The organism is Erythrobacter rubeus (assembly GCF_014705715.1).
Lineage (GTDB): Bacteria > Pseudomonadota > Alphaproteobacteria > Sphingomonadales > Sphingomonadaceae > Erythrobacter > Erythrobacter rubeus.
The window spans coordinates 2,575,501-2,686,091 of the sequence record NZ_JACXLC010000001.1 but is presented as its reverse complement, the minus strand read 5'-3'; the positions used below and the strand labels follow the sequence as shown (position 1 = coordinate 2,686,091).

At 60.4% G+C, this 110,591-nt stretch carries 122 protein-coding genes, 1 tRNA gene and 1 pseudogene (2 of these 124 only partly in view); 67 read left to right on the top strand and 57 right to left on the bottom strand.

Translation table 11 applies throughout. From position 1 onward, the window contains the following. From IB285_RS13225 to IB285_RS13205, 5 genes are all read right to left on the bottom strand, one after another. Positions 1-118: the 5' end (the start) of a ParA family protein gene (locus IB285_RS13225; protein ID WP_199803487.1), read on the bottom strand. 659 nt of this gene lie to the left of the window's left edge; 118 of the gene's 777 nt are visible here — the first part of the coding sequence; its start codon is at positions 116-118; the stop codon falls past the left edge of the window. A gap of 40 nt (positions 119-158) precedes the next feature. Then, entirely contained in the window at positions 159-809 is a 651-nt protein-coding gene (gene rsmG / locus IB285_RS13220; RefSeq protein ID WP_234033165.1) for a 16S rRNA (guanine(527)-N(7))-methyltransferase RsmG, read from the bottom strand. Continuing rightward, positions 806-2,671, bottom strand: coding sequence for a tRNA uridine-5-carboxymethylaminomethyl(34) synthesis enzyme MnmG (mnmG, locus tag IB285_RS13215; RefSeq protein WP_190788602.1), 1,866 nt, complete (start codon positions 2,669-2,671; stop codon positions 806-808). The genes rsmG and mnmG overlap by 4 nt, the downstream gene beginning before the upstream one ends. 84 nt (positions 2,672-2,755) lie before the next feature. Then, positions 2,756-4,048: a tRNA uridine-5-carboxymethylaminomethyl(34) synthesis GTPase MnmE gene (gene mnmE / locus IB285_RS13210; protein WP_190788601.1), complete on the bottom strand. Its 1,293-nt coding sequence runs from the start codon at positions 4,046-4,048 to the stop codon at positions 2,756-2,758. Between the two features lie 24 nt (positions 4,049-4,072). Continuing rightward, entirely contained in the window at positions 4,073-4,342 is a 270-nt protein-coding gene (locus IB285_RS13205) for a DUF6489 family protein (protein ID WP_190789128.1), read from the bottom strand. Between the two features lie 151 nt (positions 4,343-4,493). On the opposite strand from IB285_RS13205, the gene IB285_RS13200 reads away from it, so the two are divergent. Further along, positions 4,494-5,192, top strand: a complete 699-nt coding sequence (locus tag IB285_RS13200; protein ID WP_190788600.1) for a dienelactone hydrolase family protein — start codon at positions 4,494-4,496, stop codon at positions 5,190-5,192. Continuing rightward, positions 5,189-5,602 (top strand): nuclear transport factor 2 family protein, encoded by a 414-nt coding sequence (locus IB285_RS13195; RefSeq protein ID WP_199803371.1) that lies wholly within the window; start codon positions 5,189-5,191, stop codon positions 5,600-5,602. Before IB285_RS13200 ends, IB285_RS13195 begins: the two co-directional genes overlap by 4 nt. Here the strand turns inward: IB285_RS13195 and IB285_RS13190 are convergent. From IB285_RS13190 to hemE, 4 genes are all read right to left on the bottom strand, one after another. Then, positions 5,599-5,991, bottom strand: a complete 393-nt coding sequence (locus tag IB285_RS13190; protein ID WP_190788599.1) for a BLUF domain-containing protein — start codon at positions 5,989-5,991, stop codon at positions 5,599-5,601. The two genes, IB285_RS13195 and IB285_RS13190, sit on opposite strands and share 4 nt — an antisense overlap. Positions 5,992-6,099: 108 nt before the next feature. Next, entirely contained in the window at positions 6,100-7,365 is a 1,266-nt protein-coding gene (gene rho, locus IB285_RS13185) for a transcription termination factor Rho (RefSeq protein WP_190788598.1), read from the bottom strand. A 182-nt stretch (positions 7,366-7,547) separates the two neighbouring features. Next, positions 7,548-7,991: a CopD family protein gene (locus IB285_RS13180; RefSeq protein WP_190788597.1), complete on the bottom strand. Its 444-nt coding sequence runs from the start codon at positions 7,989-7,991 to the stop codon at positions 7,548-7,550. A gap of 9 nt (positions 7,992-8,000) precedes the next feature. After that, positions 8,001-9,020: a uroporphyrinogen decarboxylase gene (gene hemE, locus IB285_RS13175; RefSeq protein WP_190788596.1), complete on the bottom strand. Its 1,020-nt coding sequence runs from the start codon at positions 9,018-9,020 to the stop codon at positions 8,001-8,003. Between the two features lie 332 nt (positions 9,021-9,352). On the opposite strand from hemE, the gene IB285_RS13170 reads away from it, so the two are divergent. The 10 genes from IB285_RS13170 to IB285_RS13125 all read left to right on the top strand — a co-directional run bounded on the left by IB285_RS13170 (position 9,353) and on the right by IB285_RS13125 (position 15,984). Beyond that, the gene (locus IB285_RS13170) at positions 9,353-10,198 is read left to right on the top strand and encodes a pyruvate, water dikinase regulatory protein (RefSeq protein ID WP_190788595.1); all 846 of its coding nucleotides are present in this window, start codon (positions 9,353-9,355) and stop codon (positions 10,196-10,198) included. After that, entirely contained in the window at positions 10,195-10,797 is a 603-nt protein-coding gene (locus tag IB285_RS13165; protein ID WP_190788594.1) for a Maf family protein, read from the top strand. The genes IB285_RS13170 and IB285_RS13165 overlap by 4 nt, the downstream gene beginning before the upstream one ends. Then, entirely contained in the window at positions 10,794-11,651 is an 858-nt protein-coding gene (aroE, locus tag IB285_RS13160; protein WP_190788593.1) for a shikimate dehydrogenase, read from the top strand. The genes IB285_RS13165 and aroE overlap by 4 nt, the downstream gene beginning before the upstream one ends. Continuing rightward, complete coding sequence (gene coaE, locus IB285_RS13155; protein ID WP_190788592.1) at positions 11,648-12,247, top strand: dephospho-CoA kinase; 600 nt, start codon at positions 11,648-11,650, stop codon at positions 12,245-12,247. The genes aroE and coaE overlap by 4 nt, the downstream gene beginning before the upstream one ends. A gap of 61 nt (positions 12,248-12,308) precedes the next feature. Beyond that, the gene (dnaQ, locus tag IB285_RS13150; RefSeq protein WP_190788591.1) at positions 12,309-13,016 is read left to right on the top strand and encodes a DNA polymerase III subunit epsilon; all 708 of its coding nucleotides are present in this window, start codon (positions 12,309-12,311) and stop codon (positions 13,014-13,016) included. A 61-nt stretch (positions 13,017-13,077) separates the two neighbouring features. Next, positions 13,078-13,641 (top strand): ribosome hibernation-promoting factor, HPF/YfiA family, encoded by a 564-nt coding sequence (hpf, locus tag IB285_RS13145; RefSeq protein ID WP_190788590.1) that lies wholly within the window; start codon positions 13,078-13,080, stop codon positions 13,639-13,641. A 179-nt stretch (positions 13,642-13,820) separates the two neighbouring features. Next, positions 13,821-14,282 (top strand): PTS sugar transporter subunit IIA, encoded by a 462-nt coding sequence (locus IB285_RS13140; protein WP_190788589.1) that lies wholly within the window; start codon positions 13,821-13,823, stop codon positions 14,280-14,282. Next, on the top strand, positions 14,272-14,775 hold the full coding sequence (locus IB285_RS13135; RefSeq protein WP_190788588.1) for a PaaI family thioesterase: 504 nt from the start codon (positions 14,272-14,274) through the stop codon (positions 14,773-14,775). The genes IB285_RS13140 and IB285_RS13135 overlap by 11 nt, the downstream gene beginning before the upstream one ends. Then, on the top strand, positions 14,772-15,113 hold the full coding sequence (locus tag IB285_RS13130) for a DUF1491 family protein (RefSeq protein ID WP_190788587.1): 342 nt from the start codon (positions 14,772-14,774) through the stop codon (positions 15,111-15,113). The genes IB285_RS13135 and IB285_RS13130 overlap by 4 nt, the downstream gene beginning before the upstream one ends. 199 nt (positions 15,114-15,312) lie before the next feature. Beyond that, positions 15,313-15,984 (top strand): cell wall hydrolase, encoded by a 672-nt coding sequence (locus IB285_RS13125; protein WP_190788586.1) that lies wholly within the window; start codon positions 15,313-15,315, stop codon positions 15,982-15,984. A 55-nt stretch (positions 15,985-16,039) separates the two neighbouring features. Here the strand turns inward: IB285_RS13125 and xth are convergent, their stop codons facing one another. The 3 genes from xth to IB285_RS13110 all read right to left on the bottom strand — a co-directional run bounded on the left by xth (position 16,040) and on the right by IB285_RS13110 (position 17,729). Further along, on the bottom strand, positions 16,040-16,852 hold the full coding sequence (gene xth, locus IB285_RS13120) for an exodeoxyribonuclease III (RefSeq protein WP_190788585.1): 813 nt from the start codon (positions 16,850-16,852) through the stop codon (positions 16,040-16,042). A gap of 77 nt (positions 16,853-16,929) precedes the next feature. After that, positions 16,930-17,259: a HesB/IscA family protein gene (locus IB285_RS13115; RefSeq protein ID WP_190788584.1), complete on the bottom strand. Its 330-nt coding sequence runs from the start codon at positions 17,257-17,259 to the stop codon at positions 16,930-16,932. Between the two features lie 38 nt (positions 17,260-17,297). After that, positions 17,298-17,729: a CBS domain-containing protein gene (locus IB285_RS13110; RefSeq protein ID WP_190788583.1), complete on the bottom strand. Its 432-nt coding sequence runs from the start codon at positions 17,727-17,729 to the stop codon at positions 17,298-17,300. 126 nt (positions 17,730-17,855) lie between these two features. Between IB285_RS13110 and IB285_RS13105 the strand changes: the two genes are divergently transcribed. Continuing rightward, a complete protein-coding gene (locus IB285_RS13105) occupies positions 17,856-18,170 on the top strand; it encodes a hypothetical protein (RefSeq protein ID WP_190788582.1) in 315 nt (104 codons plus the stop codon). On the opposite strand, the gene IB285_RS13100 is transcribed toward IB285_RS13105, so the two are convergent. The 5 genes from IB285_RS13100 to IB285_RS13080 form a co-directional block, all read right to left on the bottom strand. Next, positions 18,167-18,580, bottom strand: a complete 414-nt coding sequence (locus IB285_RS13100; RefSeq protein ID WP_190788581.1) for a (2Fe-2S) ferredoxin domain-containing protein — start codon at positions 18,578-18,580, stop codon at positions 18,167-18,169. The two genes, IB285_RS13105 and IB285_RS13100, sit on opposite strands and share 4 nt — an antisense overlap. Then, positions 18,577-20,736 (bottom strand): dipeptidyl-peptidase 5, encoded by a 2,160-nt coding sequence (locus IB285_RS13095; protein ID WP_234033155.1) that lies wholly within the window; start codon positions 20,734-20,736, stop codon positions 18,577-18,579. Before IB285_RS13095 ends, IB285_RS13100 begins: the two co-directional genes overlap by 4 nt. Before the next feature lie 85 nt (positions 20,737-20,821). After that, positions 20,822-21,322, bottom strand: coding sequence for a DUF2497 domain-containing protein (locus IB285_RS13090; RefSeq protein ID WP_190788580.1), 501 nt, complete (start codon positions 21,320-21,322; stop codon positions 20,822-20,824). A gap of 45 nt (positions 21,323-21,367) precedes the next feature. Then, on the bottom strand, positions 21,368-22,843 hold the full coding sequence (locus IB285_RS13085) for a TolC family outer membrane protein (protein ID WP_190788579.1): 1,476 nt from the start codon (positions 22,841-22,843) through the stop codon (positions 21,368-21,370). After that, positions 22,843-23,445 carry a protein-L-isoaspartate O-methyltransferase family protein gene (locus IB285_RS13080; RefSeq protein ID WP_190788578.1) on the bottom strand — a complete coding sequence of 201 codons (603 nt, stop codon included), beginning with the start codon at positions 23,443-23,445 and terminating at the stop codon, positions 22,843-22,845. Before IB285_RS13080 ends, IB285_RS13085 begins: the two co-directional genes overlap by 1 nt. A 176-nt stretch (positions 23,446-23,621) precedes the next feature. Here IB285_RS13080 and fumC point away from each other — a divergent pair, with 176 nt between their 5' ends. The 3 genes from fumC (at position 23,622) to IB285_RS13065 (ending at position 27,199) form a co-directional block, all read left to right on the top strand. Beyond that, positions 23,622-25,067: a class II fumarate hydratase gene (fumC, locus tag IB285_RS13075; protein ID WP_190788577.1), complete on the top strand. Its 1,446-nt coding sequence runs from the start codon at positions 23,622-23,624 to the stop codon at positions 25,065-25,067. Between the two features lie 121 nt (positions 25,068-25,188). Further along, the gene (locus IB285_RS13070) at positions 25,189-26,451 is read left to right on the top strand and encodes a sensor histidine kinase (RefSeq protein WP_190788576.1); all 1,263 of its coding nucleotides are present in this window, start codon (positions 25,189-25,191) and stop codon (positions 26,449-26,451) included. After that, positions 26,444-27,199 carry a LytR/AlgR family response regulator transcription factor gene (locus IB285_RS13065; RefSeq protein ID WP_190788575.1) on the top strand — a complete coding sequence of 252 codons (756 nt, stop codon included), beginning with the start codon at positions 26,444-26,446 and terminating at the stop codon, positions 27,197-27,199. Before IB285_RS13070 ends, IB285_RS13065 begins: the two co-directional genes overlap by 8 nt. Before the next feature lie 142 nt (positions 27,200-27,341). Here the strand turns inward: IB285_RS13065 and IB285_RS13060 are convergent, their stop codons facing one another. Beyond that, positions 27,342-27,650, bottom strand: a complete 309-nt coding sequence (locus IB285_RS13060; RefSeq protein ID WP_190788574.1) for a UrcA family protein — start codon at positions 27,648-27,650, stop codon at positions 27,342-27,344. Positions 27,651-27,870: 220 nt separating this feature from the next. On the opposite strand from IB285_RS13060, the gene IB285_RS13055 reads away from it, so the two are divergent. The 3 genes from IB285_RS13055 (at position 27,871) to IB285_RS13045 (ending at position 29,299) form a co-directional block, all read left to right on the top strand. Continuing rightward, a complete protein-coding gene (locus tag IB285_RS13055; protein ID WP_234033154.1) occupies positions 27,871-28,146 on the top strand; it encodes a hypothetical protein in 276 nt (91 codons plus the stop codon). Positions 28,147-28,197: 51 nt separating this feature from the next. Continuing rightward, positions 28,198-28,947: a metallophosphoesterase family protein gene (locus IB285_RS13050; RefSeq protein WP_190788573.1), complete on the top strand. Its 750-nt coding sequence runs from the start codon at positions 28,198-28,200 to the stop codon at positions 28,945-28,947. Positions 28,948-29,101: 154 nt separating this feature from the next. Beyond that, positions 29,102-29,299, top strand: coding sequence for a hypothetical protein (locus tag IB285_RS13045; protein WP_190788572.1), 198 nt, complete (start codon positions 29,102-29,104; stop codon positions 29,297-29,299). An 80-nt stretch (positions 29,300-29,379) separates the two neighbouring features. Here the strand turns inward: IB285_RS13045 and rpsI are convergent, their stop codons facing one another. The 4 genes from rpsI to IB285_RS13025 all read right to left on the bottom strand — a co-directional run bounded on the left by rpsI (position 29,380) and on the right by IB285_RS13025 (position 31,975). After that, the gene (gene rpsI / locus IB285_RS13040; RefSeq protein ID WP_190788571.1) at positions 29,380-29,910 is read right to left on the bottom strand and encodes a 30S ribosomal protein S9; all 531 of its coding nucleotides are present in this window, start codon (positions 29,908-29,910) and stop codon (positions 29,380-29,382) included. Next, positions 29,910-30,389: a 50S ribosomal protein L13 gene (gene rplM, locus IB285_RS13035; RefSeq protein ID WP_190788570.1), complete on the bottom strand. Its 480-nt coding sequence runs from the start codon at positions 30,387-30,389 to the stop codon at positions 29,910-29,912. Before rplM ends, rpsI begins: the two co-directional genes overlap by 1 nt. 218 nt (positions 30,390-30,607) lie before the next feature. Beyond that, positions 30,608-31,360 carry a response regulator transcription factor gene (locus IB285_RS13030; RefSeq protein ID WP_190788569.1) on the bottom strand — a complete coding sequence of 251 codons (753 nt, stop codon included), beginning with the start codon at positions 31,358-31,360 and terminating at the stop codon, positions 30,608-30,610. A 9-nt stretch (positions 31,361-31,369) separates the two neighbouring features. Continuing rightward, positions 31,370-31,975: a hypothetical protein gene (locus tag IB285_RS13025; protein WP_190788568.1), complete on the bottom strand. Its 606-nt coding sequence runs from the start codon at positions 31,973-31,975 to the stop codon at positions 31,370-31,372. Between IB285_RS13025 and IB285_RS13020 the strand changes: the two genes are divergently transcribed. Further along, positions 31,974-32,678, top strand: coding sequence for a hypothetical protein (locus IB285_RS13020; protein WP_190788567.1), 705 nt, complete (start codon positions 31,974-31,976; stop codon positions 32,676-32,678). The genes IB285_RS13025 and IB285_RS13020 overlap by 2 nt on opposite strands. 132 nt (positions 32,679-32,810) lie before the next feature. On the opposite strand, the gene IB285_RS13015 is transcribed toward IB285_RS13020, so the two are convergent. The 3 genes from IB285_RS13015 to IB285_RS13005 form a co-directional block, all read right to left on the bottom strand. Continuing rightward, positions 32,811-33,320, bottom strand: coding sequence for a hypothetical protein (locus tag IB285_RS13015; RefSeq protein ID WP_190788566.1), 510 nt, complete (start codon positions 33,318-33,320; stop codon positions 32,811-32,813). Positions 33,321-33,583: 263 nt separating this feature from the next. Further along, on the bottom strand, positions 33,584-33,919 hold the full coding sequence (cutA, locus tag IB285_RS13010; protein WP_190788565.1) for a divalent-cation tolerance protein CutA: 336 nt from the start codon (positions 33,917-33,919) through the stop codon (positions 33,584-33,586). After that, positions 33,916-34,995 (bottom strand): COX15/CtaA family protein, encoded by a 1,080-nt coding sequence (locus IB285_RS13005; protein WP_190788564.1) that lies wholly within the window; start codon positions 34,993-34,995, stop codon positions 33,916-33,918. The genes cutA and IB285_RS13005 overlap by 4 nt, the downstream gene beginning before the upstream one ends. 152 nt (positions 34,996-35,147) lie before the next feature. Here IB285_RS13005 and IB285_RS13000 point away from each other — a divergent pair, with 152 nt between their 5' ends. The 5 genes from IB285_RS13000 to IB285_RS12980 all read left to right on the top strand — a co-directional run bounded on the left by IB285_RS13000 (position 35,148) and on the right by IB285_RS12980 (position 39,511). Then, the gene (locus IB285_RS13000; protein ID WP_190788563.1) at positions 35,148-35,528 is read left to right on the top strand and encodes a MerC domain-containing protein; all 381 of its coding nucleotides are present in this window, start codon (positions 35,148-35,150) and stop codon (positions 35,526-35,528) included. A 62-nt stretch (positions 35,529-35,590) separates the two neighbouring features. Next, entirely contained in the window at positions 35,591-36,586 is a 996-nt protein-coding gene (thiS, locus tag IB285_RS12995) for a sulfur carrier protein ThiS (RefSeq protein WP_190788562.1), read from the top strand. Beyond that, on the top strand, positions 36,586-36,888 hold the full coding sequence (locus IB285_RS12990) for a GNAT family N-acetyltransferase (protein WP_190788561.1): 303 nt from the start codon (positions 36,586-36,588) through the stop codon (positions 36,886-36,888). Before thiS ends, IB285_RS12990 begins: the two co-directional genes overlap by 1 nt. A gap of 101 nt (positions 36,889-36,989) precedes the next feature. Beyond that, positions 36,990-37,481: a hypothetical protein gene (locus IB285_RS12985; RefSeq protein WP_190789124.1), complete on the top strand. Its 492-nt coding sequence runs from the start codon at positions 36,990-36,992 to the stop codon at positions 37,479-37,481. A gap of 158 nt (positions 37,482-37,639) precedes the next feature. Continuing rightward, positions 37,640-39,511 (top strand): hypothetical protein, encoded by a 1,872-nt coding sequence (locus tag IB285_RS12980; RefSeq protein ID WP_190788560.1) that lies wholly within the window; start codon positions 37,640-37,642, stop codon positions 39,509-39,511. Between the two features lie 80 nt (positions 39,512-39,591). On the opposite strand, the gene IB285_RS12975 is transcribed toward IB285_RS12980, so the two are convergent. From IB285_RS12975 to IB285_RS12965, 3 genes are all read right to left on the bottom strand, one after another. After that, positions 39,592-41,388, bottom strand: coding sequence for an AMP-dependent synthetase/ligase (locus IB285_RS12975; protein ID WP_190789123.1), 1,797 nt, complete (start codon positions 41,386-41,388; stop codon positions 39,592-39,594). A gap of 176 nt (positions 41,389-41,564) precedes the next feature. After that, positions 41,565-43,283 (bottom strand): gamma-glutamyltransferase, encoded by a 1,719-nt coding sequence (ggt, locus tag IB285_RS12970; protein WP_190788559.1) that lies wholly within the window; start codon positions 43,281-43,283, stop codon positions 41,565-41,567. 10 nt (positions 43,284-43,293) lie between these two features. Further along, positions 43,294-44,337 carry a quinone-dependent dihydroorotate dehydrogenase gene (locus tag IB285_RS12965; RefSeq protein WP_190788558.1) on the bottom strand — a complete coding sequence of 348 codons (1,044 nt, stop codon included), beginning with the start codon at positions 44,335-44,337 and terminating at the stop codon, positions 43,294-43,296. 259 nt (positions 44,338-44,596) lie between these two features. Between IB285_RS12965 and IB285_RS12960 the strand changes: the two genes are divergently transcribed. The 14 genes from IB285_RS12960 to IB285_RS12895 all read left to right on the top strand — a co-directional run bounded on the left by IB285_RS12960 (position 44,597) and on the right by IB285_RS12895 (position 56,506). Beyond that, on the top strand, positions 44,597-45,523 hold the full coding sequence (locus IB285_RS12960) for a helix-turn-helix transcriptional regulator (protein ID WP_190788557.1): 927 nt from the start codon (positions 44,597-44,599) through the stop codon (positions 45,521-45,523). Between the two features lie 64 nt (positions 45,524-45,587). Next, the gene (locus IB285_RS12955) at positions 45,588-47,405 is read left to right on the top strand and encodes a DUF885 domain-containing protein (RefSeq protein ID WP_190788556.1); all 1,818 of its coding nucleotides are present in this window, start codon (positions 45,588-45,590) and stop codon (positions 47,403-47,405) included. A 168-nt stretch (positions 47,406-47,573) separates the two neighbouring features. After that, on the top strand, positions 47,574-48,443 hold the full coding sequence (locus tag IB285_RS12950; RefSeq protein ID WP_190788555.1) for an AraC family transcriptional regulator: 870 nt from the start codon (positions 47,574-47,576) through the stop codon (positions 48,441-48,443). An 84-nt stretch (positions 48,444-48,527) separates the two neighbouring features. Continuing rightward, entirely contained in the window at positions 48,528-48,962 is a 435-nt protein-coding gene (locus IB285_RS12945; RefSeq protein WP_190788554.1) for an SUF system Fe-S cluster assembly regulator, read from the top strand. Beyond that, positions 48,959-50,464, top strand: a complete 1,506-nt coding sequence (sufB, locus tag IB285_RS12940) for a Fe-S cluster assembly protein SufB (RefSeq protein ID WP_199803370.1) — start codon at positions 48,959-48,961, stop codon at positions 50,462-50,464. The genes IB285_RS12945 and sufB overlap by 4 nt, the downstream gene beginning before the upstream one ends. Then, positions 50,461-51,489 carry a GNAT family N-acetyltransferase gene (locus tag IB285_RS12935; RefSeq protein WP_328705891.1) on the top strand — a complete coding sequence of 343 codons (1,029 nt, stop codon included), beginning with the start codon at positions 50,461-50,463 and terminating at the stop codon, positions 51,487-51,489. Before sufB ends, IB285_RS12935 begins: the two co-directional genes overlap by 4 nt. 39 nt (positions 51,490-51,528) lie before the next feature. Further along, complete coding sequence (gene sufC / locus IB285_RS12930) at positions 51,529-52,290, top strand: Fe-S cluster assembly ATPase SufC (protein WP_190788553.1); 762 nt, start codon at positions 51,529-51,531, stop codon at positions 52,288-52,290. Continuing rightward, complete coding sequence (locus IB285_RS12925) at positions 52,283-53,050, top strand: SufD family Fe-S cluster assembly protein (RefSeq protein WP_190788552.1); 768 nt, start codon at positions 52,283-52,285, stop codon at positions 53,048-53,050. Before sufC ends, IB285_RS12925 begins: the two co-directional genes overlap by 8 nt. Next, positions 53,047-53,463, top strand: coding sequence for a hypothetical protein (locus IB285_RS12920; protein WP_190788551.1), 417 nt, complete (start codon positions 53,047-53,049; stop codon positions 53,461-53,463). The genes IB285_RS12925 and IB285_RS12920 overlap by 4 nt, the downstream gene beginning before the upstream one ends. Then, entirely contained in the window at positions 53,439-54,686 is a 1,248-nt protein-coding gene (locus IB285_RS12915; protein ID WP_190788550.1) for an aminotransferase class V-fold PLP-dependent enzyme, read from the top strand. The genes IB285_RS12920 and IB285_RS12915 overlap by 25 nt, the downstream gene beginning before the upstream one ends. After that, on the top strand, positions 54,686-55,189 hold the full coding sequence (locus tag IB285_RS12910) for an SUF system Fe-S cluster assembly protein (RefSeq protein ID WP_190789120.1): 504 nt from the start codon (positions 54,686-54,688) through the stop codon (positions 55,187-55,189). Before IB285_RS12915 ends, IB285_RS12910 begins: the two co-directional genes overlap by 1 nt. After that, the gene (locus IB285_RS12905; protein WP_190788549.1) at positions 55,189-55,680 is read left to right on the top strand and encodes a GNAT family N-acetyltransferase; all 492 of its coding nucleotides are present in this window, start codon (positions 55,189-55,191) and stop codon (positions 55,678-55,680) included. The genes IB285_RS12910 and IB285_RS12905 overlap by 1 nt, the downstream gene beginning before the upstream one ends. Beyond that, positions 55,677-56,033 (top strand): HesB/IscA family protein, encoded by a 357-nt coding sequence (locus tag IB285_RS12900; protein WP_190788548.1) that lies wholly within the window; start codon positions 55,677-55,679, stop codon positions 56,031-56,033. Before IB285_RS12905 ends, IB285_RS12900 begins: the two co-directional genes overlap by 4 nt. Continuing rightward, positions 56,033-56,506, top strand: a complete 474-nt coding sequence (locus tag IB285_RS12895) for a hypothetical protein (RefSeq protein WP_190788547.1) — start codon at positions 56,033-56,035, stop codon at positions 56,504-56,506. The genes IB285_RS12900 and IB285_RS12895 overlap by 1 nt, the downstream gene beginning before the upstream one ends. 12 nt (positions 56,507-56,518) lie before the next feature. On the opposite strand, the gene IB285_RS12890 is transcribed toward IB285_RS12895, so the two are convergent. The 3 genes from IB285_RS12890 to IB285_RS12880 form a co-directional block, all read right to left on the bottom strand. Next, a complete protein-coding gene (locus tag IB285_RS12890) occupies positions 56,519-57,460 on the bottom strand; it encodes a hypothetical protein (RefSeq protein WP_190788546.1) in 942 nt (313 codons plus the stop codon). A gap of 61 nt (positions 57,461-57,521) precedes the next feature. Further along, positions 57,522-57,908 (bottom strand): hypothetical protein, encoded by a 387-nt coding sequence (locus tag IB285_RS12885; RefSeq protein ID WP_190788545.1) that lies wholly within the window; start codon positions 57,906-57,908, stop codon positions 57,522-57,524. After that, positions 57,901-58,599: an EI24 domain-containing protein gene (locus IB285_RS12880; RefSeq protein ID WP_190788544.1), complete on the bottom strand. Its 699-nt coding sequence runs from the start codon at positions 58,597-58,599 to the stop codon at positions 57,901-57,903. Before IB285_RS12880 ends, IB285_RS12885 begins: the two co-directional genes overlap by 8 nt. A gap of 131 nt (positions 58,600-58,730) precedes the next feature. Here IB285_RS12880 and IB285_RS12875 point away from each other — a divergent pair, with 131 nt between their 5' ends. Further along, entirely contained in the window at positions 58,731-59,723 is a 993-nt protein-coding gene (locus tag IB285_RS12875) for an adenosine kinase (protein WP_328705890.1), read from the top strand. A 34-nt stretch (positions 59,724-59,757) separates the two neighbouring features. On the opposite strand, the gene IB285_RS12870 is transcribed toward IB285_RS12875, so the two are convergent. After that, positions 59,758-60,126, bottom strand: a complete 369-nt coding sequence (locus IB285_RS12870) for a hypothetical protein (protein WP_190788542.1) — start codon at positions 60,124-60,126, stop codon at positions 59,758-59,760. A gap of 111 nt (positions 60,127-60,237) precedes the next feature. Next, on the bottom strand, positions 60,238-60,564 hold the full coding sequence (locus tag IB285_RS12865; RefSeq protein WP_190788541.1) for a UrcA family protein: 327 nt from the start codon (positions 60,562-60,564) through the stop codon (positions 60,238-60,240). 102 nt (positions 60,565-60,666) lie between these two features. On the opposite strand from IB285_RS12865, the gene IB285_RS12860 reads away from it, so the two are divergent. Next, on the top strand, positions 60,667-61,614 hold the full coding sequence (locus tag IB285_RS12860; protein ID WP_190788540.1) for a LysR substrate-binding domain-containing protein: 948 nt from the start codon (positions 60,667-60,669) through the stop codon (positions 61,612-61,614). Here IB285_RS12860 and purD read toward each other — a convergent pair. Next, complete coding sequence (gene purD / locus IB285_RS12855) at positions 61,611-62,882, bottom strand: phosphoribosylamine--glycine ligase (protein ID WP_190788539.1); 1,272 nt, start codon at positions 62,880-62,882, stop codon at positions 61,611-61,613. The genes IB285_RS12860 and purD overlap by 4 nt on opposite strands. Between purD and xseA the strand changes: the two genes are divergently transcribed. The 4 genes from xseA to IB285_RS12835 are packed head-to-tail and all read left to right on the top strand — an operon-like array spanning position 62,881 to position 66,462. Further along, positions 62,881-64,353 (top strand): exodeoxyribonuclease VII large subunit, encoded by a 1,473-nt coding sequence (xseA, locus tag IB285_RS12850; RefSeq protein ID WP_190788538.1) that lies wholly within the window; start codon positions 62,881-62,883, stop codon positions 64,351-64,353. The two genes, purD and xseA, sit on opposite strands and share 2 nt — an antisense overlap. A gap of 24 nt (positions 64,354-64,377) precedes the next feature. Next, a complete protein-coding gene (locus IB285_RS12845; RefSeq protein WP_190788537.1) occupies positions 64,378-64,581 on the top strand; it encodes a DUF2093 domain-containing protein in 204 nt (67 codons plus the stop codon). Beyond that, on the top strand, positions 64,578-65,495 hold the full coding sequence (locus IB285_RS12840; protein ID WP_234033153.1) for a M23 family metallopeptidase: 918 nt from the start codon (positions 64,578-64,580) through the stop codon (positions 65,493-65,495). The genes IB285_RS12845 and IB285_RS12840 overlap by 4 nt, the downstream gene beginning before the upstream one ends. Before the next feature lies 1 nt (position 65,496). Further along, positions 65,497-66,462 carry an esterase-like activity of phytase family protein gene (locus IB285_RS12835; RefSeq protein WP_190788536.1) on the top strand — a complete coding sequence of 322 codons (966 nt, stop codon included), beginning with the start codon at positions 65,497-65,499 and terminating at the stop codon, positions 66,460-66,462. A gap of 75 nt (positions 66,463-66,537) precedes the next feature. Here IB285_RS12835 and rpmB read toward each other — a convergent pair whose 3' ends face one another. Then, complete coding sequence (gene rpmB, locus IB285_RS12830; RefSeq protein WP_190788535.1) at positions 66,538-66,828, bottom strand: 50S ribosomal protein L28; 291 nt, start codon at positions 66,826-66,828, stop codon at positions 66,538-66,540. Between the two features lie 229 nt (positions 66,829-67,057). Between rpmB and IB285_RS12825 the strand changes: the two genes are divergently transcribed. The 3 genes from IB285_RS12825 to IB285_RS12815 all read left to right on the top strand — a co-directional run bounded on the left by IB285_RS12825 (position 67,058) and on the right by IB285_RS12815 (position 68,436). Continuing rightward, on the top strand, positions 67,058-67,303 hold the full coding sequence (locus IB285_RS12825) for a hypothetical protein (RefSeq protein WP_190788534.1): 246 nt from the start codon (positions 67,058-67,060) through the stop codon (positions 67,301-67,303). Positions 67,304-67,354: 51 nt separating this feature from the next. After that, positions 67,355-67,783 (top strand): nucleoside deaminase, encoded by a 429-nt coding sequence (locus IB285_RS12820; protein ID WP_190788533.1) that lies wholly within the window; start codon positions 67,355-67,357, stop codon positions 67,781-67,783. Positions 67,784-67,938: 155 nt separating this feature from the next. Next, the gene (locus IB285_RS12815) at positions 67,939-68,436 is read left to right on the top strand and encodes a GNAT family N-acetyltransferase (protein ID WP_190788532.1); all 498 of its coding nucleotides are present in this window, start codon (positions 67,939-67,941) and stop codon (positions 68,434-68,436) included. Between the two features lie 10 nt (positions 68,437-68,446). Here the strand turns inward: IB285_RS12815 and IB285_RS12810 are convergent, their stop codons facing one another. The 15 genes and pseudogenes from IB285_RS12810 to IB285_RS12740 form a co-directional block, all read right to left on the bottom strand. Then, a complete protein-coding gene (locus IB285_RS12810; RefSeq protein WP_190788531.1) occupies positions 68,447-69,154 on the bottom strand; it encodes a ribonuclease T2 family protein in 708 nt (235 codons plus the stop codon). After that, a complete protein-coding gene (locus tag IB285_RS12805; RefSeq protein WP_190788530.1) occupies positions 69,138-69,569 on the bottom strand; it encodes a hypothetical protein in 432 nt (143 codons plus the stop codon). The genes IB285_RS12810 and IB285_RS12805 overlap by 17 nt, the downstream gene beginning before the upstream one ends. Next, complete coding sequence (nadC, locus tag IB285_RS12800) at positions 69,566-70,453, bottom strand: carboxylating nicotinate-nucleotide diphosphorylase (RefSeq protein WP_190788529.1); 888 nt, start codon at positions 70,451-70,453, stop codon at positions 69,566-69,568. The genes IB285_RS12805 and nadC overlap by 4 nt, the downstream gene beginning before the upstream one ends. Before the next feature lie 261 nt (positions 70,454-70,714). Further along, positions 70,715-71,512: a LytR/AlgR family response regulator transcription factor gene (locus IB285_RS12795; RefSeq protein ID WP_190788528.1), complete on the bottom strand. Its 798-nt coding sequence runs from the start codon at positions 71,510-71,512 to the stop codon at positions 70,715-70,717. Next, positions 71,509-72,762 (bottom strand): sensor histidine kinase, encoded by a 1,254-nt coding sequence (locus tag IB285_RS12790; protein WP_190788527.1) that lies wholly within the window; start codon positions 72,760-72,762, stop codon positions 71,509-71,511. The genes IB285_RS12795 and IB285_RS12790 overlap by 4 nt, the downstream gene beginning before the upstream one ends. Positions 72,763-72,854: 92 nt before the next feature. After that, complete coding sequence (locus IB285_RS12785) at positions 72,855-73,859, bottom strand: M48 family metalloprotease (protein ID WP_190788526.1); 1,005 nt, start codon at positions 73,857-73,859, stop codon at positions 72,855-72,857. Beyond that, positions 73,859-74,572, bottom strand: a complete 714-nt coding sequence (locus IB285_RS12780; RefSeq protein WP_190788525.1) for a DsbA family protein — start codon at positions 74,570-74,572, stop codon at positions 73,859-73,861. The genes IB285_RS12785 and IB285_RS12780 overlap by 1 nt, the downstream gene beginning before the upstream one ends. Positions 74,573-74,611: 39 nt before the next feature. Further along, positions 74,612-76,024, bottom strand: coding sequence for a M48 family metalloprotease (locus tag IB285_RS12775; RefSeq protein ID WP_190788524.1), 1,413 nt, complete (start codon positions 76,022-76,024; stop codon positions 74,612-74,614). A gap of 10 nt (positions 76,025-76,034) precedes the next feature. Beyond that, positions 76,035-77,015 (bottom strand): alpha/beta hydrolase, encoded by a 981-nt coding sequence (locus IB285_RS12770; protein WP_190788523.1) that lies wholly within the window; start codon positions 77,013-77,015, stop codon positions 76,035-76,037. Continuing rightward, on the bottom strand, positions 77,012-78,118 hold the full coding sequence (locus tag IB285_RS12765) for a phosphatase domain-containing protein (RefSeq protein WP_190788522.1): 1,107 nt from the start codon (positions 78,116-78,118) through the stop codon (positions 77,012-77,014). Before IB285_RS12765 ends, IB285_RS12770 begins: the two co-directional genes overlap by 4 nt. A 1,406-nt stretch (positions 78,119-79,524) precedes the next feature. Continuing rightward, positions 79,525-80,125: pseudogene (locus IB285_RS15225) on the bottom strand (PAS domain-containing protein); the annotation flags it as partial. 145 nt (positions 80,126-80,270) lie between these two features. Continuing rightward, positions 80,271-80,708 carry a DUF2141 domain-containing protein gene (locus tag IB285_RS12755; RefSeq protein WP_234033152.1) on the bottom strand — a complete coding sequence of 146 codons (438 nt, stop codon included), beginning with the start codon at positions 80,706-80,708 and terminating at the stop codon, positions 80,271-80,273. Further along, on the bottom strand, positions 80,705-81,481 hold the full coding sequence (locus IB285_RS12750; RefSeq protein ID WP_190788520.1) for a sterol desaturase family protein: 777 nt from the start codon (positions 81,479-81,481) through the stop codon (positions 80,705-80,707). The genes IB285_RS12755 and IB285_RS12750 overlap by 4 nt, the downstream gene beginning before the upstream one ends. A 41-nt stretch (positions 81,482-81,522) precedes the next feature. Next, positions 81,523-82,020 (bottom strand): MmcB family DNA repair protein, encoded by a 498-nt coding sequence (locus IB285_RS12745; RefSeq protein WP_190788519.1) that lies wholly within the window; start codon positions 82,018-82,020, stop codon positions 81,523-81,525. A gap of 51 nt (positions 82,021-82,071) precedes the next feature. Then, a complete protein-coding gene (locus IB285_RS12740; protein WP_234033151.1) occupies positions 82,072-82,470 on the bottom strand; it encodes a hypothetical protein in 399 nt (132 codons plus the stop codon). Between the two features lie 140 nt (positions 82,471-82,610). On the opposite strand from IB285_RS12740, the gene IB285_RS12735 reads away from it, so the two are divergent. The 7 genes from IB285_RS12735 to IB285_RS12705 all read left to right on the top strand — a co-directional run bounded on the left by IB285_RS12735 (position 82,611) and on the right by IB285_RS12705 (position 89,720). After that, positions 82,611-82,687: transfer RNA gene (locus IB285_RS12735), tRNA-Arg, on the top strand. Positions 82,688-82,736: 49 nt separating this feature from the next. Beyond that, entirely contained in the window at positions 82,737-83,408 is a 672-nt protein-coding gene (locus IB285_RS12730; RefSeq protein WP_190788517.1) for a DUF4402 domain-containing protein, read from the top strand. After that, complete coding sequence (locus IB285_RS12725; RefSeq protein ID WP_190788516.1) at positions 83,405-83,974, top strand: DUF4402 domain-containing protein; 570 nt, start codon at positions 83,405-83,407, stop codon at positions 83,972-83,974. The genes IB285_RS12730 and IB285_RS12725 overlap by 4 nt, the downstream gene beginning before the upstream one ends. A gap of 191 nt (positions 83,975-84,165) precedes the next feature. After that, positions 84,166-84,663: a DUF4402 domain-containing protein gene (locus IB285_RS12720; protein WP_190788515.1), complete on the top strand. Its 498-nt coding sequence runs from the start codon at positions 84,166-84,168 to the stop codon at positions 84,661-84,663. Positions 84,664-84,735: 72 nt separating this feature from the next. Continuing rightward, a complete protein-coding gene (locus tag IB285_RS12715) occupies positions 84,736-85,266 on the top strand; it encodes a DUF4402 domain-containing protein (protein ID WP_190788514.1) in 531 nt (176 codons plus the stop codon). Positions 85,267-85,323: 57 nt separating this feature from the next. Then, positions 85,324-86,337, top strand: coding sequence for a hypothetical protein (locus tag IB285_RS12710; protein WP_190788513.1), 1,014 nt, complete (start codon positions 85,324-85,326; stop codon positions 86,335-86,337). Further along, positions 86,334-89,720, top strand: coding sequence for a hypothetical protein (locus IB285_RS12705; protein ID WP_190788512.1), 3,387 nt, complete (start codon positions 86,334-86,336; stop codon positions 89,718-89,720). Before IB285_RS12710 ends, IB285_RS12705 begins: the two co-directional genes overlap by 4 nt. 243 nt (positions 89,721-89,963) lie before the next feature. On the opposite strand, the gene IB285_RS12700 is transcribed toward IB285_RS12705, so the two are convergent. Next, complete coding sequence (locus tag IB285_RS12700; protein WP_190788511.1) at positions 89,964-91,169, bottom strand: M20 metallopeptidase family protein; 1,206 nt, start codon at positions 91,167-91,169, stop codon at positions 89,964-89,966. 241 nt (positions 91,170-91,410) lie between these two features. Between IB285_RS12700 and IB285_RS12695 the strand changes: the two genes are divergently transcribed. Further along, positions 91,411-92,448 carry a diacylglycerol/lipid kinase family protein gene (locus tag IB285_RS12695; protein WP_190788510.1) on the top strand — a complete coding sequence of 346 codons (1,038 nt, stop codon included), beginning with the start codon at positions 91,411-91,413 and terminating at the stop codon, positions 92,446-92,448. Positions 92,449-92,485: 37 nt separating this feature from the next. Continuing rightward, positions 92,486-93,391 carry a hypothetical protein gene (locus tag IB285_RS12690; RefSeq protein WP_190789117.1) on the top strand — a complete coding sequence of 302 codons (906 nt, stop codon included), beginning with the start codon at positions 92,486-92,488 and terminating at the stop codon, positions 93,389-93,391. An 8-nt stretch (positions 93,392-93,399) separates the two neighbouring features. Here the strand turns inward: IB285_RS12690 and IB285_RS12685 are convergent, their stop codons facing one another. Then, the gene (locus IB285_RS12685; protein WP_190788509.1) at positions 93,400-93,918 is read right to left on the bottom strand and encodes a DUF2141 domain-containing protein; all 519 of its coding nucleotides are present in this window, start codon (positions 93,916-93,918) and stop codon (positions 93,400-93,402) included. 233 nt (positions 93,919-94,151) lie between these two features. Between IB285_RS12685 and rpe the strand changes: the two genes are divergently transcribed. The 7 genes from rpe to dxs all read left to right on the top strand — a co-directional run bounded on the left by rpe (position 94,152) and on the right by dxs (position 102,055). Further along, positions 94,152-94,814, top strand: coding sequence for a ribulose-phosphate 3-epimerase (rpe, locus tag IB285_RS12680; protein WP_190788508.1), 663 nt, complete (start codon positions 94,152-94,154; stop codon positions 94,812-94,814). Next, entirely contained in the window at positions 94,814-96,715 is a 1,902-nt protein-coding gene (locus IB285_RS12675; RefSeq protein WP_190788507.1) for a heparinase II/III family protein, read from the top strand. Before rpe ends, IB285_RS12675 begins: the two co-directional genes overlap by 1 nt. A 21-nt stretch (positions 96,716-96,736) precedes the next feature. Then, on the top strand, positions 96,737-98,359 hold the full coding sequence (purH, locus tag IB285_RS12670) for a bifunctional phosphoribosylaminoimidazolecarboxamide formyltransferase/IMP cyclohydrolase (protein ID WP_190788506.1): 1,623 nt from the start codon (positions 96,737-96,739) through the stop codon (positions 98,357-98,359). 227 nt (positions 98,360-98,586) lie between these two features. After that, positions 98,587-98,766 carry a hypothetical protein gene (locus tag IB285_RS12665; RefSeq protein ID WP_190788505.1) on the top strand — a complete coding sequence of 60 codons (180 nt, stop codon included), beginning with the start codon at positions 98,587-98,589 and terminating at the stop codon, positions 98,764-98,766. Beyond that, the gene (gene msrA / locus IB285_RS12660) at positions 98,763-99,461 is read left to right on the top strand and encodes a peptide-methionine (S)-S-oxide reductase MsrA (RefSeq protein ID WP_190788504.1); all 699 of its coding nucleotides are present in this window, start codon (positions 98,763-98,765) and stop codon (positions 99,459-99,461) included. The genes IB285_RS12665 and msrA overlap by 4 nt, the downstream gene beginning before the upstream one ends. Before the next feature lie 59 nt (positions 99,462-99,520). Continuing rightward, on the top strand, positions 99,521-99,988 hold the full coding sequence (locus IB285_RS12655; RefSeq protein WP_190788503.1) for a Fur family transcriptional regulator: 468 nt from the start codon (positions 99,521-99,523) through the stop codon (positions 99,986-99,988). A gap of 141 nt (positions 99,989-100,129) precedes the next feature. Next, positions 100,130-102,055, top strand: coding sequence for a 1-deoxy-D-xylulose-5-phosphate synthase (gene dxs, locus IB285_RS12650; protein ID WP_190788502.1), 1,926 nt, complete (start codon positions 100,130-100,132; stop codon positions 102,053-102,055). A gap of 43 nt (positions 102,056-102,098) precedes the next feature. Here dxs and IB285_RS12645 read toward each other — a convergent pair whose 3' ends face one another. Next, complete coding sequence (locus IB285_RS12645; protein WP_190788501.1) at positions 102,099-103,178, bottom strand: MlaA family lipoprotein; 1,080 nt, start codon at positions 103,176-103,178, stop codon at positions 102,099-102,101. Between the two features lie 256 nt (positions 103,179-103,434). Here IB285_RS12645 and IB285_RS12640 point away from each other — a divergent pair, with 256 nt between their 5' ends. Further along, a complete protein-coding gene (locus IB285_RS12640) occupies positions 103,435-104,469 on the top strand; it encodes a serine hydrolase domain-containing protein (RefSeq protein ID WP_190788500.1) in 1,035 nt (344 codons plus the stop codon). A 29-nt stretch (positions 104,470-104,498) separates the two neighbouring features. On the opposite strand, the gene IB285_RS12635 is transcribed toward IB285_RS12640, so the two are convergent. Beyond that, positions 104,499-105,626 carry a serine hydrolase domain-containing protein gene (locus tag IB285_RS12635; RefSeq protein WP_190788499.1) on the bottom strand — a complete coding sequence of 376 codons (1,128 nt, stop codon included), beginning with the start codon at positions 105,624-105,626 and terminating at the stop codon, positions 104,499-104,501. Positions 105,627-105,795: 169 nt separating this feature from the next. Between IB285_RS12635 and IB285_RS12630 the strand changes: the two genes are divergently transcribed. Next, a complete protein-coding gene (locus IB285_RS12630; protein WP_190788498.1) occupies positions 105,796-106,593 on the top strand; it encodes a crotonase/enoyl-CoA hydratase family protein in 798 nt (265 codons plus the stop codon). Between the two features lie 12 nt (positions 106,594-106,605). Then, a complete protein-coding gene (locus IB285_RS12625; RefSeq protein WP_190788497.1) occupies positions 106,606-107,409 on the top strand; it encodes an alpha/beta hydrolase in 804 nt (267 codons plus the stop codon). On the opposite strand, the gene IB285_RS12620 is transcribed toward IB285_RS12625, so the two are convergent. The 3 genes in view from IB285_RS12620 to IB285_RS12610 are tightly spaced (at most 48 nt apart) and all read right to left on the bottom strand, a layout consistent with a single transcriptional unit that may run on beyond the window. Then, positions 107,406-108,080, bottom strand: coding sequence for an NnrU family protein (locus tag IB285_RS12620; protein WP_190788496.1), 675 nt, complete (start codon positions 108,078-108,080; stop codon positions 107,406-107,408). The genes IB285_RS12625 and IB285_RS12620 overlap by 4 nt on opposite strands. A gap of 48 nt (positions 108,081-108,128) precedes the next feature. Then, the gene (locus IB285_RS12615; protein WP_190788495.1) at positions 108,129-109,511 is read right to left on the bottom strand and encodes an amidohydrolase family protein; all 1,383 of its coding nucleotides are present in this window, start codon (positions 109,509-109,511) and stop codon (positions 108,129-108,131) included. Next, on the bottom strand, positions 109,508-110,591 hold the 3' portion of the coding sequence (locus tag IB285_RS12610; RefSeq protein ID WP_190788494.1) for an amidohydrolase. It continues 314 nt past the right edge of the window; only the last 1,084 of its 1,398 coding nucleotides appear in the window; its start codon lies beyond the right edge, outside the window; the stop codon is at positions 109,508-109,510. The genes IB285_RS12615 and IB285_RS12610 overlap by 4 nt, the downstream gene beginning before the upstream one ends.

Sequence of the window (110,591 nt, the reverse complement as noted above, 5' to 3'; positions counted from 1 at the left end):
GATCGAGATCGATGAGCAGCGTTCGCCAGCCTGTGGCAGCCATGGCGGTCGCCATGTTGATCGCTGTTGTAGTCTTCCCCACCCCGCCTTTTTGGTTCGCTATCGCTATCGTCAGCATAATATCGGTATCCAATGGCCTTTCCGCGCTCGATCTCACGCTATTCGTGGGTTCGAGAACTCACGATGATGCCTGCGTCGCTATCGGTCAATGATTGTTCCACGTGGAACATCTTTCGAATCGGCGCTTTTTGCGATTTCAATTCGTGCGCCGCCGACCGGCCTTTGGGCAAGAGATAGGTAGTCGACCTTGTGGAGAAGGGTGCGGATAATCTTAAAAGTTTGTCGAGTGGTGCAAAAGCTCGGGCAGAAATCACGCTCGCGGGGAAGGGTTCGATCCGCTCCAGCCGTTCACCAAGCACTTCGCACCGCTCCAGATCGAGCCGAGCGACACATTCCCGTAAGAACTCAACCCGGCGTGCTCGGGATTCAACCAGTCTAACAAAAAGATCGGGAAAAATTGCGGCGATCACCAAGCCTGGAAGACCAGCTCCAGTGCCGAGATCGAGCCATATCGCATGTTCCTGATCCAGCGTTTCACGTGAAACATGCTCAAGAAGCTGCACGCTATCCGCAATGTGACGCTGCCAAATCTGACCCTCGGAAGCCTTGCTGATCAGGTTCTGCCGCTCGTTTTCAGCAATCAGCAAATCGACATATTGCGCCAGCCTGTCCATGGAAGCCACGCCCACGAGACCCGCAACGTAGTCTTTCGCCTGCTCTTCGGTTTCCACCAACCTTTTGTTCGTCATGCGGCGGCTTGGCTGTTTTGTTCGTAGCGCCGTGCGTAAACCAGCAGTGCAGACAGCGCGGCCGGTGTAATTCCCGGAACTCGTCCAGCAGCAGCAAGAGTTCTCGGAGAGGCTTTGGAAAGCCTTTCTACCATCTCATTGGAGAGCCCCGGCACTTCGTTATACGGGAAATCGGGCCTGAGCGTCATTTCTTCTGATGCGCGGAGATCCCTCAATTCAGCATCCTGGCGAGCCAGATACGGCGCGTAAGCCGCGTCTTCGGCCATTTCCGAAGCGAGACCAGGATAACTCTGGGCAACAACTTCAAGCCACGGTGATAACGCCTCCAAATCCAGCCCGTCATGCCGAAGCCACTCTGAAAGCGGTTTGTCACCGCCGTCCCTGCGCAACGGAAGACCGGCATCCGCGATATTTTTTGCACTGATCTGCCTCGCGAAGGCGGCATCAACAATAACCCTGCCCTCCTCGCGCTCATTGTACCAATCGCGGCGCTCGCCAGATACGCAACCCGCCTCGATGCCAAGCGGTGTCAGTCTGGTCGATGCGTTGTTCGCTCGGAGGCGCAGCCGGTACTCCGCTCTTGCCGTGAGCATACGATAAGGCTCACTCACACCCTGAAGGGTGAGGTCGTCGACCATCACAGCGATATAGGAGTTTGCGCGGTCGAGTTTCGGTGCGGCGACCCCAAGCGTGGCTGCTGCAGCCTCTAGGCCCGCCACCAGCCCTTGTGCGGCGGCCTCTTCGTAACCGGTCGTGCCGTTGATTTGACCGGCACAAAAGACCCCAGGGATGGCGCGAAGCTGCAAGTCGGGTGTGAGTGCGCGGGGATCGATGTGATCGTACTCGACAGCATAGCCCGGCACCGCCATTTCCACCCGCTCGAGACCCGGCATCGCTCGCAACATGTCCTGCTGAACATCGACCGGCAACGACGTGCTGATCCCGTTGGGGTAGACCAGGTGCGTGGTGAGACCTTCAGGCTCGAGGAACACCTGATGGCCATCGCGATCGCCGAATCGATGAATCTTGTCCTCGATCGACGGACAATAGCGCGGCCCGGCTGCGTCGATTGCGCCGGAAAAGAGCGGTGAACGATGCAGATTGGCGCGGATTACATCGTGGGAAGCCGCTGTCGTGCGCGTGATCGCACAAAATACTTGCGGATTTGCGCGCTTCTTCGTGAGCGGCGACATCGTCCATTCGTCAGCATCCGACTGCTGCTCCTCAAGCACCGCCCAGTCGACTGTGCGCCCATCCAGCCGCGGGGGCGTACCTGTCTTGAGCCGAGCCATCGGTAGTTCCGCAGCGCGCAGTTGATCGGCAAGCCGTTTGGCCGCGTTCTCACCGATGCGCCCACCCTCAAAACGTTCTTCCCCGCGAAAAAGCACTCCACCGAGGAATGTGCCGGTGCAGAGAATGACGCGGGGCGCCCGAAGCACGGTGCCATCGGAAAGCTCAAGTCCCGCCGCAATGCCGCCCTCGATGACGAGCGCAGCCGCCTCGCCGGCGATGAGTGTTAGATTGTCCTGGTTGCGGACCACCTTCTGAACAGCGGCCTTAAACAGCACTCGGTCTGCTTGCACGCGCGGCCCCCAGACCGCACTCCCCTTGGAACGGTTAAGCATCCGGTAGTGGATGGCTCCTGCGTCCGACGCCCTGCCGATAACACCATCAAGCGCATCGACTTCACGAACGAGATGACCCTTGCCCAGCCCGCCGATTGCCGGGTTGCAGCTCATTGCGCCGATTGCCTCCAGGTCGAAGCTCACCAGTCCAGTGCGCGCACCCATCCGTGCAGAAGCACAGGCTGCTTCCACACCGGCATGTCCGCCGCCGATAACCAAGACATCGAATTCGTGCATGCGCCGTCAAATAGGTGCTGTGCGAGTAGAGGTCAAAATCTCTTTGCACTGTTCCACGTGAAACAACAGCGCCTCATAAGAGGGCTATTTCCCGATACAAAACCGCCCAAAGAGCGCATCGAGCATGTCTTCGGTTGTCGATCGGCCGACGAGCCGGTCAAACGCGACACGCGCGCGGCGCAGTTCTTCGCCAATGAGCAACAGGTCGCGCAGACTGACTGCAGCCTTCAGCGCCTCCGCGGCTTCACCCAATCGTCGATGCTGCCGCATGTTCAGCGTGGCCTGGCTCGGTTTGGGTAGGATCGAACGCGCCTCATTCACCAAGTCAATCTTGAGCTCATTCAGACCCTCGCCAGTCGCTGCAGAAACAACATATGTGGCCGCACCTGTCTTGGGCGCGAAGCCATCGACATCCGCTTTTGAAGAGACTTCCCAAGCGCCAGAAGGCCCCCGCCCTTCTTCACCCAACCACAGCACAATATTCGCGTCGGCCAATGCACTGCGCGCCCGATCGATGCCAATCACCTCGATCGGATCCGCAGCCGCATCGGACGAGAGGTCGCGAAGCCCCGCCGTGTCGATCAACGTGAATGGCACGCCCGCGATATCCACCGACCGTTCTATCAAATCGCGCGTGGTCCCCGCGATCGGCGACGTAATGGCGGCTTCACTTTCGACCAAGGTGTTGAAAAGCGTCGATTTCCCAGCATTGGGCGGTCCGGCTATCGCAACCCGTACACCCTCGCCCAAAGCTTCCGACCGCGGGCGCACCAACCATTCCTCGATCTCGCCGAGCAATCTTTCGATGTTCCACGTGAAACTATCGGGCAAGTCCCCGACGTCATCTTCATCCGAAAAATCGAGGGCGGACTCAATCTGCGCAGACAGGGTGAGTAGTTCGCTTCGCCAGGCCTCCACTTTCTTCGACAATGCACCGCTCGCATTGGCGATTGCCGAAGCTCGCTGAAGCTCGGTCTCTGCGGTAAGCAAATCAGCCAGACCTTCGGATTCCGCCAAATCGATCCGGCCGTTGGCGAATGCGCGGCGAGTGAACTCGCCAGGCTCAGCCGGACGCGCTCCGTCCAACTCCCCCAGTGCCGCCTCAACCGCAGCCAACACAGCTCGCCCGCCATGGCAGTGAAACTCCGCCAGGTCCTCTCCGGTGGCCGTGTCAGGGCCGGGAAACCAGAGCACGAGCGCCTGATCGAGCACCTCACCCGACGGCCCGCGTAATTCGGCAAGGCTTGCGCGGCGCGGCTCCAGCTCCCTACCGACCAGATCGAAAACCGCTTGCCCTGCCTTGGGGCCGCTCATTCGGATCACGCCGATTGCGGCGGGCGGCGCACCGCTCGAAACGGCAAAAATCGTATCGGTCATCTCGCGTGCGCCTCGACGCGGAGGTCAGTCCTCCGACTTGCTCGACGTTTTGCCCGATGCAGCAGCACCAGCGCGCATCCCCCCTTCCACAAAGCTTTGGAAGAGTTTGAGACCGACCTGCCCCATTGGTGCGAGCGCCTGCGCATATTGCTGCAATTGATCGGGGCTGCTGACGCCCTTCATCGCCTTGGAGATATTGTCGACATAGATGCTGTTCGCCTCCGACACGTCCGGCAGGCCCATCAGGCTGCGCGCTTCCTCCGGAGTGCATTCGATTTCGACGTTGACCTTCACAGCATTTCTCCCGTTCTCAACGCCGACTTCGCGCTGGATTGCCGATGCTTGTGGCATTTGGGTTTGGCAAAGCCAAGGCGCAATGGGTAGAAGCTTGGCGACGATCATCGGCACCCACGCCGCACGAAATCAGGTGAGAAGGAGCATCCCAATGGGCACCATGGCAGAAATAGCGACCCTCGAAGGCGATCAAAGCTTCAACGCCTACGTGGCGGAGCCTGGCTCCCCGCCCAAAGCCTCAATCATCGTCATCCAGGAGATATTCGGCGTAAATCTTGGTATCCGCCAGAAATGCGACAAGCTGGCAGCCGACGGGTATCTGGCCGTCGCGCCCGACCTGTTCTGGCGTCTCCAACCCGGCGTAGAACTGGACCCCGATGTCGAGGCAGAGTTCCAGCAAGCACTCTATCTGATGGGCAAGTTCAACCAGGATCTCGGTATCAGGGATATCGAAGCGACAATTCATTACATTCGCCGTGAAAGGGGTGTCCCGAAAGTAGGAGCAGTTGGATACTGCCTGGGCGGGCGCCTCGCCTTTATGACTGCTGCGCGGACCGATGTTGACGCAAGTGTAGGCTATTACGGTGTCGGCATCGAGGAGCTACTGGGCGAGAAGCATGCGATTTCCAACCCGCTCATGCTCCACATTCCGACCGAAGATGGTTTCGTGGACAAGGACACACAAAAGGCGATGCACGAGGGGTTAGACGATCACCCCCGCGTAACGCTGCACGACTATGTCGGCCTTGATCACGGTTTTGCGACCGAGCATGGCAAGCGCCGCGATGAGGAGGCAGCTACCATCGCCGACGGCCGAACCGCTGCCTTCTTCGAGGGGCATCTGGGTTGAGCGCAGCGGCTATAGATGTTCAAACCGCCCTCGCCCGCTGGCATCGGGTCGCCGAGAGCGGGAGCAAACCCGATGACCTCGCGGCAATTATGCGCGAAGACGCCGTCTTTCACTCGCCTGTGGTCCACACGCCGCAAAAAGGCAGCGCGATTGTCGTCGCCTATCTCAGCGCAGCTGCGCAAACGCTCGGCAATGACAGTTTTCGTTATGTACGCGAAGTCGTGAGCGGTGATACCGCGGTGCTCGAATTCACGACTGAAATGGATGGTATTCTCGTCAACGGCATCGACATGATCACCTTCGACGAGGCCGGAATGATCAAGGATTTCAAAGTGATGGTTCGGCCGCTGAAGGCCGTGAATAAGGTTTGGGAACTGATGGCCGCGCAGCTCGAAGCGCAAAAGACCTAGTTGAGCACCGCGAAGTTCATAATCACTTTTCGAAGGCCGGGGTCGAGTGTTTCGGGCAGCTCAGCCTCCAACAATTCGCGTCGCTTCTCCGGTCCTTCAGCTATAAGCACGCGCTTCATCGCCCAATCTGGACATGAACGCTGCTCGACCCGGTTTTTCTCCAAGATCGATATGCCTGTGTGCCGCGGATCGTGGGTGATCCGGACCATCAGCGAAATCAACTCAGCTTCATCGCCTTCGAGCAATTGGAGGAAATTTCGGCCATTATAGATGAGCAGACCGGTTATCCCGTTGGCCGGATTGTTGCGCGCGCTGCTGGCAAGGATCGAATCGACCTCGTCGCGCGAAAGGCTCGGCGCGGTGCTTATGTAGAGATACTGACTGATCATCGCTGGCGAGCTTTAGAACCAGTTTAACAATTTGCCAATTCCCCAAATTTAACGCCCGACCTCGCTCCGCTTGACGAAGCGAGATCGGACCTAACGCATGGAAAAGGCTTACTGATTCATGGTGTCGAAGAAGTCTTCGTTGGTCTTGGAATCCTTCATCTTGTCGAGCAGGAATTCCATCGCATCGACGGTGCCCATCTGCATGAGGATGCGGCGCAGAACCCACATCTTTGAAAGCTTGTCCTTCTCGACCAGCAGCTCTTCCTTGCGCGTGCCGGATTTGCCCACATCGAGCGCCGGGAAGATTCGCTTGTCGGAAACCTTGCGGTCGAGGACGATTTCCGAGTTACCGGTGCCCTTGAACTCTTCGAAGATCACTTCGTCCATGCGGCTGCCGGTGTCGATCAGCGCAGTGGCGATGATGGAGAGCGAACCGCCCTCCTCAATGTTACGCGCTGCACCGAAGAAACGCTTCGGACGCTGGAGTGCGTTGGCATCGACACCGCCGGTCAGAACCTTGCCCGAGCTAGGGACCACGGTGTTGTAAGCGCGGCCCAGGCGCGTGATCGAATCGAGCAGGATGACGACATCGTTCTTGTGCTCGACCAGCCGCTTTGCCTTTTCGATCACCATTTCGGCCACTTGGACATGGCGATTGGCAGGCTCGTCGAAGGTCGAGGAGATTACCTCGCCCTTCACGCTGCGCTGCATATCGGTAACTTCCTCCGGGCGCTCATCGACAAGCAGAACCAGCAGGAACACTTCGGGATGGTTGTCGGTGATCGCCTTGGCGATGTTCTGCAGCAGCACCGTCTTACCGGTCCGCGGCGGCGCAACGATCAGCGCGCGCTGGCCTTTGCCCTGCGGCGAGATGATATCGATGACCCGGGCGGACTTGTCCTTCTCGGTCGGATCAAGCGTGTCGAGCGAGAGCTTCTGCTCCGGATAAAGCGGCGTGAGATTGTCGAAATTGGTCCGCAGACGGACCTGCGAAGGATCTTCGAAATTCACCGTCGTCAGGCTCGTTAGCGCGAAATAGCGCTCGCCTTCTTTGGGTGCACGGATTTCGCCTTCAACAGTGTCGCCAGTGCGCAGACCCCATTTGCGGATCTGATTCGGAGAGACATAGATATCATCGGGCCCGGCGAGATAATTCGCCTCGGGCGAGCGAAGAAAACCGAAGCCATCCTGCAGCACTTCGATCGTGCCGATGCCCATGATCTTTTCTTCGTAATCTTCGTCTTCGGCGAGCTCACGCAGGATGCAGAACATGAGATCCTGCCGGCGCATGGTGGAGGCGCCTTCTACGCCCAGTTCTTCGGCCATCTGGACGAGCTCGGCCGGGGCTTTCTGTTTTAACTCTTTGAGATGCATTGCAAAATAATTCCAAAACTAAAGGATTGGCCGGATCGTCAGTACCTCTTTGGACGAGGCGCCTTTTGGATGAAAAAGACTGGGCTTGGAGAAAGCAGACAGGGCCGCACGGCACCGCGCGGCCACAACCGGAATAGGTATTCGAAATAGGTTCAGCGCAGCGCGCGGTCAATCGCCAATCGTCAGAATGGTTTCAAATAAACCAGTGCCACGATCAGGACGAGCAGAAGGCCAGGTACCTCCCCGATCATGCGCAGGCGTTTTTCGGTCAGAGGACGCTCACCGCGGGCCATTTTCTTGGTCTGGGCGACCAACCAGCCGTGATAGCCTGTGAGCGCCAGAACGAGCGCCAGCTTGGCGTGAAACCATCCTTCGGTGAACGCGCCGATAGCATAGGCGATCGAGAGACCGAGCACCCAGACGATGATCAGGCTGGGACTCAGAATGATCTTGCGAAGCTTTCCCATGCGCTCGGCCCACTTCGCTTCGCCCGTGGAGCCTGGAGCGTGATCGAGCATGTAAATGCACTGGCGGGGGAGCATAAAGAGCCCGGCAAGCCAGAAGACCATGAAGATCACATGGCCGATCTTGAGCCACAGATAGATCGACAGAAGGAAATCCTGCATCGCTACCCCCTACCCTCGCCTCAGCGTCCTGAGCAGCTCCTCGACGTGCTCTATCGGCGTGAACTGACCAATCCCGTGCCCGAGATTGAAGACGTGGGGACGATCCTCAAACGCCTTGATGATCGTGTCGACCCGTTTCGACAGAGCCGGTCCGCCGGCCTCCAGCAAGAGCGGATCGAAATTGCCCTGCACCGGCATGCCTTCCGGTAGGCTCGCATGCGCCCAGACGGGATCGAGTGTCTCATCGAGGCCGACTGCATCGACCCCGGTTTCGCGGGCATAGGCCGGGAGCTTCGCGCCCGCGCCTTTCGGAAAGCCGATCACGGGTGTGCCTGGATGCGATTGCTTGATCGCTTCCGCAATGGCTGCGTTCGGAGCGATAACCCAGCGTTCGAATTCATCGGGCGCCAAGCTGCCCGCCCAGCTATCGAACAATTGCACAGCTTCCGCGCCGGCTTCTATCTGCCCGCGCAGATACTCGACCGACACCTCGATAATTGCATCGCAAATCTCCTGCATGCGCTGGGGATCGCGGTAAGCAAGTAGGCGCGCCGAGCCCTGATCCTTCGAGCCCTGCCCAGCGATCATATAAGTCGCGACCGTCCAGGGAGAGCCTGCAAAACCAAGCATGGTGACCTGGTTCGAGATCATCGCGCGGGTTTTGCGAACGGTCTCATAGATCGGATCGAAGCGCTCTTTCGCTTCGCTGAAGTCCGACAGTGTCGCCTCGAGCAAGGTCGGGCTGAGCTTCGGCCCCTCCCCTGCGAGGAATTCGAGCCCCTGCCCCATCGCATGCGGGACAATCAGGATGTCGGAGAAGAGGATCGCACCATCGAATGCAAAGCGCCTGATCGGTTGAACCGTGATCTCGGTCGCAGCATCGCTGTCATAGACCAGCTCGAGAAAGCCGCCCTTTTCTGCGCGCAATTCGCGATATTCGGGAAGGTAACGTCCAGCCTGTCGCATGAGCCAGACTGGAGCGATGTCCTGTTTCGTACCTTTGAGTGTCTCGAGCAGCGGGCCCGGCATACGTGTTCCTCTAAACTAATAAATAATATTTATATTAAGAGATGATGGAGTCTGTTGGCCCTGTGGATATCGGGAATTACCGGCTCCTGCCTGAATTCTCCGGCTGTGAACAGACCTTTGACACGGCCGCGACTCTGCCAAGCTTCGCGGTCAAGCGCAATCTATCCCCGTTCTCCCCAGACTGTTGATGGCGGCTGTCCCGTGTCGACAAGGCACCTCGCTAAACGGCCGGTAGCGCGGATGAAATTTCCTCCCTTGCTTGTCGACCGTTCTGTCCCGTGGTTTATGCCTGCGAGTTTCCACAGCCCGGAAAGAACGCTTTGCCGACAGAAATGAACCGCCTGAATTTGCACCTCGTCTCGGATTCCACGGGCGAGACGCTCGAGATGATTGCGAAGGCGGCGCTGGCTCAGTTCGACGATCCGAGCGTCAGCCGGCATTTCTGGCCCATGGTGCGCTCGCGCCAGCATCTCGATCGGATCGTGCCGGAGCTTGCCGATAACCCCGGCCTAGTTCTTTTCACTCTGGTTAATCCCGATACCCGGACGCGGCTGGAGGAGCATTGCCGGCATTTGGGTCTTCCCGCGGTGCCGGTACTCGACAGCGTGACCGCTGCGCTGGAATCGCAGCTTGGTCAGGAGGCGCATGGTCGCCCCGGTCGCCAGCATTTGATGGATGACGATTATTTCAAGCGGGTCGATGCCATTCAATACACCATCGCGCATGATGATGGTGTCGGGCATCAGGATTGGGAGGAAGCCGACATCGTGCTGGCAGGCGTTTCTCGCAGCTCGAAAACACCCACGAGCATCTATCTTGCCAATCGCGGCTACAAGGTCGCCAATATCCCGCTTGTCGTGGAAAGCCCGCCGCCAGACACGCTGTTTCGACTGCGCCATCCACTCGTTGTGGGCCTGACAACCGCACCGGAGCGTCTGGTGCAGATCCGCCGAAACCGCCTGCTGTCGCTCAATGAAGGTACCGAGACATCCTATGTCGACAATGAGCGGGTGAAGGAGGAGCTTCAGTTCGCACGGAGGATGTTTGCCGATAATGGCTGGCCGGTGATCGATGTGACGCGGCGTTCGATCGAGGAAAGCGCGGCTGCGATAATCCGGCTCGCCCAAGAGCGAGAGCGCAAGGAACGGCAAGTGGACGGGGTCTCGAAACCGATATGAGCGACGCGCCCCCTCCCCTGATCCTCGCTTCCAAATCGACCTCGCGCAAAGCCATGCTGGATGCGGCGGGTGTATCTTATCGGGCGCTTCCGGCAGATGTTGACGAACGCGCGATCGAGGCGGGGCTCGCCGATGCCACCCCTCCCGAGATTGCCGAAGCTCTGAGCGTTGCCAAAGCGGCTGCGATAGCGTCCGAGCACCCCGAAGCGCTTGTGCTGGGCAGCGATTCTCTGGTCGTTGCAGGCGGAAAAAGGTTCGACAAGCCGCACTCGCGCCAAAATGCAGCCGAGCACCTCCACTTCTTCTCGGGCAAGGTCATGGAATTGCATAGCGCCGCCGCCCTGGTTCGCGGCGATACCTGCGAATGGTCGCATGCCGACGTGGCGAGGCTCCATGTTCGCGAGCTGTCCGACAGTTTTATCGAGCATTACCTCGATCTCGAATGGCCTGCCGTATCCTTTACCGTCGGCGTCTTCCGGATCGAGGCGGCCGGTGTGCAATTGTTTGACCGGATTGAAGGCGATCAGTTCACCGTGCTCGGGATGCCGCTGCTCCCCCTGCTCGGGGCATTGCGCGAACACGGAGTGCTCACAGCATGAGTGTCCCGCATGCGCACGTCATCGGCGATCCGATTGCCCAATCGAAATCACCGCTCATCCATGGCTTCTGGCTCGAGAAACTCGGCATCGCTGGTAGATACAAGGCGCGCCATGTGGAAGCTGGCAATTTGGGCGAGTACCTTGCCAGATACCGCGATGACGGGAGCTGGATCGGCTGCAACGTCACAATGCCGCACAAGCAAACGATCATCGGTCATCTTGATCAGATCGATCCGGTTGCCCGCACCCTCGGAGCGGTCAACACGGTCGTTCGGCAGGAAAATGGCGCGCTCATCGGTTTCAACACCGATGCCGATGGTTTTCTTGAACCACTGCTCCCGATCCTCAAATCGCAGCACCTCTTCAGGATGGCGCGCATCATCGGCACCGGAGGTGCTGCCCGCGCGATCATCGCGGCGCTGGCGCATAACGGATTCACGCTGGTGGTGGCCGGCCGCAATCCGGAAAAGGCGCAGGCGCTGATTGACGAGCTTGCGCCCGGCGGTGAGCATCATGCCATTCCCATCGCTTATTTTGCCGAGGCAACCAACTTTGCCTTCGACGATCGCGAAGGATGCCTTGACCTGGTGATCAACGCCTCCCCTTTGGGTATGCGAGGCAGCCCCGAGTTACCGTTCGACTGGAGCCATGCACCGCCGGGCAGCATGGCCTATGACATCGTGACCGATCCGGTCGAAACGCCTTTCCTTAATGCTGCGCGCGAAGCGGGACACCCTACGATCAATGGTCTTTCGATGCTGGTCGGCCAAGCGGCCATCGCGTTCGAGAAATTCTTTGGCGCCGCCCCTCCGCGCGAGCACGACAATGAGCTGCACGAGATATTGACCCGATGACACGCCCGACGATCATAGGCCTCACAGGCTCCATCGGCATGGGAAAGTCGACGGTAGCCGATATGTTCGAGCGCGCCGGTATCCCCGTGTTCGACGCTGATGCCGAGGTGCGCGCCATGCAGGGGCCGGGCGGTGAGCTCAACGCCGCGATCGAGAGCGAATTTCCCGGTTCGACTGGACCGGAAGGTGTGAACCGCGATGCGCTCGGCAAACTGGTGTTCGGCGACAAGGAAGCCCTCGCCCGGCTGGAAGCAATCGTCCATCCGGCTGTGGGCGCGCGGCGAGCACAGTTTCTGGCCGACAATGCCGACGCTCCGATCATCGTGTTCGACATCCCGTTGTTGTTCGAGCGCGGCGGCCATGAGGCTGTCGATAGGGTTGTGGTCGTCTCAGCCCCCGCAGAGGCGCAGCGCGAGCGTGTGCTCGCCCGCCCGGGCATGACCGAGGAAAAGTTCGAGCACATTCTTTCACTGCAGGTGCCGGACGCAGAGAAGCGCGCGCGCGCAGACCACGTTATCGACACGGGTACGACGCTCGCCGAAACCGAAGCGCAGGTGAAGGAATTGATCGAGACGCTCGAAAGACCCAGCGAGTAGCGCCCGATTTGATGCAATCGCCCTCTTGCGCCGTTCGCCGCTTGGGTGAATAACAATGCCAATGCGTGAAATCATTTTCGACACCGAAACGACCGGGCTGGATCCCAAGACAGGGGACAGGATGGTTGAAATAGGCTGCGTCGAGATGATTGGCCGGGTCGAAACCGGCAACACCTACCACGCCTATTACAACCCCGAGCGGGACATGCCCGCCGCCGCCGAAGCGGTGCACGGATTGTCGAGCGCGTTTCTCGCCACCAAGCCGCTCTTCGCCGAGATCGCGGACGAATTGCTCGAATTTATCGGCGACGCGCCTCTGGTCGCACACAATGCCGGCTTCGATTTCGGCTTTCTGAACTCCGAACTGGTGATGATCGAGCGCGAACCGATCTCGATGGACCGGATGATCGATACGGTCGCCATCGCGCGCAAGCGCCACCCTGGCGCGAAACTGTCGCTGGACGCCTTGTGCACACGTTATGGGATCGATCGGAGCCACCGGGTCAAGCACGGCGCGTTGCTCGACGCAGAATTGCTGGCGCAGGTCTATGTCGAGCTCAATGGAGGCCGTCAGATCGGTTTGGAACTGGCGACGGATACCGGGCCGCAAGCTGGTCAGAGGGCAGAAACGCCAGCCGATCGAGCGGCAAAGCCAAGCACTTCGGCGAGACCATATCGTGAGCCGAGACCGCACCATGCGAGCGCCGAGGAAATAGCGCGGCACAAGGAGTTTATCGCCGGGATCGATAAGGCGATCTGGGCCAACTGAGTTTCGCCGTTGAAAAGCGGCGCAAAACAGTCGTGAATAATAAAAAGGAGACCGAGCGGCGATGGATATTCGGATATCGGGTCATCAGGTGGAGACAGGTGCTGCGCTTCAGGAGCATGCGGCGGATCGGATTGGCGGTATCGTCGATAAATATTTTGACCGCGCGCTCTCATCTCATGTCACTTTCGGCAAGGCACCGGCGGGTGCATTTTCCTGCGATATCGTCACCCATGTGAACCACGGTACGATCCTCAAAGCACAAGGGAGTGCCCACGATGCCCATGTCGCGCTCGACAATGCTGCAGGGAAGATCGAAAAACAGCTTCGCCGGTATAAGCGCCGATTGAAAGATCGCCACGAACGCGCGAGCCAGGTGCGCGCCGAAGAGGAAGCCGCATATACGATCTTCGCGGCCGAAGAGGCTCAGGAAGAAGCGCCCGCGGAGGCACCACCGGTGATCGCTGAAACAAGTGTCGATGTTCCCACCGGCTCGGTCGCCGACGCCGTCATGATGCTGGATCTGCGCGATACCCCCGCCCTCTTTTTCAAAAATGCTGGTACCGGGCGGCATAATATGGTTTATCGCCGCGCCGATGGGTCGATCGGTTGGGTCGAGCCACAATAGGGCCATATATTTCGTGTCTTAACTGACACCGAAAACAGCGATCGGTAACGGAAGAGGCCAAGTCCACGAACAAGGACGGATACGCTGTAAAACCTAGCCAGCGGCACTAAATGCTCGCGCGGGTATGACGCGGTTCCTGCAATTGCGGGACGCAGATAAATCGGGATTTTGAATTCGCAATGGACGTAAATATTAGAATGCTGCCTGAAGCCGTCGCGATCGACCGGCTCGAAAACAAGCAGCAGGTTCTCGAACAGATTTCCAAGTGCTTCGCCGAAATTTACGGCCTCGACAGCGCTGATGTGCTTGACGGGCTGGAGCAGCGCGAGTCGCTCGGCAGCACCGGTTTCGGCCGCGGAATTGCGATTCCGCATTGTCGCAGCGCGAATGTCCGCCGCCCTACCCTCGCTTTGCTCAAGCTGGAACAACCCGTCGATTTCGGCGCTGCGGATGCCGTGCCGGTCTCACTGTTCTTTGGCTTGGTTTCACCTGAGAACGCTGGCGCGACTCACTTGCACGCACTGGCAGCGATTTCGCGTTTCGCTCGCGATGAGGCGATGCTTCAGTCGTTGATCGATGCGCCCGATGGTGAGGCGATGTTCGCGGTGCTGACGAACCAATTCCTGCGCGATGCAGCCTGACGGCACAGCCGATCCCGCAACCAGTGGCGGCTCCCGGTCCTCAAATGCGGGCGCCGAGTTGCATCATCGCGCGCTCGAGCGGCTGTATCGTTCCGCGCCGATCAATGAAAAATTCGCATCGTCGCTCGAGATCGTCAGCGAGGGGAATGCGCGGATCCGGTTCAATGTCGGTGAAGAGGTCTATCATGCTGCGGGTGCAGCGCACGGCACGATCTACTTCAAGATGCTAGATGATGCGGCGTTCTATGCTGCCAATACCCTTGCAACAGACCGATTTCTCCTAACAACGAGCTTCAACCTGCACTTCACCAAGCCTGTGCGTGCCGGAGAGGTCGTTGCCGAGGGTCGCTGGGTCAGCGGTAAGCGACGCGTCTTTGTCGCTGAATCGCGCCTGGTGGATACGGAAGGCGACGAGATCGGGCGCGGCACCGGAACCTTCATGCGTTCGCGCATCGCGCTTTCCAGTCTGCCAGGGTATTCGGCAGAGGGATGAGCGAGCCCACTCGCCTCCCCGCACATCTCGAAGTTTCCAGCCTGATCCGCTCCGCCGAAGCGAATGGAGGGATCGCGACGGTGCTCTCAAAAGGGGAGCGCGATGCCGGCACGATCCTCTTGGTAACCATGTATCGCGGTGAAAACGTAAGACTTTTTGAGCGGATGCCGCAACTTGACGGCTCGCGCACTTTCATGGCGACAAAGTCACAAGACCCTGAAAAAAAACATGAATTCTCCGAGTATCTGAACCGCCGAAGCGAGCAGGATCCCGATATTTGGGTAATCGAGCTGGATATCGACAATCCAGAACGCTTCATCGCGCTTTTGCCGCGTTAACTTGACTTGGTTTCAATTGTGACTAATTGGCTCGCCAGCTTCCAGGTGCGGAGGCCTTCTGCGCGGCAATACGGCCGCGACGTGGGCACGCAGACGGGGGGCGGCCGGCAGGCCATGAAAGAACCATCACAATTAGCGTAAAATCGCAACAGGTTCTCACCTGCGTCGGAGCTTGCTCACCGCACAAAAAGAAGATTTGATGAGTCGCAAGACTTATACACTCAGCGCTGCTGCCATAGTTGCAACAGCCGGGTTGAGCTTCTCCAGCGCCGATGGCGCTGGTGCTATTGCTCAAGACGCAGCCGCCCTCCCGGCTGCCAGCGAACCAGCAACGACCGCACAGGAGCTGGTCGAGATTGTCCCGGAGCCGACCGTTTTCGTGTCGGAAGAGGTCGTGCAACCGGTCGATGAGACCGACGCATCTTCTTCGACTGCAGAGGGAGTGACTGGCGCGACCTCGCTACGTGAGCTTGTCAGCATGGTCGATGCGCCGGACACCATGTCCGAACAGATGCGCTGCCTTGCTGGTGCCGTCTATTTCGAATCGCGCGGTGAACCGCTGGCAGGCCAGTTGGCTGTCGCCAAGGTCGTGATCAACCGCGCCGAAGATCGCCGTTTTCCCGCGAGCTATTGCGGCGTTGTCTATCAGCGCGCGCAATTCTCGTTCGTGAAGAATGGCCGTATGCCTCGCATCAAGAGCGGTTCAGCCGCCTGGGAGCGCGCCAAGTCGATCGCTCACATCGCGCATGACGACATGTGGGAATCTGAAGTCGATGACGCAGTGTATTTTCACGCGACATATGTCCGCCCTAAGTGGAGCTATCGCAAGCAACGCACAGCGCAGATCGATACCCATATCTTCTATCGTTGATCGTTCGATGAGATGAGGTTTCAGCCCCCGCCCATCCCGGCGGGGGTTTTTCGTTTCAAACGGATAACGACGCCCAGACGGGTGTGTGATCGCTCGCCTTTTCGCGTCCACGATGCTCGCGGTCCACACCGACTGCGGTCAGCCGGTCCGATAGCTCGGGTGAGAGCAAGATGTGGTCGATCCGAAAGCCATGATCGCGCTGCCATGCGCCTGCCTGGTAATCCCAATAGGTCCAGACCCCTCCGCGCGGATTGAGCGTTCGCACTGCGTCGGTCCACCCATCGGCGAGAAGCCTGAAATAGGCGGCGCGGCTTTCGGGCTGCATCAGGGCGTCGGAGGCCATGGCCTTGACCGAATACGTGTCGTCATCGTGCGGGATGACGTTGTAATCGCCGAGCACTGCGGCGGGCACTTCTTCGGCCCAGATTTCGCCCATTCGCGCGCGCAGCCTCTCCATCCACGCGAGCTTGTAATCGAATTTCGGCCCCGGGTGCGGGTTGCCGTTGGGAAGGTAGATGCAAACGATGCGCGTTGTGCGGCCATCCTTGTTCGTCACATCGGCCTCGAGATAGCGTGATTGTTCGCCCTCGCCGTCTTTCGGGCCGTCAATGCCGAGACCTCGCTGCACCTCTTCCGGTGGCGCGAAACCGGCCTTGGCATCGGTAAGGATGGCGACCCCGTTAAAGCTCTTCTGACCGTGCCAGATCGCTTGATAGCCAAGCTCTTCGAATTCGGCGGCGGGAAACCCCTCATCCTGGCTCTTGATTTCCTGCAGGCATGCGACCGAGGGGCGCGTCTCGGTGAGCCACTCTTTCAAGCGGGGCAGCCGGGCCTTGATGCCATTGATGTTGTAAGTGGCGATTTTCATGCAGCGAGCTTTGCAGATGGGCCGCACGCGCGCCAGCCCGACTTCGCTTTAGCTCACCGCAATTCGCAATGACCGCGCTAGATGCCGAAGCTCGATCCGCAGCCGCAACCGGCCGCAGCATTGGGGTTTTCGACCCGAAATGCGGCGCCGCCGAGCGATTCTACAAAATCGACCACGCTTCCCCCGACCAGATCGAGGCTGATCGGATCGACGACCAGCTTTACACCATCGGTCTCACTGACGGCGTCATCGCTGTCCGGTCCCTCGGACAGGTCGAACTTGTACTGAAAACCCGAGCAGCCACCGCCTTCCACCGAAAGCCGCAGGATGGGTGGCTTGGTCTGCTTTTCCGCAATCCACGCGACGCGTTTTGCGGCGGCTGGTGTAAGGGTCAGTGTGTCTGCCATGAGAGATATTTAGGCGCGAGCACCCAGTTCCTCAAGGTTCAAGCGGTCTGAATATAGTTCCTGATCGCCTCGGCCTCGTGCTCGATCTCATCGATCTTGTTCTTCACGAGGTCGCCGATCGAAATGAACGCGACGAGGGCGCCGTTCTCGACAACCGGGAAATGGCGAAACCGCCGCTTGGTCATCAGGGCCATTGCATCGTCGATCTTGGTCGATGGTTCGACGGTAACCGCGGGCGAGGTCATTATCTCCTCAACCGGCATGTTCAGGACAGCACCGCCTTTTGACGAAAGGCAGTAAATCACATCGCGTTCCGAAATGATGCCCACCACACTGCCGTTGCGCATGACCGGCAGAGCACCGATCCGCTTTCCTGCAAGCATATTGATCGCCTCGGAAACCGGAGTGGTGCAATCGCAGGAGTCGATATCTGCGGCTGAGCGATTGGCGATTATCTTCGCAATGGTCATGATCTGGCGTCCTCTCTTTCGATACAAAATGCCATCTTTGGAGCGAAAAGGCGAATCTGTCCGTTGGCGCGTGCTTTGCGCCGCTCAGCCATTGCAAAGCCGGGTTTCGAGGCTCATGTGATGGCCATGGCCAACAAATCTCCTCTCGATGACCCGGAAACGGCCGCGCATGCCTGGGCGCAATACCGCCGCGTGATGCGCCTTTTGCTGTCCGTGACGGTCGCGACAGTCGTGATCGCGGTCGCACTGCTGTTCGCTTTCAATGGCGCGATTTCAGTGCATTATTATATCGCCGCGGCTCTCGGCATTGCCTTCACGATGCTGCTCGGAGGAGGGCTGATGGGGCTCGTGTTCCTGTCGAACGGGACGGGCCATGACGAATCGGTCGATAATCGCCTGCCGAGTGCGGACGAGCTGTTCGGCGATAAGGACGACAACTAGGTCGGCGGGGTTAGCCGGAAATCTTCGACCGGCACACCGCCGACAAGATGCTCCTCGATAATCCGCTCGAGCACGTTCGGCGAACACGAGTGATACCAGACACCGTCCGGCCAAACGACCGCGATCGGACCTGATCCGCATATCTGCAGGCAGTCGGCTTTGGTCCGCTGGATCCCGCCGCCGGCACCGCTTGGGTGATCGGCGGTGCGCTTTGGCCCTGCCAATCCGCGTTCTTTCAGGCGATCCTTGAGAAACTGCCACGCAATTTCCCCTTCGGCGCGCGAGCAGCATTTTTCCTTTTCGGAAAGCGCGCACAGGAAAATGTGACGCTCGATCTCGTTGCCTCTGGCTTCATTGCCGTACTTCTTGCCGAGTGCGGTTTGCGCCGCGAGCAGGTCGGTTTCGCTCATTCCGAGATCTCTTCCTCCGGACTTTCGGCCAGCCAGCGGTCGAGCCAGGCAAAGACGGTATGGTGCCATTGGAGCGAATTTTCCGCACCGAGCACCCAGTGGTTCTCGTCCGGAAAAACCAGCAATTGCGACGGAACACCGCGTTCCTGAAGAGCCGTGAAGCTTTGTAGTCCCTGGGTGTAGGGGACCCGGAAATCCTGCTCACCCGCGATCACGAGCATCGGCGTCTTCCAATTGTCGACGTGGTTCACGGGGTTCCAGCGCTCGTACTCGTCGCGCGCCTCGCTGTACGATCCACCGAAATCCCAGCGCGGAAACCACAGCTCTTCGGTCGAGTAATAGAAGCTGCGCATGTCGAACAGGCCATCGTGCTGGACTAGGCAATTGAAGCGATCGGGCCAGCGCCCGGCGATCCAGTTGACCATGTAGCCGCCATAGCTCGCGCCCATTGCGCAGGCGCGGCTCCCATCGATCTGGCTGTCGAGTTCCAATGCCGCGGCCAGACCCTTTTGCAGGTCTTCGAGAGGTTTGCCGCCCCAGTCGCGATTGATGGAATCGGTAAAGGCCTGTCCGTATCCGGTGCTTCCGTGGAAATCGACGGAGATCACCGCATAGCCCTGGCTCGCAACGACGCGCGGGTTCCAGCGCGAGGACCAGCCATCGCGAAAGCTGCCCTGCGGGCCGCCGTGAATGTAGAGAATGGCGGGGATCGGCCCAGTCTGGTTTTCGAGCCGGGTGATCTGGCCCCAGACAGTATCGCCTCCGGCCCCTTCGAAGCTGAACCGGGTGGTGACGGTCGACGCCATCTCTCCCATGCGGCTGGTCACCTTGTCTGTGAGCGGGCGCGCTTTCTGGTTCCCCCGCGCAAGGTACAGCTCGCTCGGCGCGCCAATGGAATCGCGTGTGAACAGCAACCTGCCGCCGGAAAGCGAGACTAGGTTGCCGATATGCGCCTCGTTACCGGCAATCAGATCGAGCTTTGTCGTTTCACCCGTTGCCGGGTCGATCCGGAAAACCGGCGTGTCGAGGACATCGGTGGCAGTGGCGAGCAGGTGCGATCCGTCAGCGCTCCACATCAGGCTGCCGAAGGATAGATCGACATCCTGGGTCAGCGCGCGGGTTTCGCCCGAACCAAGATCGCGCAGCTGAATGACCAGCCGATCGGATTCGTATCCCGGCCGCGCCATGGCAAGGTAAGCGAGGTAGCGGCCATCGGGGGAGGGCGCGGGTGCCATGTCGACCGCCAGATAGACGGCGGTGAGCTCCACAGGAGCTGCGCCGGAAAGGTCGGAGAAATAGATGTCATGATCGGTCGAGGTCGGCTCGCGCTCGTCCGCCTGGCGCGCGACGAAATAGATGCCGGATCCATCGGGAGCCCAGGCGACATCTTCTGCGCCGCCGAACGGCATGGTCGGCGTGTTGCCGGTGATACCAGTCGCTGGATCAACGCCGTCTAACGGAGTGCCGTCGCCCGTCACCTCACCGTCTTCGATGGCGAAGACGAAAACCCGGTTGAAGACGCCTGGTTCGATCCAGCGGTCCCAATGCCGGAAGAACCCGATATCACCATCGTAAAGACGACCCGAACCGATCGTAGATTCCTCGCTTGCGCACCCGAAGCTTGGGCAATCGCGTGCGATTTGCGCCCAAAGCGCCACTTTTGTACCGGTCGGATCAAGCTTGAACCCGGCAATACCTGCCTCAGGCATATCGGCCACGAGCATTGGCGCGGATGCCGTCCCATCGCCCTCGATCGCCGCGCGCCAAAGCCTCGAGCGCAAAGGCTGTGTTTCGTCGGTGTGGTCGGAACTGAGGAAATAGAGAAAGCCGTCCGGGCCGAAGGACAATGAGCTCGCGGACATACCCAGATCGAACGCTATCGGTTCTGCGCCGTTTTCAGCCAGGTCGAGAATGAAATGTCGACGGGTTCTCTCGAAATCCGATGGATCGACCTCGGTCACGGAATACACAGCATAGCGATCGTTTCGCACGGTCGCCCCGCCCAGGCGCGGTATGGCGATCAGGTCTTCGGCGGTCATCGGAGCCGCGGTTACGCCGGGGATGGATCGCTGCGAGGAATGGTCGTCCGCGATTAGCGGCGCCGAGGCGAAAATCGTCGCCGCAGCAGCGGCACGGATTATGTGCATCACGTTCATGAATGGCAGCGGTAACGCGCTAATTCGCCCCGCGCCAGCGAAACCGGGCGGAGCGCACCGGCGCGCCGTTATCCAAGCGTGAGGGTTAGCGCTTTTTGCCGGCGATCCGGGCGATTTCTGCGCGCACAAGCTTGTCGACCATTCCCGGAAGGTTTTTGTCGAGCCACTCTGCCAGCATCGGGCGAAGCAGTTCGCGCGTCAGCCCTTCGAGCGAGGTCTCGCCCGAGCGAACGATCTGCGGGCGTGCGCCTGGCTCGGCCAGCATGGCCAATGCTGCGAGATTGTCCTGCATCGCGCCGCGCACTTCGTCGGTGATCAGCGGAGTATCTTCCGGATCGACGCCGTCTTCCCCGGGCTCAGTAGGCGGCACGTCACCGGTTTCGGGTCCAGCAATTTCCTCTTCGATTTCCATATCGGAAAGGTCGAGGACTTCATCGCCGTCTATCTCGCCCGGGACCTGATCGCTGCGCTCAGCCTCTTCCTCCCGCATCCGGCGCACTTCGAATGCGCTTTCGCGGTTATCCCGGGCGATCACTTTCTTGATCGATTCCAGGATTTCTTCGACGGATGATTCGCTTTGCGCCACGTCAGTCCTTGCCCCAATTAACCATACCGAATCGGAATGTCCGAACTATTCGCCGGGTTCCAGTTGGGGTCCGATTGTTGCTTCGGCGGCAGGAATGTCAACGGTGCGCTTCGATTTCGCCTCGGGTTCCGGATCGCGCGCCCAATCCCAGCGCTTGTTCTTCACGCGCTCGTAATTGACCTGCGGATCGTAAAGCGGTCCGCCTGTTTCGAGGTTGAGATCGCGCGCCTCGGCGCGGCCCATCAGTGCGAGAAGGTTGAAGCCTGCAACATAGGCGTTCCGCCGGGCGGTAACCAATTGAGCGCGGGCCGAGAGCAATTCCTGTTCGGCGTTGAGCACGTCGAGAATCTGGCGATTGCCGATCGAATTCTCCGCGCGCACGCCTTCGAGGCTGAGTTCAGCGGCTTCGACGGCTGCCTGCGAGCTTTCGATAACGGCCAATGACGCCTGCCAGTTCGAGTAGGTCGCCCGCGTTTCGGCGATGATCTGCCGCTCGATCCGGATAACTTCTTCGAGAGCAGCACTCTCCCTAGCGCCTGCTTGGCGTTGCTGCGCCGCAGGAAGACCGCCCTGGAACAGGGGGATGGTCAGCCGCACACCGACATTGGCCGTGGTTTCCTGCTGCACGAGCGTGGACGCAATTGGACCGCCAAGCGTGCCGAAGAAATTGCTGTAATCACCATTGGCAAAGAGGCCGAGCGTGGGAAGCCGCCCTGCGCCCGCCACTTCGGTGTCGAAGCCGGCCGCCTGAGCGCGCTCTCTTGCCGAAATCAGGTTGGGGTTGCTCTCCAGAGAAATAACGATCGCTTCTCCCACGGCATCGGGAAGACCCGGGAGGGGTGGGGGTGCCTGGAGATCGACCGGAGCGCTGCCGACAAGCTGGATGTAGGTCTCGCGAGCGGCAATCAGGTTGGCCTGAGCAACCCGCAAGTCTCCGCGCGCAACCGCAAGGCGGGAACGGGACTGGGCTACATCGGTCACGGTAAGGTCGCCGATTTCGAACCGGTCGCTGGTCGCCTCGAGATTGATCGCGAGCACGTCCACCTGGTTGGCGGACAGGGACGCGAGTGCTTCTGTCCGGAGCACGTCCATGTAAGCTGCAACGACTTGGCTGAAAAGCGTGCTTTCGGTGTTCCGGAGGCTCGCCTGCCCCGCCGAAACACGCTCTTTCGCAGCCTTGATATTGTTCCGCACCGCCCCGCCGGAATAGACCGGGACGAGCAAGGCTGCATTGACGCCGAGATTACGCTCGGGCGCGGTAAACGCGTTCGCTGACTGCCGGAGAAACTCGATATGTGTCGCGGTGACATTGACCGTCGGCAGACCCGATGCCTTCGCGATCGGAACGCCCTCGTCGGTTGCTCGCTGGTCGGAGCGCGCCGCCTGGAGCGTCGGGTTGGTGTTGTAGCTTTCGACCAGGGCTTCGCGCAGCGTGTCCGCCAGCGCGGGTCCGCTCACAGCGAGCGCCCCTAGGCTGATCGTCGCAGACAGGCTGCGCACAAGACCGGCGGAACGTTTCATCAGAAGGTCCAGCCTTTTGGCTTGTCGAAATCGTGCAGAACCGGAATTCCGAGGTCTTCTACAGCCTGCAGCGACACCTGCCCTGCGACCTTTCGCCCCGAAGCGAGACGCGTCACCTGCCGCAAGACGAGGCCCGATGCGATCCGGCCGTCGTCTGCAAGGCCGCTCGCAAGAGCCGGCGGCAATTGCTCGATCGCGCCGTCGACCATGATCAGCGAATATGCCTTGCCAGCGGGCAGCTTGCCTGCGACCGCATCTGCGGCGGTTACGGTATCGACTTCGGCCACCAGAGGACGGACGAGTTCCTCCAAATAGGCAGTGCCGCCTTCGACAATGAGGACGTTGTCCTCGGCGCGCGGATCGGCCTCAAGCAGCAGCTTTCCGTAGAACAGGGGTGATGCGAGATTGGCTCCATCGCCGAGGGGGATGGAGCGGTCGATATAGGCAAGCGACGCCTTGCCCTCCGGCAGGTAATCCTCGCGCGGCACCGCAATCATACGAGCGAGCACGAATTTCTCGTTCACGCCGCTGGTGCGCAATTGGCTGTCGATCATTGCTTTACGGGCAGCGGCGGTATCGGGCTGCTTTGTCGTGGTCGTCATGTGAACTCCGAGTGGCTGTATTAGTCATGCAATACAGCGCGTCAACCCTTCCTAGCTTTAGCGGCTCGATTGGCCAAGGGGTTTGGCCCTGCGCGCCGACGCTTCAATCCCTTTGACCTCTAGCGTGCGCGATGCTTAGGGAGCCTTTGCAATCTACCGAGACAAGGAACGCGTCGATGAGTGACATTGAAAACCACCGCCATAACGATGGATCGATCTTTGGGGCGATAGGTGATGTCCGCATCGAAACGGATTCCTTGGGCCAAGTTGCGGTGCCGGTAGACGCCCATTGGGGGGCGCAAACTCAGCGCAGTCTAGCCAATTTCGACATTGGCACGGAAACCATGCCGGAGCCACTGGTCAAGGCGCTGGGAATTCAGAAGAAATCCGCCGCGCGCGCCAATATGGAACTTGGCGTGCTCGACGCCAAAATCGGTGACGCGATTGTCGAGGCTGCCGGTGAGGTCATCGATGGTACGCTTGCCGAGCAATTTCCGCTGAGCGTGTGGCAGACCGGTTCGGGCACGCAATCGAACATGAACGCCAATGAAGTGATTGCCAGCCGCGCGAACGAATTGCTGACCGGCACACGTGGAGGCAAGGATCCGGTTCATCCGAACGATCACTGCAATATGGGGCAGAGCTCCAACGACACCTTTCCTACGGCGATGCACATCGCTGCGGCGAGCGAGACGATCGAGCAATTGGTGCCCGCGTTGGAGCATCTGCACAAAGCGCTGGACGCAAAGGCGGGCGCCTTTGCCGATATCGTGAAGATCGGGCGCACGCACTTGCAGGATGCAACGCCGCTCACGCTGGGCCAGGAATTCTCCGGCTACGCCAAGCAGGTCGAATACGGCATTGCCCGGATCGAGAATGCGCTGCCCCGCGTACTTGAGCTCGCGCAAGGGGGAACGGCGGTCGGCACCGGGATCAATTCCAAGGCCGGTTTTGCGGAGAAGTTTGCCGCACAGGTTTCCGACATGACAGGGCACGACTTCGTCACCGCGCCCAACAAATTCGAAGCGCTGGCGGCGCATGACGCTCTGGTCGAGCTGTCGGGCGCGCTCAATTCGGTCGCAGTGAGCGGCATGAAGATCGCCAACGACATTCGCCTGCTTGGATCCGGGCCGCGCAGCGGGCTTGGCGAAATTTCCTTACCAGCCAATGAGCCAGGCTCCTCGATTATGCCGGGCAAGGTCAATCCGACCCAGTGCGAGGCGCTGACGATGGTGTGCGCGCAGGTGATGGGCAATAACACCGCAGTCAGCGTCGCCGGATCGCACGGGCATCTGGAACTCAACGTGTTCAAGCCGGTGATGATCTACAACGTCCTGCAATCGATCCGCCTGCTCAGCGATGCGGCGCGCAGCTTTACCGACAATTGCGTGATGGGGATCGAGGCGAACACCGACCGAATCGACAAATTGATGAACGAAAGCCTGATGTTGGTGACCGCCCTTAATCCTCATATCGGTTATGATAACGCAGCAAAAATCGCCAAAAAGGCACATGCTGACGGCACAACCTTGAAAGAGGCGGGGATCGAGCTGGGTCTGCTTACGGAAGAGCAGTTCGCCGAATGGATCGTCCCATCGGAAATGATCAAGCCGCGCGACTGATTCGGCGCGGCGGTCTGCTTGTGGGACGAGCTGCCATTCGACCAAGTACTTACCCTGTCCGACGACCCGCCCGAGTGTTGCTGGCGGATGACGCCCGCAGTCGCTATCTCGCAACACATAGATGGTAGCAGCTATTCCTTTGCCCGCGCCTTCGCGCAAAGATGAGGTGAGCGTCCCGTTCAGGACGGTGATCCTCTCAATGGTGGCGCTGTGGGCGGTTTACTTCGTGCTGATCTCAGCGCGGGGGTCCTTTCTGGGTCTCGACATTCAATTCGAGCTTTTCTGGCGCCGATCCATCGTGTGCGCCTTCGCCATCCTGATAACGATGGTGCTGTGGTTCATCTTGAGGCTGTTCGAGGCTCGCAAGCGCTGGGTGCTATTCGTCGTCGCACTCATTGCGGCGCTCCCCGGAGCGCTCGCCATAGCGCAGGTCAACCAGGTCCTCTTCGCACCGCTCAACGAGCGTCTGGAGCAGCGGTTTGCCGAAGAACGCGGTTTCACCCTTCGCCGCGACGAATCCGGCAACCTGCTGGCAGAGATTGCCGCGCCGCGCGAGTGGCAATGGCAAAACAGCGAGGAATTCGACGCTGACAATCCGCCAACCGTTACGCTGGTTCTTCAGGATGCCAAGGAGGCGGGAGCCACCTGGTATTCGCTGATCGATGCTGGGCTGAGCCGCTATTACATCCTGCTGCTATGGTCGGCGCTGTATATCGCGCTGCTGGCGATCGCTCAGGCGCGTGTGGCCGAGCGCCGTGAGCAGGAATTTCGCTCGGCCGCGAAAGCGGCGGAGCTGCGATCGCTACGCTATCAGGTGAATCCGCATTTCCTTTTCAACACGCTGAATTCGCTGTCCGCGCTGGTGATGACCGGCAAGGCGGATCGCGCCGAGCGCATGATCCAGACGATCAGCCGGTTTTACCGGCACAGCCTTGCCGATGAGCCCACCAGCGATGTGCAGCTGAAGGACGAATTCGACCTCCAGAAGCTCTATCTCGACATTGAAGCCGTGCGTTTTCCCGAGCGGCTTACATGTGACTTCGACCTTCCCGAAGACCTCGAAGACGCGCGCGTACCGGGAATGATCCTGCAGCCTCTGGTCGAAAACTCGGTCAAATATGCGGTTTCCCCCGTTTCGCGGAAGGTGACAATCAGCGTCAAGGCGCGGGAGGAGTTCGACCGGCTCGTCATTACCGTGGCGGACGATGGCCCCGGCATTCCCGAAGGAGCAGCGCACGGTTTTGGTATCGGGCTCGCCAACGTCCGCGACCGGCTCGAGGCGCGGTTCGGGCCGGATGTCGGCTTTTCTTCGGCACCCGTTGCCTCAGGCTACAAGACTGAAATCAGAATACCTTTGACACGGCAGGCTCCACGTTATGGTTGAAAAAGCGGATGAAGGCACCGCGCTGCGAACGTTGATCGTCGATGACGAACCGCTGGCGGTAGAGCGGATCCAGGTGATTTGTGCTGAGCTTCCCGCGATCCGGGTGGTCGGCACCGCCAGCGATGGTGCAGCGGCTCTGCGGCTTGCGGAAAAGCTCGATCCCGATCTCGTGCTGCTCGATATGACCATGCCCGAATTGGACGGGCTGGGCGTTGCGCGAAAATTCGCCGAGGCCGAAAAGCCGCCAGCGGTGATTTTCGTTACCGCGCACGATCATTTCGCGGTCGCAGCCTTCGATCTGGAAGCGATCGATTACGTGCTCAAACCGGTATCCAGTGACCGCCTCGAACGCGCGATTGAGCGAGCCGTCGCTCGCCGCGGTGAGCGCAAGGAAAGCTCCAGCGAATGGCTCGAGGAACTGTGGGTGCCGCACCGATCCGAATTGCTCAGGATCGCGGTTAGCGAAGTGCACCAAATCGATGCCGAGCGCGATTATGTGCGGCTTCATGTCGGCACGCCGGACGCACCGCGGTCCTATCTGCTCTTGCAGACCATCGCCGGGTTGGAAGCGCGCCTCGATCCGGACAAGTTCATCAGGATTCACCGCTCGACGATCCTGCGCCGCGACAATATTCGCGGACTACGGCACGATGGGCTGGGGGTCTGGTCGGCGGAGCTACAAGGCGGCGAAGCGCTGAGGATCGGGCGAACTTACCTGCCGAAGGTCAAGTCCATGGCCGGACGCTAAGGCGCCGATAGGGGCTAGCAATCCCCCCCATTTCTGCCAATAAAGTGGCGGTCCGAACCCTGGGACTAAGTAGGGTTCGGACCGCCATGTCCGCGCCCGTCGCGCCGAAGCGCGAGGCGCAGCCCATATATTTGCGCCGGGATCAGCCGCCGCGTTGTGCGCTTTCGATCATGGCTGCAACTTGCTCCTTGGCGCTTACGACCGCTTTTTCGTAGCAAGTACGGGCGCTGTGCGAAGGAATGCGAGTGCCAGTGCGAGTTTTACCGACACCGCAAACGGTGCGCGCAACGCGATCGATCCTGCGATCGAGCATCTCCTGGCCTTCGGCCGTTGAAAGATCGAGGCCGGCGATACTTATCGTTTCGGAATTCTGTTCGACCGTGTCGGCAAGTGCCGGGGCCGATGTCGCGATCAAACCGAACGAAGCGGCAGCGATTGCAAAAGTCTTCATTTCTATTCTCCTCCGCAGGCCTTGGCGCTCGAAAGGTTTACGAGCCGGGGATGCCAAGCTGCCTGTCGAATAAAGAGATACGCCTACAACTGTTTTCGATCACGCGAGGTTCGACCAAATGGCGCGTATCGGTCGATTGACGTTGGGCCATCGGGACGGGCGACAGAAACTCGCCGACCAACGGATGTTTTGATCCGACGAGCGATTACGCCATAATGTAATGATGTGGACAGCAGTCATTATCATATTCGTGCTGGGCGTCGGCAACTTCACGCTGCATCGCGCGGTGCTCGCCAGTAATCACCCAGCGATCGAGCAGATGCCCCGCTTCATCCACATGCTGGGCGGACGGCTGACGCTGGTGGCGGAATTTCTCATCCTTCTTGCCGCGATGCTGCTCGCAGCGAACGGATGGCCGGGGCTAGCCTGGGGCTATCTCGCCTACACGGCGTTGAACGGCCTCACGGCCTGGCTGCTTCTGACCGGGAGAGTGTGACACGCGCGATTGGGCGTTGCATGCGCGGCACTTTCCCGCTTTGAGGAAGCCATGGCTACGCGCTTGTTCCATATCAGCGATGTGCACTTTGGTGTCGAAGATCCCGGCGCGATCGCTGCGGTGGAGCGCGCCGTCGAAGAAGAGCGCCCAGATGTGATCCTGTGCACCGGCGACCTGACGCAGCGCGCAACAAAGCTCCAGTACGCCGAAGCGGCGGCATGGTTCGAGGGGTTGAAAGTGCCGGTGCTGTTCGATCCCGGCAATCACGACATGCCGTATTACAATCTGCTGGAGCGCTTTACCGATCCCTATCGCCGCTATCGGGGGTTGGTCGAAGCGGCCGGTGGCGCATTCGAATCCGAAGATGTCGTGTTCGTTCCGCTGAAGACAACCGTGCGCGCCCAACCGCGCTTTCCGTGGTCTGACGGCTTCGTCACCGATAAAGCGCTGGCGCTTACCATTGCTTTGCTGCGCGAGCTGGATGGCGACCCGCGCACGATCATAGTGACGGCGCACCATCCCTTGCTTGGTCCGAAAGATGACGAGAACCCGACAATCGGCGGAGACAAGGCATTTTCTGCGATCGCCGCCACTGGCGCTCATGCAATCGTGACTGGTCACGTCCACGTACCTTTCGACGAGGTTCGGGAGCGGGGAGGGCATTCATTGCGGATGCTCGGAACGGGCACTTTATCGACCAGACTGCGAAACGGTGCTCCGCCGTCGTACCGTGTCATCACTTGCGAGCAGGGCGGCCGTATCGAGACCGAGCTTCGGACACTCACGCCTGCCGATTCTTAAGCGTCGAGCAGCGAACTCAAATCGGCCACTGCATCTTTAACCTTTCTTAGCCGATCCTCGTTAAGAACTTGTTCTTCATGAATACGAAGATTCCCGAAGCCATGCGGAGGGAATGCGACGCATTTCACGAACACGTCCATGGGAGGTGCAGACAATGGACATGTTAAAAGCTTTTGTACTCGGAACGGCTCTTACGCTGGTGGTTGCCATCGTGGTCGGCTCGCAAGGGTCGAGCGGCGGTGCCTTGGCGGTGCATTCGATGGCGCTGGGTAATAAGGAAGTGTTCTGGTCATGGCCGCTTTTTCTGACAGGCACGGGCCTATCTTGGGGCATCCTCGCGATGCAGCGCTGACCGCATAACTAGCACAAACAAAATGGGCGGCATCCCGGTGGGAGCCGCCCTTTCGTATACTGGTATGAGTTCCCGGCGGATTAACGCTTCGAGAACTGGAAGCTACGGCGAGCTTTCGCGCGGCCGTATTTCTTACGCTCGACCACACGGCTGTCGCGGGTGAGGAAGCCAGCCGACTTCACGGTTGCGCGAAGCGCCGGTTCGTACTTGGCGAGAGCCTGGCTGATGCCATGCTTTACCGCGCCGGCCTGACCGGAGAGGCCGCCGCCCTTGACGGTTGCGACGACATCATACTGACCTTCACGCTCGGTGATGGCGAACGGCTGATTGATGATCAGACGCAGAGTCGGACGTGCGAAATACACTTCCTGATCCTTGCCGTTGACGGTTACCTTGCCCGAACCCGGCTTTACCCAGACACGGGCAGTCGCGTCTTTACGGCGGCCGGTTGCATAGGCGCGGCCCTGAGCGTCGAGCTCCTGCTCGCGCAGCGGGGCGGGTGGGTTCTGTGCCGTCGTCTCAGCGATCTCCGCTGCATCCGCAGCAGGAGCGTCACCGGCGATTTCCTTCAGATCCGAAAGATCGGAGACGGTGTTGTTTTCGTCAGCCATTACGCGGTGACCTTGTTCTTGCGGTTCATGGAAGCAACGTCGAGCACGGTCGGGTTCTGACCGTCATGCGGATGCTCGGTGCCGTTGTAGAGGTGAAGAGCTTTCATCTGCTGGCGGCCCAGCGGACCACGCGGGATCATGCGCTCGACAGCTTTCGAAAGCACGCGCTCAGGAAAGCGGCCTTCGAGAATCTTCGCAGGCGTCGTTTCCTTGATACCGCCGGGATGGCCGGTGTGCTTGTAATAGACCTTCTTCGTCGCCTTGTTGCTGGTGAACTTCACCTTGTCGGCATTGATCACGATTACATGATCGCCGCAATCGACATGCGGGGTGTAGCTCGGCTTGTGCTTGCCGCGCAGGTGATTGGCGATGATCGCGGCGAGACGACCTACGACGAGACCGTCTGCGTCGATCAGGTGCCACTTCTTTTCGACCTCTGCCGGTTTGATCGACCGGGTCTGCTTGCTGATAGCCTTCATGGCTGCTGTGTCCTTAAACCAAAATCGGTTGTGATGGTGCTGGATCCAAACTCGCGAACGACGTCCGAGTAAGGTCTGGCCAATCCCGCCCCTGCGTTTGCCGAGGCGTTCGGGTGCGGCGCATTTGTGCGGCAATCGCTCTCAAGTCAAGTGAAACCGGGGCATTCAGAGGAGGTAAAATAATACCGTAGCTCTGCCGGGTGACGATCCCGGCGGCGCTAATGCGTCAGTCTGCGGTATTCCGACGGAGTCACTTCCACGAACTTCTTGAATGTGGTCGTGAAGTGCGCCTGGTTCGAAAAACCAACCGCGAGGGCAATGTCTGCGATCGACCAGCCGGTATTGCGCAGGAGACGCTTTGCCTCTCCAATCCGCTGCGTGATGAGGAAATTGTAAGGTGAGGTGCCGAACCGGGCGTGGAACTGACGCGTGAACGAGGATTCGCCCAGTCCGCATAAAGCAGCGAGCTCTTCGATCTTCACATGCTCATCCAGATGGTGGTCGATGTAATCGCTTACCCTGTTTGCATGCGTTTCGCTCAGTGCCGATTTCTGTGGCCCCTCGCTTTCGAGCATGCGCTTGCAATCTATGCTCGCCTGCGTGGTATCGTAATTGGCAAGCGCCGTGCTTACGAGTGCATCGACGGAGGCAGGGTCGAACGGTTTGATCAGATAACCGTTGGGGCGGATCGCAGATGCTTTCGCGACCGTTTGCTTGTCGGCATGGCTAGTGAGAAACGCGAGAGCCATCGAGTGATCCTCGCGCAGTTCGGTCGCGAGAGCGATCCCGTCCTTCTCCCCATCGATGTGAATGTCGATCAAGGCGATGTCCGGCACATGCTCGGAGGCCAGAGCTTTCGCATCTTCGAAATTGGCCGCAATACCAACCCCTTCGTGCCCGAGCGATTCCACGATCTCGAACAGATCCCGGGCAGCTATCCGGTCATTCTCGATGATGAGCACCTTCGCCATGCCTTGTCCCTAAGGGGCGCGTGAAAACTTGAGATGATGCGGGTCAGGCAGCGCAATTCTCCATCCGTTCTCGCCCACGAGACTATCAGGCTCCATGTGCCCGGCATGCTCGCGCAGCAACTCGGTCAACACTAGGCTACTTACTTCACTCTCTTCGTCTATCAAAGGCGATAGCTCGATCTTGAGCATGATCTCGCCCTGCGCGCGCGCGAATTCGAAGATCGCTTCGCTAGCGTCATCGGACGAGCGGCCGCGCATCCAGCCGATCAGAACTTCGTTGAGAATGAGGGCAATGCCGCGGCCCTTGCGGTGTGAGAGGTGGCCGCCGACTTCGACCAAAAGGCCTTTCAAGGTAAATTTGAAACGGTCGGTGACAAGCTCAATCAAGGCGGCGAGGAATTCATCGGCCGGCAAATCCGCATTGCCATCCTGCGCAAAGATGAAGTTGTCGACGAAAGACAGCATCTCGATCCTGAGGCTGAGCGCGCGCAGCGCTTTCGCACAATCAGCATAGCAATCGGGAACGAGGTTGCGACGCTCGATATTCAGCAGACTGGAAATGAACTGCACGTCATCGCGTATAAGTCGCTGCGCCATCTCGGCTTTCTCCGGCATGAAACGAGCGACCTTTCAGACGATTAGCCAATCCGGATTGGCCGGAGGCTCTGCTGATGAAACCTTCGGCGCACTATCGGCAACGTGCTTTCGAAATCGCGGCGCGGTTTTCGTGATTCGCTGGCTGCACCAGTCACTTTCAGCGAAAACGCAGCAAATACCGGATGCCATCCGGAATTTGAACAATCCCGCGGTGATCGTGAAATACCGTCGCGGCCAAACACAGCACTTTGCAAATCACGAACCGAGGTGGGTCGTCAGAGAAGCGGAGGGCGGTATGAGCCTTTACCAGAATACTATAATGGCAGGGAGCTCAGGACCGGCCGGACGCCCAAGTGGCTTCCCATTTCAAGGCACTGTAAAGCATCCGCGCTTTAAGCTTCCCGATGTTGCTCGCCGACCCGCGACCGCCGAGGCTTATGTCGGATACGAGGATCCACCCGCTTGGCGGTCGTTGATGAACCGCTCACTGATCGGCGACAAGCGCGCTTTCGCGCAGCTGCTTCAGGAATTCGAGATTTGTCTCGAAATCTATTTCTCACAACGAAACACGGATGAGGTCGCGCTGCGGCTGGTCGAAGAGACCCTTGTCTCCGTAAACGAAAAGCGCCGCACCTGGGACATTACGAAGTCCGTTCTGGGGTGGCTCTTAGCGATTGCCGACTATCGGGCTGAACATCCACTCCAGAGTTCGCTCCAATAGTCGCATAGCGACGCGCCCAGTCCCTGACCCCCCCAAGGGCGCGCGCATCTCGCCCGGTGTCTGAACTCGACCCTCAGACACCGGGCCTTTCTTTTGTGCAGACAAAGCTAATTCGCTTGCATCTATTCCGCGCTAGAAAGCGGACATCGACCAGCTTTCCGAGGACTCGCGTTCATCATCGCCAATCGCCGTGATGATGGTGCGGCGAGCACTGCTGAGCCATGCCTTGTCTGGCGCGCGCTTCGCGGTGTACCGAACCAGGAAGCGGCCCGACTGACCACCGGCCATTTCGACCGTGCGCAACATCTCGCGCGGCTCGTCCCCGGCGGGGAAAAACAGGTCGGGTGGGAGCGTATCCAGCAAGGCCCCGCCGGCTTTCTGGAGCTGCGCGATGTTCATCCTGTGCACCGCTTTCGCATCCGCGCTTTCCTTGCGCTTGGCGATGATCGAGTTTGCCTGCCTGGCTGCGGCCTCCAAATCATCTTCCTGCGTATAGGTGCCGGCGGCGGCAATCAGACCGTTTTCAGACAGAAGGATGGGCCACATCGCATCTGTGGAGCGGTTCTCCTCAATTCGCGCAAGCGAAGCGAGCGCGGCGGGCGCTTCGACATTCGCGGAAAGCTGGCGACCAGCAATGGACAATCCCTTCCCTTGGCTTGCGAAACGCACTTGCCATTCGCGCCTGATAACAAGCGCGCTGCCATCATGGAGTGACCGCGTAATCCGCCGCTTCAGCCGCATTGGCCCAGTGGGCGCTATTATCGGTTTTGTCGCTGACGCTGGTGCTGGCATCATGGCGGCCCCCGCGCCAATGCCCAGGCAGGCCCACCCGGAAATGGCCCCGCGACGAGTTGCTCTCGTCATCTAATTCTCCGACCCTGTTAGCCGTCTGTTATGACGGCTTTCTATTGTAGTGTGGGTCTCGTCTGAAGCATCAGCCAATCCAGCGTTGCCGGATAGGCCTGATCACAGCACCAACCCACGATCGCCGGGGTATCATAGGGGTGGAGTTCGCCCAAGCGGCTAACGACCTCTTCCAGCCTCTCGCTGGTCGTTTTGAGGAGGACTGCGATTTCTGTGCCACTTGAGCGCTCGCCTTCCCACTCGAAGATCGATTCGATTTCACCGACAATGTTGGCGCAGGCGATCAGGGATTCGTCGAGAAGCCGCGCGGCAGTCGCACGCGCCGTTTCACGATCGGGGAACGGGCACCAGACCAGGGCGGCGCCCGTATTCCTCATTGCGCGCGCCGGGACTGACGGTTCACGCCGTCGCTGTGCATAGCCCATGCGGTCGATGCGACAAGCAGCGCTCCGGTCAGCTGGTGCATGGCCGCAAGCCAGAGCGAGACGCCGGACAGCACAGTCGCGATGCCGAGCAGGATCATCAGCCCGAAGGCGCTGTGCACCAGGATGGACGCCAACCGGTCGGTCTTTCGCACGCGGCGCGCAAGCCAGACGAGCGCAATCACCGCAATCCACGCCCACCAGCGGTGCAGGAAATGCAGCAGGAACGGATCGTGGGTAAGCGTCCAGACAAATCCGCTCGACCAGTCGATTTCGGGAATCAGCCTGCCATTCATCAGCGGCCAGTCATAGGCGGCGTGCCCTGCATTGAGGCCAGCCACCCAGGCGCCGAGCAGCAATTGTACAAACAGCACTACCGCAACGAGCGCCGATGCCGCTGTCAGTGGGGCAGGTGCGGCGGCTGGCTCCCGCGCGAGCCTGCGCATATCCCTCGCCGTCCAGACGAGCCCGCCGAGCAGCAGCAGCGCTGTCAGCAAGTGCAGAGAGAGGCGAAAGTGGCTGACGTCGGTCATATCGCCGACGAGACCGGACTGGACCATGAGCCAGCCGAACAGCCCCTGAAGTCCGCCGAGGGCCAACAGTCCGATCAGGCGCGGCTTGTAGCCAGCTGGTATCGCGCCCTTCATCCAGAACCACAGGAGCGGTAGCGCATAGACCACGCCCACCAGCCGGGCTAGCAACCGGTGGAACCATTCCCAGAAGAAAATAAACTTGAAATCGGCGAGTGTCATTCCGCCGACGCTTGCCTCGAGCCGGTATTCAGGCGTCGCGCGGTATTTGGCGAATTCTTCCTGCCATGCCGCTTCGTTCAAGGGCGGAAGGATGCCGGTGGCCACGTTCCATTCAGTGATCGACAGTCCGCTTTCGGTCAGCCGTGTGATCCCGCCGACGAGGACAATGACCACGACAAAGGCCGCCACGATCTCGAGCCATCTTGCGATAGCCAAGGGGCGACTGCGGATATTGCCGTCGGATCCATGTAGATCTGCAGAAAGAGCGCTGGTGGCCATGATGGCCGCGTAAATGTGCCGCGAGGGGTGAATACGCAAGTCTGTTTGCCGCAAAGCACTTTGCAAAGGGCGCAAGAATGCCTCTGAATCGATAATCCTAAGCCTCAGGGCTTGCGAAATGTGATAATGTTACATATCTGCACATCCAGCAGATGACTGACACCTTTCTCTCGATTCGCCAGCGGCTCGACCGCGCAGGCATTGCCGTGGCAGGGCTCTGCGCGCTGCACTGCGTTGCGACGATCGTGGTCGTGTCGGCCTTGGGACTTGGCGGACATTTTCTGCTGGCGCCTGAAATTCACCGGATCGGCCTTGCGCTCGCGCTGATTATTGCAGCGGTTGCTATTGGCTGGGGTGCACTCAAGCATCGCCGCGCTGCTCCTTTTGTAACCGCCATGACAGGGCTTACGTTCATGGGCGGCGCGCTTGCCATGCCGCATGGTGCAGGCGAAGCGGTTCTCACCCTGATTGGCGTATTGCTGGTATCAGCCGGCCATCTTCTCAACCTGCGCCCGTTTGCCCGCAAAGGCTGATCCGCGGCTGACCTCATAAACTCTCGGTTGCGCTTGCTGCGCTGGGGCTTATTTCACCTCCCATGAGCGATACGAAAAGCATCACGCTGAACGGTGAGCCGCGGCAGACGGCGGCCGCGACAATCGCGGACCTGGTCCGTGAACTGGAACTGACCCCCGAAAAGGTCGCGGTCGAGCGAAATGGCGATATCGTGCCGCGTTCGACGCTCGAGGATGCGCCCTTGTCGTCAGGCGACACGCTGGAAATCGTGCATTTCGTGGGCGGCGGCGATCATGCCGACGAGGGTAGCGCCGACACTTGGAGCGTCGCGGGGCGAACCTTCACATCCCGGCTGATCGTCGGCACCGGCAAGTACAAGGATTTCGAACAGAATGCTGCCGCGCTCGAGGCAAGCGGCGCCGAGATCGTCACAGTCGCCGTGCGGCGCGTGAATGTGAGCGATCCGAACGCGCCGATGCTGACCGACTATATCGACCCCAAGAAAGTGACCTATCTGCCGAACACTGCAGGGTGCTTCACCGGTGACGACGCCGTGCGCACCTTGCGGCTGGCGCGCGAGGCGGGTGGTTGGGACCTGGTCAAGCTCGAAGTGCTCGGCGAAGCGCGCACGCTCTACCCCGACATGCGCGAAACGCTGGCAGCAACGGAAACACTCGCCAAGGAAGGCTTCCTGCCGATGGTGTACTGCGTCGATGATCCAATCGCAGCCAAGCAATTGGAAGATGCAGGCGCGGTCGCAATCATGCCGCTGGGCGCGCCAATCGGGTCGGGCCTCGGCATCCAGAATCAGGTCACGATTCGCCTGATCGTCGAGGGCGCGAACGTCCCGGTACTCGTCGATGCAGGCGTGGGGACGGCCTCGGATGCGGCGGTCGGCATGGAGCTCGGCTGCGACGGCATTCTGATGAACACCGCCATCGCCGAGGCGAAAGATCCGATCCGCATGGCCCGCGCGATGAAGCTTGCGGTCGAAGGCGGACGCGAAGCCTATCTCGCCGGGCGGATGGGCCGCCGCAAATACGCCGATCCCAGCTCCCCACTCGCGGGACTGATCTGATGAACGATGCTCAGCCGCAAATCACCCTCGAAGATCACGGATCGAAAGGGCGTTATGTGATCCGTCCGGACGGGGAGAGCGAGGAGGCGGAGCTGACCTTTTCGCGCGCATCGGACACTTTGATTATCGTCGATCACACCGGTGTACCCGATGCCTTTCGCGGAAGAGGGTACGGCAAAATACTGGCCGAGCGTGTCGTCGCCGATGCGCGTGAGAAGGGATTCAAGATCGTCCCGCTCTGCCCCTTCTTCAATGCGCAGGCCGATCGGCACCCCGATTGGGCCGATGTCATTTCCGGCTAACTGCCCTAACGCAAAATTAACCATGCTCGGCGAAAACACTCCTCGCAACAGGGGAGACGACCGTGACACTTGCCAGCACCACCAGTTTGGCCATTGGCGAAATGCGCGAATTTGCAAGCTTCGCCGCGTGCGAGCAGCGCTATATAAAGTGCAGCCTCGACATTGGGCTGGCGCGCTGTGATGCGTTTCGCCTTTGGGGTCGGACGGAGCAGGAAAACACTGCGATCCGCCGCCAGTATGTTGCCTATCAGGATCTCAAAGCTTTGCGCGACCTCGTGCCCAAGGGCGGGACCATGGGCGAGATCGAGCAGTTTCTCGGCAAACTTCTTCGCACTGTGACTTTCGATCTCGAGCAGGAGCGGCTCGCGTCGTTCTCAGCGTTCCGGTTTCTGTACGAGCGTCTGCTCGGCCCCGAAGCGCGTCCGTATCTGCCGGCAGTATTCTGCGCCGCCGCGGCTTTGCCGCAAATCCGTCCCGAACGCCGCAAGATGCTGCTCCAAAGCCTGAGCGAAGCCGCCGCGACCGCACCCGCCTGGTCGGATGCGCAGCCCAGCTTCTATCCCGAGTTCATCGAGGACGTGGAGACGGCGTAAAGCCTCTACTTCAGGACCAGCAATATAGTTTGGTTGCAGGCCTGGTGTTGCGGATTTCTGGAAAGCAAGAGTATTAAAGTTGCTCAAAACAGGATCAGCGGAGTTGCAGCGTAAAGCGTCGCAACCTAGGCACCGTGGGTGCTCTCCTGGAGAATTCCGTGATCATATTTACTGCTTTCAAGCTAGATAACTTCGTGGGCGGCGCACATGTCGCCAAAAGATTCTCAGCAATCGAAAATCATTATCGGATCGAGCTTGGCCATGAAGTAAATGTCGTCCGCCAATACAACGAGCATACTCGTGTTGGATGCCACATCATGTGGCAGGACTTCGAAAACGAAAATTTCAATCGTGTGATGGAGGACGAGCATCGGTTGGTGGCGATTTCCGGTGCGCCCTACGGATACTCATCTGCCCTGAATGGGGCGCCGCTTGATCTCTTCGAATTGGCTGACGCGATCAAGCAACCCGGTGTCCTTCAGGAAATGCATCCCCCCTTCTTCCTGATAGATTTCGATAAAAAGAACTCGATTGTCACCGTTGCGACGGATGTGGCGGGCTATTCCCGCACATACCGCACGAGCGACATAAACGGTTTTTGCATTTCAAATCGCCTAATTGCGCCTCACCTTATCCTATTGAAAAAACCGAGATTGAGCGATCTTGGTTGGGCCGCAGAGCATCGCAATGGCTATATGTTCGACGAGCTATCTCCCTTCGATGGCCTGCATCGCAATAAGCCTGGTGCGACACTAGCCATCTCGGCCGATGGTCATGACATAAAGCATGACAGGTCGGTCTTAGATTGGTTTAGGACCGAAGCTCCCGATCCTTTCGAAGGGCTGAAGATGCTAGCTGCCGAGGTCAAGAGCCTGGGTAGATACGAGACTATGGATGTTGCGATTAGCGGTGGAAGGGATTCGCGAGCCTCCGCTGCTTTTGCTTTTCATCATTTTCCAGAGCAGTGCACCGCGCGAACGGCCTATCCGCCTGAGCTAGAGCGCATTATTGCAAAATCACTTATCGAAAAGCTCCCGAATTTCGATCGTTTCGAAAACGAAGATTTGGCGGTCAGGCAGGATGGCACTGCTCTCTGGCGCGGTTTAGAGCGCAAACAGAACGCATACGTCCCGATCGAGGATCGGGCATCCGCTTGGGCTTACGCTCAGGAAGGGGTCGGCCTAAGCTCCGCCCTTTACAGCAGGTGCAATGTAAAGACCCCTTTTCACATGTTCGACACCGCGCATGTTTCATTCGCAGGCAATGGCGGGGAATTGGGGAAAGCCTACTACTATCGTCCGAACCAAATGAGTGGCGTATTTGTAAAGAATGTCAAAACTTGGCTAGAGGAAATTAGAACGATACCAGCTTATGCACGTCTTCCAGACCATCCGATCACGAGCAAGACGGCGCTTCATTTCATAATCGACGAATACGACCAACCGATTGATGAGATTGTGCTGTCGCGTTTTCTCGATGCACAGGACAGCGGGATCTCAGGATACAGGTTTTTCGACTATTGGTATCTTGTAGGAAGAATGGCGGGCGCACAGACGCCTGGCATGACGGCGACTTCGCAAATCCTTCCCTTCCTCATACCAGAATACATAAGAAGCGGCGGGATGGATACGTTTCAGCGGAAGGTAAATTGTCAGCTGATCGAAGATATGGTCAGCCATTACATGCCGTCCTGGGCTACCCAGCCTTATTTCGATCAGATTCAAGACAAAGTGCCAAGCTCACAGATTAGATATTTTCGTACGGATGAACATTTGTGGTCAGGACGGGACGCAAAGTATTTTCTACAAGTTTTGGAGGAATCACCTGCGTTGGATGCGCCATATGATCGTACCGCAATATTGAAGGCCTACAAAAATGCCGACGAAGGTAGCCTTCCTTTGGCCACGCTGAACGTTAAGGCGCATTCTCTAATGTATCGACATGCCGTTTACGAACTCGCCGAATCGGTTGGTCGGACGATTGCGGCGCTGCGGGACACGCGCATTCGGCGCTGGGACAGAGCTGCATAATCCGACTTTCTAGGGTTCGTACACTGAGATCAGTAGGGAATTGCCGCGCGGCACAGTTTTGAGCGCTGATCATGGCGCGCTCACCCACGATACATCCCATCGAGCCGTTCCTGGTAGCGGTCGCGGATCTTGTGACGTCGGATTTTCATGCTCGGCGTCATTTCCTCGTTCTCGATCGAGAACGCTTCGTCGGCGAATTCGAACTTGCGAACCTTCTCGATGACCGAGAGGTCTTCATTCGTTCGGTCGACCGCTTTGCGCACTGCCTGTTTGAAGGCGGGGAGGTCCTGCAACGCCTTCAGATCGAACTTCTCGTCGTTTGCACGCGCCCATTCCAGGGCCCATTCGGCATCCGGCACCACCAATCCGACGACGTAAGGCCGCTTGTCGCCGCTGACCATCGCCTGTGCGATCTCGGGCTGTAGCGTGAGCATCCCCTCGATCTTCTGCGGTGCGACATTGTCGCCCTTGTCATTGACGATCATGTCCTTCTTGCGATCGGTGATGACGATCCGCCCCTTGTCATCGAGGTGGCCGATATCGCCGGTATGCAGCCAACCATCGATGATGGTGCGCGCGGTTTCCGCGTCGTTCTGCCAATAACCATGCATGACAAGTTCGCCGCGGCACAGGATTTCGCCGTCCTCGGCAATCTTGATATCGACGCCGCGCATCGGCGGACCGACCGTGTCCATCTTCAGCCCGACCTTCGGGCGGTTGCAGCTCATCACGGGCCCGGCCTCGGTCTGGCCGTAACCTTGCAGCATGGTGAGGCCCATCGCATCGAAGAAATTGCCGACATCTGGGTTGAGCGGCGCGCCGCCTGAGACCATCCCCTTGATCCGTCCGCCGAACTTGGCGCGGATTTTCGGGCGCAGGGTCCGCTCGACCAAGGCATCTAGAGGCCGGTCGCGCAGACGCTTTTTGCCTTCTTTCGAATTCTCGCTGATCTTGAGCGCGGAATCCATCATGAAGTTGGCGACGCGCCCCTGCTTTTCGACCTGTTTCATGATGCGGGTGCGCAGCACTTCGAACAGGCGCGGGACGACGACCATGAAAGTGGGGCTCGTTTCTTCGATATTTGAGGCGAGCTTCTCCAAGCCTTCGGAATAGAAGATTTCTGCCCCGACCGAAATCGGAAGATATTGACCGCCAGTATGCTCGTAAGCGTGGCTCAGCGGCAGGAAAGAAAGGAAGCGCTCGTTATCGAGGCCGAAATCGTTGAGCAGTATTTCTGCGGCGCCTGCGACATTGCACAGGATAGAGCCATGGTGCTGCTTTACACCGCGGGGCGCGCCGCCGGTGCCGCTCGTATAGATCAGGCAAGCTGTGTCTTCCCGCTTTATACCGGCAAGACGAGCTTCCACCGAGGCGCGGGCGGCGGCGGCATCGCCCGCAATCAGGTCGTCCCAGCTGTGATATTCGAAACTGCTTGCCTGCTGGCGGTGAAGGTCTTCGATACCGATGACATGATCGACGAGTCCGGTGCGCCCGATGGCGCCGACCAGGGGGCGCAGCAGCTTTTCGGTCGAAACAATAACCGCGCGCGCGCCGGAATTGTCGAGGATGTGCGCATGATCGCGCTCTGTGTTCGTGATGTAGGTCGGAACCGAAATGCACCCGGCCGCCATGATGGCGAGATCGGCAATGCACCATTCGGGGCGGTTCTCCGAAACGATGGTGACGCGGTCCCCTTCGCCGAGGCCAATATGCCGCAGACTTTCCGCGAGCAAGCAGACCTGATCCGCGACTTCGCGCCAGCTCTGCGTCGTCCACTCACCGTCTTTCTTGCTTCCTAGAAACGGAGCGTCGCCTTTTTCATCGGCGCGTTTGAGAAACAGCTCGACCAGATTGTTTGCGCGGTCGATGTCCTGCAGCGTCTCCGGATCGGTCGGATCGACTACCGGACGCGCGCCGGATGCTGGATGTTCATTAGCTTGCACGGGAAATGGCTCTCCTCATCCCCTAGAGGGTGTCATTATAAGTATGCAGTGGTCCTTGCGGTTCCGAATTAGGCGTTGTTCGCCGTAGCGGCAAGGCAGGCTGGCAACCGCTATTCGTAGCCGAGCATGTCGGCAATGCGCGGATCGCCAGCGGCTGCCCAGCCATCGTCGGTCCGGCGAAGCGCATTGGCTTTTCCTCGCGGAGGGAATGTCCGGATCTCACCGTGGCCTAGAGCCTTGAGTTCGTCGATCATGCCGGCGACCACGCTTCCTTCTTCGGTAACAACGGTCGATCCAAAGGCCATAATCAGCGGCAGGCCAAGCGCTTCTTCGGCGGTCATGCCGAAATCAAGTACGCCGATGATCGAGCGTGCGACCTGCACCGGTATGGTCGGTCCGCCAGCGGCTCCGATCACGAGGACGATTTCGCCCTTATCGTCGAAGACAATTGTCGGGGCCATAGATGACCGCGGACGCTTGCCGCCCTGCACGCGGTTGGCGACGGGTTTGCCGTCCACTTCGGCGGTGAAGCTGAAATCGGTCAGCTCGTTGTTGAGATAGTACCCGCCGAAATGCAGGCCGGACCCGAACGCGCCTTCCACAGTCGAGGTGTAGCTGACTGCATTGCCATCCGCATCGACCACCGAAAAATGCGTCGTGCCGTTTTCGGGTGGCTCGTCTCCGTCTGCGCGGGCCAGGGGTGCGCCCGGCGGGGTGCCACCCTCGACCTCTTCGAGCGCGCTTGCCGGATCGATCAGTGCGCTCCGCGCCGCGATGTAATCGGGATCGATCAGACCTGCGACAGGCACTTCGACGAAATCGGCGTCGCCAATATACAGTTCGCGGTCGGCGTAGGCGATCCGCTGGGACTCCAGGAAGATGTGCCAAAAGGTCGCGCTTTCAGGGCCCATCGCCGCGACATCGAATCGCTCGATCTGGCCGAGCATCTGCGCAACAGCGACGCCGCCGGATGAAGGCGGGCCCATGCCGCAGACCGTGTAGGTTCGATATCCTGCACAAACAGCGTCGCGGACCTTGGATTGATAGCCTGTCACATCGGCAGTGGTCATCTTGCCGTCTTGCGGTGTTTCGGCCGCGACATAGGCGGCAAGGGCGTCTGCACCGTGTTCGTACATCGCTTTCGGCCCGAGCGTTGCTATGCGCTCCAGCGTGTCGGCAAGCTCGGGAACCGTCACGCGCGAGCCCACTGGCAAGGGCTCACCATCCGGTCCGAAGAACACCGCGCGTGCTGCCTCCGTCTTGTCTGCCCGGCCCTTGTTTCCCGCAAGCGAGCCGTTCAGCCGGCGGTTCATCAGAAATCCGTCGCGGGCCAGCGTTATCGCAGGCTCGAACAATTCCGCCCATTCAAGCTTCCCGTATTGTTCATGCGCCTTGGCCGCGAGCGCGATATTGCCCGGTACGCCGACGCTGAGACCGGAAAGCACGCGCATTTCGCGCGGCAGGCGGTCGCCGTTTTCATCGACGAAGCGGCCCGGCGTGGCTGCGGCTGGCGCGGTTTCGCGGCCATCGATCGTGGTAAGGCCTTCCCCGCCGGCGCGAACCATGAAGCCGCCTCCACCGATGCCGGAACTTTGCGGCTCTACCACGGTGAGTGCGAGCATCACGGCGATCGCAGCATCGGTGGCCGAGCCGCCTTTTGCCAGGATCGTTTCGCCAGCTGCGGTTGCACGGGGATCAGCCGCGCTCACTGCACCCAAGGATACCGAGTCTTCGAGCGGTGTAGGCGTCGATGCGACTTGCTCGGAGTATGGCGCGCAGGCCGCCAGGCTCAGCCCAAGCGATATCCCGATAAATGTGTTCTTCAGCATGCGCCCCTCGCTATTCGGTTCCGACTGCCTCTGCAATGGTCGCAAAGCCATCGCGCTTCATCAGCTTTTCGAGCCCCTTCACGATCCGCGCGCCCAATCCCGGTCCCTCATAGACCATGGCGGAATAAAGCTGGATCAGGCTCGCGCCTGCACGGATGCGTTCCCAGGCATGGTTGGCGCTGCCGATCCCGCCCACACCGACCAGTGGCATCTCGCCGCCCGTCGCTGCTCTGAAATCGCGCACCCGCTGAAGCGCAAGTTGGCGAAGCGGAGCGCCGGACAACCCTCCGGCCTCACCGGCGTGGCGCGATTTAAGCTCGGGCCTCGAGATTGTCGTGTTGGAGACGATGAGTGCGCCCAGCTGCTTATCGATCGCGATCCGCGCGATCGCTTCGATATCGGAGGTCTCGAGATCGGGGGCGACCTTGAGAAAGATGGGCGGGCGGTTTTCGGCGGCGGCTCCGCGGCGCGCATCGATCACCGCATCGATCAGGGCGTTAAGCGCCCCTTCGTCCTGAAGCACTCTGAGACCGGGGGTGTTGGGACTCGAAACATTAACCGCGAGGTAGCTTGCGAAGGGGGTCATGAGCCGCGCCATGCCCGCATAATCCGCAATACGATCGTCCGAGTCCTTATTAGCACCGATATTGACGCCGACGATGCCGCCGCGGTCAGCTCTTGCCTTGAGCCGCGTAAGAGCAGCCTGCCCCCCGGCATTGTTGAACCCCATCCTGTTGATGACCGCGCGGTCTTCGGCAAGCCGGAACAACCGCGGTTTGGCGTTTCCTTCCTGAGGGCGCGGGGTGATCGAGCCGACTTCGGTAAAGCCGAAACCCAGCCGCAGAAGCGCATCTGGCACTTCGGCGTCTTTATCGAAACCGGCCGCGACGCCGACGGGGTTGGGAAATCGCAGTCCCGCGACTTCGGTCGAAAGCGGTCCGCGATCAGATTTCGGGGCGCTTGGCGGCAGCGTCTTCAGGCCAGCGATCGCGAGCCTGTGTGCCGCTTCCGAATCGAGTGCGAAGATCGCAGGCTTGATGAGGCGAAACAGCATGGCGTTCGCCTATGGCAGGTTTCTCATCCCTGTCGAGAGTGGCATTCCAAGCACAGATTTCGGCTTAGTCCGGCCACGTTGTCGTTTCGATACAATTATTCTGCAAGTGATTCGCATAGATCAATTGTGCGACCCGAAGGGCTCGGAGCAGTTTGCGAAGAGTTCCTCAACTCAAATGGGCGGTCCCTTGATGGGGCCGCCCTTTTTTTGTGTCATTTCAGGACAGAAGCCTTTAGGTGCCTCGCACGGGGCATTCTCAATGGACTCACTTTTCGGCCGAAATTTGGAGGATGGCAGCGCTGCTCAGGCGCTCGCCGATTTCGAGCTTACGTCCGACTCCCTGTTCCAAGTCGACTACATCGCGCCGCCGGTTGCCATTAGCGATCTCGTCACCACTTTGTATCACATGCGGTGCGATGAATCGGTCATCCGCGACATCCAGCCCGCATCGATTGGGCACTTGTCGATCTTCCCCTACGGCAAGGGCGAGATGCATTTTCGCGGAGGGTACAGCGAACCGAATCCCGAAATGGCAATTCTGACACCGCTTTCGACAGCAGTTCCGATCGTGGTCGACGGGCCGTTTCACGTAATGGGCGCCGCGCTGTCGCCGCTGGGGTGGGCTGCGCTCACCGGACTGCATGCTGGCGAGCACCGGGACCATCTGGTCGAAGCCAACATGCTAATCGGAAGCTTGTTCGACGACCTCGGGCGGCAATTGATCGGCAGTTATCGAGGTGAGGAGATGACCGGGCGAGAATGTGCGCTTGCGATCGGCGATTTCATTGGCCGCGTTGCGAAGCCGATCAATGCGCGCCACGTCGAGCTTGTGCGGGTGGTCAACGCATGGCTCGGCTCATCGCTCAATCCTGAACTTGCCGACCTGATGGATAAGGCCGCCTATTCCGAGCGTCAGGTCCAGCGCCTGACGGAGCGCTATTTCGGGCTTCCTCCGCAAGCCCTCGCTCGAAAATACCGAGCTCTGCGAGCGGCGGCCTTGCTGTCATTCCCGCAGCTTACGCCCGAATTCGAAGCCGAGCTGGGCAACGCCTTTTTCGATCAGTCGCACATGATCCGGGAGATAACGCTGTTCGTCGGCAGGACGCCGTCGCGATTGTCCGACGATCAGGCGCCGTATTTGCGGGAAATGATCGATCCGAAAAACTTCCGCGAGCTGGACATCTGAAATTCGGTACCCATTCAGAAAGGGCGCGGTACGCGCACGTCCCCGCAATGACCGAGGTATCTTGATGCGCCGTATTCCATTCCTGCTCGCTTCCGCAGCCGCCATATCCCTGACGGCCTTCACTCCGGCAGTTTTGGCGCAGCCGACGGCCGAAAGCACTTCGGCTGCTGAATCAGCCGAGCAGGAAGCGGCGAGTATCAGCGCGTTTTTCGAGGTATATGACCGCGCGCAGCTCGAAATGTCACCGGCGGCCAAATCGTATCGCGGCATTCGTGATGATGATTACGGAAAGTGGACCGACCCTTCCGATGAAGCGGAAGAAGCGCGCTTCCAGCTGATGCAGGACACTGCAGCCGACATGCGGGCGACCTTCGATAAGGCCGAGCTGGACGAAGACGATGCTCTGTCCTTTCGCCTTTACGAAATGATGGCCGAGCGATCGGCGCTGCTTCACCCGTTCAGCCAGTACGCTTTCGTGTTTGACCATCGGCGCGGTGCTCATACGAGCGTCCCCGCCTTCCTCATCAATATTCACCGCGTAAGCGAGCTGAGCGATGCCGAGGCGTACGTTTCGCGCATCGAGGGGATCGGGCCGTATCTCGACACCATGACTGAGCAAGCGCGCGAACGCGCCGATGCCGGGATCATGCCGCCCGACTGGGTCTATCCTTACGTCATCGCGGATATCGAGAATCTGCTTGCGGCTGGCGACGAGAATGCGGTGCTGGAGGACTTTCGCTCTAAGATCCTGGAGGCTGATCTCGGTGCCGATATCGCCCGGCTTGATGTTGCGGCAAATCGCGCCTGGTTCACGCAGGCTGTTCCCGCTTACGAGCGGCTGCTCGCGGAAATCAAACGGCAGCAGGCTTTCGCGCCGACCGATGATGGTGTCTGGCGCCTTCCGGATGGCGACAAGTACTACGCGGCCCGCTTGAAAAGCTACACCACGACCGATCTCACAGCGGACGAAATCCACAATATCGGCCTGCGCGAAGTCGAGCGCATCCACGGCGAAATGCGCGCAATCATGGAAAAGGTCGGTTTCGAGGGGAGACTGCAGGATTTCTTCGAGTTCACCCGGACCGATGACCGGTTCTTCTACACAAGCCGGGAAGAATACATCGCCGATGCGCGCGAGAAGATCGACACACTTGGGGAGAAAATGCCCGAGTTCTTCGGAACCCTGCCAGAGGCTCCGATGGTGATCAAAGCGGTCGAAGCTTTCCGCGAGAAAAGCGCGGGCAAGGCATTTTACCAAGGGCCTTCACCCGACGGTTCGCGACCGGGCACCTATTACGTCAACCTCTACAACCTTCGCGACATGTCGAAGAACGAGCTGGAGGCGCTGGCCTATCACGAAGGGCTTCCGGGTCACCATTTGCAGCGCACGATCCAGACGGAACTGGGCGACAGTATGGCGCCGTTTCGCAGGTTCGGCGGTGTCACCGCCTACACCGAGGGGTGGGGCCTCTATTCCGAAGAACTCGGTAAGGACATGGGCTTCTACCAGGACCCTTACTCGGATTTCGGGCGGCTTGGCATGGAGCTCTGGCGCGCCTGCCGACTGGTGGTCGATACCGGCCTTCATTCGAAGCGCTGGACCCGCGAGGAAGCGATCGATTACCTCGCCGAAAACACCCCCAACCCGCAGGGCGATATCGTCAAGGCGATCGAGCGCTATATCACCACCCCCGGACAGGCGACCGCGTACATGATCGGAAAGCTGAAGATCATGGAATTGCGCAGCATGGCGATGGCTGAGCTGGGCGACGATTTCGATTATCGCGGCTTTCACGACGCCGTTCTGCTGAGCGGGCCGGTGCCGCTCGACATTCTCGAAGAAAATGTCGAGAAATGGGTGCAGGACACCAAGGCGAGTTGACGCTGACCGCAGCCGAAGTGCGCCTCCGCGCCAGAGCGATGTCGCTGAGATACAATGACCGTTAGTTGCACTGACATACTGGCTGAAGCCTGCCATCTGCGTCGGGTTTCCAAGTCCCCGCGGTTTCGGCATCGGGGACGGCTTGGCAGTGGGTCGCACTAGACTGCCATGCCGTCCCAATTCGATCTTTCCTATTACGACCCGCCGCCGCAGCTGGCGCGGCATGTGCTCGCGCTGTTCCATTTTACGTGGGAAGAGGCGGAAATTGCCGATCGCCATCCAGGCGCACTAGGCCACTTGGTGCTATTCCCGCACGGGTCCGGTGCCTTGCACTTGGGTGGAGGATCGGAGCCGATCGCGAGCGATGCGCACATGCTCGCCGGGTTCGAAACGGCAGCACCTTTCACCATCAAAGGGCCGTGGCACGCAATCGGCGTGTCGCTTTCGCCGCTGGGCTGGGCCGCGCTCGCACGGCAACCCGCAAGCACGCATTTCAATCGCTTCATCCCGGCGGGCGAGCTGCTTGGCGAAGAGATCGATCACTTCGCGAAGGATATAAATGCGCGATATCGCAGCGACGAATTGAGCGGGAAAGCGGCATGTGATCTGCTGGCGCAATGGATCGAGCCGCGTCTCCACCCGGTGCCCGCTCCCCACGAAACCTTGATCGAGCACACTTTCGCGTGGCTGGGCTCCTCGCTCAATCCCGATGTCGAATTGCTGTTCTCGGGCCTCGATTATTCGCGTCGGCAGGCCGAGCGGCTGGTCACGCAATACTTCGGGCTCTCTCCGATGGCACTGGCGCGTAAGTATCGCGCAGTGCGCGCGGCCAGCCTGCTGGCGCAGCCGGAGATTACCGATGAGGGCGAGGCAGAAATCGCCACCGCGTTCTACGATCAGCCGCACATGATCCGCGAGATCAGGCGATACTGCGGATACACGCCCACGCGCCTTGGCGGACCGGAGGAGCCGCTCTTCCAGGCGATGCTGCGGATGAAGAACCTCGATCGTCTGAAGAATTTCCGGCGGATCGGTTGATCGGCCAGCGGCTTCAAACCGCGAACGACTCGCAAAAACCCGATTCCGCTTGAAATTGGAGTAAAATACTCCGATTTAGCGCGCATGCGCCTTTCGAACCTCGCTGATTACGCCGTCATAACGATGAGCGCCGCCGCAAATCACTGCGGCGGACAGCGAATCAGCGCGAGCGAATTGGCGGAGGAAACCGGCCTTCCGCGGCCCACCGTCCAGAAACTCGTCAGCAAGCTTACCGCTGCGGGATTGCTGCGATCGGTGCGAGGGGCTCATGGCGGCCTTCAACTCGCGCGTCCAGCTGCCGCAATCACTGTTGCGGATATCGTCGAGGCGGTCGAAGGCCCGATTGCACTAACCGCTTGTGTCGATGCGCATGGCGAGTGCGACCACGAAAAGCACTGCACGATGAAGCCGCACTGGCCGGTCATCAACGACGCTCTGCGCGGGGCCTTGGCCGCCATCACTCTCACCCAGCTGCGCACTACCCCTGCGCAGCCTGCTCATGAAAAAGAAGTGGCATGACCGACAATCTCGATCTCGAAACCCCTGAAATGCCAAGAGAGATGGACGCCGAAGCCAAGGCCGCGGCTGCCGATGCTGCCGAATACGAGCACGGCTGGTCCTCTGACATCGAGACGGAGTTTGCCGAGAAGGGCCTTTCGGAAGACACGGTGCGCTTCATCTCCGCCAAGAAGGGTGAGCCGGAATGGATGCTCGACTGGCGGCTGAAAGCGTTTCGCTTGTGGCAGGACATGGAAGAGCCGGACTGGGCGAAGGTCGGTTATCCCAAGATCGACTATCAGGACGCCTATTACTACGCCGCGCCCAAGAAGAAGCCGCAGCTGGAATCGCTCGATGAGCTCGACCCCGAAATCAAGTCGGTTTACGACAAGCTTGGCATTCCCGTGGCGGAACAGGAGGTTCTCGCCGGGGTGAAGGGGGCGCGTAAGGTCGCGGTCGATGCTGTATTCGACAGCGTCAGCGTCGCGACGACCTTCCGCGAAGAATTGAAGAAAGCAGGCGTGATCTTCCTGTCGATCTCAGAAGCGATCAAGGAATATCCCGAGCTGGTGAAGAAGTGGCTCGGCCGCGTGGTGCCGCGCCAGGACAACTATTTCGCGACGCTCAACAGCGCTGTGTTTTCCGATGGCACCTTCGTCTACGTGCCCGAAGGCGTGCGCTGCCCGATGGAGCTCAGCACCTATTTCCGCATCAACGCCGAGAACACGGGACAATTCGAACGCACCTTGATCGTGGCTGAAAAGGGGAGCTATGTCTCTTATCTCGAAGGCTGCACCGCGCCAATGCGCGACGAAAACCAGCTGCACGCCGCCGTGGTCGAACTGGTCGCGATGGAAGATGCCGAGATCAAATATTCGACCGTCCAGAACTGGTATCCGGGCAATTCGGAAGGCGTGGGCGGAATCTACAATTTCGTGACCAAGCGCGGATTGTGCCAGGGCGATCGCTCGAAGATCAGCTGGACACAGGTCGAAACCGGCTCTGCGGTGACCTGGAAGTACCCGAGCTGCGTGCTCAACGGCGAAGACAGCGTGGGCGAGTTCTACTCGGTCGCGGTCACCAACAATTTCCAGCAGGCCGACACCGGCACAAAGATGATCCATAATGGACGCGGATCGCGATCGACGATCATCTCCAAGGGTATCAGCGCGGGCAAATCGAACAACACCTATCGCGGCCTCGTTCGCGTAGGTCCGAAAGCCGAAGGCGTGCGCAACTTCACCCAGTGCGACAGCCTGCTGCTCGGCGACGAATGCGGCGCGCACACCGTGCCTTACATCGAGGTGAAGAACCCCGGCGCGCAGATTGAGCACGAGGCGACCACTTCCAAGATCAGCGATGAACAGCTGTTCTACGCGATGCAGCGCGGTCTGGACGAAGAAGAGGCTGTGGCGCTGATCGTCAACGGCTTCGCCAAAGACGTGCTGAAGGAATTGCCAATGGAATTCGCGGTCGAAGCGCAGAAGCTCCTGGCGATTTCGCTCGAAGGGAGTGTGGGGTGATCGCCGTCGCGGAAACTTTGGAAGTGCGTCCGGTCCGCTCTGCGGATGCAGATCAATTGGCGGACTTGCTCAACGCGATCATTCGCGCAGGCGGCACGACCGCGCTCGAGGAACCTTTCTCCGCTGACGCGCTCGACCAGAAATATCTGACCGGTCCCGATGTGCTGGATTGCTTTGTCGCTGAGGGCCCTGCTTCGGGCGAGCTGGTCGGTTTCCAGACTCTTGTAACGTCCTCGTCCCTGCCCGGCGATGTCGCCGATATTGCGACATTTGCCCAAAGCGGCGCAACTCAGCGCGGCATCGGAACCAGCCTTTTCGCTGCAACCAGCGCACGGGCCCGTGAACTGGGCCTTGAAGAAATCAACGCGACGATCCGCGCGGATAATACCGGCGGGCTCGCTTTCTATTCGAAGATGGGTTTCGAAGACCACTCTGTCACCGAATCCGTGCCTCTCGCGGATGGCACTTTGGTGGACCGGGTGCACAAGCGTTTCGCGCTCCGCCCAGAGGGCAAGTCGAAAAAGTCTGGCCGGAAAACCCTCGGTCTTAAAGACACGTCCAACACCGAACCGAATCTCAACAAGAAGGGCCGCGGCTGGAAGATTTCGGATGCGCGGCTGGATGAATTGCACAGCCAGGCCCGCGAGCGCCGCCGCTTTTCATCCGAAGCGCATAAAGCGCTCGCCAAGAGGTTTGCCGAGGCCAATCTCGGTCGCCACACTTTCAAACGCCACGCCGTCGTCGGCAGTGCGATCGTCGATTTCAACTGCCACTCACTCGGCATGGCGGTCGACATTTTCGAGGATGGCGACAACGAACAGCTGGCCTCGCGCCGCGACAAGAGCCTCGAAGCGGTCGGCATCAAGGTCATGCGTATCCGCGCGTCCGATATCCTCGAGGACATGGACAAGGTGCTGGAGCGAATCACCCTCGGAATGAGGGCGCGCATCAGCGACCGCAAGGACGCCGCGCGCGCTCACCGTGAAGCCAACCCCAATCAGGACTATCCCGGCCGGCGCAGCTGACCACGGCCCACACCAGACACATTTGAAGAGACCACATCAATGCTCAAAATCGAAAATCTCCACGCAGAAATCGACGGGAAGGCCATTCTCAAAGGCCTGTCGCTGCATGTGCCCGCCGGGGAAGTCCATGCGATCATGGGGCCCAATGGGGCTGGAAAATCGACCTTGGCGCACGTTCTCGGCGGCAAGCCGGGCTACGAGGTAATGCAGGGCTCGGTTGATTTTCGAGGTAGCGACCTGTTTGATCTCGACCCGCACGAGCGCGCAGGCGCAGGCCTGTTCCTTGGCTTTCAATATCCGGTCGAAATCCCCGGCGTCTCCAACGTCCAGTTTCTGCGCGAGGCGCTCAACTCGCAGCGCAAATATCGCGGCGAAGAGCCTCTGTCCGGCGGAGACTTCCTGAAGCTTGCCAAGGAAAAAGCGGCGCTGCTGAAGCTCGATATGGAAATGCTCAAACGGCAGGTGAATGTCGGCTTTTCGGGCGGCGAGAAGAAACGCGCCGAAATGGTGCAGATGGGCATTCTCGACCCCGCCTTCGCGGTTCTGGACGAAACCGATAGCGGCCTCGATATCGATGCGCTGCGCGTGGTGGGCGAAGGGATCAATTCGATCATGCGCGCACCCGACAAGGGCGTGCTGCTGATCACCCACTACCAGCGCCTGCTCGACGTGGTGAAGCCGGACAAGGTGAGCGTGCTGGCCGATGGCCGCATTGTTCAGACGGGCGGTCCGGAGCTGGCGCTGCGGCTCGAAGAAGAGGGCTATGATGCCCTGGTGAACGAGAGATTGGCAGATGCCTGAGGCGGAGATCCTCCCCACTCGCCGCCCGAGCAACAGGGATGAAGCGTGGCGCTATGCCGATATTCTTGCGCTTGAACGGCTGGGTGTCACTGCGCTCGACGACTGGAAAGAGGTTGCCATTGCCGATGGCGAGACGCGCCGGCATTGCATGGTTGTCGGCAGCGATGCGCCCGAATTGCACCGGATCCGCCTGACACTGGGCGAAGGGTCCCGGGCAGAGCTGTTCGTGACGAACAAAGGCGATGACTACACCCGTGTCGAGGTCGAGGTGACGCTGGGCAAAGGGGCGCATTTCGAGTTCGGCGGTGTGACGATCGGTGGCGGAGGCGTGACCCGCGAGTTTGTAACCAAAACTGTCCATGCGGAACCGAATGCGACCAGCAACCAAACGGTTCGCAGTGTTCACTGGGACACCGCGACAGGCAATTTCCTTGGCGAGATCAAGGTCGCGAGGGACGCGCAAAAGACCGACGCGGCGCAGGACTTCAAAGGGCTGCTGCTCGAAGCCGGCGCGAGCGCAAACGCGGTCCCGCAGCTCGAGATTTTCGCCGATGACGTGAAGTGCGCGCACGGGGCGACCGTGGGCCAGCTGGACGAGGCCGCGCGCTATTACATGGCAGCGCGCGGGCTTTCTCCGCAGCAGGCGCAGCGATTGCTGGTCCAGGCCTTTATCGGCGACGCCTTCGTCGAACTTGAAGACGAGAAGGAGCGCGGTCGCCTGTTGGATGCCGCTTTGGAGAAGCTGGAGGGAAATATATGATCACGCAGAAAGGGCTCATCGCGTCGCTGCCATTCGCAGCGTTTCTTGCGGGGCTGCCGGTCGCTGTTTCGGCCGAAGAGGCGGACGTGCCCTCCGCCAGCGCCTTCGCACCCATGCAGCGCTACGCCATCGCTTATCCCGAGCCGCGCGATGTCGCCGAATTCTACGTCAGGGATCTCGGGATGAAAGCGCGTGCTGCGGATTTCGAAGAGTTCGATCATCCAAACGATCGGTCGATGCGGATCGTGCTCGTAACCGTCGATGGAATCGCTGACGATACCGTCGGCGCAGTGCAATTGCGGCTCGGCCTGCGCTTCAGCGAGGGCAGCTGGGAAGCGGTCGAAGCCGGAATGCGGCGCAAATGCCAACGCGGGGCGAACGCAGGCGAATGGACGAGGGAAGTGTGTCCGTAACGCTCGCCAAATCTCCGCTCGTCGACTTCAAGTCGGATTTTCCAGGCCTTGTCACCCGCGATGGTGCGCCGTGGCACTATCTCGACACCGCCGCGACCGCGCAAAAGCCGCGCGCCGTAATCGACGCTATGGCCAGGGCGCTGGGAGAGGATTACGCGACTGTCCATCGCGGCGTCTATTCCCGGTCGGCAGAGATGACGCGCGCTTACGAGAATGCGCGGCGCACGATTGCGACCTTTCTCGGCGGGCGCGAAGAGGAAGTGGTCTTCACACGCGGCGCGACCGAGGCGATCAACCTCGTCGCCAACAGCTGGGGCAGGGCCAATCTGGAGCCAGGGGACCGTATCCTGCTGTCGCAGCTGGAGCACCATTCCAATATCGTGCCGTGGCAGATGATTGCCGCGCAAACAGGCGCCGAGATCGATGTGTGCCCGCTCACAGACGATCACCGGATCGATCTGGCTGCCGCTGAGGAGATCCTGACCGAGCGCCACAAACTCGTGGCCTTCTGTCATGTCTCCAATGTGCTTGGCAGCGTTCTCGACGCGCCGCGTGCCGCACAGCTTGCGCACAAGGTCGGTGCGAAACTGCTGCTCGATGGCTGCCAGTCGGCGCCGCACATGGCAGTGGATGTCGCCAGGCTGGACTGCGATTTCTACGTCTTCAGCGCGCACAAGCTTTACGGTCCGACGGGTATCGGCGCACTGTGGGCGCGCGGGGACATTCTCGATGCCATGCCGCCATGGGAAGGCGGCGGATCGATGATCGACCGCGTGACTTTCGAAAAGACCACCTATGCTCCGCCGCCGCAGCGGTTCGAAGCTGGCACCCCGGCAATTACCGAAGCCATCGCTTTCGCCGCGGCAGCGGACTACGTCAGCGCGGTTGGTATCGATCGCATGCACGAACACGAAGCGGCACTGGTGGCGCGCCTCCGCCGCAAACTGGGCGCGATGAACGACGTTACGCTTTTCGGACCCGCTGACAGCGCCGGTATCGTCAGCTTCGCGCTCGACGATATCCATCCGCACGATCTCGGCACCATCCTAGATGAGGCCAACGTGGCGATCCGCGCGGGGCATCATTGCGCCCAGCCGCTCATGGACTATCTCGAAGTCCCGGCCACGGCGCGTGCCAGTTTCGGCCTGTATTCGACCGATGAAGATGTCGATGCGCTGCTCGAAGGCATCGCCCGCACCCGCCGGATTTTTGGGAAAGCATGATGAACAAACCTCAGGAAGATCGCGAATTTGTGGCCGCACCGGCACCCAACGATGAGGTCGTGATGGCGCACGATAAGCCAAAGCGTGCCCGCGTATCCGATGCTGTCGATCCCGATGAGAGCGCGGCTCCGCGCGAGCGCGACTATCTCGAAGGCTTCCTCCATCAGAAGCCTGCGGAAGGCCCCGTCGGCGGGCCCGGCAGTGATCTGCAAAGCGCGGTGGTCGATGCGCTGAAGGAAATCTACGATCCCGAGATTCCGGTGAACATTTATGATCTCGGGCTGATTTACGGCGTCGAAGTCGATGACGAAGCCGACGCGACGATCACGATGACGCTTACGACGCCGCACTGCCCGGTGGCGGAAACGATGCCCGGCGAGGTGGAACTGCGCGCGTCCTCCGTCCCGGGAATTCGCGATGCGGAAGTGAACCTTGTGTGGGACCCGCCGTGGAGCCCCGAAAAGATGTCCGACGAAGCCCGGCTCGAACTGGGAATGCTGTGATGACGGGCATTGCTATCAAACAAGTGGACTACGCCGATCCGGGCGATGCCGCCGACCTTACCGATTTGCTCGATTACTATGCGCGCGATCCAATGGGCGGCGGTGAACCGCTCAGCGCGGATGCGAAGAAGACGCTCGCGGCCAAGATGCAGGATCATCCCACCGCGTTCTCTCTGATCGCGTATTCGGACGGCGTGCCGGCAGGACTTGTAAACTGCTTTGTCGGGTTCTCGACATTCGCGGCAAAGCCACTGGTCAATATTCACGATGTGGTCGTGAAGTCCGAATTTCGCGGGCGGGGCATCGGCAAGGCGCTGTTCGCCGAAATCGAGGCGATTGCGGCTGAAAAGGGCGCGTGCAAGGTTACACTCGAAGTGCTGAGCGGCAACGAACCTGCGAAGGCACTTTATGGATCGCTCGGCTATGGTGATTACCAGCTGGACCCCGACAAGGGCCATGCATTGTTCTGGCAAAAGGAGCTTGCGGCATGACCGATACGAAAACGCGCAAACTGCCGGCTGCGGTCGTTCTCACCGAGGGCGCGGAAAAACGCATCGCACATTTGATGAGCCAGGCACCTGATGACGCGATCGGCGTCAAACTGTCGACGCCGCGGCGCGGGTGCTCGGGACTCGCCTATTCGGTCGATTACGTCACCGAAGAAGCGAAGTTCGACGAGAAGATCGAGACGCCGGGCGGCACTTTCTACATCGACGGTGCAAGCGTGCTGTATCTCGTGGGCTCGACCATGGATTGGCGCGAAGACGATTTCACCGCTGGGTTCGTGTTCGAAAACCCGAATGCCAAAGGTGCATGCGGTTGCGGTGAGAGTTTCATGGTCTGATGGCCCGCACGGTCGAGCTTTCGACGCAGCTCGATTGCGCTGCGGATGAGGCGTGGGATCAGATACATAGGTCTGCACTTCTGCAGCACATCGCCTTTCCGCTCATCAAATTCGTTCCCAGGGGCGCGACAGCCTTTCCCGAGCGCTGGGAGGAAGGTGAGTATCGCGCCTGGATGCTGCTCTTGGCGGTGCTCCCGATTGGATGGCAGGCGATTGTGATCTCGAAACCGGAAGCGAAGGGCGCCGTCCGATTTTTGCGCGACAACGGCTATGGTCCGCTCATCAAACGCTGGGATCACTGGATCGAGATTGCTCCTGAAAACGCGACCACGACCCGATATGTCGACCGCGTGACAATCGAGGCCGGTATCCTAACGCCGGTCATCGCCGCATTTGCGCGAGTTTTTTACGGTCATCGCCAACGGCGCTGGCGCGCACTGGCTGCGTCAGATTTTCACGCGCTTGAGAAATAGCGCTCGCCGCGATCAACCTTCGTCGATGATCCGCGCGATCAGGCGCCGTTCGAGCTCGTCGACCTCGCCGTCCGCATCGACCATCTTTTCCAACCAGTCTTGCTCGAAATCGGTCACCTTGGCACCTTCGGCGGCGCGCTCTTCGTATCCCGGTGCACTTTCACGTTTCCCGAAGACCTTGCCGAGATGGTTGGCTACCTGCGGTGCTTCCTTCGCGGCCTTGGCGATGAAGCGACCGACATTGACGCTCGTATCGGCCATGAAATCTTCGAGCTCCACAGCGCGTTCGTGGCTGATCTGCGCGCCGTCAAGCACGAACCCTTTCATGAAATTGCTGACCCCGTCGAGGAACAGATCATCCCATTCCTGCGCGTTTTCCTCTGCCAGCGTTTCGTCTTTGAGGCGGAACAGCATTTCGGCATCGAAGCGGCTGACAGCAGCGGGGCCGTGACCGCCGCTGGCGAAGATGACGCGGCGCAGGATGCGTACTTCCGCAGCGCTGATATGCGTAGCCGATAGCTCGCCGCCGCAGCGGGTCGGGCCTGTACCGCTCAGCACTTCGCGCTCGACCTGTTCGAGCACGTAATTCTTCAGCTTTTCCGGCGTGTTCTCAGCCCGCTCAATGATCCTGACGATCGTTTCGAGCTCGGCCATACTCTCGACCACGCCGTCGTGATCGACCTGTGCTATGACCCAGTCGGCTTCTTCCTCGCTGCATTGCAGGCGCGGCTGCGTGGCATTGAGCACGAACTCGCCAACGGCCTCGACCATGAAGTCGGTCCATTCGTCATCGCGTTCATTGAGGACATTGTTGATCGCGAAAACCGCTTCGGCCTCTTCGCGCGTGATCTGGCCATCGCCCCATCCCTGCCGGCGCAAATCCAGCAATTCCTGCGGCGAAACAACGCCATCGGTGGCGGCGCGCTGTGCAAGCTCGGTGAAATGTGTCGTCATAGCCCGGTCAAACCCCTTGGATACAGGGCTGCACTCTTACGAAAATGTACTTAAGACGGGGTTACCGCCGCGCGATTTCCCTGGCGCACGCCTCGCTGTCGGTCGCCGCGCCGCCATCCCGCAGCCGGGCTTCCACATGCGTCGCGACCGGTTGCGCAGTGTTTCCGCGGGGATACAGAAAAACGTCGAGAACACAGGTGCGACCGGCGAATTGCAGCTTGCGCGCATCACCTTCCGTCAGGTCGATTCGAGCCTCCCCGAAACGCGAGGTGAGCGACCGTGCGGGCTGGCTGATAATGCTCGCGGGACCCTGCGATGTCTGCGGGGTTTGCGTTCGGGTTTGCGCGGGCGGCTGGAACACCGGCGCGTTGGACGGCGCGGGAATGAAGCTCGATCCCGCGCAAGCCGACGTGGCGCAAAGCATTGCGATAAGGGCGAGGTTACGCATTGCGAGCCTCCTTGCGGGCCATGGCGTCATGCGTCAAATGCGTTCCTGCCGCTGCCCCGACAATTGCTGCGATCAGGTTCACAAACGGGATGAGCATCATCGCGGCGATCACCGCGCCGAGCAGGAACCGCGCCGATCCTGTCACCGGACTTGCCGAACGCTCGCCTCCGCTGTGCCGCAGCCATGTCATGTCTGTCAGCTCGCGCCCCAGAAGCACAGCATTCACGAGGAGAAAGACGACCGCCGGGCCCAGCGCGGTGAAGATGAGGACGATCGCCACCGGCAGCGCCAGCAGGTTTAGGCCAATGGCGCGGCCAAAGCCTCGCAGCGAATTGGCGATGTCCCGGTGCAGCGGCAATGCGCGAGCCCTCTCGGCCAAATCCGGGTAATGCCGCGCCTCGACCGCGGCGACGATCTCATCGGCAAAGAATTGCAGCACAGCCAGTGCAATCACGCGGAACAGGAACCAGAACGCGATCATGGCGATGATCACCGCCGCCGCTGCCTGTGCGAAACCGCCAGCCTCCCAGCCTAGCCAACCGAAAAACCAGTCGAGCCCGAAATACAATCCTACACCGCCAGCGACGAAGATCAGCAGTGTGATCACGATGCTTTTCACCGCAACCCGAATGATGGCCGGATCGCCGAGTTGCCCGACGGCTTTCGACAAGGATACGAGGACTGCATTCACTGGAACGAGCGATGCTGAGGTGGCGCATCGAAGTCAAACGCGAAGTCTTTGTTTCGTCCGGACTTGGCCAAGCGCCTAGAGGTCGCTAGGCGATGCGGCGAACTGACCCATTTGCAGACAGGATGAACCGAGTGACTGAACCGCGTTATGACGTGATCGCCATTGGCAATGCCGTGGTGGATGTGATTGCCTCTTGCGACGAGGAGCTGATCGAGGAGCTCGACCTCAATCGCGGGGGCATGACGCTGGTCGATGAAGCCCGCGCGGATGAGCTCTATTCGGCAATGCCGCCCGCGCGCGAGCTCTCTGGCGGGTCGGCGGCAAACACGCTCGCCGGGCTTTCGACGCTTGGCCTGCAATGTGCGTTCATCGGACAGGTTGCGGACGATCAGCTCGGAAAGGTTTTTCGCCACGACATGCGCGCAACCGGGATCGATTTCGACACCCCTGCGCGCGGCCGTGACCCCGCGACGGGCCGGGTGCTCATCTTCGTGACGCCCGATGGCGAGCGGACGATGAACACTTTTTTGGGTGCCGGACAGTTTCTGCCCGCGACCGCTCTCGACGAAGACCTGATCGCGAGCGGCGGCATCCTCTATCTCGAAGGGTATCTGTGGGATCCGGAGGAGCCGCGCCGTGCCATGCGCCGCGCCATAGAGGTTGCGCGCCAGGCGGGCCGCAAGATCGCCTTCACCGCAAGCGAAAGCTTCGTGATTGAGCGTCATGGCGACGATTTCCGCTCCATGATCGAGGATGGCGTGATCGACATCCTGTTCGTTAATGAAAGCGAGCTTGCAACGCTCACGGGCGAAGACGAGTTCGAAGCTGGCCTCGCCGCGGTCGCGGGCAAGGTGCCCGTCCTCGTCGCCACGCGCAGCGAGAAAGGCGCGGTTGCGATTGCCAATGGCACACGCGCCGAGGTCGCTGCCGAGCCGATCGCAAAAGTGGTCGACACTACGGGTGCGGGCGACCAGTTCGCTGCGGGCTTCCTTTCAGGATTTGCAAAGGACGAATCGCTCGATCGCTGCCTCAAACGCGGTGCTATCGCAGCTGCCGAGGTCATCTCGCATTACGGCCCGCGGCCCGAAGTCGATATGAAAGCGCTTATGTCAGAGAAGCTCTAGCCAAGGCGGGCTGCGGGAGCGCAAGCGCGCTTCCTCACTGCGCAGGCTCGTAATCGTCCCTGCGCAGGGTGACGAGATATTCGGCGATCATCTCGATCTGTTCAGGCTCGAGATCGAAGTCCATCTCTTCGGGGTAATTGTGCGCGTCGGTCAGCCAGCTGGCCAGTGTCTCGTCGGTGACGCCGGGATTATTGGCGATCGCCTCGAAAGTGGGGGACGCCGGGTTGGGCGACAGAAACGGCGGTTCGACAGCATGACACCCTCCGCAAGCGGCCTCGACGAAAGCGGGCGGCTCGGATTCCGCTGACACCTGGCTTGCGGGACCAGTCGTTTGGCAGGCGGAAAGAAACGCGGCCAAAAGCACTGGCGGCGCGGCGAGCGGGATGATGGGGGCTTTTTTCATAGACCCAAAGAAGCACAGCCCGCCCCCGCAATCATTGATCGAGATCAAATTTGTTTCTCGGTAGAAATGGAAGCCCCGCCCGGAGGGTAGGTGCGGGCGGGGCTGCGCGCATCAGCGAGACTTATGTGCAAGCTCTGCGCTGACGACTTCGGCCTGTGCCTGTGCAATCACTTGATCGCGAATGGGCGCCACCACCTTCATCGTATTTTTGATGCATTTGCGAGACGCGGAACCCGCACGGATTGAGCGGGTCCACGGAGTGGCGCAGACCTGCCTGACAGCCTTCTTGATCCTCTTATCGAGTACCGCGCGTCCTTCTGAGCTGGTCAGGTTAAGGTCGGCATAGTCGATTGCGACGGTGTTGAGCCCAGGTTCGGCGGAAGCGGGGGTACCCGCTGCGCCCAGCGTAAGTGCGATGGCCAATGCTACGGTTTTCATGTCGGTCTCCCTTTTTAAGTGACTGTCGCAAGGTGACCGGCACAGGCTCGGAAGGCCAATTAAATGCTGGCCCAATATATAAGCTTGGCTTATAGTAAGTGAATGCGCAGCTTGCCGCCATTGACCGCCATCCGCGCCTTTGAGGCGGCGGCCCGGCACAAGAATTACACACGCGCCGGTGAGGAGCTTGGCCTGACCCAGGCGGGGGTGAGCTATCAGATCAAAAACCTGGAGCAGCGCGTTGGAACGCTGCTTTTCGTGCGTCAGGGTCGATCAATGGAGCTCACGCCTGCCGGCGAAGCTCTCGCCCCGCGCATTGCCCAGGCATTTGCGATGATGGAAAGCGCTTTTTCCTCGCTTGGGGACAGCGAAGATTCGGTGCTTTCGATCGCGTGCTTTCAGACAGTCGCGACGAACTTTCTCGCTCCGCGGCTAGGTGCTTTTCAGCTGGCGAATCCGGGTATCGCGGTGCGGATCGAAGTCAGCAACCGCTATGTCGACCTCGAAGCGGGGGAGGCTGATGTGGCGCTGAGACTGTCACACGATGTCGCCCCGGGCCTGGAATCCCATTTTCTCATGCATCTGGGTATCGCGCCTTTGGCCAGCCCGGAATTCATTGCAAAACACCCGGAGTTGCAAGGGGCCGATCCCGCGATACCGAGCGACAAGCGGATATCGCCCGTGACCGGATGGTGGAAGCTGTGGGATGATGCGCGCTCTGAGGGCCGCGACGTTGATGGTGCGGCTCAGTCCCGCGGGCTCGAATTCGATTCGCAGATCCTCGATGCAGCAGCGGCGATGAGCGGAAACGGGATCGCCATTCTCGCCCCGGCGCTATTTGCTGCCGAGGTCAAGGCGGCGCGGCTGCAGCGGATCGGGACGGGAATTGTCCGGGCCCGGGGCGCTTTTCGACTAGTCTATCCCGAAGTGCGCCGACATTCTCACAAAGTCAGGGCTTTCCGCCAGTGGCTGCTTCGCGAGATTCAGACTCAACTCGCCGACGATCCCGACCATCTACTTGACCAAACAATGGGTGCTCCTCAGGGCTAGCGGCTCTCCCGCTCTACCTCGCGCCAGCCGATATCGCGGCGGCAGAAGCCGCTGGGAAAATCGATCGCGTCCACCGCCTGATAGGCTGCCGCCCGCGCATCGGTCACATTCGCGCCCATGGCGGTGACATTCAGCACTCGGCCGCCATTGGCGACGAGGTCGGTGCCGTCGAGCGCGGTGCCTGCATGGAACACCTTGGCGCCTTGCTCTTCGGCCGCGCCCAGATCAATCGCGCCACCTTTCTCCGGTGTGCCGGGATAACCTTCCGCCGCTATCACCACTGTAAGCGCCGTGGAATCTGAAAAATCTGCGCTGGCACCTCCCAGGGCGCCCTTCGCGCAGGACATCATCAGCTCGGAAAGATCGCTTTGGAGGCGCATCATCAGCACCTGGCATTCAGGATCGCCGAAACGGCAATTGTATTCGATCAGCTTCGGGCCGTCTGCCGTCAGCATCAGCCCGGCATAAAGCACGCCCGAATAGGGCATGCCTTCGGACCGCATCGTCTCGACTGTGGGGCTGATAATTTCGTCCATCGCGCGCCGCTGCAACTCGGGTGTGAGCACCGGTGCAGGAGAGTATGCACCCATCCCGCCGGTATTCGGTCCGACATCGCCCTCACCGACCCTTTTGTGGTCTTGCGCCGTGCCAAAAGGAAGTATTGTTTCCCCATCGGTGATGGCAAAGAAGCTCGCCTCCTCGCCTTCGAGGAACTCCTCGATCACGACTTCGGCGCCCGCCGCGCCAAACTGCCCGGAGAACATGTCCGCAAGTGCGATCTCGGCGCTTTCGATGGTGTCCGCGATTACGACGCCCTTGCCCGCAGCCAGCCCATCGGCCTTGAGCACGTAAGGCGGATCGAAGCGGGTCAATGCCCCGCGCGCTTCATCGAGAGAGGTGGTACGTACGTACGCGCCGGTCGGAATGTGCGCGCGCTCGCACAGATCCTTGGTAAAGCCCTTGCTGCCCTCCAGCTGCGCTGCCGCCTTCGAGGGTCCGAAGACCGCGATGCCGGCACTCCGTAAACTGTCCGCAAGCCCGTCCACGAGTGGTGCTTCCGGGCCGATCACTACAAGGTCGATGGCCTGCGACAGGCAGAAATCAATGCACGCGTCGTGGTCGCTCGCATTAAGAGTGACGATCTCGGCGCACTCGGCAATTCCCGGATTTCCGGGGGCAGCGAACAAGCGCTTGCAGCTTGGGGATTGCGCCAGTTTCCATGCTAACGCATGTTCGCGCCCACCCGACCCCAGCAGAAGGATATTCATGGCTCGCGCCCCCTCCAATTCCAACAATGATGGGCTGGTAGCGCGCGTGGCTCAAGGCGACAACGCCCAGCCGCTGTCGATCACCGAGATTTCATCGGCCCTGAAGCGCACCGTGGAGGAACGGTTTGGCCATGTCCGTCTGCGCGGCGAACTGTCAGGGGTGAAGCGGGCGGCATCAGGCCATCTTTACTGCGCGCTCAAGGATGAAAAGGCCGTGCTCGACGGCGTGATGTGGCGCGGCAGCACCAACCGGCTCGCGTTCGTGCCCGAAGATGGGCTGGAAGTGATCGCCACGGGCAAGCTGACGACCTATGCCGGGCGATCGAAGTACCAGATCGTGATCGAGAGCCTGGAACTGGCGGGCGAGGGCGCCTTGCTTGCACTGCTGGAAAAAACTCGCGCTCGATTGGAGGCGGAGGGGCTGTTTGCGCGCGAGCGAAAGCAGGCCCTGCCCTTTCTGCCTCGCACCATCGGTGTTGTGACGTCACCAACCGGATCGGTTATCCGAGACATACTGCACCGACTGGCAGATCGTTTCCCGAGCCATGTCGTGGTTTGGCCTGTTCTCGTGCAGGGGCAGGGTGCTTCCGAACAAGTTGCAGCGGCGATCCGTGGTTTTTCGGAGATTTCTCCTACTTCTCCGGTTGCTCGCCCCGATGTGGTGATCGTGGCCCGCGGCGGCGGATCGATCGAGGACCTGTGGAGCTTTAACGAAGAGATCGTGGTTCGCGCGATAGCCGAATGTACCATACCGGTTATATCGGCGGTAGGGCATGAGACCGATACGACGCTAGCGGACTACGCCGCAGACCGGCGCGCGCCTACGCCTACCGCAGCGGCAGAGATGGCCGTGCCGGTGCGCGTGGACCTCGACGCGACACTCGCCGACTTCGCAAATCGCCAGCGCCGCGCAGTCTATCGTCCGGTCGAGTTAGGGCGGGAGCGGCTGGAGTCGCGCGTTCGCCGCCTCCCGCGCGCCGAAAACCTCCTTCAACCGCAGGCTCAGCGCCTCGATGAGCTTTCCGATCGATTGCGCCGAGGCCTGATGGACCGGGCAGCGCAAGGACGCGAACGGCTGGCCGGAACCGCATCGCGCCTTTCCCCCAGCGCGCTCACCCGCGCCCATTCCGAAGCGCAGCGACGATTGGAACGCGCGCGGCTCACCCCTGCTCTGGTGGAGCGGCCTTTGACTGCAAAGCGCGATCAGCTGGCGGCACTCGCGCGGCTGGCGGAACAATTGCACCCGGAAAAGCCGCTTTCGCGCGGCTATGCAATCGTGCGCGACTTGGAAGGCAGGGCGCTGACAAGCAAAGCGCAAGCGGAGCGTGAGGGCGCGCTTAAGCTCCAATTCAAGGATGATACCCTAGAAGTCGTGCCGTCGGACGCTGCTCCCTTGGCTCGGAAAAAGCCAAAGCCCCGCAGCCAGCCTAGGCCCGGAACAGCCGCGCGCCAGGATGATTTGTTTGACTGACGCCCCAATGCTAATGAGACACCCATGTTGATGTCATCCGGCGACAAAGCCGCCAAACTCTATTACGCCCCCGGCAGCTTTCGCGTGCTGCGCCCCGGGCAGCATGTTTTTTGCGCAGTCAGCGGCGAGGTCATCCCGCTTGAGGACCTGCGATACTGGAGCGCCGAGCACCAGGAGGCTTACGCCACCCCCGAGATCGCGACGCGCCGCCTGCTCGGCGAAGCATGAGCGCCATACGTTCGCGCCGGTTTGTTCTGGCTGCAACGGGTGCTGCCGTTGCGGGGTTGATGAGCATGGGCAACACGAGCGCCGCGTCCGTGTCTGACACGGACGCGGCTTCGTCCGACGCGCTCGAAAGTGCTGCACATGACACCGCGGCGGAAGTCTCGACAGGCTTCAACTATTCCGGTGAGTTGACGCAGGGCGGCTGGATACGCGGTGTCGCACCCGGTGGAGCCATTGAGGTGACGCTCGGCGAAGCAAAAATCGACCTTGCCGATGACGGATCCTTCTTCGCCGCCTTCGACCGCGACAGCGCGGAAGAATTGGTCCTCTCCGCCACCATCGATACGGGCCGCAGGATCGGCGAAACGCTCTCGGTGAGCCCGCGCGACTGGCAGATCGAGAGAGTGAACGTCGCCAAACGCGGCGGCGGCACTAGCGAGGCGTGGTGGAAGAAGCGCGAGCCGGAATGGAACGCCATCGTGGCCGCGCGTGCGAAAGAAACTGGCGCGGCCGGATGGCGTCAGGACTTCATCTGGCCGGTCACCGGCAGGATTTCCGGGCGGTTTGGGCGCCAGCGTATTTATCGCGGCGAGCCGGGCAGCTACCATTCGGGCATCGATATCGCGCCAGGCAATGGTGTGCCGTTCGTTGCCCCGGCAGACGGCGTGGTGGTGCTCGCCAGAACAGGCTTCAGCCTCGAAGGCGGGTTGATCATCATCGATCACGGAGCGGGGCTCAACAGCGCATTTCTGCACGCGTCGAAGATCGCCGTTGCCGAAGGGGACAGCGTGCGGCAGGGCCAGCATATCGGCAATGTCGGTGCCACCGGCCGGGCCACCGGTCCGCATCTCCATTGGAGCCTGAAATGGAATGATGCGCGGCTCGACCCACTGCTCTTCACTGGCCCGATGAACTGAAATGCGGAGCGCTCGCCGCGCCCTGGCGGCGATTATCCTCGCAATTCTGTGCGCACCCGGAACATGGCTGCGCACGCCGGGCGTCGCACTTCCTCCGCAGACTATCGAACTGAGTCGTATTCAGGGTGACAGCCGCTTGGGCGGGTCTGCATGGCGCGTTGCCGGTGTCTGGCACTATGCAGCGGATAGTGTGCTCTTCGGCGGGTTTTCGGCATTGATCGCGGCGGACAGCGGACGGCTGCAGGCCTTTTCGGACCGCGGCGGGCAATTCTCTTTCGCAGAGCCGGACCAGCCCTCAGCGCGCTTTGCTGTAAAGGATCAGCCTATTGCCTCCGCACGCGTGAACGATCGCCGCGATATCGAAGCCGCGGCGATCGATCCGGAAACGGGCGATTATTGGCTGGCAATGGAGCAGAAGCATTCAGTGCACCGCTTCGATAGCATGGACGAGCCGAAAGGCGTCCGCGTTCTCGACAATCGATTGCTCGGTTGGTCGAACAATGGCGGCGCGGAGGCGATGACTCGGCTAAGCGACGGGCGATTCATCCTGCTGCCTGAGGGCGGACAGGCCGGATTGCTGTTTTCAGGCGATCCGGTCGCGGGCGCCGAATTTGAGACCATTCCCTACCGCCTCCCTGTACGTAGCTATGCTGCAACCGACATGGCGCAAATGCCGGACGGACGCATTTTGCTGCTGCTCAGGAGCGTGAGCTTCTCGCGCGGATTGCCGAGTTTCAATGGCAAAATCGCAATTGCAGATGTGCCGGATCTATCGACCGGAGAGGTTTGGTCGCCCCGGATTATCATGGACTTCGCCGAGTTGATCCCGCGCGAAAACTACGAAGGGCTCGCCGTGCGTCCAAGAGCCGATGGCACACTCGCAGTGTGGCTCATTTCGGACGACAATTTCTCGGTGCTCCAGCGCACCTTGCTGGCGAAGATGGTCTTCGATCCGTCAGCCAAATAAGGTCGCGCACGCAAAAAGGCGCGCAAGAGCGAGTGCTCCGCACGCCTCCAAGTTAACCTTGAATGTCCGAACGCCTTATGCGGCGTCGGCGACGGCTTTCTTCAGCTCGCGCTTTACTTTGAGCGCGCGGGACGAAAGCTTCTCGTCCTTGGTTTTGAGCAGCCAATTATCGAGACCACCATTGTGCTCGACCGAGCGCAGGCCATGGGTCGAAACACGAAACTTGAACCCACGCTCAAGCTTTTCGCTCAGCAGAGTGACGTTCTGCAGGTTCGGCAGAAAGACGCGCTTCGTCTTGTTGTTGGCGTGGCTCACATTGTTGCCCACCTGGCGACCCTTGCCGGTCAGTTCGCAAATACGCGACATGATATCTCTCGTCTGTTCACAATTGGGGGCTGCCAGCGATTCGGCGGCCCATAACTTCGGGTTATCCCGGAAAGCGGCGCGCATAGCCGGGGGCGGGTTTCGCGTCAAGCAAACTCGCCCCGATGCGGCAATTCGACAAAATCTTGGAACCATCTGCCGCGCCTAGCCATTGGATGAGCGCATGTATTCGATGCAACAGATGTATCGATAGCTATCCTGGAGGAAAATCATGAAAAAGTTCATCACTGCAGCGCTCCTTGGCACCGCCTCGCTTGGCCTTTCGGCCTGCGACGTCGACCAGACAGAAGAAGGCTCGCTTCCTGAAGTCGAGGGCGGTAACCTGCCCGAATATGACGTGGAGCCAGCCGATGTGGATGTCGATACCGGCACGACCGAAGTTGAAGTGCCAACTGTGGATGTGGACGTCGATCAGCCTGATGCCGAAGGTGAGCCGGTCACCGGCAACGACGAGTAAGAAAACACATTGGTGACGGGGCCGGGCACTCGCTGGCCGGTCCCACCAGCCATGATGCGCGCCCTCGATGCGGCGCGCGAAGCGGCGGCGATGGGCGAAGTGCCTGTTGGCGCCGTTGTTGTTTCTGACGGTGAGGTGATTGCCTCCGCCGCGAACGCCACTCGATCGCCGCCCGATCCGACCGGCCATGCTGAAATCCGTGCACTGCGCATGGCTGCCGAGGCGCTTGGCAAAGGCCGTCTGAATGGATGCGATCTGTACGTCACGCTGGAGCCTTGCGCGATGTGTGCGGGCGCCATCAGCCACGCCCGGATTGCGCGCCTTTATTACGCCGCCAGCGACCCCAAGGGCGGCGCGGTAGAGCACGGCGCGCGCGTGTTCGAGCAGGCGCAGTGCCTGCACCGGCCCGAGGTCTATTCAGGCATGGGCGAGGCCGAGGCAGCTGAGCTGTTACGTGGGTTCTTTAGGGAGCGGCGGTGAGTGAAGCGGGTCTTGCCTCATTGCTCTGGGCGGCTATGCTTCGGATCCGACATGCAGGAGAAAAATGTGTTGGTTTAAGCGCTCATAGAATTCGGCACAGTCTTTAACTGTCGATCAGACGCATGTGTCTGATCGCCTCCGATAGAGAGGCATCTATGAGCAAACTGCACTTCGATATTCGTCCCTTTGCCGAGTCTGATTTGGCAAGCCTTCACTTCATTCGCGAGGCAGCATTCGCACCGGTATTCCGATCTTTCCGCGCTCTAGTAGGGGCGAATTTGGCCAAGATCGTTTATGCAACTGCCGAAGAGGACCAAGGCGAGTGGCTGGACATGATGTGCGACGCAAAGTCGCATCATCGTGTCTTGGTGGCTACGACAAGCGATCACGTAGTAGGGTTTTGTGGCTATTCGATCGACACGCGTATCGCGCTTGGAGAGCTTGGCTTGAACGCCGTTCTTCCGGAGTTCTCGGGTCAGGGCATAGGTAGCGCAATCTACGAATATGCGATCGATATGATGCGCGCCGATGGTGCCAAGGCTGCAATAGTAGGGACCGGCAGCGATGCCAGTCACGCGGCTGCTCGCCGCGCTTACGAAAAGGCAGGCTTTCTAGCTGCGGTTCCTTCGGTGCATCTAAGCAGAACAATCTGACAAAGGACTTTCACAGCCCCCGCCAGATCTTCGCTTTCGCCTCATCTCCCGCTCCATAGCGCGCCCTATCGCAGCGGGCCGGGCGGAAACGCGCTCCGTAGCAAAGGCGGATTTCCTGCAGCCATCCGCGCGCATTCAGCTTGACGCCGACCTGCGACGGGCTCCAGCCCGGATTGGCATCGGCAAAGGCCTGACGGATGCGACCAGCGGTCAATTCGTCCTCGCGGCTGATACGGTCGTAATCCGGAATCCGCAGAGATTGCCAGAGTATGCGCGTCACCTTGAAATAGGTCGCGGGGCGCCGGGTCATGCAGCTTCCGTGCTTCGCCCATTGCCGTGCTATCAGCCGCGCGGACGGCATCATGCACATATTGGCGCGGAGCTCTGCTGGAGTCAGCACCCCGCGGGTAGAGCACCATTGCGGCCACGATCCTCCGCTTTCGGGCCAAAGACCGTGGACCACCAGGCCGAAGCGCCCATTGTCTCCCGAGCATTGAACCCTGTGCGCGCGGCTGTCCGCGCGCGGTTTGCAGAACTCCGGCGACCAGCTGAGCGCCATGGTATAGCCCGTCACCGGCAATTCGCGCCGGGCGCTATCCGGCGAAACCTGCGGCACACTGCGGACTTGCGGAGCGCGGCATTGATAGGCCTGCGCGCTCGCCGCCGCCGGGACAGTGATCGCGAGTATTGCGGCTAGCCAGCTAAGCAGGCGCTGCATGGCTTGCCTTACTGGCCGTGAACCATCGGCTCGCAGCTCGGGTGTAGAGCAGCATGACCGCAGCAAGAGCAATGCACTCAGCCGCAAGGATCGTGGGGGATTCGAGCAGTGCCCGAAAGTTCGCGGCCAAAAGTGCCGCTTTCACCGCTGCCATACAGGTAATGAAAATCCGCGCGAAGCGGCTGGCCGCAAGCCAGACGAGCGCAATCGGGATGAGTTCGATGGTGAACCATGCGGAACTGGCCACAATGGTCCAGTCGCGGTTCCAATCAAAACCGAGCTCCAGCGAGCGCAGATTGTCTTCCTGTGCAGGCACATCGAGCAGCGCCGCAATCAGATTGGCGGCCGCGATCACGAGAAGGATCACCGCGAAGGCGTTGATCGAAAGCGGCCTCGGCCCCTGCGCGAGCTTCATACCGGCTTGAAATCCAGCCCAATGTCGGCTGCCGGTGCGCTCTGTGTCAGCCGCCCGACCGAGCAATAGTCGACCCCGCTCGCTGCCTTCGCCGCAATCGTATCCAGATCGATCCCGCCGCTGGCCTCAGTCGGGACGCGGCCCGCGACAATTTCGACTGCCTTTGCGAGGGTTTCGGGCGACATGTTGTCGAGCAGCAGATGGTGCGCGCCTGCTTCGAGCGCGGGCTCGATCTGGTCGAGACGATCGACTTCACAAATGATTGGTTTGACGCCAGCCTCTCGCGCGCGGCGCACCGCTTCGCCGACGCTGCCGGCGACCGCGACATGGTTGTCCTTGATCATCGCGGCATCCCACAGTCCCATACGGTGGTTCTGCGCGCCGCCCATCCGGGTAGCGTACTTTTCCAGCACGCGCAGGCCGGGGAGCGTCTTGCGGGTATCGAGCAGAGTGCAGGAAGGATTGCCGCCGCCATGTGCGCCGTACCCCCGCATCGCGGTCACGTATTCGTGCGCCATGGTGGCTATGCCGGACAGATGCTGGACGATGTTGAGCGCGCTCCGCTCGGCGGTCAGCAGCGCGCGGGCATTACCCTCCAGGCGCATGAGGTCGGCCCCCGCGGCCACCTGGTCGCCATCGTACACCAGACTTTCGATCTCGACATCAGGGTCAAGGCGCCGAAAGAAGGCCTCTGCGAGCGGCAGGCCTGCGATGACCACGGCGTCGCGGCTGTCCATGACACCTGAAAAGCGCGCGTCCGCCGGAATGACGCTTTCCGAAGTGACGTCCTTCCCGCCCCCTTCGAGCCCGACGCCAAGATCCTCGTCCAGCGTTTCGCGGATGAACTTATCGAGGTCGAAGCCAGTGAGGGTGAATTGCAACATCGGCGCTGTTTGGCCGTTTTTTTGTTTCGCCTCAAGCGCCGGCGTTCGCATCCGCTCACTTGGCTTCCGCCCTACCGGGCGACGCGCGGTCGCGCGCTATCGTCACCTTCGGCGCCGAGATTCGCCCAAGCCATAACCGAAAGCGCGAGAAACTGACCCGCAGGGTCCGCAAGGGCGACCGCCCACCCGCAGCGAAGCGGCCGTCAGGTCGCGTGAGCGAGGAAATCGCACCCCGGATGGGGTGCGGAACCCAAAATCAAATCAATGCACGAAGCGCGCGACCACATCTCGGTAGCTGCGCGAAACCTTCACCTCTGCGCCGCTGTCCAGCACCAGGAAGCACTCGCCATTGGTGTGCGGCTTTACCTGACGAACCTGGTCGAGATTGACGATGGTCGAGCGGTGGACGCGCTGGAACCTGCGCGGGTCGAGCCGCCGTTCCAGATCTTTCATCGTTTCGCGCAGGATCAGCGAGTTATCGCCGGTATAGATGCACATGTAATCGCCAGCCGCCTCGATATGCTCGATAGATTCGACCTCGACACGGAAGATCTGCCCGCGATCCTTCACATTGATGAGCTTTTCGAAGCGATCGCCGCCAGCATCTTCGCCTTCGTTGAAATTGGCAGCGCGATCGGGCGCTACCTCGGCGAGCACATCAAGCAATTGCTCTGCGTCCTCGGCCGATTTCTTCTCGGCGATGCGCTGGCGCACGCGTTCTACCGTGTCTGCAAGCTTGTCTTCATCGACCGGCTTCATCAGGTAGTTGACCGCATTGGCTTCGAAGGCGCGGATGGCGTGTTCTTCGAACGCGGTGACGAACACGAACAGCGGCGGCTCGATTTCCATCACGCCCTTGACGACTGAAAAGCCGTCGAAACCAGGCATCTGGATGTCGAGGAAGACAAGATCGGGTTTCTCCGTCTTGATCTTGCGGATAGCCTCGCGTCCGTTCGAGCAGGTGTCGATCACCTCGACATCTTCGAATTGTTCGAGCCTCAGCTGGAGGCCCTGGATTGCGAGTTTTTCGTCATCGACGAGGATTGTGCGAATAGTCATTTGGAAGATCCAATGGCTCTTGGGGGGTTCAAGTTTATCACATTATCGGCGACAGGTTCAGGGGCTGTGCCGACGGACGCGGTGGTGGGAGCCGGTTTCGGCTCCGATTTGCTGCCGAGCTCGGGCTCGGCAGCTGTTGCAGGCTCATATGGGATTTCGATCAGCACTGTGAAGCCGCCGCCCGGTTCGGAGCGCGTTTCGAAAAGATGCGCATCGCCATAAGCCTGCATCAGGCGATTGCGGATATTGGACAGGCCGACGCCGGTAGACACCGGTCCTCCAGCGCGCGGCTGCCCGCTGCTTTCAACCAGACCCTGCTGGATTGGCCCTTCGAGGCCTGGTCCGCTGTCTTCGACTGTCATACGAAGCCGGTCGCCGACAACGCGGGCGGTGACCGAGATGCGCGCGCCTTCTTCCTGCGGGCTGACAGCGTATTTGATCGCGTTTTCAACCAGCGGCTGGAGCAGCATTGAGGGAAGGCAGGCCGTGCGTGCCTCATCGTCGATCTCGAAATGGGTGCGCAGCCGCTCTTCAAACCGCATCCGTTCAATATCGAGATAGAGGCCGAGCGTCTCAATCTCCTGCTCCAGCGTCACCTGGCCGCCCGGTTCTGCGATCAGCGTGTGGCGCAGAAAGCCCGATAACCGCGTTAGCATCGCGTTAGCCGGCTCGGTCTGTTTGAGCAGCACCAGCGTGCTGATAGAATTGAGCGTGTTGAACAGGAAATGCGGGTTGAGCTGGTAACGAAGCATGGCGAGCTGCGCCGCGGTCGCCTGCGCTTCCAATCGCTCGAGCCGGTCGGCCTGCTGTTCGGCGGTCAGGAAGAAGTTGATGGCGTAATAGAGCGCGCTCCAGCCGCCCAGCAGCGTCAGCGGAATGAACAAGAGGCCGAGGAACAGCTGAGCGAAATTGGTTTCGCGCGCTCCGCCATAATAAATGCCCTGCACCCATGCATCGACTGACGCATAGACGACGACAGCGCCGGCCAGCGCAACCATGCTCAGGCCCCACGTAACGACCGGTTTGCGGTCGATCAACTGGCGATAGATGACCGACAGCACCAGCGTCAGCGAGAAACCGGTGATGGTCGTTACAAGGATGAGGGCAAGCAGGTCGAGCGGCTGACCATTCGCGAGCGCGGAAACGGCGCGCAGCAGAAACGCGCCTCCCCAACCGGCGAGCTGGAGGTTCCAGAACGCGCGGTTCTTGCTCGCGAAAAACGGCACAGGCTGAATTGGGAGCACTGCCATACAAAACGGTCTGTAGCCGATTTTTATGAACGCCGCAGCGGATTTTGCCTTCTATCGGCGCGCGCGCGGACCGTCTGGGCGCACGAGGGCGGTTAATCCGGGCTGTTGACGGTGTTTACAGCGCGGGTCTCACGATCGAAATGCGCGGCCCAATCGGCCATACCGCCCGAGTCCCTGACAGCCTCGATCTTGGGCAGTTCTGCCCCCACACGCTCAGCTCGCTTGCTCCATTTTTCGTGCGAACCAGCGAAAAACAGCAGGGCGCCGCTCGGCGGCTGATAGCGCTCGAGAAACAAAATGGCTGCGGCAGGATCGTACCCAGCATTGGCAAGAAGCCACGGCATCAGCCGATCTGCCTCGCGCTCGCTCTTTCTCACATTGCGCTGGCTGCGACCGCTATGATCGAGCCATGCTCTGTGACCCAGAAGGTTGTGCGCCAATTCATGAGCGACAGCCGCTGCAAGCTGATCGTCGGGATAGGCAAAGCCTCCGAAACCGGCTCCGATGACCACCCGCTCGCCATCTGCGAGGGCGAGATCGCCATCGGCGGTCAGTTCGAATTTGGAGGGGCAGGCCATGACGGGACGGACATCGACCGTCTCTCCATCGGCGAATTCGAAGGCTATGCTTTGATTATACCGTAAATGTGTGGCGATGACGCTGTGTGCCCGAGCGAGGCGGCGCCAGTCGAGACGCGCCTCGGCAGTCCAGCGGCTGAGCGGGTTACCCGCAAGGCGCGTGATCTCCCGGTTACGCGCGAACTCGCCGGTCTTTGCTGCGGGCGATCCGCGCGCTGCAGTCTGCACCGCGAACTCGCCATTGAGCCCCAGCGCAGCTCGTGTGGTCGCAGGAGAGCTGTAACCCGCTGCATCATGCAATTGCAGGCCGATCGAAGGGATGGCGTCTGCGCAAAACGGCGCATTCGCGGTGACGAGGCGCCAGCCTATATCCTGCAATCGCTTATCGAGGCTCTGAAATTGCGCGATGGCGGCGCGCTCTTTCGCCAGTTCGATACTATCCGGCGCCTGCGCCGAGAGCGCAGCTGCACCAATCAGGCCGAACGCTACTGCGAGGAAGGCCAGAGCGCCCGTGCGCATCAACTGCCGAGCGGCGGTCCGGCCTGAGCGAGCGTTTCCTTCATGCGGTCATACCCCACATACCCACTGATCGGTGTGTCGCCCGCAATCCAGCCGGGTGTTCCGCCGAACCCGAGCGACTGGGCGAGCGAGGTGTTACGCGCCAGCTCGAGGCTGACCGCGTCTGATGCCGCGTCGGTGCGCGCGCGCTCCATATCGAGCCCGATATCGCGCGCCACGATCTCGGCGGTTTCCGGATTAGCCGGACCCATCTTGAACATGGCCTCGTGGAATTCGCCGTATTTGCCTTGCAGCGCCGCAGCAAGCGCCATGCGGGCCGCTCCCTCACTGCCTTGGAATTGCGGCAGTTCTCGCAGGATCACCTTGAGATTCGGGTCTTCTTCCATGAGCCGGGCCACGTCAGGCACGCTCGCCTCGCAATATCCGCAATTGTAATCCGTAAACTCGACCAGCACCTTTGTGCCATTCGGGTTGCCCATGACCGCCCCGGGGAAAGGTTCGTAAACGTCTGCTCCCAGCTGAGCGAGCCGCTCTCGGCCCTGCTTTTCCTGCAGGGCGACGAAAAGCTCTTCGAGAATTTCGGGATTCTCCATCATGTAGGCGCGCGTGCGATCGTCGGCGAAGCCCGAAAAGGACCACGCCGCAGCGCCAGCAAAGCCGAATAGAAGCGCGAGGAACGCTAGGAACAGGTATCTAAGAAAGCTTGATGCCATGATTGCCCGGTTCGATCGTGTTAATAAGCAGCACCAGCCTTAGCGTGCGTCGCGAATTCGTTCCAGTTCGGAGCGCGCTTGCAAGGCGACATCCTGAGCACGAATCCAGTCGGTTGAGCCAACGGGCAGGCCCGCCTCTGCCGCCTGCGCATTGCGCAGTGCCTCTGGGTAACGACGGCTCATCACTTGCTGTTCGGCGCTGGCGAGGCGTGCGCGCGGAATGTCACCGCGTGCGGCATAAACCACGCCGAGTTGATACCAGGCAAACGGATTGAAACGATCCCTCGCGACAGCGGCACGCAGCACGCGCTCAGCCTCGGCAAAGTTTGCTTCATCCTCCGTGGCGATCAATGCGTGACCGAACATGCCTGCGATCAGCGGATGATTGAGCGTGATGTCGGTCGCCTTGCGCAGCGGCACAAGCGCGTCCTCTGGCCGGCCCGATTCCAGCAGTATCTGCCCTTCCACCTCAAGGAAGTACGGATTGTCGGGCTCGAGCTTCAGCAACGCTTGAGTTTCGGCCAAAGCTCTGTCCACCTGCGCATCCTTGTGAAACGCGTATGCCCGCGCGTAGCGCGCCGGGACGCTGGTATCGGTTTCCGGATAGAGGTTCAGGGTGCGATGCGGCTCTGCAAGAAAGCCGTAGAGTTTGGAGCGAACCCTGAGGAAACGCTCCTGCAATTCGGGATCGTCCGGCGCATCCCAAGCAGGGTCGGCCTCGTAAAGGTCGCGCAAAGTCTGCAGCCGGTCGCCCGCAAGCGGGTGGGTGCGGCCATAGGCTGCTTCGTCCGCCTGACTGAAGCCGCGGCGAATTTCGAGGTTACGCAGCCGTTCGAAGAACTTGAGCGATCCGCGTCCCGAAATGCCTGCGCCCGACAGGTAGCGCGCACCAGCGAGGTCGGTGGCCGCTTCCTGGTTGCGGTTGAAAGCGAGGAAGCTGCCAAGCGCCGCCTGCTGCCCGGCGAGCACTGCGCCAATGGCTGCGTCGCCTGCACCCGCGAGCGCTGCGCCCACGCCGAGAAGCAGGGAAAGCAGAGTGATTCCCTGCGCGGAGCTGGTGCGCTCGCCGAACCGGACGACGTGGCCAGCGGTAATGTGCCCAAGCTCATGGGCGATCACGCCCTGAACTTCGTTTGCAGTTTCGGCGGCATTGAGCAGCCCTGCGTGGACATACACGACCTGACCTCCCGCAACGAATGCGTTGATCGATGGATCGTTGATCAGGACGATGTCGACATTGCCGGGCTCGAGCTCGGACGCCTCGATCAGCGGCGCCGCCATGTCGTGCAGCAATGCCTCGGTTTCCGCATCGCGCAGGATCGATTGGGCTGCAACCGGGCTCGCTGCCATCATCAGGGCGGAGAGAAGCGCGAGCGCATAGGCTGTCAGGCGGGCTGCATTGCGCCGCGTCATCGCATTGGGCGTGGTGATGGAGGAGAGCGGAGCGATCATTGCTCCTGTGCTAACGTGTTTCGGCATGAACGGAAACTGAAACCGTGTCGCGCGATGTAACCTCTGCGGCGAACTGCGCGATCCTGTCGTCAACTTCGCGCCGCGATCGCCACGGGGCTGCAAGCGAGATGAGCGGATCGTTATGCTCCATTTCGGAATAGAAACGCGTCTCCGCACCGGCGCCCGCCGCCTTTAGCTTGTCCGCGAGAAAGCGCGTGTTGCGAGGGTAGACCAGCGTGTCCTTCTCCCCGTGGATTAGCAGGACCGGCGGGGTGCCGCTGGATGCATCGGAGCCGATATGCGCCGCTGGCTGCGTCCGTTCGGGCTCTTCCGCATGTCCAAACGCATTCTTGGTCGATTCGCTATCGAAGGGGTAAAAATCGTAGGGGCCGGAGAGGCCAACCACTCCGGCAATATCGCTTGGCATGAGGCCCTCGGCCGTCAGCCAGCGCTCTTCCAAAGCGGCCATGGCCACATTGTAGGCGCCTGCCGAATGTCCGGCGATAACGATCCGGTCGGGGTCGCCGCCATAATCTGCGATATTGCGGTGCGTCCAACCGATCGCGCTTGCTGTGTCTTCAAGCATGGCCGGATAGGCTCCTGCTTCGCCCAGACGGTATCCTCCGAGCACAACGACGAACCCTTTTGGCACAAAGGCGCGTCCTATAAAGCCGTAGCTTTCAGGATCGCCCGAGCGCCAGCTGCCTCCGTGCACAAACAGCAAGACCGGAAGCGGGCGAGGCCGGGATATCCCGTCCTGCGGCGCCCAGACCACGAGCTTTTGCTGCGGATGATCCCCAGTCGATATGGTCGTTTGGTATTCGGCGCCGTCCGATGCGCCCACGATCCGGTCGATCGCACTGAGCACCGCGGGTCCGTCACGGCTTATGGCGAACTGGAGTGCGGCGGCTGCGAGAAGCAGGGCAATACCGATGATGGCGATAATCCAGATCACGATGCGGCGCGCTCCTGCCTTTTTCTTGTCCGTCATATTCCGCCTTCACTCGCCGTCTCGACGAGCGTTTCCATTGACGTGTCGAGTTCCAGCCCCGACTGTTTCAGGAACTTGCTTGCGCCGCGGTAATCGGCCCCCATCCATAGAGGCACGCCATTTGCCTCGATCGCGGCTCGTGCAGTCTCTTCTTTCGCCGAAAGCGCTTCTGCCGCTTGCCTGATGAAAACCGCTGCGATCCGCTCGGGCATCTTCTCGACGATCGCCCCGAATGCAACGAGGTCCTTCTGCGTGTCGTCTCCGACCATGGCAAAGCGCATATGCGGGTAGGTTTCAAGGATTCGCAGGATTGCATTCTCTTTATGCGAGCCGTGGCCCTCCGACCCGAGCGTCTTACGGTTGAAGCCCCAGTCGCGCAGCATGATCGGACCAAGCGGCATTTCGCGCTGGCGCTTGTAGGCGACGAGATAATTGAAGAGGTTCCAGGGGCTCGAAGACACGTAGAATACGGGGCGAGGGCGCGCCTGCGGCACGGTCGTATCGCTGTCCGCCAGCGCAGCTTCGGCGTCTCCGCCAAGCGCGGAATAGAAATCCTGAGCGCCCGGCACGGCCACGCGCTGGCCCGGCATCTGGATCAGCACGCGCTTCCAATTGCGCAAGATGGCCCTCGCGTTGCCGGTGATCCCGGTTTCGAGAATGGTGTCGTCAATATCGGAGATGACCCCGATCCCTGCATCGCGTCCCGGCGCGAGCACGAAAGCGGTGGTTTCACCTGCCTCGCCGCCGTTTTCGTGTGCGGACCAGCGTAAGCGCGCGCGTTCCCAGCCTGAACTCATTGGCAGCGCATGCTCATCGCCGAACGGTATTTCGAAATGGGCGAAGCCTTCCGCGCCTGTTGTCGCCTGTTGCCGCAACGTGGCGCCGGAGCCGGTCTCGTATTCGAGCTCGACGCTCAGCCCTTCGACTTCATGCGATGCGTATTGGCGCAGCATCGTCTGCAGTGAGCCAAACATTCCGCGATCGCCGAAATCGGATTCGCGCCCTCGCAGCGCTCGCACGGGCAGGAACAGCCCCTTGTCGTTGCGAAAACCAAAGAAGGGCTGAACCCTGAGCGGACCGCGATTCGCGAAAGGACCAAACATAGGTGCAGGCGGTTAGCGGCTCGGAAGGGCCCCGCCAACCGGCCAGCGCCAATTGACAAGCGCCAACCGATACAAATTTAAATCAATCGCTTAGCCGACGAGTTTCTTCGCCGCGCGTTCGATGAGCGGAATATCCTCGTCAATCTCGCCCAGGACCGACACGCCGCCATGGCCGTCTCGGCGAACCATGACGAGCGAGAATTCCGGACCCTTGGCCGAGATCGCCTCAAGCGTGAGTTCCTCCAGCTCGCGGAGTTTCTCAGCGAGGGCGAGGCGGATTTCATGCTCCGGCTCGACGGGTTTGCCAGCTTCCTCGCGGCGGATGCGCCGTTCGGCCGCTACCACCCCTTTAAGGCCGCCTTTAGCGTCGGCGAGGAAATCGGCAAGCGCGCCGCGCTCAAGTTTCAGGCGATGCGCGTGGTTTAGGACGGCGGCGTACTCGGTCAGACGGGTCTTGTCGTAATCGCTGCCGAATACGAGTTTCACCACCGGGGTCATCGGCGCGCGATCCTGCAGCGTAAGGCCGCTTTCTTCGAGCAGCTCGCGGTAATCTTCGCCCGCGTCTTTTGCCACCAGCGAGAAATCGTACGCGCGGCCAACCGCTGCATAGAGCGCGGTGCGGCTGCGATCCTCGGAAATCCGGGCAGCTTCGGCAAGCTCTCTGGCCGACGCAAGGAAGTCATGAAGACCGGCGTTTTCGTCGAGCTCGGCTACCGGCTCTTCGGCAACGTCCGCATCGAGTGCGGTAGCTGGCGCATAAGTCACCGGCTCAGGCGCTGGGTCAGTGAGATTGGCAGATTGCGACAATGGCGCTTCGCTGGGCTCATCGCCGTCTGACTGTTCGGCTGGTTCGGCGTCGCCAAAAACGCTGTCTGCCTCTGCCGAGTAATCGCCGCCCATCGGGTCGACGAGCTCATCCGTTTCTTCGACCACCGGCTCTTCTTCGGCGGTCTCTATTTCGTAGTCGGACGGATCGAATTGCTCTGCGTCCAGATCGACGGCTTTCTTGGCCGGCGTTTCAAGGTAATCGGAAAGCGAGGCGAAGCTGTATCCTGCACCATCGCCTTCCTCTTCGTCCTCGTCATCGGGATCGTCGAGCCCGTACTGACCAAAATCGGGCAGTGGGAGATCGTCATCCGTGGGCGACCCACCCAGAACGCCGCTTAGTGACGCCACCTTGTCGGAGGCGTCGGCGCCGTCCTGATCCGCAGCGCTTTCGCCGAGGTCTTGCACTTCGGCAGCGACTTGTTCCTGGGCGCCGAGCTCGAGCACATCCTCGTACATATCATCGGGAGCATCGACGACGGGCTCGTCACCGGTTTCACTGGCGGGCGAGTCCGCCCACTCGGTCAGAGGATCGGAATGGTGTTTGTGCGGCTCGTCCTCACCTTCCTCAGTGGATTCGGAAGATTCGAGCGCCTGGTCGATCTCGAGCAGTAGCTCATCGGCGGTCAACTGGTCGGCCACTTCCTTCCAATTGATCACCCCATAAATGAAATCGATCGATTCATCGTCGCTCGAAAACGGCAGCAGGATGCCGCGATACATGATCGACGCGCCGCGCTGGTTCACGAATTCCGCTTCGAAGCCGATGGGAGCCTGGTTGGCGAGGATCTGCATGTAGTGATCGGTGATACGGCTGAGCAGCGAACGCGGCGGCACGTCGGAAAGCTTCGCAATGTGCCCTTCGGCGCCGCATTCTTCGGCAAGCATGGCTCCGAGATACTGAATTGCCGGATCTTCGATGCCGCCCGAAAAATCGAGCAGCACGCTGTTCGGTCCGAAGTCCGGCAGGTTTTGCGGTTCGAGGTCTTCGATGGAGGGGAAGGTGCGATCGCCCAGAAGGCTCGCCCAATGATTGTAGGCGCGCACCTGCATGCGGCGCTCGTCCTGCCCGATTGCCTCAGGAGGCAGGTCCCGTGCCGTGTCTTCGTCTTCGTGGCTGTCCCAGTCCTGGCTGTCGCCGGATACGTCGCTGGAACCAAATGTGCCCCGCAGATTGTCCATTGCCTAATCCGCCCCTTGTTAAACGGTTTCAGGCTTGGTTCTGGAGATGCGTGGTAAACATTGCGTTAAGTCAGTTTGGAAAACTCAGCGCATTCAGTCGGCAAAGTCATGGCGTCACGAAGCCGTACTTCGTGCGATCGAACCCCTACAGGAAGTATCGCATGGTAATGGTAAGGTCCTGAGCCACAGCGCCATGATCGAAGACGGCGTCCTTGAATTTGGGCGGACCCATGCGAACCTTTGCATCGCGTGAGAAACCGTAGCCTTCCTTGGGCATCATCCCGAGCGCGCGGTCGGCCTTGCCGTTGTCGTTTTCGTCGTGGAGCAGCGCGATCGCGTAGCTGCCGGGTTCAACCCCGGTAAACCGGATCGTCACTGCCTCTCCAGCGGGAACGACCGTGCGGTGCGATGCCGGATCCTTGATGCATTTGGGAAAAACGTCCTCCTTGGCTGTCATACAAGCGCGCACAACGCCTTCGGTAGAGCGCAGGTCCGTGACGGTGATCGTCACCTCTCCGGCGGTCGCAGGCGCTGCCATGGCCGCGAATACGGCCCCTACTGCGAAAATTCCCGATTGTTTCATATCCGAACCCCCTTCTCTCCATAGCCGGACTGCTCGACCATACGCTTGGAAAGGCCCCGATCTGTCCCGCACAACCGGTCCCAAAAGCGAAAATACAGTCCGAAATTGCATCCATACCGTTCATGATGCTTTTCGTGATGGCTCGCTGTTATCATCCAATTTCCCAACGGAGAATGAACGAGCGCGCGTGGAAACATCTCCCAGCCCATGTGATTGGTCACGCCCATGACTGTCGCGACTGTCAGGACGACGCCCAGCATGGCGATGTGGATCGGGACGACGAAGACCAGAACCGGGATCAGAAGCGCGCCGGTGAGCGATTCGATCGGATGAAAGCTCATCGCCGTCCACGATGTGGGCGGCCGGCTGTCGTGATGGACGGCATGCATGACGCGGAACAGCTTCGGGTGGTGCATGGCGCGGTGGCTCCAATAGAACCACGTATCCTGCGCGAAGAGGCAGATGAGAACCGAGGCGGGAAGATACCACAGCGGATAAGCGCTGAAATCGGTATAGAGCTGCGTCCAGCCGAGGTGGTTCCAGGCCCAGAACACCATCCCCGCCGGTGTGCCGTAGATGAACGCCGCGATCAGCGACCAGCGAATTTCTCGCCCGATCTGCCTCTCTTTGCCATCGTAGAGGCCGGGTCTGACACGCTGCGTTATCCAGGCGAAAAGGCCTGAGGAGGCGAAGTATCGCAGCGCCACGAAACCTGACGTGACGGCGCTGACGATCAGCAAAGCGAGCAGGACTGGCGTATCAGCGGGAAGCATCGGGCCGATCATAGGCGCAAACTGTGCGCCTGCGAAACTGCCTAACCGGCGCTATCGACATCGCAGCATTGCGGATCGATCAGGCAGGTGTGCCGCCGCATCGCCGTTCGTGCGAGCGCCTCCACCTGAACCTTGCGCCGTGCAGCCGCGAGCGGATCGAGTGAAGCGTGGCGCACGATTTCCGCATCATATCCATCGGCGACGATAACTCCGCAGGCCTCCGGCTGGTACGCTTCCCCGTCAAGCGGGCTGCGGTCGAGACCCGGCGGAACGCCCCAGTAGAAGCGGTCGCAAAAATCGAGATAATCGGGCCATTTGGCATCACCCAGAAGATCCCCGCGCGCCACCTTGATCTCGACGATGGTGACCAGTCCTTTCGCATCCACTCCCATCAAATCGGCGCGCCGCCCATTCTTCAGCGGCATTTCAGTGACGCACCAGATATTGTTGCGGGCAAACAGCCGCATGATCCCGCGCGCAACGTCCTGCGCGCTGACGGTGGAGGTCGAATCAAGCATTGTGGAGGGGGCGGATGTCATGCGGCATGATTGGAACATACCGCGAACGCAGTCAAGCGTGGTTGGGAGCGATCAAGCCGCGTCGCGGGTGCGGCGCATACCGATAACGTCCAGCACCGCTTCTCGGGCGAGATGGAATTCCCTCCAAAGTGCGAGGGCGGGCGCAGCGACATCTTGGTCGCGGGCCGCAATCACCTTGAGCGCGGAGAGGCCGGGCTGCATCATCGCATCGATATCCTCGACGCCTTGCCAGGCGAGGTCCCTCTGCCAGCCATGCGCATTTTCGAGCGAGTCGACGAATTCACCGCCATCCGCCGCAATCGCTTCGGGCGCTAGCCCGGCGAAACGCGCCAGTTCTTCCGCCTGATCGTGCAACGACTGCCAGCGCTCCGCCAGCGAGGTGACAGGCCGCGCGGCTTGCTCAACCGTTTCGCGCATGACGCGGGTTTGTTCTGGAGGAAGCGCAGCCATGATGGGGCAAGGGTTAGTCCGAGTCTCTTGCCGAAGAGTTAACTGCGTAAATGGCGGCGATTATTGTGTGGCACAGCCGCGCAGCTCTTGCTAAGCGCCGCGCCCAGTGCAATTCGTTGCGCGCGATCGCATGCCGATCTGCACCCGTAGCTCAGCTGGATAGAGCGCTGCCCTCCGAAGGCAGAGGCCAGAGGTTCGAATCCTCTCGGGTGCGCCATTTTTTGCAGTACCTTGCGATCCATCGATCATGCCTTAAAAACCAGAGCATGATAAGACAGAAGCGCTCCAGCTCGCCTCGTAAGTCGCAAATGCATGGGATTGCAGCGCGATTATGTTGTAGTTTCAGCGTTGAAACGAGAGTTGGAAGCTTGGCGATGGGTGGGTCTCGGAGTTATATCTGGACCTCGGTGTGTGGTTTCGTTCTGATCCTTTCCAGTATTTGTACAACCTCCTTGCTTCATGCGAGGCCGTCGAGCGTTCGCGTGATAAGCCAAAGCGAACTGGTTTTCGGGACATTTATGCTTTTCGGCAGCGGAGCGCGCATTGTCAGCCCATCTGGAACCGTGTCGGACCAGTCCATCGTGGCCCTTGAAGGAACAATTCCACGTCCAGCACGTTTTAATGTTCAGTTCGACCGCGGTAACGAAAGTCGGCGAGCACTGGATGTCGAAATTGAGTTGTTCATCTCGGCTCCGACGCAAGTTCGCCAAGACGGTGTCGATGCCAGATTGTCTCGATTTGCGACCGACCTTCCCGGTTATGCCCGCGTTTCGCCTGGTGAGGCTATGGTGATCAAGATCGAAAACTGTCGAGTGCGCGTATGTTCGAGAAGTTTTTCTCTTGGTGCGCGGCTCGACGTGACACGAAATTACGGTGGCGCCAATCTCACCGTTCCGATCAATTTAGACGCAAGGATTATTTCGAAAGAGCGGCCATGAGCCAAAAACGACCGAAGAATTATATATTTGCAAGCATCTTGGCCGTCCTAGGACTGATGAGCATCGGCGGAACGTCAGTTTCCGCGCGCGAGCAGGTTTCATCTACTGGGCGGGCTGAGGCGACGGTCGTCGAGCCAATTCGCGCTGTTGCGCTTTCCGATCTCTCTTTCGGGTCCATTGCGGTCGATCGGCATAGCGGCGGGACCGTCGAAGTTGCACCGGATGGCGGCCCGGCGACCTATTCGAGGTCTGCCCGCCCAAATTGTGGTTCTCAGGAGGCATGCAAACCTCACCGAGCCAGTTTTTCTGTTACCGGCGAAGGCGACCGGACTTATCGCGTGAGTCTTCCCGGCAGCGTCGCGGCGAGAGGGGTAAAGACCGGTGCTGAGCTGGTTGTCAATCAGCTAGCGGTCCGTAGCTTCAATCAGCCCGCGCTTGCGAGCGGCGGTCGGCTCGATCAGGAGGGGCAAGACCGATTTTTTGTCGGTGGAACTCTGCATGTCCCTTCCGGAACGAAATCCGATGTATTCCGCTCCTCGCTGCCGGTTGTTATCTCATATAACTGATAGGGAGAGATCACGCCTGAGGACGCGCGAGGCGCGCCGTTATGGTTAATTCCGTACTTAGCTAACGGAAGGAAGTTTTTAAGACCATACGGACTAGTACCGACCCCGACGGGAACGAATGATTCGGCATACGTCCTGTTGGCGCACGCCTCCGGTATGCGCTTGGACCACATTCCTTAAGGGGACCAACCTTGAAAAAACTTATTTTGCTTGCTGCCGCTTCGGCAGTCGTCTCCGCGCCAGCCATGGCTGCGCCCGGCGATACTTCGACCGCTCAGGGCTCTGCTACTGCAGAGGTCGTTGCGCCGATCACGCTTACGCATGTCACCAACGCCGCACTTGATTTCGGCACTTTCACGACCGGCGACAATGGCGGCACTGTTGTTGTAGACCTCGCTGGCGACGGCACCGATTCCGGCGATGTGACGCTCATTGGTGGCTCGGCCGAAGCTGCTGATGCTTTCACCGTCGCTGGTGATGCGAGCCGTAGTTTTTCCATCACTACGAGCGCGGGCAGTGTCGGTAATGGAACCGACACCATGAACTTCACCACTAACGCACCGACCGACGGCACCCTGAACGGTTCTGGCGCCGCTGCGTTTTCCGTTGGCGGTACCCTGACCGTAGCGGGCGGCGAGTCGGCCGGTGTCTACACCGGGACTTACGACGTAACGGTCGCTTACAACTGAAGCTAGCAGTGCAGGTGCGGGACTGGGCTCAGCTTCGGTCTCGCACCCAAACTGCACAGTCAGGCCGTAGCAATGCGCAAACACCCTTCTTACGCAATTGCAGCAGCAATTGCTGCTCTTTTGGCGCCGCAATCGGCGTTTGCAGAGCCAGGTAACACCGTTCAGGAATCGGGCGCGGCCGCCGCCGAGGTGGCAGATCCGGCGACTATTCAGCGGATTTCCGACCTACGTTTCGGTCGGTTCGCGTCACCGGGCACCGCAAGTTCTATTCGCATCAATGTCGATGGTTCGTTTGACGCGGTCGGTGACGTCGCCTCTTCCACCAATATGGCACAGCCGGCCTCTGGCCGAGGCCCCGCTCAATTTCGAGTGGAGCAAGCGGGCAACCGGGGTGGGACTGTGTTCATTCCTGGCGATATAACTTTGTCTAACGGCAGCGCCACCATCGGTGTAACCAATATAACGGGTCGCCTAGTGGTCATTTCTGGATTTGGGCGACAACGAGTCTACCGCCTCGACATGGGTGGAACGCTGCAGATCGAAGGCAATCAGGCGCCAGGTTCGTATATCGGCGATTTCGACGTCACGGTTATTTACAACTGACCGCATATTATACTTACCGAAAATTAACCATCCCATCCGTAGAAGACCTTAGAAATTATGGTCTCGGGGCGGGCACTCATGAAAACAAAAATTTCCAACATTTGGCTGCGCGCCATTACAGCGCTGCTAGGCGCGCTCGCGCTTTGGTCGACGACTGCCCTTGCGGCTCAAACCCTCGCACTAGAGGCCGCGAAACCGGAATCCGACGAGGCCCAAGAAGCCGCGCCGCCGCTACCCATTGTTGAGGCAGGTGAAGTCCCTGATGGATCTGTCGGCGGAATGGGCGACATCAATCTCTACCCTCGCCGCATCGTAATGGATCAACGTCAACGGATCGCTTCAGTCGGGGTTTATAACAAAACTGCCTTTGAAGGCGAATACGAGATTTCTGTTACCGATATGGTTATGACCAATAACGGCAGGGTGATACCTCTCGACAATCTGCCAGAGGGTATCGATGCCAGCAACGTCAAGACCGCGAGCGAGATGTTGCGGTGGTCGCCGCGCCGGGTCCTGTTGCTTGGAAGCGAAGCACAAACCATTCGGATCATGGCAAGGCCCCCGGCAGGCTTGCCCGATGGTGAATACCGCGCGCACTTTATGGTCGTTTCGGTTCCAAGTAACGTAGACGAAGGTTTCTCAATCGAGGACGCCGTCAGCGACGCACAGGCAGAGACGGGAAATGTCGGTGTAACCATCCGTCCGCGGTTTGGAATTTCGATTCCCGTCATCATGCGCGTCGGACCCACAACGCTCGAAGTAGGACTGGAAAACATATCGCTGGTCCAAGACGATCAGGGCTCCTCCCTTACACTCACGATTACTCGCTCTGGAACGCGCTCTGCTTATGGCGATTTGATCATTACTGCGCCGGGGCAGGACGAGCCAGTTGTTATTGCGAGGGGCATCGGGGTTTATCCAGAGATCAACTCGCGCTTTGTCCAACTCGCGCTAAATCCAGAATTCGACGTGACGACGCTGCGACCCGGGATGGTCCTTACAGCGACCTTTGTCGACGATGATGTCGCGCCAGGGGAAACACTAGCCAGGCAAGAATTTGTCGTACGGTGAATACCATTCGCGCGATCGGCATCTTGGCCGCAATCGCTGCTTTTCCAGCGGTCGCGAGCGGCTCTCTCCCTACTGGGAGCGCTAACACCGCTGTCGAGGGTGTGACGGGCGAGTACGCTGCAGCTGCGCCGGTGTTGATCGAAAGTGCTACCGCTACATCGCGCGATTCCGGCAAGAGTCTGGAGCGACCGATCTTCACTCAGCCGAAGCCCTATGCAAGCGATACGAGAATGCCTCTGGAGGGTTTTGCCTCGCCCGCGGCGGCAACAACTTTGAAGACTGCGACCCAGCCCGAGGGGGCTTTTGTCTCTCAGGAAGAGCATTCGGGAGTGTCGAGCGCGCCAAACGCGGCCCACCTTGGCCCAACGAAGGCGGGCGCATCTTCAATCATAACTCTACCAGTTGGCGTTATCGCTTCTGATTTTCGGATGAAGCATAAGGGACTACAGGGCTCCCGTCCTGAAAACGGATTGATTGAAGGCGATGCGACGAATCCGGCCGACAGGTTGGAGGAAAGTGCACTTCCATTCGAAGGTGCAGCACCTGGCCGCGAAACAGTTCCACCTGCCGATCGGCAAGCGCGAGCGGTGACCGATGAGAAACCTAAATCGAAAAAGAACCAAATTGGTCCTAAAAGGCCGAGTGCCCAACCAAATATACCCGAGACCGCGGAGTTCTCAACCCAGCAACAGCAATCCTTCGACTTACGACCCGGTACTACCACTTTTCCAGTCGACGAAAGCGAACCTGTTTTCACCCTTAACGACGAATTGATCCTTCAATTCAAGGTCAGGGGGATCGATGCGACGGACACGATTATTGTCTATGGGACCAGAGAAGGTCTGTATCTGCCAGTCGGCGAGCTCACGCGCATTCTCGACCTCGCCGTTCGCGTCAGTGATGATGGACACTACGCCAATGGTTGGTTTTTAACAGAAAACAGAACCGTCACGTTGGATCTGCGCAACAATAGATTGACCACCAACGGCGGTAGCAGGCCGCTTTTGCCCGACGAAGTTCAAGCCTTCGAAGGGGAGATGTACCTGCGTAGCGATCTTTTTGCCGAGATTTTGCCCGTTAAGCTTGAGCCAAACCTGCGAACGCAGTCCGTGCTTCTTACAACCCTCGAACCATTTCCGTTCGAAGAGCGCTTACGTCGCGAATCTGAACGAGCACGATTGAAAGCGCGACAAGGACAAGGCGAGGAAATGCAATGGCCGCGACAGGAAACTCCGTGGCTTGCGGCATCTCTTCCTCTCGCCGACGTTGAATTGCGTGCGGTTTCCGATTCAACGATGGATGAGAGACTCGAGGGCGATTTCCGTTTTGGTGGCGACCTTGCCTTCATGACTGCGCAGGCATTTCTATCCGCGACCACGCGCGATGGCCTCGTCGCATCCTTGGTACAATTGGGGAGGCGCGACGGCGATGGGGATTTGCTTGGCCCTCTCAAAGCAAGCGAATTTCAGGTCGGTGACGTCGCAACAGTTTCCATGCCGGTCGGTTTGCGCGGCAGAGCTGGTCGCGGCGGGTTTGTGAGCAATCGACCGTTTCAAGCGGCCTCCGTGTTTGAGCAAATCGACCTGCGAGGTGTTCTGCCGGATGGGTACGAGGTCGAATTGTACCGGAACGACATCCTCATTGGATCGGTCGCATCGGCCGTTAATCGGCAATATGAGTTTCTAGATGTTCCAGTCGATTATGGTCTTAACATATTTCGGCTCGTGTTCTTCGGACCTCAGGGCCAGCGCCGCGAAGAGGTAAGACGGGTCAGTGTTGGCGACGGGCGCGTCGCCGCGGGTGACTTGCAATACGATTTCGGCGCAATTCAGAGAGGGGTCAATCTTCTCGGTGTGGAGGGCCCCGATTTCAATCCGCTCGAAGGATTCGGCAGCTGGCAAGCGGGAGGCAGCGCTTCCTATGGCCTAAACGCTGATGTTACGGCCATCGCAGGCTTTTCATATTTCGAAGATGTAGGCGAAGATGTCTTTCTTGGAACGACCGGATTGCGAACAGGTCTGGGCGGTCTTGCGGTGCGCGCTGACGCCGCCGTCGCTAGCGATGGCAGCAATGCATTGGGTGCCGGGCTCGGCGGCCGCGCATTTGGAGGCGCCTTCTCGCTTTCGCATTTCGAATATGGAAGCGGCTTCTCCGACGAAATCAGGAGCAACACTCGAGACCCACTTCGGCGGGCCACCGAATTGGACTTTAACGCTAATCTCGCATTGGGGGGGATCTTCGGAGATAGCTCCATCCCGGTGGCTGCGCGGCTGCGACATGTCGAATTTCTCGATGGTAGATCCAGTACGGACGCTATTTTTCGCAGTTCTGCCCGCTTGCCGGGTATGATCGTTTCGAACACCTTCGAATATACGAGAAACACAGCTGCAAACGGCAGCGGCTTCTCTCAGCTCATTGGCAATTTTGATCTTGCGACATTTGCGCGTTCACGCACGCAGCTCCGCGGGTCTGTCGGGTACAGCTTACTTCAGGGTCCTGAAATTACCAATGTCTCTGGCGAGATCGACTACCAGATTGACGGCCGGACTGTTGTGAGCGGTCAAGCTTCGTACTCCTTCAGCTCCGCCGGATTAAGGTTAGGAGCATCCGCTATCAAGGAATTCGACAAGTTCTCATTGGCTTTTGATGGGAGTTACGTTTTCGAACAGCGGAGCTATTCGATGGCTCTTCGACTTGGTTTCAGTTTCGGCCGCGATCCGATACGCCGAAACTTCTTTCTGGCGCCTCCGGGGCAAGCATCTTCTGGCTCGGTGAGTCTGCGCGCATTTCAGGACCTGGACGGCGATAGCGTGTTCGGTCCGGGCGACGTGCCTTTGCAAGATGTCAATTTTTCAGTCTTCAACAACACTTCCGAAACAGATGAGAGGGGAACCGCGAGGCTTACCCGCTTGGGAAATGGCGTACCAGTAAGTGTGCAGGTCGATCCGTCCTCTTTGCCCGACATTCTACTTGCCCCTGTCTCACGCGGTATTGAGATCGTACCTCGTCCAGGCAGGTTTCACGTGATGGACTTCCCAATCGTTGCGCTCAGCGAAGTTGAGGGGACCGTATCTTTCAGCGATAAAGATACGTCGCGCGGTGTATCCGGTTTGAGGCTTCAACTCATCGACCGCGGAGGCGAGGTTGTGGCAACTGCGCGTACGGAGCGGGGTGGATACTACTTTTTTGAACAAGTCATGCCTGGAAGATTCCAACTCATAATCGAGCCGGAACAAGCAGAAAGGCTCGGGATTTGCCTTACGAATGAGGTGGAGATGGTCGTTGAACCCAGCGGGGATATCTACAACCTTGATCTGGAAGTTCAAAACTGTGCCCTTGAAATAGCTGTCCGATCTGGACCATCAACAAAAACAGTCCCTTAACTGGCTTCAGTTGCAACTAAATCGCCTGGATCGGAGCTCTAATCAGATGGGGCGGGCTGCATTGGTTTTCATATCGGGCACGTCAAACCAAGTAGAAAATCCGACTATGCCGTCGGTGGTAAAGGCCGAAAGGGCCTTTTGGTCCCGCCTGCTGGAATGAATTCCATTTCCGCCTTCAAAGAAGCAATTAACTGTCTTTTCGCTGGGGAAATGGAGTGCCTTTCTTGATCAGACTCTACTGCTTTAGCGAAAACCGTCGGAAAGGAATTCGAGCGCGCAGCCTGCGAGCATGGCCGCGCCGTGTGGCAGTGCCGTTTCATCGACATGCATGCGCGGCGAATGGATCGCGCAGCATTGGGTCCAGTCCTCACCCTCGGGTGCGACGCCAAGGAAGAACATGGCGCCCGGCACTTTCTCTAAGATGTAGGAGAAATCCTCCGCGCCCATGATCGGGTCTGGCAGATCGCGCCATCCCTCTACCCCGCCGATCTGCCGTGCAACCTCCTGGCCAAGCGCCACGGCGCGCGCATCGCAATTGGTCACGGGGAAGCCGAATTCCAGTTCGCAAATCGCCTGGACCCCGTAAGCCGATGCTGTCTGACTGGCGGTTTCGGCGATAAGCTTATGGAGCTTGTCGCGGTGATCGGCGCTTAGAGTACGGATCGTTCCGCCGAGTGTGACTTCGTCCGGGATGACGTTATGCGCCGTACCAGCGTTGATCTGCGTGACGGTCACGACGACTGCATTGGTCGCCTTGAAACGCCGGGTTACCATCGCCTGGATCGCAACGATAATGGCCGCTGCCGCGGGCACCGGGTCGGCGCAGTCATGCGGCATGGATGCGTGCCCGCCCCGCCCCTTCACCTTGATCGTGAATTGGTCTGCCGCTGCCATCAGCGGACCCGCGCGTCCCGCCAGCACGCGGTGCGGCGCGTTCGGCATGATGTGCAAAGCAAATGCAGCATCGGGAAGCGGATCGATCAGGCCGTCATCGAGCATGAAGCGTGCGCCATGATGCCCCTCCTCACCCGGCTGGAACATGAAGTCGATCGTGCCGGTAAGCTCGGAGCGCTGCTCCGCTAGCAGGCGCACAGCACCAACCAGCATGGCGGTGTGGGTGTCGTGTCCGCAGGCATGCATACGCCCCGGGATGGTGGAGGCGAAATCCAGGCCGGTCTTCTCGTCCATCGGCAGCGCGTCCATATCGCCGCGAAGCAAAACGCGGCGAGAACCGGCGTCCGCCATGCCTCCTGTCAGCGTCGCTACTGCGCCGGTGGTGGACGATCCCTCCCGCCATTCGAGCGGCACGTCCGCCAGCGCCTCGCGAACTTTCGCCATTGTCATCGGGCAGTGCAGGCCAAGCTCCGGCTCGGCATGGATCGCTCGTCGCAAGGCGACGATATCGGGAGCTAGCGAACGGGCGGAATCGAGGAGGGACGTTGTCAGCATGGCTCCAACCTAGCGTTCGGGCGCTGCTACACCAGCAGGAAATTTGCCGGCACGATCGGGCTGATCGCGCATGATTACCGCTTGATCGATAATTTGAACGGTGGCGTAAAGAAAATCCGGCGCCAGGCTTGCCAAATTCGCGGTAGTAACCGATGTAACCATAACGCCTCTGCACACGAATGTGACAAAAGCGGCATTTGATGGCAGAGAAGCGTTCGCAGGCAGAGCGTTAAGGATAATAATGGCAACTCCGATTTACGAATTTGCGCAGATGCCGCGCCCGGCATCCGGCCGTTTGGCCGGTGCTTCGCGGCGCCCTGTGCGACTTCCCGGAGAGGCTCCGAGCGTGGGGGTGATCTACAATCCGCGCAGCCACGGTAACCAGGGTGCCGATTTCGATTGCGGCGTCAGCCCCCACGTTCACATCGCGAAGCCGGGCGATCGTTCGCAATTGCCCACCGCGCTCACGGAATTCGCGAGCCGCGGCATCGAGCTGCTGGTTATCAATGGCGGCGACGGCACTGTCCGCGACGTCCTAACCAGCGGGGCGGCGATTTTCGGAGACAGTTGGCCTGCCATCGCGGTTCTGCCCAAAGGGAAAACCAACGCGCTGACCGTCGATCTCGGCGTTCCGGCAGAATGGAACCTTCAGGACGCGATCGACGCGCTCGACAACGGCTCGCGCGTTTACCGCCGCCCGATCGAGATCGATGCGGCCAACGACCTTTCGGCATCCAAGGTGCTCGGCTTCATTCTCGGCGCCGGATCCTTTACGAAAGCGACGCAGGCCGGGCAGAGCGCCCACCGCCTTGGCGCGTTCAACAGCCTCGCGGTCGGCGTTACGACGGCCTGGACCATTGCCCAGGCGCTGTTCGCCGGGTCCGAAAATCCGTGGCGCAAGGGTTCGCGGATGAGGGTCGAGCTTGGCGCCAACCGCACGCCCATGGCACATAGCGGGCGCGGGGACGTGAATTACCGCCAGCTGCTGTTCGCATCGACGCTTGAGCGGCTGCCGGCGGGCACGCATCCGTTCGGCAAACTCAAGACGGGCCTCAAGATCGTCGCGCTCGACCAGATTTCGCGGCGCACGGCGGCTTTGCTGCCGATTGCGATCATGGGGCGGGAGATTGCCAATCCGCGTGAACGCGGCATCCATCAGCTCAGCGCTCCTGAATTCACGCTCGAGATCGACGATCAATTCATCCTCGACGGAGAGGCGTTCCCGGCGGGCAAGTATCACATCGGCCAAGGGCCTGAATTGCAATTCGTCGTCCCCTGATCGCTGAAGCGTGGGGGCCGTCCGAGTGACCGATCCGATTTCCGACAACTTGACCGACCGGCTTGCGCGCCAGATCGATGCCGCCATCAATCCTGCGGTCGCGGAATTTGCGCGCGCTCTCGCCGAACAGGCGGGAGCGCGTGCGGTGCTGTTCTACGGATCGAATTTGCGCACCGGATCGCTTGAAGGCGTGCTTGATTTCTACATCCTGCGCGCAGGCGAGGATGACCCCGCGATCTGGCCGGTCGTGAGCTATCATGAGCGCGAACATGAAGGCACGGTGCTCCGCGCGAAGGTGGCGACGATGACGCTTGCCACTTTTGCGAGAGCTGCGGCTGGAGAGCTCAAGGACACGACGATCTGGGCGCGCTTTGTCCAGCCATCGGCGCTGGTCTGGTCGGCTGACGAAAGAGCACGCGAAGAGGTGATCCAAGCGCTCTCATCGGCCGCCCAGACTGCCGCGCGTCTGGCCGTCGCCCTCGGGCCCGAGAGCGGAACGGCAGAGGATTATTGGCGCGCGCTCTTCCGGGCGACATACAAGGCCGAATTCAGGGTCGAGAAAGCGGGCCGGGAAAACGATATCCTCAGCGTCAACGCGGCGCATTTCGCCGGATTGCTCCCGCTCGCGCTCGAGGCAAGCGGGATCGCATTCACGTGGGAGGGCGAGCGCATCACGCCTGCCCTGTCCGACAAGCGCAGGAGCGAAATCCTCGGCTGGTGGAAAGTGCGACAGCGGCTGGGCAAGCCGCTCAATTTCATCAGGCTGCTCAAGGCCAGCACGACATTCGAAGGCGCGACCCGCTATGCTGCCTGGAAGGTCGAGAGACACACCGGAATGCCGGTCGAAGTGACGCCGTTTCGCGAGAAATACCCGATCCTCGCCGCGCCCGGCGTGCTGTTATCCCTGTGGCGTCACAAGCGCTCGCAACACGCCAAGAAGTAAACCGCGCGCTAGCCGAAATACTTCATCGTGATCGCCATCGAGCGGACGCCCGAGCCCACATCGAAGCGGGTCTTGTCGATGCTCGGCTTGCCGAGATTGAAAATGCTGATCGAGGGATCGTTCGACATCGCGCCGCCATCCTCGCGGATGTCGGTCGAACCGTTGCCGTTGACGTCATGCCGCACCGCGATCGCGTAGGTTCCGCTGGCGGGCACAGGCACGCAGAATGTCATGCGGCCCCGACGCGCGGGCAGCTCGATCCGGTTGAGCCAACGGCCCTTTTCCAGCCAATCGGCCTTCGTTCCGCGGTAAAGCTGAACGCGGACATTGCCGGAAGAGCTCTTCACGCCATTGACGGTGACTCGCACCGCGGGCCCGCCTCCGGGCGCGCACGAGCGCATGTTGTTGGCGATGATGTTGCGAAAATCGCTTGTCGTCGCAGCCTGCGCCGCGGCGGGCGCGCCGCTCATCGAAACGCTTGCGGGGAGCATGGTGATCGCGGCAAGGCCTGTCGCAAAGAGTTTCATGTCAGTCAGTTAATCCAATTGGTTCGTTGATCGGTGCGGACCGCCTCTCCGTATCATATTCGATCGGGCTCGCTTCCTCAGAATTAGCACTCGTTTGTCAAATTCGCGCTGAATTCCACCTGAATTGACCGTAAATCCGCCGGTGCGCCGTGGAAAAGAGTTAACCGCACGCTTGTTCAGCGATTCGCGGCTGCTTTATTGCGGGAAGGCCCAAGGAGGGCCCGCGACCAGCCATGCCAGCACCACTGATTTCCCCATCGATTCTGTCAGCCGATTTTGCCAAGCTCGGCGAAGAAGTGCGCGCCATCGATGCCGCCGGGGCCGACTGGATCCATGTCGACGTGATGGACGGGCATTACGTGCCGAACATCACGATTGGTCCTGCCGTGGTGAAGGCGCTGCGGCCGCACACGGACAAGCCGTTCGACGTCCACCTGATGATCGCACCGGTCGATCCTTATCTCGAGGCTTTCGCGGAGGCCGGCGCAGATATCATCACCGTTCATCCAGAGACCGGGCCACATATCCACCGGACGCTGCAGGCCATCCGCTCGCTCGGCAAGAAGGCTGGTGTCGTCCTTAATCCCGGTACGCCGGTGGAGGTGCTCGACAACCTGATGGACCTCGTCGATCTCGTCCTCGTGATGAGCGTCAATCCCGGATTTGGCGGACAGAGCTTCATTCCCTCGCAGCTTGAAAAGGTGCGCCGGATTCGCGCGATGATCGAGAAAGAGGGGCGTGACATTCACCTGGAGGTCGATGGCGGGGTCAATCCCGAGACAGCCAAGCAGTGCATCGCTGCAGGAGCCGACGTGCTGGTCGCAGGCTCGGCGACCTTCAAGGGCGGGCCCGATCGCTATGCAGCCAACATTTCCGCGCTCAAAGGGGAAGCATGATGGAAAGCCTGTTTCGCGAAACCGATGAGAAACAGGACACGGCGGATTTTGGTATCGCCGAGGATGCGCAGGATCAGAGCGCTTTGCCATTGCCAGCTGGGGCCGAGCCCAAGCGCAGACGCGCTCCCGCGCAAAGCGACATGGAGCAGCCGGTTGCCGCCCAGGTCGAAACCTCCCGCGCGCTCGCTCTGACTGACGTCATTGCGCCGCGCACCAAGCCTGGCGAAGCGCTGATCCGGTTGGCGTACAGGATGGGCGTTCCCGGCCACGCGCTCGCCGCGCCATTCCGCCGTCCGGCGCCTTTGCGGGTGCTGGCGACGGTCGAAAGCCCCGTGACGGGTGATCGGATGGCGGGCACCGCACTCAGAGCCGGGCACTTCCTCGTCCACGGCGTCAAGCTGCCGATCGGTCAAGTCGATTGCGACAGCTCGGGGCGGCTGAGCCCGGGGCTCGAGCGGGCGGTGCACAGCTTCTCGTGGGTGTATGACCTTGCCGCCAGTGCGCCGCGTGCTGATTGCGTTACCGTTGCCGAGCGGATCACATCGAATTGGCTCGCCGCCAATCCCGAACCAGGTAAGGGACCCGCTTGGGAAGTCGAGAATGCCGGACTACGCCTGATGGCGTGGCTGGTCCATGCGCCGCTTGTGCTGTCGGGTCAGGACACGAAGCTCAAACCGAAACTGCTCGCCGCCATCGGCGAAACCGCTGCCTGGCTGGACCGTAAGGCTCCGCGGGACGGGGCGGGTTTGGGCCAGGTTGCAGGGCTTGCTGCGGTCACAGCTGCGGGCCTGTTGCTGCCCGAAGGCAAGCCGCGCAGGTTGTTCGGGGAAGCGTCGCTTATCCGCGCGCTGGGCGATCTTGTCGGCGAAGATGGCGGCGTGTTGTCGCGCTGTCCCGAAGCGCAGATGCAGGCCATCGCGGTGCTTACCGATCTGCTCGCCTGCTATGATGCGGCCGGGCACGAGCCGCCCGAGGCGTTGTTCGTGATGCGCGAACTGCTCGTTCCGCCGCTGCTGTCGCTGCGCCATGGCGATGGTGCGCTTGGCAACTGGCAGGGCCAAGGTGCCGTGCGCGCGGACCGCGTCGCTGCTCTGATCGAGGCAACGGGTGTGCGAACGCGCCCGCTCAAGGATGTCCAGCATTGGGGATTCCAGCGGCTGCGCGGCGGCAAGACGGTGGTGCAGTTCGATGCAGCACCACCTCCGCGCGCACGCCATGCACGAACCGGCTGCGCATCGACGCTGGCATTCGAACTGTCCGACGGGCCTTCGCGCCTGATCGTGAATTGCGGTGGATCGGCGCTGTCGGGTGGGCAAGTGCCTGCGCGCATCGGCAAAGGGCTGCGCGCGACCGCCGCACATTCCACGCTGGTGCTCGACAACGCCAATTCGACCGCCGTGCTGCTTCACGGCAAGCTCGGAAAGGGCGCGGAGAATGTCGAAGTCGAACGGCAGGTGCTGCGCAAGAATGGCGGCGAAGCGACCCGCGTCGAGGCCAGCCATGACGGTTACGCCGCACGCTTCGGACTGACGCATCGGCGCGTCCTCAGCCTTCGCGGCGATGGCAGCGAACTGGCGGGCGAAGACATCCTTTTGCCGGTATCGCGCAAGGGCAAGCGCGGGAAGATCGGCCTCGCCATCCGGTTTCACCTTGGCCGCGGGGTCGAGGCGCACCTGACCGAGGACGGACGCGGGGCGAGCCTGTTGCTGCCCGATGGCAAGCTTTGGCAATTCCGCCTGCGCGGCGATGGTGCTGGCGCGTCGGAGATGGCATTGCGGTGCGAGGACAGCCTGTGGGTCGATGGCGACGGGCGCCCGCACGGCACCGAACAATTGGTGATTGAAGGTCTGACATCGCGCGGCGGGGGACAATTCTCCTGGCTGCTCAAGAAAATGGGCTAGCGCCCGAAGAGGAATAGGCACTTGGCTTCGACGACGATCAAACGGGCGCTGCTTTCAGTGTCCGACAAAAGCGGTCTTGCAGAATTGGGCTGCGCTCTCGCAGCGCGCGGGGTGGAGCTTGTCAGCACCGGCGGCACCGCGCGCACACTGCGCGAGGCGGGGCTCGAGGTGCGCGATGTGTCGGACCTGACCGGCTTTCCCGAAATGATGGATGGACGGGTGAAGACACTCCATCCGAAAGTGCATGGGGGCCTGCTCGCGCTGCGCGACAATGACGAGCACGTCGCGGCGATGGAGGCTCGCGATATTGGCGCGATCGACCTCGTCGTGGTCAATCTCTACCCGTTCGAGGCGACCGTGGCGAAAGGTGCTAGCCGCGACGAGATCATCGAGAATATCGATATCGGCGGCCCCAGCATGGTGCGCTCCGCTGCGAAGAACCACGGTTTCGTGACGATCATGACCGATGCGGCGGATTATCCCGAGCTGCTGGAAGAGCTCGACGCCAATGACGGCGCGACGTCGGACGCGTTTCGCATTCGCATGGCGGGGAAAGCCTATGCGCGCACGGCGGCCTATGACGCGGCGATCGCCAACTGGTTCGCATTCGGCGATGCCTTCACCCATCCGCTCGGCACCGAAGCGCTGCGCGCGACCCCGTTCACCGAGACCATGCCGCTGGCATTCAAGCGTGAGGATACCTTGCGCTACGGCGAGAATCCGCATCAATCGGCGGCGATCTATGTTCCGCAGGTGGCCGGGACGAACGGCGTTCCGCAAGCCGAGCAATTGCAGGGCAAAGCGCTCAGCTACAATAATCTGAACGATGCCGATGCCGCTCTGGAGCTAGCCGCCGAATTCGCAGGCGAGGACCCCGCCGTCGTCATCGTCAAGCACGCCAATCCTTGCGGTGTGGCTCAGGGCGGGTCGCTGCTGGATGCGTGGAACCATGCATTGCAATGCGACAGCGTTTCGGCATTTGGCGGGATCGTCGCGGTCAACACCGAACTCGACGGTGCTACAGCAGAAGCCATTGCCAGCATCTTCGCCGAAGTCGTGATCGCGCCCAAGGTCAGCGCGGAGGCGCGCGAGATCTTCGCCAAGAAGAAGAACCTGCGGCTGCTCGAAACCGGCGGTCTTCCCGATCCGCGCCGGGGCGGCTTTGCGATGAAGACCATCGCCGGCGGCATGCTCATCCAGGGGCGAGACAATGGCGCGGTGACGCGCGGGGACCTCAAGGTCGTAACCAAGCGCGAACCGAGCGAGCAGGAGCTCAAAGACTGCCTGTTCGCCTGGACCGTTGCGCGGCACGTCAAATCGAACGCGATCGTCTATGCCAAGGACGGCGCGACCGCCGGGATCGGCGCGGGGCAGATGAACCGCCGCGATTCGGCGCGCATCGCCGCGATCAAGGCAAAGGAAGCCGCCGAAACCTACGAATGGGCGCAGCCCCGCACCGTGGGAAGCGCGGTCGCCTCCGATGCGTTCTTCCCCTTCGCCGATGGACTGATATCGGCCGCGGAAGCGGGCGCGACGGCGGTGATTCAGCCGGGCGGATCGATCCGCGACGAGGAAGTCATTGCCGCCGCCGATGATGCAGGTCTCGCGATGGTCTTCACCGGGATGCGGCATTTCCGGCACTGATCCGCACCTCGCTGGCTGAGCGAGGGCAAAGGCCACTTACCCTGCACAATTCCTTCTTCGTGAGCGGAAAGAGGTTCTACCCGCCGCTCATCTTTTTTGTGCGTGGGGGCGTAACTAAATCAGGTTCCGTAACGAACAACAGTCTGAAGGACCCATTCAGTCCCGCGCAAGCGAGCCGATTCTACACGGGCCCCAAGATATACGAATTAGACCCTCAGAGACCGCTTATGACCCTATTCAGCCCCGATCTTTATCGCAACTTCGCCATCGGCTTCGTCGCCGGCACGTTGATGGTTGGCGCGGCGTCATTCGATCATATCAGCGATCTCATTTCGCCGCCTGCACAGGCCGCACAGACCTTCGAAGCGCCCCAGCCATCGGACGATTTCTGGGTTATCGAGGAATGATTCCTGGCGCCAGGCGAGTGTTTGCGCTCGCTCTTGCCGCCGGTACGCTCACACTCAATGGCTGCGCCTCGCCGGCGCAAGCGCTCGAAGAACCCGTCAACGCTCCCGCGCCCAAGCGCATCGCCAAGGAGGGCGCCGGTCTGAAGACCGCGATCTTCGCCGGTGGCTGTTTCTGGGGCGTCGAGGGCGTGTTCAGCCACGTCAAAGGCGTGAAATCGGCGGTATCCGGCTTTCACGGAGGTTCGGCTGGAACTGCCAGCTACAACCGCATCATTTCCGGTGGGACAAACCATGCCGAAGCGGTGATGATCACGTACGATCCCTATGTCGTGCGCTACGACGAGCTTTTGCAGATCTTCTTCTCGGTCGTCGCCGATCCCACCCTCAAGAACCGCCAGGGCCCCGACGTGGGTTCGCACTATCGCAGCGCGCTCGTTCCGGTGAATGCAGAACAGCGCGCGGTGGCAGAGGCCTATCTTGCACAAATGGACGCATCGGGTGTCTGGAACCGCCCTGTCGTCACCAATATCGAGAAGCACCGCAAATTCTATGCGGCGGGAAGCTATCATCAGGACTTCATGGCCAAGAACCCGCGTCACGGATACATCATCCGGTGGGATGCGCCGAAGGTTCGCGCACTGAAAGCCATGTTTCCGGCCGATTACCAATCCGCCTTCCTTCGCGATGGCGCCTGACGGGTAAACATCCCTCGGCTGGCTTGGCTCGGACCCATTCGGTGCCTATATCTGCGGGCATGGCACAATCACACGCACACGCGCACAAGGAGCATAGCGGCGAAACGCTGATCGAAGCGGCGCGCGATGCACTGACCAATTCGGGCGAGCAATGGACCGGCATGCGGCAATCGGTCTTTACCGAGCTAGCCCGGCATGAACGGCCTGCATCGGCCTATGACATTGCCGACAACCTTTCGAAGGCCCGGGGCAAGCGTGTCGCGCCGAACAGCGTCTACCGCATCCTCGACCTGTTCGTGGCGAACAATCTGGCGCTCCGCGTCGAAAGCTCGAACGCCTATCTCGCCAACACCCATCCGGGCTGCGAGCACGACTGCATTTTCCTCGTCTGCGATGAATGCGGCGAGGCCACTCATATCGACGATGAGGAGGTTAGCCGCACTGTTCGCGGTCTCGCAAGCGCGCGTGGGTTCAAACCGGAGCGCCCGGTGCTCGAGATTCGCGGCCTGTGCCGTGCGTGCGCCTGAACAATTGCGCTTTGCCCGCTCTGTCAGGTGCGATTGACGCAAGGGTCGTCGGGCCAAACTGACAAACTATCGATGAAGCGTGCTCTGCGAGCGACAAACCGTTCATCGACAGTTTGGTTTTGAAGGTGTAGAGCGAATTTCATGACTTCGAAGCCCCACACTCCCTTGCTCGATACGGTCCCGACACCGGACGAGCTCCGCCAACTCGAACCGGGTCAGCTGCGCCAGCTCGCCGATGAACTGCGGACCGAGATGATCGATGCAGTCAGCACATCGGGCGGGCATCTGGGCTCAGGTCTCGGTGTGGTCGAACTGACTGTCGCGATCCATTACGTATTCAATACGCCGGACGACAAGCTTGTCTGGGATGTCGGACATCAATGCTACCCACACAAGATCCTGACCGGGCGGCGTGACCGCATCCGGACCTTGCGCCAGGGCGGCGGGCTTTCGGGTTTTACCAAGCGTGCGGAGAGCGAGTACGATCCGTTTGGCGCCGCGCACTCCTCGACGTCGATTTCGGCGGCGCTCGGTTTTGCGATGGCGAACAAGCTAAACGACCGGCCGGGGCGCGGTATCGCGGTGATCGGCGACGGCGCCATGAGCGCGGGCATGGCCTATGAGGCGATGAACAATGCGGCGCAGGCGGGCAATCGCCTCGTTGTTATCCTCAATGACAACGACATGTCGATCGCGCCGCCAGTGGGCGGGCTGTCGGCATACCTCGCGCGCATGGTTTCCTCCAGCGAGTATCTCGGCCTGCGCAGCCTCGCCTCGAAAGCGGTCAAGAAAATGAGCCGCCGGATGCATGAGATGGTCGGCAGGGCGGAAGAATACACCCGCGGCATGGTGACCGGCGGGACTTTGTTCGAAGAGCTCGGGTTTTACTATGTCGGACCGATCGACGGACACAATCTCGATCACCTCATCCCGGTGCTGGAAAATGTTCGCGACACATCCGAAGGGCCGGTCCTGATCCATGTCGTCACAACCAAAGGCAAGGGCTACAAATACGCCGAGGAAAGCGCCGACAAATATCACGGCGTGCCCAAATTCAACGTCGTCACCGGCGAAAAGACCAAGGGCGCGGCGGGTCCTCCGGCTTACCAGAACGTGTTCGGCGATACGCTCGCCAAGCTGGCCGATGACGACAGCCGCATCTGCGCCATCACCGCGGCGATGCCATCGGGCACTGGCGTCGATCGTTTTGCGAAAGCGCATCCGGATCGCAGTTTCGATGTGGGCATTGCCGAGCAGCACGGTGTGACCTTCGCCGCCGGGCTTGCCGCGCAGGGTATGCGGCCGTTCGCGGCGATCTATTCGACCTTCCTGCAGCGCGCCTATGACCAGGTGGTGCACGATGTGGCGATCCAGAACCTGCCGGTTCGTTTCGCCATCGATCGGGCAGGCCTTGTGGGAGCGGATGGCTGCACCCACGCGGGCTCATTCGATATCACCTATCTCGCAACCTTGCCCAACATGGTGGTGATGGCAGCTGCTGACGAAGCCGAACTCGCGCACATGACCTACACCGCAGCCGAATATGATGAGGGGCCGATCGCCTTCCGTTATCCGCGCGGCAGCGGCACGGGCGTACCGATCCCCGAAACACTCGAAAAGCTGGAAATCGGCAAAGGCCGCCTCGTGCGCGAAGGCAGCAAGGTCGCGATCCTGTCGCTCGGCGCGCGTCTGGAAGAGGCCAAGAAAGCAGCCGACACGCTCGAGGCTAAGGGCCTCTCGACGACCGTTGCCGACATGCGTTTTGCCAAGCCGCTCGACGAAGACCTGATCGCGCGCCTGATGCGCACGCATGAGGTTGTGGTGACGGTCGAGGAGGGCGCCATCGGCGGGCTCGGCGCGCACGTGCTCACTTATGCTTCGGACGAAGGCCTGACCGATACCGGATTGAAGGTCCGCACGATGCGCCTGCCGGACATGTTCCAGGATCAGGATGCGCCGGACAAGCAGTACGAGGAAGCCGGGCTGAACGCCCCGCAGATCGTCGATACAGTGCTCAAGGCACTCAAGCACAACTCGGCCAGTGTGGACGAGGAAGCGCGCGCTTGATTGCAGGCATCGCTGCCGGCTAACGGGCCGCTAACGCCTTGGGTCAGCGGGTGCGCGGCTTCGTGATCGCAATCATGGGAACAATAGGCGGCAGCTCGCGCGGGCTGATCGCGGAGATCTGCGGAGCATCGGTAGCGTCCTCAACGGCTTCGTCGGCCTGATCCGATCCTTCATCGCCTTCTTCCAGGTCCTCTTCGCCAAGCATCGGGTCACCCGGTTCGATATCGCCATCGATTTCCTGAAGGATTCGGGGCTTTTCAGGTACTTCCTCGCCCCGCAGAGCGGCAATCTCGCGCTCGCGGCGGGCGAGATAGGTATCACGCCGTGCAGCATACGGATCGACCGTGTCTTCGATCCGCTCCAGCTCTTCATCGACCTCAAGCCGGGCTTCGAGGTTGCTGATCACGAAGTAGGGCGCTGCATATTCGAACGTGTTGAATGGTGCGCCGACCGCCACCGGAAGGACGGCCTGATCGAGCGTGCTTCCGATCAGGTCGCGCACCGTCGTGGCTCCAGTGATCGGCAGATACAGATATGCGCCTGTATCGACACCGTAAAAGCCCAGCGTGTTGGCAAAGCCATTGCGCCTGTAGGGAAGGCCGATACCCGGCATGCCCGCAACGTCGATCAACCCGGCTAGTCCGAACGTGCTGTTGAGCGCAAAGCGGCCGAGCGTCTCGAAAGCCTTGCCGATCTTCAGCTGCAACAGGAAATTGAGGAAGTTGGCAGGCTCTCTGAGGTTGCGGACCACATTGCCGAGCCCGTCGCGGATCGGACCGGGGAGCCCGTCGCGATATCCGTACGCGAGCGGTTCGACGAAGACATCGTCAAGCTGCTGCGTTATCCGGTAACTTGTCTCATTCACCGCGCCCATTGGGTCGCGTTCGCGCTCCCCGGTCTCGCCCTCGACAACGATTTCGGTCTCGTCATCCTGAGCATCCGGATCTTGCGGCCCTTGCTGCTCGCCCGATTGCGTTTCCGCACTGTCCTGCACCAGCGCCAGCGACCAAGACAGCGGCATCACCGTGGTATCAGGCTCCCTGTACGCGGCGGTAACGGCCGGTCGGGGTGCGAGCGCAGCCGTTTCAACAGCTTCTGCCGGAGGGACAGCGCTGATCAGCATCGGCGAAGTCAAAACGGCGAACGAGGCGTGGGGCATTCAAATTCTCCAAGATGCCGAATGCCGTGAGGGGGAGAGGATTCGGCAAATTCCTATAATACACATAATCTTACGAAGGAATTGAGGTTCCAGTCGATTAGACGCAACCGCGCAGAAATCAAACGCTGCTTTGCAGGATCACCAAAACGCCGCGCTTCGCAGAAAAATTCTGACTCTGCAGTCGTTGTGCGGCAAGATTGGCTCGCTTAATCCTTTAGGCATGAAGTTATTTCTCCGCGCGATCGCTCTCCTTGCCACGATTTCCCTTTTGCCCGCGGGTGCGTTGGCGAACGACGTAATGGAGCGAGTTGAGAGGGTGATAGAAGAGGGCCAGCTCGGCGAAGTCAAAGCGGTGATCATCGAACAGGGCGGAGAAGTTCTGTACGAGCGATATTTCGACGGCGCGGAGGCGGGCGACCGCTTCGATATCCGCTCCGCAGGCAAGTCGATCACGGCGCTGGCACTGGGCCGGGCGATGGCGGATGGCGTTGTCCCGTCACTGGATGAAAATCCGCTCGCGGCCTTGGGCGGATCGGCGAAACACAGCAGCATAACCCTCCGCGATCTTGTTTCGATGTCCTCGGCGCTCGATTGCAACGACTGGGACCAGTCTTCACCCGGGCAGGAAGACAAGATGTATCCCAAGCGGGAGTGGGTCCCGCACGCACTGAGCATCCCGGTGCAGCAGGACTACGTGCGCGACCGCAAGGGTTTCGGCCGTTTTTCCTATTGCACGGCCGGAGTGTTCATGACCGGCCAGTATATCGAGAAGCAGTCGGGCGAGCGCTTCGACACCTATGTGCAGCGCACGCTGTTCGATCCGCTGGGCATTACCGATTTCCAGTGGAAGCGCTCACGCTCGGGCGAAATTCAGGCCGGCGGCCAGATTGAAATGCGCCCTCGTGACCTGGTGAAGATCGGCAGACTTGTGCTCAATGGCGGAGCACATGGCGGGCAGCAGCTCGTGCCCGCCGCCTGGATCGGCGAGATGCTCACGCCGCATGTTCGCGCGACCGGCAACGCGGATTACGGCTATCTATGGTGGCTGAGCGCGTTTCGAAGCGGCGAATTCGCCACTTCGGGTTGGTACATGTCCGGCAATGGCGGCAATATGGTCGTGTTGCTCGAAGAGCTCGATGCGGTCATCACCGTGGTTGCCACCAATTACAACAAGCCGGGAATGCACCAGATTTCGCGCGACATTATCGAGCGCGGCGCCATGACGTATCTGCTGGAAAGGCAGGCAGCGGAATAGACGGGGCAGCACGCTCCCGTTTTTATTCCTCAGTCAGCCGCAAACAGCTCCAGAAACTTCAGGGCAAGCGGAGAGTTTTCGATCTCGGCGACATGCAAGCGGTTTTCCCAGTTCAGCCCATCGGTATTGCCAAGAGCGACGAGGGTTAGCCCCTCTCCGGGCACTTTCAGGAGCATTCCGGCATAGGCATCCGGCCACCAGCCCCCATGCCAGACCAGCTGCTTACCATTCCATTCCTGGGTCCACCAACCATAGGCATAGCCCGCCATGCTTCCATCAGTTTCGGTAGGGGGCGTCCACATCTCGTTGCGCACCGCAGGATCGAGGATACGGCCCTCATCGAGCGCGATCGAATATTCGGCGAGGGCGCGTGCGCTCGCGATGATACCACTTGAGCCATTCATTTCCGGGTTCGGCAGTGCCGAGGGATCGAGATTGTCGTCCTGTTCGGGTGCGTGGCGAAACGGTGGGGCCAGAAGCCGCAGCGCATCGCCGCCTTTGGGGTCGCGCCATCCCGCAGCGATATTGGCAAGCTCCGCTTTATCAAGAACGTAGCGCCGAACCCACACATCGAATGGCTCGCCGGTCTGTTCCTCGACCCAGTTCGAAAGGCGACCGAACACAATCGGGTTATAGAGGAAGTTGCTTCCCGGCTCCCCGAGGATACGCATTTGCAGCACGTTGCGCAGACTGAGCGTCGCGGAGCAATCGAGCGGCGGTGGGGTGTACCCATCTTCCAGTTCTACACCGCCGCCCATTGGAAAACCGCTCGTCGACAGCCATTGGCAGCGTCCATCCCAATCGCTCAATGCGGTGAAGGGAGCATCGAGATCTATAATCCCGTCCGCGTCCATGCCGAGAAGTGTCGCCGCGGTGAATGTCTTCGTTATCGATGCGACAAGATAGCTCGTGTCAGCAGTGGTTCGCTCTTCGGCATCGTGGTCCTGCCAACCGATCCCCTCTGCGGCTACGATTTCTCCATCCTTCACCACAGCATAGGACAGGCTGAGGACAGTGTTCTTCACGCGAAATTCGCGCACGAACGTGTCGAATTCGGCAAGTTTCTCGCCGAGCGGCTGCTCTCCTTGCTGCTCCGCGCTGACGGTTTCCCATGGCAGGAGTGCAGCGACGAACAGCAGAATGGCGGGAAGACGCATCAGAACTGGCCTTTCTTTGTTGAACGCCGTGAGTTCTAGGAGCGGTGGCGGTCGCTTTCCACCCGGCTGCGATCATTGGATGACGATAAGTGCGCATGCGACACTCGCGCGCTGCCGGGGTGACGTCACGCGGTGGTGATGGCATGACGCGCGGTGAAAGGATTTCCCGATGAGCCTACTCAAGATCGCGCAGGACGGCCCCGTCACCACGCTCACCATCGATCGCGGGGAGACGATGAACCCGCTCGGTGCGCCTGGCGATGGAGCAGAATTCCGCGCGGCCTGCGATGCGATCGATCGCGACATGGATGTGCGCTGCGTCATCCTGACGGGGGCGGGAAGGGCTTTCAGCGCCGGCGGCGACATCAAGGCCATGCGCGACCGGACTGGCACGTTTGGCGGCTCCACCCCGGCGATCTCCGATGGATACCGCGACAATATCCACATCATGTTGCGGGCGCTTCACGGCCTGCGTGTGCCGGTCATCGCTGCGGTTAATGGACCGGCCATCGGTCTTGGCTGCGACGTGGCTTGCCTCGCCGATATTCGGATCGCCAGCGAAAAGGCGAAATTCGGTGTCACTTTTCTGAAGCTCGGGATCATCCCGGGCGATGGCGGCACCTGGATACTGCCGCGTGTCATCGGGATGAGCCGTGCTGCGGAGCTGTTCTACACCGGCGACGTGATCGATGCGGAAACAGCGCGCGAATGGGGCTTGGTTAGCCGGGTGGTCGCGCACGACGCGCTTGTCGAGGAGGCCCGAGCGCTTGCAGGCCGGATTGCAATGATGCCGCCGCATTCGCTTCGGCAATCGAAGATGCTCCTGCGGCAGGGTCAGCAGGTCGGCTATGACACCGCACTCGAATTGGCGGCCAATACGCAGGCGATGATGCACACTACCTATGACCATGCCGAAGGTATCGCCGCCCTCATCGAGAAGCGCGAGGCGGTTTTCAGGGGGCTGTAAGGGAGCCGCCAAATGACATTCGCGCTGCGCGCCCTCTTCGGTCTTGCATTCGCGTACGCCGTGGTGGTCGCGGCGCTTTGGTTTTTTCAGTCGCGCTTCATCTATCCCGCCCCGCAAAGCCCGGCCGTGCTGGTGCCTGGCTACCAGGAAGTCACGCTCCAGACGCTAGACGGTCTTGCTTTACGCAGCTTTTTCAAGCCGGCGGAGGCGGGGATGCCCACTGTGGTTTATTTTCACGGGAATGCGGGCAACCTGGGCGGGGCGGTGGTGTCGAACAATGCGCTCGTGGCGCACGGGATGGGCGCCCTGCTGGTCGAGTATCGCGGTTATGGCGGGAACGACGGCGCCCCTTCCGAGGAGGCTTTTTACAGCGATGCCGAGGCTGCCGTTGCGTGGCTTACTGAGCGTAATATCCGTCCGGACGAGCTGATCTTCATCGGCAACTCGATCGGGTCCGGCGTCGCGACAGAAATGGCATCGCGCTATCCTCCACGCGCGCTCATTCTCATAGCGCCGTTCACCTCGCTTCCGGGCGCGGCCGCGGAGAATCTGTGGTGGTTGCCGGTCGAGCAACTCATGCGCGACCGGTTCGATAATCTGGCCAAGATACCACACGTCGATGTGCCGATCCTGATCCAGCATGGCAGCGCTGATCAGCTTATCCCGCCATCGCATGGAAGGACGTTATCGCAGGCAACGCAGCGGGCTCAGTTTCAGTCCTTTGACGAACGCGGGCACGATCTCTCGTTCGAATACGATTCGCAGGTCGCGCGCCGTGACTGGATCATCGGCCTGACGCAGGATCGTGCGCCTTAGAACCAGCGCCAGATGCCGGCATTCACATCTCCGAGCGGCCCGTGCAGCCAGCTCAGGAAAACGAACAGGATCAGGCCAACGGCCCATGGAAACGCGCCTGCAGTGAAGAGTAAACCCCAGCGCGGCCAGAACGTGGTCTTGCTCTTCCACTCGATCCAGGGATCGCCCATCAGCCGTTCCTTCTTGTGATCCTGAAGCCGCGCGCCGACCAGCGCCAGCAGCCCCATGGCGAAAGCCGTGATAGTGGTGCGCAGGCTGTAGTGGATCACGATGTGTGACAGCGCCCACAATGCGAAGCCCCACATCATCGGATGGCGTGTGACTCTAAACGCGCCCTTGGGCTCGGCGCGGGCCTGCTCTTCGGCCTGCGGAGTTACCATGGCCGGATTGCCGAGCAGCGATCCGGCGAACAGCACCATCGCTACGAGGGCAAGCACGGTTGCGATGATCCAGCCGACATTGCCGCTTCCCGGCAGGTCGGCAGGCGGGGCGGCCTTGAAAGCGAAGTAGATCCACGCAAGCGCCGCAATGACGACCAACGAGTAGACGATCTGGAAACCCATTTCGCCAAACGCTTTCACCATCGGCGCTCGCAGCGGATGCGACATCACAAAATGCGTGCCGACGAATGCCGCATTGGCGGCGATCAGGTTAAGCAGTGCCTCGTTCAATGTACCCTCCCTACATCGCAGGGCAGGCTACAAGGAAGCGGGCCGCGATTACCAGTCGTAAGCCTTGGGAAGGTCGCTCTCGTCCAGATCACGGTAGCGGTCGCGCAGACGGCTCTGGTGGTTGCCAAGGGGCTGTTCGACCCCGCCGATGAAGACACGGGTCGGGACCGAAGTCACCTCCAGCGGATCGCCGTCCCAGATGACGACATCGCCAAGGGCACCTTCGGCAAGCACACCGGCCTGGCCGCCCATGCCGCTGATTTTGGCGGGAACGGAGCTGATGGCGGCGAACGCCTCACCCCAAGTTAGCCCGGTTGCGCCCGGCACCCTGGCGAGACCGACAAGATTGCCGGCCTGCTGCGCGATCCGGCGTGGGTTCTCCATGGAGCCAGCGTTCAACGCCACCGTAACGCCTGCTTGCTTCATGCGACCGACATTGCTCTGAGTCGCGGCAAGCTGGTCAAAACCGGTTGGCAGCGCATCGAGGGCATCGGCGAGCACAGGCACGCCTGCAGCCGCGATCTCGCGTGCGACCAGCCAGCCTTCGCTCGCGCCGACGAGCACCATGTCGAGATTGGGAAACTCGTCCTTTAGCGCCAGCACGCTGCGGATATCGGCTGCGCGCTCGACCATGACGTAGAGCATCTGCTCGCCGCGGACGACCGGAACGAGCGCGGCAGCATCGAAGCGGGTCAGCAGGGTGTCGGATGCTCGATCCGCCTCCCCTCCGGTCATACGGGGATCGAGCGGCACATCGTCGCCGGTGCGCACGTTGCGGGCGCGCGAGCTCATGCCAGGTATGCGGGCGGCATCGCCGAAGCTGCCCGCCTCGCGCAGTGCATTGCGGAACAGCGCATGCGCGGACGCACGGCTGCCACCGGCGATCCGTCCGCCGCCTTCACCCAGATCGACCATCTGAAACGCGCGCGGGCGCACGATGGGATTGCCGTCCGCATCGAGATCGATGATTGCGCCCTGCCCGCCGAAGATCGAGGCCGAAGGGAAGGTCGTCGTCGCCGCCCGAGTGATACCGGCGGCGCGGTGGATCAGGATGTTCTGCGAGTTCGCGTTGACGACCGGGGCCACATCGAGCGCGGCGCTGAAGGGTGCGTCACCGGCTCGGGTGTCGTTCGATGCGCGCACCGCGCCAACGTCAACCAGTCCCAGCGTGGTAATCGTCGCGAAGAGCCCCGGTGTAACCCAAGCCCCGCCCGCATCGACGGAGGGGAGGCCTGCGGGCGGTGTTACCCCAGCTCCCGCAGCAACCACACGGCCACTGCGCACGACGACAGTGCCGCCCTCGACAGGTTCGCCGCCATCGCCGGTCACGACCGTGGCGTTGGTAATGACCACATCCTGCGCAGCGGCTGGCGCGGCGGTGACGGCGGCGAGCGCGAGCGCGCTGGCGGCGAGTGTGATGAGCCGCTTCATTTCACGTCTCCCTCACCCTGCTGGCCAAGTTCGAAATCGCTCACCGGTCGGCGTTTGGGATCCTGTGCATCGTACATCAGCGCGCCGTCGATCCAGACCTTATCGGGCCGTGAATACACCGAGAGCGGATCGCCGTTCCACAGCACGATATCGGCCATCTTGCCTTCTTCCAGGCTGCCGGTCATCTCGTCGATGCCCATCGCCTTTGCCGCGTTCAGCGTGATCCAGCCAATGGTTGCCGCGTCCGAGATTTCGATCCCCATACGCGCGCCTGCGGCCTGCGCCTTTGCCGCTTCCTGATTGAGGCGCTGGATGTCGTTTTCACTGTCGGAGTGGATCACGACGCACGCGCCCGCCTGTTGCAGCAGCGCTGCGTTTTCGAGGATGCCGTCATAGGCTTCCATCTTGAAACCGTACCAGTCGGCCCAGATTGCGCTGCACACGTCGTCTTCGCGCAGTAGATCGCCGATCTTGTAGCTTTCGACAGCGTGGTGGAAGGCGGACACCCTGTACCCGACCTCTTTCGCCATATCCATCACCAGCGCCATCTCATCGGCGCGGTAGCAGTGGTTGTGGACCAGGATTTCGCCTTCGAGCACGCCTTTCAGCGTCTCCTTGCCGAGATCGCGCTTGGGGTTTTCTTCGTTCGCGTAGTTGATCGCGTCGTACCAGGTCTGGCGATTTACAGCGAAATTGCCCATGCGCGTCGAAGGTTTGCGCCCGCGCCCTCCGTAAACCCGTTTCGGGTTCTCGCCGCACGCCATCTTGAAACCGTAGGGCGCGCCGGGGAATTTCATGCCTTGCACAGTGCGGCTTGGCACGTTCTTTAGAGTGACCGAGCGGCCACCCATCAGGTTGGCTGAGCCCGGCAAGATCTGTAGCGCGGTGATGCCGCCATTGGCGAGTGCGCGGCTGAAGCCGGGGTCTTGCGGCCAGACTGAATGCTCCGCCCAGACATCGGGCGTTGTCGGGGCGGTTGCCTCATTGCCGTCGCTATGCGCCGGGACCGACGGCGATGGATAGTCGCCGAGGTGGGAGTGAATGTCGATGATGCCCGGCGTCACGAACTTGCCGGCGGCG

Bases quoted from the DNA above. Each gene is read 5' to 3' on its own strand.
- rsmG (WP_234033165.1), bottom strand. From the start codon at position 809: ATGACGAACAAAAGGTTGGTGGAAACCGAAGAGCAGGCGAAAGACTAC.
- mnmG (WP_190788602.1), bottom strand. From the start codon at position 2,671: ATGCACGAATTCGATGTCTTGGTTATCGGCGGCGGACATGCCGGTGTG.
- mnmE (WP_190788601.1), bottom strand. From the start codon at position 4,048: ATGACCGATACGATTTTTGCCGTTTCGAGCGGTGCGCCGCCCGCCGCA.
- IB285_RS13200 (WP_190788600.1), top strand. From the start codon at position 4,494: ATGGGCACCATGGCAGAAATAGCGACCCTCGAAGGCGATCAAAGCTTC.
- IB285_RS13190 (WP_190788599.1), bottom strand. From the start codon at position 5,991: ATGATCAGTCAGTATCTCTACATAAGCACCGCGCCGAGCCTTTCGCGC.
- rho (WP_190788598.1), bottom strand. From the start codon at position 7,365: ATGCATCTCAAAGAGTTAAAACAGAAAGCCCCGGCCGAGCTCGTCCAG.
- IB285_RS13180 (WP_190788597.1), bottom strand. From the start codon at position 7,991: ATGCAGGATTTCCTTCTGTCGATCTATCTGTGGCTCAAGATCGGCCAT.
- hemE (WP_190788596.1), bottom strand. From the start codon at position 9,020: ATGCCGGGCCCGCTGCTCGAGACACTCAAAGGTACGAAACAGGACATC.
- IB285_RS13170 (WP_190788595.1), top strand. From the start codon at position 9,353: ATGAACCGCCTGAATTTGCACCTCGTCTCGGATTCCACGGGCGAGACG.
- IB285_RS13165 (WP_190788594.1), top strand. From the start codon at position 10,195: ATGAGCGACGCGCCCCCTCCCCTGATCCTCGCTTCCAAATCGACCTCG.
- aroE (WP_190788593.1), top strand. From the start codon at position 10,794: ATGAGTGTCCCGCATGCGCACGTCATCGGCGATCCGATTGCCCAATCG.
- coaE (WP_190788592.1), top strand. From the start codon at position 11,648: ATGACACGCCCGACGATCATAGGCCTCACAGGCTCCATCGGCATGGGA.
- dnaQ (WP_190788591.1), top strand. From the start codon at position 12,309: ATGCGTGAAATCATTTTCGACACCGAAACGACCGGGCTGGATCCCAAG.
- hpf (WP_190788590.1), top strand. From the start codon at position 13,078: ATGGATATTCGGATATCGGGTCATCAGGTGGAGACAGGTGCTGCGCTT.
- IB285_RS13140 (WP_190788589.1), top strand. From the start codon at position 13,821: ATGGACGTAAATATTAGAATGCTGCCTGAAGCCGTCGCGATCGACCGG.
- IB285_RS13135 (WP_190788588.1), top strand. From the start codon at position 14,272: ATGCAGCCTGACGGCACAGCCGATCCCGCAACCAGTGGCGGCTCCCGG.
- IB285_RS13130 (WP_190788587.1), top strand. From the start codon at position 14,772: ATGAGCGAGCCCACTCGCCTCCCCGCACATCTCGAAGTTTCCAGCCTG.
- IB285_RS13125 (WP_190788586.1), top strand. From the start codon at position 15,313: ATGAGTCGCAAGACTTATACACTCAGCGCTGCTGCCATAGTTGCAACA.
- xth (WP_190788585.1), bottom strand. From the start codon at position 16,852: ATGAAAATCGCCACTTACAACATCAATGGCATCAAGGCCCGGCTGCCC.
- IB285_RS13115 (WP_190788584.1), bottom strand. From the start codon at position 17,259: ATGGCAGACACACTGACCCTTACACCAGCCGCCGCAAAACGCGTCGCG.
- IB285_RS13110 (WP_190788583.1), bottom strand. From the start codon at position 17,729: ATGACCATTGCGAAGATAATCGCCAATCGCTCAGCCGCAGATATCGAC.
- IB285_RS13105 (WP_190788582.1), top strand. From the start codon at position 17,856: ATGGCCAACAAATCTCCTCTCGATGACCCGGAAACGGCCGCGCATGCC.
- IB285_RS13100 (WP_190788581.1), bottom strand. From the start codon at position 18,580: ATGAGCGAAACCGACCTGCTCGCGGCGCAAACCGCACTCGGCAAGAAG.
- IB285_RS13095 (WP_234033155.1), bottom strand. From the start codon at position 20,736: ATGAACGTGATGCACATAATCCGTGCCGCTGCTGCGGCGACGATTTTC.
- IB285_RS13085 (WP_190788579.1), bottom strand. From the start codon at position 22,843: ATGAAACGTTCCGCCGGTCTTGTGCGCAGCCTGTCTGCGACGATCAGC.
- IB285_RS13080 (WP_190788578.1), bottom strand. From the start codon at position 23,445: ATGACGACCACGACAAAGCAGCCCGATACCGCCGCTGCCCGTAAAGCA.
- fumC (WP_190788577.1), top strand. From the start codon at position 23,622: ATGAGTGACATTGAAAACCACCGCCATAACGATGGATCGATCTTTGGG.
- IB285_RS13070 (WP_190788576.1), top strand. From the start codon at position 25,189: ATGGTAGCAGCTATTCCTTTGCCCGCGCCTTCGCGCAAAGATGAGGTG.
- IB285_RS13065 (WP_190788575.1), top strand. From the start codon at position 26,444: ATGGTTGAAAAAGCGGATGAAGGCACCGCGCTGCGAACGTTGATCGTC.
- IB285_RS13060 (WP_190788574.1), bottom strand. From the start codon at position 27,650: ATGAAGACTTTTGCAATCGCTGCCGCTTCGTTCGGTTTGATCGCGACA.
- IB285_RS13055 (WP_234033154.1), top strand. From the start codon at position 27,871: ATGATGTGGACAGCAGTCATTATCATATTCGTGCTGGGCGTCGGCAAC.
- IB285_RS13050 (WP_190788573.1), top strand. From the start codon at position 28,198: ATGGCTACGCGCTTGTTCCATATCAGCGATGTGCACTTTGGTGTCGAA.
- IB285_RS13045 (WP_190788572.1), top strand. From the start codon at position 29,102: ATGGACATGTTAAAAGCTTTTGTACTCGGAACGGCTCTTACGCTGGTG.
- rpsI (WP_190788571.1), bottom strand. From the start codon at position 29,910: ATGGCTGACGAAAACAACACCGTCTCCGATCTTTCGGATCTGAAGGAA.
- rplM (WP_190788570.1), bottom strand. From the start codon at position 30,389: ATGAAGGCTATCAGCAAGCAGACCCGGTCGATCAAACCGGCAGAGGTC.
- IB285_RS13030 (WP_190788569.1), bottom strand. From the start codon at position 31,360: ATGGCGAAGGTGCTCATCATCGAGAATGACCGGATAGCTGCCCGGGAT.
- IB285_RS13020 (WP_190788567.1), top strand. From the start codon at position 31,974: ATGAAACGAGCGACCTTTCAGACGATTAGCCAATCCGGATTGGCCGGA.
- IB285_RS13025 (WP_190788568.1), bottom strand. From the start codon at position 31,975: ATGCCGGAGAAAGCCGAGATGGCGCAGCGACTTATACGCGATGACGTG.
- cutA (WP_190788565.1), bottom strand. From the start codon at position 33,919: ATGAGGAATACGGGCGCCGCCCTGGTCTGGTGCCCGTTCCCCGATCGT.
- IB285_RS13005 (WP_190788564.1), bottom strand. From the start codon at position 34,995: ATGGCCACCAGCGCTCTTTCTGCAGATCTACATGGATCCGACGGCAAT.
- IB285_RS13000 (WP_190788563.1), top strand. From the start codon at position 35,148: ATGACTGACACCTTTCTCTCGATTCGCCAGCGGCTCGACCGCGCAGGC.
- thiS (WP_190788562.1), top strand. From the start codon at position 35,591: ATGAGCGATACGAAAAGCATCACGCTGAACGGTGAGCCGCGGCAGACG.
- IB285_RS12990 (WP_190788561.1), top strand. From the start codon at position 36,586: ATGAACGATGCTCAGCCGCAAATCACCCTCGAAGATCACGGATCGAAA.
- IB285_RS12985 (WP_190789124.1), top strand. From the start codon at position 36,990: ATGCGCGAATTTGCAAGCTTCGCCGCGTGCGAGCAGCGCTATATAAAG.
- ggt (WP_190788559.1), bottom strand. From the start codon at position 43,283: ATGCTGAAGAACACATTTATCGGGATATCGCTTGGGCTGAGCCTGGCG.
- IB285_RS12965 (WP_190788558.1), bottom strand. From the start codon at position 44,337: ATGCTGTTTCGCCTCATCAAGCCTGCGATCTTCGCACTCGATTCGGAA.
- IB285_RS12960 (WP_190788557.1), top strand. From the start codon at position 44,597: ATGGACTCACTTTTCGGCCGAAATTTGGAGGATGGCAGCGCTGCTCAG.
- IB285_RS12955 (WP_190788556.1), top strand. From the start codon at position 45,588: ATGCGCCGTATTCCATTCCTGCTCGCTTCCGCAGCCGCCATATCCCTG.
- IB285_RS12950 (WP_190788555.1), top strand. From the start codon at position 47,574: ATGCCGTCCCAATTCGATCTTTCCTATTACGACCCGCCGCCGCAGCTG.
- IB285_RS12945 (WP_190788554.1), top strand. From the start codon at position 48,528: ATGCGCCTTTCGAACCTCGCTGATTACGCCGTCATAACGATGAGCGCC.
- sufB (WP_199803370.1), top strand. From the start codon at position 48,959: ATGACCGACAATCTCGATCTCGAAACCCCTGAAATGCCAAGAGAGATG.
- sufC (WP_190788553.1), top strand. From the start codon at position 51,529: ATGCTCAAAATCGAAAATCTCCACGCAGAAATCGACGGGAAGGCCATT.
- IB285_RS12925 (WP_190788552.1), top strand. From the start codon at position 52,283: ATGCCTGAGGCGGAGATCCTCCCCACTCGCCGCCCGAGCAACAGGGAT.
- IB285_RS12920 (WP_190788551.1), top strand. From the start codon at position 53,047: ATGATCACGCAGAAAGGGCTCATCGCGTCGCTGCCATTCGCAGCGTTT.
- IB285_RS12915 (WP_190788550.1), top strand. From the start codon at position 53,439: ATGGACGAGGGAAGTGTGTCCGTAACGCTCGCCAAATCTCCGCTCGTC.
- IB285_RS12910 (WP_190789120.1), top strand. From the start codon at position 54,686: ATGAACAAACCTCAGGAAGATCGCGAATTTGTGGCCGCACCGGCACCC.
- IB285_RS12905 (WP_190788549.1), top strand. From the start codon at position 55,189: ATGACGGGCATTGCTATCAAACAAGTGGACTACGCCGATCCGGGCGAT.
- IB285_RS12900 (WP_190788548.1), top strand. From the start codon at position 55,677: ATGACCGATACGAAAACGCGCAAACTGCCGGCTGCGGTCGTTCTCACC.
- IB285_RS12895 (WP_190788547.1), top strand. From the start codon at position 56,033: ATGGCCCGCACGGTCGAGCTTTCGACGCAGCTCGATTGCGCTGCGGAT.
- IB285_RS12890 (WP_190788546.1), bottom strand. From the start codon at position 57,460: ATGACGACACATTTCACCGAGCTTGCACAGCGCGCCGCCACCGATGGC.
- IB285_RS12885 (WP_190788545.1), bottom strand. From the start codon at position 57,908: ATGCGTAACCTCGCCCTTATCGCAATGCTTTGCGCCACGTCGGCTTGC.
- IB285_RS12870 (WP_190788542.1), bottom strand. From the start codon at position 60,126: ATGAAAAAAGCCCCCATCATCCCGCTCGCCGCGCCGCCAGTGCTTTTG.
- IB285_RS12865 (WP_190788541.1), bottom strand. From the start codon at position 60,564: ATGAAAACCGTAGCATTGGCCATCGCACTTACGCTGGGCGCAGCGGGT.
- IB285_RS12860 (WP_190788540.1), top strand. From the start codon at position 60,667: ATGCGCAGCTTGCCGCCATTGACCGCCATCCGCGCCTTTGAGGCGGCG.
- xseA (WP_190788538.1), top strand. From the start codon at position 62,881: ATGGCTCGCGCCCCCTCCAATTCCAACAATGATGGGCTGGTAGCGCGC.
- purD (WP_190788539.1), bottom strand. From the start codon at position 62,882: ATGAATATCCTTCTGCTGGGGTCGGGTGGGCGCGAACATGCGTTAGCA.
- IB285_RS12845 (WP_190788537.1), top strand. From the start codon at position 64,378: ATGTTGATGTCATCCGGCGACAAAGCCGCCAAACTCTATTACGCCCCC.
- IB285_RS12840 (WP_234033153.1), top strand. From the start codon at position 64,578: ATGAGCGCCATACGTTCGCGCCGGTTTGTTCTGGCTGCAACGGGTGCT.
- IB285_RS12835 (WP_190788536.1), top strand. From the start codon at position 65,497: ATGCGGAGCGCTCGCCGCGCCCTGGCGGCGATTATCCTCGCAATTCTG.
- rpmB (WP_190788535.1), bottom strand. From the start codon at position 66,828: ATGTCGCGTATTTGCGAACTGACCGGCAAGGGTCGCCAGGTGGGCAAC.
- IB285_RS12825 (WP_190788534.1), top strand. From the start codon at position 67,058: ATGAAAAAGTTCATCACTGCAGCGCTCCTTGGCACCGCCTCGCTTGGC.
- IB285_RS12820 (WP_190788533.1), top strand. From the start codon at position 67,355: ATGATGCGCGCCCTCGATGCGGCGCGCGAAGCGGCGGCGATGGGCGAA.
- IB285_RS12815 (WP_190788532.1), top strand. From the start codon at position 67,939: ATGAGCAAACTGCACTTCGATATTCGTCCCTTTGCCGAGTCTGATTTG.
- IB285_RS12810 (WP_190788531.1), bottom strand. From the start codon at position 69,154: ATGCAGCGCCTGCTTAGCTGGCTAGCCGCAATACTCGCGATCACTGTC.
- IB285_RS12805 (WP_190788530.1), bottom strand. From the start codon at position 69,569: ATGAAGCTCGCGCAGGGGCCGAGGCCGCTTTCGATCAACGCCTTCGCG.
- nadC (WP_190788529.1), bottom strand. From the start codon at position 70,453: ATGTTGCAATTCACCCTCACTGGCTTCGACCTCGATAAGTTCATCCGC.
- IB285_RS12795 (WP_190788528.1), bottom strand. From the start codon at position 71,512: ATGACTATTCGCACAATCCTCGTCGATGACGAAAAACTCGCAATCCAG.
- IB285_RS12790 (WP_190788527.1), bottom strand. From the start codon at position 72,762: ATGGCAGTGCTCCCAATTCAGCCTGTGCCGTTTTTCGCGAGCAAGAAC.
- IB285_RS12785 (WP_190788526.1), bottom strand. From the start codon at position 73,859: ATGCGCACGGGCGCTCTGGCCTTCCTCGCAGTAGCGTTCGGCCTGATT.
- IB285_RS12780 (WP_190788525.1), bottom strand. From the start codon at position 74,572: ATGGCATCAAGCTTTCTTAGATACCTGTTCCTAGCGTTCCTCGCGCTT.
- IB285_RS12775 (WP_190788524.1), bottom strand. From the start codon at position 76,024: ATGATCGCTCCGCTCTCCTCCATCACCACGCCCAATGCGATGACGCGG.
- IB285_RS12770 (WP_190788523.1), bottom strand. From the start codon at position 77,015: ATGACGGACAAGAAAAAGGCAGGAGCGCGCCGCATCGTGATCTGGATT.
- IB285_RS12765 (WP_190788522.1), bottom strand. From the start codon at position 78,118: ATGTTTGGTCCTTTCGCGAATCGCGGTCCGCTCAGGGTTCAGCCCTTC.
- IB285_RS12755 (WP_234033152.1), bottom strand. From the start codon at position 80,708: ATGAAACAATCGGGAATTTTCGCAGTAGGGGCCGTATTCGCGGCCATG.
- IB285_RS12750 (WP_190788520.1), bottom strand. From the start codon at position 81,481: ATGCTTCCCGCTGATACGCCAGTCCTGCTCGCTTTGCTGATCGTCAGC.
- IB285_RS12745 (WP_190788519.1), bottom strand. From the start codon at position 82,020: ATGACATCCGCCCCCTCCACAATGCTTGATTCGACCTCCACCGTCAGC.
- IB285_RS12740 (WP_234033151.1), bottom strand. From the start codon at position 82,470: ATGGCTGCGCTTCCTCCAGAACAAACCCGCGTCATGCGCGAAACGGTT.
- IB285_RS12730 (WP_190788517.1), top strand. From the start codon at position 82,737: ATGATAAGACAGAAGCGCTCCAGCTCGCCTCGTAAGTCGCAAATGCAT.
- IB285_RS12725 (WP_190788516.1), top strand. From the start codon at position 83,405: ATGAGCCAAAAACGACCGAAGAATTATATATTTGCAAGCATCTTGGCC.
- IB285_RS12715 (WP_190788514.1), top strand. From the start codon at position 84,736: ATGCGCAAACACCCTTCTTACGCAATTGCAGCAGCAATTGCTGCTCTT.
- IB285_RS12710 (WP_190788513.1), top strand. From the start codon at position 85,324: ATGGTCTCGGGGCGGGCACTCATGAAAACAAAAATTTCCAACATTTGG.
- IB285_RS12700 (WP_190788511.1), bottom strand. From the start codon at position 91,169: ATGCTGACAACGTCCCTCCTCGATTCCGCCCGTTCGCTAGCTCCCGAT.
- IB285_RS12695 (WP_190788510.1), top strand. From the start codon at position 91,411: ATGGCAACTCCGATTTACGAATTTGCGCAGATGCCGCGCCCGGCATCC.
- IB285_RS12685 (WP_190788509.1), bottom strand. From the start codon at position 93,918: ATGAAACTCTTTGCGACAGGCCTTGCCGCGATCACCATGCTCCCCGCA.
- rpe (WP_190788508.1), top strand. From the start codon at position 94,152: ATGCCAGCACCACTGATTTCCCCATCGATTCTGTCAGCCGATTTTGCC.
- IB285_RS12675 (WP_190788507.1), top strand. From the start codon at position 94,814: ATGGAAAGCCTGTTTCGCGAAACCGATGAGAAACAGGACACGGCGGAT.
- IB285_RS12665 (WP_190788505.1), top strand. From the start codon at position 98,587: ATGACCCTATTCAGCCCCGATCTTTATCGCAACTTCGCCATCGGCTTC.
- msrA (WP_190788504.1), top strand. From the start codon at position 98,763: ATGATTCCTGGCGCCAGGCGAGTGTTTGCGCTCGCTCTTGCCGCCGGT.
- IB285_RS12655 (WP_190788503.1), top strand. From the start codon at position 99,521: ATGGCACAATCACACGCACACGCGCACAAGGAGCATAGCGGCGAAACG.
- dxs (WP_190788502.1), top strand. From the start codon at position 100,130: ATGACTTCGAAGCCCCACACTCCCTTGCTCGATACGGTCCCGACACCG.
- IB285_RS12645 (WP_190788501.1), bottom strand. From the start codon at position 103,178: ATGCTGATCAGCGCTGTCCCTCCGGCAGAAGCTGTTGAAACGGCTGCG.
- IB285_RS12640 (WP_190788500.1), top strand. From the start codon at position 103,435: ATGAAGTTATTTCTCCGCGCGATCGCTCTCCTTGCCACGATTTCCCTT.
- IB285_RS12635 (WP_190788499.1), bottom strand. From the start codon at position 105,626: ATGCGTCTTCCCGCCATTCTGCTGTTCGTCGCTGCACTCCTGCCATGG.
- IB285_RS12630 (WP_190788498.1), top strand. From the start codon at position 105,796: ATGAGCCTACTCAAGATCGCGCAGGACGGCCCCGTCACCACGCTCACC.
- IB285_RS12625 (WP_190788497.1), top strand. From the start codon at position 106,606: ATGACATTCGCGCTGCGCGCCCTCTTCGGTCTTGCATTCGCGTACGCC.
- IB285_RS12615 (WP_190788495.1), bottom strand. From the start codon at position 109,511: ATGAAGCGGCTCATCACACTCGCCGCCAGCGCGCTCGCGCTCGCCGCC.